The organism is Streptomyces sp. NPDC025638, from assembly GCF_055558775.1.
Genome location: NZ_JBVHLX010000001.1, coordinates 807,289 through 919,402, shown reverse-complemented (window position 1 = coordinate 919,402; position 112,114 = coordinate 807,289). Strand labels below are relative to the sequence as shown.

General features: G+C 70.8%; 104 protein-coding genes, 1 tRNA gene, 1 other RNA gene and 2 pseudogenes (2 of these 108 running past the window's edge). 57 read left to right on the top strand and 51 right to left on the bottom strand.

The window, feature by feature from the left end; translation table 11 throughout:
• Together ACZ4EG_RS04070 and ACZ4EG_RS04065 are read left to right on the top strand one after the other, a co-directional pair.
• Positions 1-42, top strand: partial view of a DsbA family protein gene (locus ACZ4EG_RS04070; RefSeq protein ID WP_467789436.1) — the 3' end only. Its footprint begins 639 nt before the window's first position; only the last 42 of its 681 coding nucleotides appear in the window; its start codon lies beyond the left edge, outside the window; the stop codon is at positions 40-42.
• A complete protein-coding gene (locus tag ACZ4EG_RS04065; protein WP_467789435.1) occupies positions 39-968 on the top strand; it encodes an oxidoreductase in 930 nt (309 codons plus the stop codon). The genes ACZ4EG_RS04070 and ACZ4EG_RS04065 overlap by 4 nt, the downstream gene beginning before the upstream one ends.
• On the opposite strand, the gene ACZ4EG_RS04060 is transcribed toward ACZ4EG_RS04065, so the two are convergent.
• Both ACZ4EG_RS04060 and ACZ4EG_RS04055 read right to left on the bottom strand, forming a co-directional pair.
• A complete protein-coding gene (locus ACZ4EG_RS04060) occupies positions 956-1,306 on the bottom strand; it encodes a hypothetical protein (protein ID WP_467789434.1) in 351 nt (116 codons plus the stop codon). The genes ACZ4EG_RS04065 and ACZ4EG_RS04060 overlap by 13 nt on opposite strands.
• Positions 1,307-1,394: 88 nt before the next feature.
• Positions 1,395-1,757: a hypothetical protein gene (locus ACZ4EG_RS04055; protein WP_467789433.1), complete on the bottom strand. Its 363-nt coding sequence runs from the start codon at positions 1,755-1,757 to the stop codon at positions 1,395-1,397.
• Positions 1,758-2,283: 526 nt separating this feature from the next.
• On the opposite strand from ACZ4EG_RS04055, the gene ACZ4EG_RS04050 reads away from it, so the two are divergent.
• Positions 2,284-2,847: a dihydrofolate reductase family protein gene (locus ACZ4EG_RS04050; RefSeq protein WP_467789432.1), complete on the top strand. Its 564-nt coding sequence runs from the start codon at positions 2,284-2,286 to the stop codon at positions 2,845-2,847.
• A gap of 337 nt (positions 2,848-3,184) precedes the next feature.
• Here ACZ4EG_RS04050 and ACZ4EG_RS04045 read toward each other — a convergent pair whose 3' ends face one another.
• The 3 genes from ACZ4EG_RS04045 to ACZ4EG_RS04035 all read right to left on the bottom strand — a co-directional run bounded on the left by ACZ4EG_RS04045 (position 3,185) and on the right by ACZ4EG_RS04035 (position 8,712).
• A complete protein-coding gene (locus tag ACZ4EG_RS04045; RefSeq protein WP_467789431.1) occupies positions 3,185-4,207 on the bottom strand; it encodes a LacI family DNA-binding transcriptional regulator in 1,023 nt (340 codons plus the stop codon).
• Positions 4,208-4,464: 257 nt separating this feature from the next.
• On the bottom strand, positions 4,465-5,589 hold the full coding sequence (locus ACZ4EG_RS04040; protein WP_467789430.1) for a glycoside hydrolase family 12 protein: 1,125 nt from the start codon (positions 5,587-5,589) through the stop codon (positions 4,465-4,467).
• Between the two features lie 204 nt (positions 5,590-5,793).
• Positions 5,794-8,712, bottom strand: a complete 2,919-nt coding sequence (locus ACZ4EG_RS04035) for a glycoside hydrolase family 48 protein (protein WP_467789429.1) — start codon at positions 8,710-8,712, stop codon at positions 5,794-5,796.
• Between the two features lie 256 nt (positions 8,713-8,968).
• Here ACZ4EG_RS04035 and ACZ4EG_RS04030 point away from each other — a divergent pair, with 256 nt between their 5' ends.
• The 4 genes from ACZ4EG_RS04030 (at position 8,969) to ACZ4EG_RS04015 (ending at position 14,050) form a co-directional block, all read left to right on the top strand.
• Positions 8,969-10,441, top strand: coding sequence for a cellulose binding domain-containing protein (locus ACZ4EG_RS04030; RefSeq protein ID WP_467789428.1), 1,473 nt, complete (start codon positions 8,969-8,971; stop codon positions 10,439-10,441).
• 29 nt (positions 10,442-10,470) lie between these two features.
• Positions 10,471-12,201 (top strand): glycoside hydrolase family 6 protein, encoded by a 1,731-nt coding sequence (locus ACZ4EG_RS04025; protein ID WP_467789427.1) that lies wholly within the window; start codon positions 10,471-10,473, stop codon positions 12,199-12,201.
• A 134-nt stretch (positions 12,202-12,335) separates the two neighbouring features.
• A complete protein-coding gene (locus ACZ4EG_RS04020; protein WP_467789426.1) occupies positions 12,336-12,833 on the top strand; it encodes a hypothetical protein in 498 nt (165 codons plus the stop codon).
• Between the two features lie 335 nt (positions 12,834-13,168).
• Positions 13,169-14,050, top strand: a complete 882-nt coding sequence (locus ACZ4EG_RS04015; RefSeq protein ID WP_467789425.1) for an expansin EXLX1 family cellulose-binding protein — start codon at positions 13,169-13,171, stop codon at positions 14,048-14,050.
• A gap of 437 nt (positions 14,051-14,487) precedes the next feature.
• On the opposite strand, the gene rnpB is transcribed toward ACZ4EG_RS04015, so the two are convergent.
• The 3 genes and pseudogenes from rnpB to ACZ4EG_RS04000 all read right to left on the bottom strand — a co-directional run bounded on the left by rnpB (position 14,488) and on the right by ACZ4EG_RS04000 (position 16,633).
• An RNA gene (gene rnpB / locus ACZ4EG_RS04010) (RNase P RNA component class A) lies at positions 14,488-14,894 on the bottom strand.
• Positions 14,895-15,009: 115 nt separating this feature from the next.
• Positions 15,010-15,726, bottom strand: a pseudogene (locus tag ACZ4EG_RS04005) (DMT family transporter); the annotation flags it as partial.
• An 82-nt stretch (positions 15,727-15,808) separates the two neighbouring features.
• The gene (locus ACZ4EG_RS04000; RefSeq protein WP_467789424.1) at positions 15,809-16,633 is read right to left on the bottom strand and encodes an AraC family transcriptional regulator; all 825 of its coding nucleotides are present in this window, start codon (positions 16,631-16,633) and stop codon (positions 15,809-15,811) included.
• 137 nt (positions 16,634-16,770) lie between these two features.
• On the opposite strand from ACZ4EG_RS04000, the pseudogene ACZ4EG_RS03995 reads away from it, so the two are divergent.
• Both ACZ4EG_RS03995 and ACZ4EG_RS03990 read left to right on the top strand, forming a co-directional pair.
• Positions 16,771-17,519 (top strand): annotated as a pseudogene (locus ACZ4EG_RS03995) (MerR family transcriptional regulator).
• Complete coding sequence (locus ACZ4EG_RS03990) at positions 17,516-18,127, top strand: PH domain-containing protein (RefSeq protein WP_467789423.1); 612 nt, start codon at positions 17,516-17,518, stop codon at positions 18,125-18,127. Before ACZ4EG_RS03995 ends, ACZ4EG_RS03990 begins: the two are co-directional and overlap by 4 nt.
• On the opposite strand, the gene ACZ4EG_RS03985 is transcribed toward ACZ4EG_RS03990, so the two are convergent.
• Positions 18,072-19,505 carry an RNB domain-containing ribonuclease gene (locus ACZ4EG_RS03985; protein ID WP_467789422.1) on the bottom strand — a complete coding sequence of 478 codons (1,434 nt, stop codon included), beginning with the start codon at positions 19,503-19,505 and terminating at the stop codon, positions 18,072-18,074. The two genes, ACZ4EG_RS03990 and ACZ4EG_RS03985, sit on opposite strands and share 56 nt — an antisense overlap.
• Positions 19,506-19,581: 76 nt before the next feature.
• Here ACZ4EG_RS03985 and yaaA point away from each other — a divergent pair, with 76 nt between their 5' ends.
• The 3 genes from yaaA (at position 19,582) to ACZ4EG_RS03970 (ending at position 21,943) form a co-directional block, all read left to right on the top strand.
• A complete protein-coding gene (yaaA, locus tag ACZ4EG_RS03980) occupies positions 19,582-20,364 on the top strand; it encodes a peroxide stress protein YaaA (RefSeq protein ID WP_467789421.1) in 783 nt (260 codons plus the stop codon).
• 66 nt (positions 20,365-20,430) lie between these two features.
• Positions 20,431-21,081 carry a bifunctional 4-hydroxy-2-oxoglutarate aldolase/2-dehydro-3-deoxy-phosphogluconate aldolase gene (gene eda, locus ACZ4EG_RS03975; RefSeq protein WP_467789420.1) on the top strand — a complete coding sequence of 217 codons (651 nt, stop codon included), beginning with the start codon at positions 20,431-20,433 and terminating at the stop codon, positions 21,079-21,081.
• 43 nt (positions 21,082-21,124) lie between these two features.
• Complete coding sequence (locus tag ACZ4EG_RS03970; RefSeq protein ID WP_467789419.1) at positions 21,125-21,943, top strand: helix-turn-helix domain-containing protein; 819 nt, start codon at positions 21,125-21,127, stop codon at positions 21,941-21,943.
• Here ACZ4EG_RS03970 and ACZ4EG_RS03965 read toward each other — a convergent pair.
• The 3 genes from ACZ4EG_RS03965 to ACZ4EG_RS03955 are packed head-to-tail and all read right to left on the bottom strand — an operon-like array spanning position 21,931 to position 24,803.
• Positions 21,931-23,184, bottom strand: coding sequence for a bifunctional RNase H/acid phosphatase (locus ACZ4EG_RS03965; RefSeq protein ID WP_467789418.1), 1,254 nt, complete (start codon positions 23,182-23,184; stop codon positions 21,931-21,933). The genes ACZ4EG_RS03970 and ACZ4EG_RS03965 overlap by 13 nt on opposite strands.
• A 12-nt stretch (positions 23,185-23,196) precedes the next feature.
• Positions 23,197-23,940 (bottom strand): zinc ribbon domain-containing protein, encoded by a 744-nt coding sequence (locus ACZ4EG_RS03960; protein ID WP_467789480.1) that lies wholly within the window; start codon positions 23,938-23,940, stop codon positions 23,197-23,199.
• Positions 23,937-24,803: a Nif3-like dinuclear metal center hexameric protein gene (locus tag ACZ4EG_RS03955; RefSeq protein ID WP_453559772.1), complete on the bottom strand. Its 867-nt coding sequence runs from the start codon at positions 24,801-24,803 to the stop codon at positions 23,937-23,939. The genes ACZ4EG_RS03960 and ACZ4EG_RS03955 overlap by 4 nt, the downstream gene beginning before the upstream one ends.
• Positions 24,804-24,990: 187 nt before the next feature.
• Between ACZ4EG_RS03955 and ACZ4EG_RS03950 the strand changes: the two genes are divergently transcribed.
• Complete coding sequence (locus ACZ4EG_RS03950; protein WP_467789417.1) at positions 24,991-26,211, top strand: hypothetical protein; 1,221 nt, start codon at positions 24,991-24,993, stop codon at positions 26,209-26,211.
• Positions 26,212-26,307: 96 nt separating this feature from the next.
• On the top strand, positions 26,308-26,460 hold the full coding sequence (locus tag ACZ4EG_RS03945; RefSeq protein WP_467789416.1) for a hypothetical protein: 153 nt from the start codon (positions 26,308-26,310) through the stop codon (positions 26,458-26,460).
• 51 nt (positions 26,461-26,511) lie between these two features.
• Here ACZ4EG_RS03945 and ACZ4EG_RS03940 read toward each other — a convergent pair whose 3' ends face one another.
• Genes ACZ4EG_RS03940 through ACZ4EG_RS03930 form a run of 3 tightly spaced genes read right to left on the bottom strand, consistent with a single transcriptional unit; the run spans position 26,512 to position 29,464 of the window.
• Positions 26,512-27,450: a 3-oxoacyl-ACP reductase gene (locus tag ACZ4EG_RS03940; protein ID WP_467789479.1), complete on the bottom strand. Its 939-nt coding sequence runs from the start codon at positions 27,448-27,450 to the stop codon at positions 26,512-26,514.
• 20 nt (positions 27,451-27,470) lie between these two features.
• A complete protein-coding gene (locus ACZ4EG_RS03935) occupies positions 27,471-28,547 on the bottom strand; it encodes a Zn-dependent alcohol dehydrogenase (RefSeq protein WP_467789415.1) in 1,077 nt (358 codons plus the stop codon).
• A 59-nt stretch (positions 28,548-28,606) separates the two neighbouring features.
• Positions 28,607-29,464, bottom strand: coding sequence for a MaoC/PaaZ C-terminal domain-containing protein (locus tag ACZ4EG_RS03930; RefSeq protein WP_453559763.1), 858 nt, complete (start codon positions 29,462-29,464; stop codon positions 28,607-28,609).
• A 275-nt stretch (positions 29,465-29,739) separates the two neighbouring features.
• On the opposite strand from ACZ4EG_RS03930, the gene ACZ4EG_RS03925 reads away from it, so the two are divergent.
• Genes ACZ4EG_RS03925 through ACZ4EG_RS03915 form a run of 3 tightly spaced genes read left to right on the top strand, consistent with a single transcriptional unit; the run spans position 29,740 to position 32,731 of the window.
• On the top strand, positions 29,740-30,720 hold the full coding sequence (locus ACZ4EG_RS03925; RefSeq protein WP_467789414.1) for an ABC transporter ATP-binding protein: 981 nt from the start codon (positions 29,740-29,742) through the stop codon (positions 30,718-30,720).
• The gene (locus tag ACZ4EG_RS03920; protein ID WP_467789413.1) at positions 30,720-31,436 is read left to right on the top strand and encodes an ABC transporter permease; all 717 of its coding nucleotides are present in this window, start codon (positions 30,720-30,722) and stop codon (positions 31,434-31,436) included. Before ACZ4EG_RS03925 ends, ACZ4EG_RS03920 begins: the two co-directional genes overlap by 1 nt.
• A 26-nt stretch (positions 31,437-31,462) precedes the next feature.
• Positions 31,463-32,731 carry a sensor histidine kinase gene (locus ACZ4EG_RS03915; protein WP_467789478.1) on the top strand — a complete coding sequence of 423 codons (1,269 nt, stop codon included), beginning with the start codon at positions 31,463-31,465 and terminating at the stop codon, positions 32,729-32,731.
• Here the strand turns inward: ACZ4EG_RS03915 and ACZ4EG_RS03910 are convergent.
• On the bottom strand, positions 32,709-34,277 hold the full coding sequence (locus ACZ4EG_RS03910; RefSeq protein ID WP_467789412.1) for an alpha-L-arabinofuranosidase B: 1,569 nt from the start codon (positions 34,275-34,277) through the stop codon (positions 32,709-32,711). The two genes, ACZ4EG_RS03915 and ACZ4EG_RS03910, sit on opposite strands and share 23 nt — an antisense overlap.
• Positions 34,278-34,504: 227 nt before the next feature.
• On the opposite strand from ACZ4EG_RS03910, the gene ACZ4EG_RS03905 reads away from it, so the two are divergent.
• Positions 34,505-35,116 carry a response regulator gene (locus ACZ4EG_RS03905; RefSeq protein ID WP_467789411.1) on the top strand — a complete coding sequence of 204 codons (612 nt, stop codon included), beginning with the start codon at positions 34,505-34,507 and terminating at the stop codon, positions 35,114-35,116.
• Between the two features lie 12 nt (positions 35,117-35,128).
• On the opposite strand, the gene ACZ4EG_RS03900 is transcribed toward ACZ4EG_RS03905, so the two are convergent.
• From ACZ4EG_RS03900 to ACZ4EG_RS03885, 4 genes are all read right to left on the bottom strand, one after another.
• The gene (locus tag ACZ4EG_RS03900; protein WP_467789410.1) at positions 35,129-35,920 is read right to left on the bottom strand and encodes a hypothetical protein; all 792 of its coding nucleotides are present in this window, start codon (positions 35,918-35,920) and stop codon (positions 35,129-35,131) included.
• Between the two features lie 29 nt (positions 35,921-35,949).
• Positions 35,950-36,489, bottom strand: coding sequence for a SigE family RNA polymerase sigma factor (locus ACZ4EG_RS03895; protein WP_390706304.1), 540 nt, complete (start codon positions 36,487-36,489; stop codon positions 35,950-35,952).
• Between the two features lie 128 nt (positions 36,490-36,617).
• Positions 36,618-38,063 (bottom strand): MFS transporter, encoded by a 1,446-nt coding sequence (locus tag ACZ4EG_RS03890; RefSeq protein ID WP_467789409.1) that lies wholly within the window; start codon positions 38,061-38,063, stop codon positions 36,618-36,620.
• A 112-nt stretch (positions 38,064-38,175) separates the two neighbouring features.
• On the bottom strand, positions 38,176-39,387 hold the full coding sequence (locus tag ACZ4EG_RS03885) for a thiolase C-terminal domain-containing protein (protein WP_467789408.1): 1,212 nt from the start codon (positions 39,385-39,387) through the stop codon (positions 38,176-38,178).
• A gap of 160 nt (positions 39,388-39,547) precedes the next feature.
• On the opposite strand from ACZ4EG_RS03885, the gene ACZ4EG_RS03880 reads away from it, so the two are divergent.
• From ACZ4EG_RS03880 to ACZ4EG_RS03860, 5 genes are all read left to right on the top strand, one after another.
• Positions 39,548-41,290 carry an MFS transporter gene (locus ACZ4EG_RS03880; RefSeq protein ID WP_453559743.1) on the top strand — a complete coding sequence of 581 codons (1,743 nt, stop codon included), beginning with the start codon at positions 39,548-39,550 and terminating at the stop codon, positions 41,288-41,290.
• Positions 41,291-41,440: 150 nt separating this feature from the next.
• Positions 41,441-42,094, top strand: coding sequence for a class I SAM-dependent methyltransferase (locus ACZ4EG_RS03875; protein ID WP_467789407.1), 654 nt, complete (start codon positions 41,441-41,443; stop codon positions 42,092-42,094).
• 135 nt (positions 42,095-42,229) lie between these two features.
• Entirely contained in the window at positions 42,230-43,195 is a 966-nt protein-coding gene (locus tag ACZ4EG_RS03870) for an N-acetylmuramoyl-L-alanine amidase (RefSeq protein WP_453559739.1), read from the top strand.
• Between the two features lie 191 nt (positions 43,196-43,386).
• Positions 43,387-44,145 carry a hypothetical protein gene (locus ACZ4EG_RS03865; protein ID WP_467789406.1) on the top strand — a complete coding sequence of 253 codons (759 nt, stop codon included), beginning with the start codon at positions 43,387-43,389 and terminating at the stop codon, positions 44,143-44,145.
• 103 nt (positions 44,146-44,248) lie between these two features.
• On the top strand, positions 44,249-45,259 hold the full coding sequence (locus ACZ4EG_RS03860) for an LLM class F420-dependent oxidoreductase (protein ID WP_467789405.1): 1,011 nt from the start codon (positions 44,249-44,251) through the stop codon (positions 45,257-45,259).
• On the opposite strand, the gene ACZ4EG_RS03855 is transcribed toward ACZ4EG_RS03860, so the two are convergent.
• Positions 45,256-45,822 (bottom strand): hypothetical protein, encoded by a 567-nt coding sequence (locus tag ACZ4EG_RS03855; protein WP_467789404.1) that lies wholly within the window; start codon positions 45,820-45,822, stop codon positions 45,256-45,258. The genes ACZ4EG_RS03860 and ACZ4EG_RS03855 overlap by 4 nt on opposite strands.
• Positions 45,823-45,963: 141 nt before the next feature.
• Between ACZ4EG_RS03855 and ACZ4EG_RS03850 the strand changes: the two genes are divergently transcribed.
• A complete protein-coding gene (locus ACZ4EG_RS03850) occupies positions 45,964-46,257 on the top strand; it encodes a hypothetical protein (protein WP_363298975.1) in 294 nt (97 codons plus the stop codon).
• 169 nt (positions 46,258-46,426) lie between these two features.
• On the opposite strand, the gene ACZ4EG_RS03845 is transcribed toward ACZ4EG_RS03850, so the two are convergent.
• From ACZ4EG_RS03845 to ACZ4EG_RS03835, 3 genes are read right to left on the bottom strand one after another with little or no spacing between them, the layout of a single operon-like run.
• A complete protein-coding gene (locus ACZ4EG_RS03845) occupies positions 46,427-47,497 on the bottom strand; it encodes a prenyltransferase/squalene oxidase repeat-containing protein (protein WP_453559728.1) in 1,071 nt (356 codons plus the stop codon).
• Positions 47,494-48,246, bottom strand: coding sequence for a class I SAM-dependent methyltransferase (locus ACZ4EG_RS03840; RefSeq protein ID WP_467789403.1), 753 nt, complete (start codon positions 48,244-48,246; stop codon positions 47,494-47,496). The genes ACZ4EG_RS03845 and ACZ4EG_RS03840 overlap by 4 nt, the downstream gene beginning before the upstream one ends.
• The gene (locus ACZ4EG_RS03835) at positions 48,240-49,646 is read right to left on the bottom strand and encodes a glycosyltransferase family 4 protein (protein ID WP_453559723.1); all 1,407 of its coding nucleotides are present in this window, start codon (positions 49,644-49,646) and stop codon (positions 48,240-48,242) included. The genes ACZ4EG_RS03840 and ACZ4EG_RS03835 overlap by 7 nt, the downstream gene beginning before the upstream one ends.
• A gap of 220 nt (positions 49,647-49,866) precedes the next feature.
• Here ACZ4EG_RS03835 and ACZ4EG_RS03830 point away from each other — a divergent pair, with 220 nt between their 5' ends.
• Together ACZ4EG_RS03830 and ACZ4EG_RS03825 are read left to right on the top strand one after the other, a co-directional pair.
• Positions 49,867-50,511, top strand: a complete 645-nt coding sequence (locus ACZ4EG_RS03830) for a TetR family transcriptional regulator (protein ID WP_467789402.1) — start codon at positions 49,867-49,869, stop codon at positions 50,509-50,511.
• On the top strand, positions 50,504-50,845 hold the full coding sequence (locus ACZ4EG_RS03825) for a DUF6193 family natural product biosynthesis protein (RefSeq protein WP_467789401.1): 342 nt from the start codon (positions 50,504-50,506) through the stop codon (positions 50,843-50,845). The genes ACZ4EG_RS03830 and ACZ4EG_RS03825 overlap by 8 nt, the downstream gene beginning before the upstream one ends.
• A gap of 271 nt (positions 50,846-51,116) precedes the next feature.
• Here the strand turns inward: ACZ4EG_RS03825 and ACZ4EG_RS03820 are convergent, their stop codons facing one another.
• Both ACZ4EG_RS03820 and ACZ4EG_RS03815 read right to left on the bottom strand, forming a co-directional pair.
• Complete coding sequence (locus ACZ4EG_RS03820; protein WP_453559717.1) at positions 51,117-51,350, bottom strand: ferredoxin; 234 nt, start codon at positions 51,348-51,350, stop codon at positions 51,117-51,119.
• Positions 51,351-51,353: 3 nt separating this feature from the next.
• Positions 51,354-52,811, bottom strand: coding sequence for an aldehyde dehydrogenase (locus tag ACZ4EG_RS03815; protein ID WP_453559715.1), 1,458 nt, complete (start codon positions 52,809-52,811; stop codon positions 51,354-51,356).
• Positions 52,812-52,982: 171 nt separating this feature from the next.
• Between ACZ4EG_RS03815 and ACZ4EG_RS03810 the strand changes: the two genes are divergently transcribed.
• Positions 52,983-54,008, top strand: a complete 1,026-nt coding sequence (locus ACZ4EG_RS03810; protein WP_467789400.1) for an MBL fold metallo-hydrolase — start codon at positions 52,983-52,985, stop codon at positions 54,006-54,008.
• Positions 54,009-54,041: 33 nt separating this feature from the next.
• Here the strand turns inward: ACZ4EG_RS03810 and ACZ4EG_RS03805 are convergent, their stop codons facing one another.
• Positions 54,042-54,722 (bottom strand): phosphotransferase, encoded by a 681-nt coding sequence (locus ACZ4EG_RS03805; RefSeq protein ID WP_467789399.1) that lies wholly within the window; start codon positions 54,720-54,722, stop codon positions 54,042-54,044.
• 352 nt (positions 54,723-55,074) lie between these two features.
• Here ACZ4EG_RS03805 and ACZ4EG_RS03800 point away from each other — a divergent pair, with 352 nt between their 5' ends.
• The 7 genes from ACZ4EG_RS03800 to ACZ4EG_RS03770 all read left to right on the top strand — a co-directional run bounded on the left by ACZ4EG_RS03800 (position 55,075) and on the right by ACZ4EG_RS03770 (position 62,207).
• Positions 55,075-56,304 carry a prenyltransferase/squalene oxidase repeat-containing protein gene (locus ACZ4EG_RS03800; RefSeq protein WP_467789398.1) on the top strand — a complete coding sequence of 410 codons (1,230 nt, stop codon included), beginning with the start codon at positions 55,075-55,077 and terminating at the stop codon, positions 56,302-56,304.
• The gene (locus ACZ4EG_RS03795) at positions 56,301-56,948 is read left to right on the top strand and encodes an SCO2322 family protein (protein WP_467789397.1); all 648 of its coding nucleotides are present in this window, start codon (positions 56,301-56,303) and stop codon (positions 56,946-56,948) included. The genes ACZ4EG_RS03800 and ACZ4EG_RS03795 overlap by 4 nt, the downstream gene beginning before the upstream one ends.
• Positions 56,941-58,134 carry an energy-coupling factor transporter transmembrane component T gene (locus tag ACZ4EG_RS03790; RefSeq protein ID WP_467789396.1) on the top strand — a complete coding sequence of 398 codons (1,194 nt, stop codon included), beginning with the start codon at positions 56,941-56,943 and terminating at the stop codon, positions 58,132-58,134. The genes ACZ4EG_RS03795 and ACZ4EG_RS03790 overlap by 8 nt, the downstream gene beginning before the upstream one ends.
• Positions 58,131-59,810, top strand: coding sequence for an ABC transporter ATP-binding protein (locus tag ACZ4EG_RS03785; protein ID WP_467789395.1), 1,680 nt, complete (start codon positions 58,131-58,133; stop codon positions 59,808-59,810). The genes ACZ4EG_RS03790 and ACZ4EG_RS03785 overlap by 4 nt, the downstream gene beginning before the upstream one ends.
• Positions 59,807-60,625: an ECF transporter S component gene (locus ACZ4EG_RS03780; protein WP_453559696.1), complete on the top strand. Its 819-nt coding sequence runs from the start codon at positions 59,807-59,809 to the stop codon at positions 60,623-60,625. The genes ACZ4EG_RS03785 and ACZ4EG_RS03780 overlap by 4 nt, the downstream gene beginning before the upstream one ends.
• 351 nt (positions 60,626-60,976) lie before the next feature.
• On the top strand, positions 60,977-61,393 hold the full coding sequence (locus tag ACZ4EG_RS03775) for an aggregation-promoting factor C-terminal-like domain-containing protein (RefSeq protein ID WP_467789394.1): 417 nt from the start codon (positions 60,977-60,979) through the stop codon (positions 61,391-61,393).
• Positions 61,394-61,517: 124 nt separating this feature from the next.
• Positions 61,518-62,207, top strand: coding sequence for a YoaK family protein (locus ACZ4EG_RS03770; RefSeq protein WP_453559693.1), 690 nt, complete (start codon positions 61,518-61,520; stop codon positions 62,205-62,207).
• A gap of 100 nt (positions 62,208-62,307) precedes the next feature.
• Here the strand turns inward: ACZ4EG_RS03770 and ACZ4EG_RS03765 are convergent, their stop codons facing one another.
• The gene (locus ACZ4EG_RS03765; RefSeq protein ID WP_467789393.1) at positions 62,308-63,546 is read right to left on the bottom strand and encodes a cytochrome P450; all 1,239 of its coding nucleotides are present in this window, start codon (positions 63,544-63,546) and stop codon (positions 62,308-62,310) included.
• 268 nt (positions 63,547-63,814) lie between these two features.
• Here ACZ4EG_RS03765 and ACZ4EG_RS03760 point away from each other — a divergent pair, with 268 nt between their 5' ends.
• Entirely contained in the window at positions 63,815-64,984 is a 1,170-nt protein-coding gene (locus tag ACZ4EG_RS03760) for a steroid 3-ketoacyl-CoA thiolase (RefSeq protein WP_390706328.1), read from the top strand.
• Here ACZ4EG_RS03760 and ACZ4EG_RS03755 read toward each other — a convergent pair.
• Entirely contained in the window at positions 64,968-65,153 is a 186-nt protein-coding gene (locus ACZ4EG_RS03755) for a DUF397 domain-containing protein (RefSeq protein ID WP_453559686.1), read from the bottom strand. The genes ACZ4EG_RS03760 and ACZ4EG_RS03755 overlap by 17 nt on opposite strands.
• On the bottom strand, positions 65,134-65,961 hold the full coding sequence (locus tag ACZ4EG_RS03750) for a helix-turn-helix domain-containing protein (protein ID WP_467789392.1): 828 nt from the start codon (positions 65,959-65,961) through the stop codon (positions 65,134-65,136). Before ACZ4EG_RS03750 ends, ACZ4EG_RS03755 begins: the two co-directional genes overlap by 20 nt.
• 119 nt (positions 65,962-66,080) lie before the next feature.
• Between ACZ4EG_RS03750 and ACZ4EG_RS03745 the strand changes: the two genes are divergently transcribed.
• Positions 66,081-66,446: an ATP-binding protein gene (locus tag ACZ4EG_RS03745; protein ID WP_467789477.1), complete on the top strand. Its 366-nt coding sequence runs from the start codon at positions 66,081-66,083 to the stop codon at positions 66,444-66,446.
• A gap of 1,081 nt (positions 66,447-67,527) precedes the next feature.
• Here ACZ4EG_RS03745 and ACZ4EG_RS03740 read toward each other — a convergent pair.
• The gene (locus ACZ4EG_RS03740; RefSeq protein ID WP_467789476.1) at positions 67,528-69,492 is read right to left on the bottom strand and encodes a bifunctional glycosyltransferase 87/phosphatase PAP2 family protein; all 1,965 of its coding nucleotides are present in this window, start codon (positions 69,490-69,492) and stop codon (positions 67,528-67,530) included.
• Positions 69,493-69,795: 303 nt separating this feature from the next.
• On the opposite strand from ACZ4EG_RS03740, the gene ACZ4EG_RS03735 reads away from it, so the two are divergent.
• Positions 69,796-70,986, top strand: coding sequence for a DUF2330 domain-containing protein (locus ACZ4EG_RS03735; protein WP_467789475.1), 1,191 nt, complete (start codon positions 69,796-69,798; stop codon positions 70,984-70,986).
• Positions 70,987-71,093: 107 nt separating this feature from the next.
• Positions 71,094-71,768: an O-methyltransferase gene (locus ACZ4EG_RS03730; RefSeq protein ID WP_453552275.1), complete on the top strand. Its 675-nt coding sequence runs from the start codon at positions 71,094-71,096 to the stop codon at positions 71,766-71,768.
• A gap of 65 nt (positions 71,769-71,833) precedes the next feature.
• Here the strand turns inward: ACZ4EG_RS03730 and ACZ4EG_RS03725 are convergent, their stop codons facing one another.
• Positions 71,834-72,226, bottom strand: coding sequence for a hypothetical protein (locus ACZ4EG_RS03725; protein WP_390706333.1), 393 nt, complete (start codon positions 72,224-72,226; stop codon positions 71,834-71,836).
• A gap of 101 nt (positions 72,227-72,327) precedes the next feature.
• On the opposite strand from ACZ4EG_RS03725, the gene ACZ4EG_RS03720 reads away from it, so the two are divergent.
• Entirely contained in the window at positions 72,328-72,756 is a 429-nt protein-coding gene (locus tag ACZ4EG_RS03720) for a DnaJ family domain-containing protein (protein ID WP_453552273.1), read from the top strand.
• A 77-nt stretch (positions 72,757-72,833) separates the two neighbouring features.
• Positions 72,834-73,334 (top strand): GNAT family N-acetyltransferase, encoded by a 501-nt coding sequence (locus ACZ4EG_RS03715; protein WP_453552271.1) that lies wholly within the window; start codon positions 72,834-72,836, stop codon positions 73,332-73,334.
• On the opposite strand, the gene ACZ4EG_RS03710 is transcribed toward ACZ4EG_RS03715, so the two are convergent.
• The gene (locus ACZ4EG_RS03710) at positions 73,327-75,366 is read right to left on the bottom strand and encodes a DHA2 family efflux MFS transporter permease subunit (protein ID WP_467789391.1); all 2,040 of its coding nucleotides are present in this window, start codon (positions 75,364-75,366) and stop codon (positions 73,327-73,329) included. The genes ACZ4EG_RS03715 and ACZ4EG_RS03710 overlap by 8 nt on opposite strands.
• A 130-nt stretch (positions 75,367-75,496) precedes the next feature.
• Here ACZ4EG_RS03710 and ACZ4EG_RS03705 point away from each other — a divergent pair, with 130 nt between their 5' ends.
• Positions 75,497-76,468 carry a peptidoglycan-binding domain-containing protein gene (locus ACZ4EG_RS03705; RefSeq protein WP_467789390.1) on the top strand — a complete coding sequence of 324 codons (972 nt, stop codon included), beginning with the start codon at positions 75,497-75,499 and terminating at the stop codon, positions 76,466-76,468.
• Between the two features lie 283 nt (positions 76,469-76,751).
• Here the strand turns inward: ACZ4EG_RS03705 and ACZ4EG_RS03700 are convergent, their stop codons facing one another.
• Positions 76,752-77,432 (bottom strand): HAD family hydrolase, encoded by a 681-nt coding sequence (locus tag ACZ4EG_RS03700; RefSeq protein ID WP_467789389.1) that lies wholly within the window; start codon positions 77,430-77,432, stop codon positions 76,752-76,754.
• Positions 77,433-77,577: 145 nt separating this feature from the next.
• Entirely contained in the window at positions 77,578-78,159 is a 582-nt protein-coding gene (locus ACZ4EG_RS03695) for a TMEM165/GDT1 family protein (RefSeq protein WP_390706340.1), read from the bottom strand.
• Positions 78,160-78,536: 377 nt separating this feature from the next.
• Here ACZ4EG_RS03695 and ACZ4EG_RS03690 point away from each other — a divergent pair, with 377 nt between their 5' ends.
• From ACZ4EG_RS03690 to ACZ4EG_RS03680, 3 genes are all read left to right on the top strand, one after another.
• On the top strand, positions 78,537-79,181 hold the full coding sequence (locus ACZ4EG_RS03690; RefSeq protein ID WP_363298944.1) for an HNH endonuclease family protein: 645 nt from the start codon (positions 78,537-78,539) through the stop codon (positions 79,179-79,181).
• Positions 79,182-79,276: 95 nt separating this feature from the next.
• Positions 79,277-80,905, top strand: coding sequence for an alkaline phosphatase D family protein (locus ACZ4EG_RS03685; RefSeq protein ID WP_467789388.1), 1,629 nt, complete (start codon positions 79,277-79,279; stop codon positions 80,903-80,905).
• A gap of 162 nt (positions 80,906-81,067) precedes the next feature.
• Positions 81,068-81,679, top strand: coding sequence for a DedA family protein (locus tag ACZ4EG_RS03680; RefSeq protein ID WP_467789387.1), 612 nt, complete (start codon positions 81,068-81,070; stop codon positions 81,677-81,679).
• 417 nt (positions 81,680-82,096) lie between these two features.
• Here ACZ4EG_RS03680 and ACZ4EG_RS03675 read toward each other — a convergent pair whose 3' ends face one another.
• Complete coding sequence (locus tag ACZ4EG_RS03675; protein ID WP_453552258.1) at positions 82,097-82,327, bottom strand: DUF2277 domain-containing protein; 231 nt, start codon at positions 82,325-82,327, stop codon at positions 82,097-82,099.
• Between the two features lie 97 nt (positions 82,328-82,424).
• Here ACZ4EG_RS03675 and ACZ4EG_RS03670 point away from each other — a divergent pair, with 97 nt between their 5' ends.
• Complete coding sequence (locus tag ACZ4EG_RS03670; protein WP_467789386.1) at positions 82,425-83,327, top strand: ketopantoate reductase family protein; 903 nt, start codon at positions 82,425-82,427, stop codon at positions 83,325-83,327.
• A 19-nt stretch (positions 83,328-83,346) separates the two neighbouring features.
• On the opposite strand, the gene ACZ4EG_RS03665 is transcribed toward ACZ4EG_RS03670, so the two are convergent.
• Complete coding sequence (locus tag ACZ4EG_RS03665; RefSeq protein WP_453552254.1) at positions 83,347-83,718, bottom strand: hypothetical protein; 372 nt, start codon at positions 83,716-83,718, stop codon at positions 83,347-83,349.
• A gap of 60 nt (positions 83,719-83,778) precedes the next feature.
• Here ACZ4EG_RS03665 and ACZ4EG_RS03660 point away from each other — a divergent pair, with 60 nt between their 5' ends.
• Together ACZ4EG_RS03660 and ACZ4EG_RS03655 are read left to right on the top strand one after the other, a co-directional pair.
• Positions 83,779-84,231 carry a MarR family winged helix-turn-helix transcriptional regulator gene (locus tag ACZ4EG_RS03660; protein WP_467789385.1) on the top strand — a complete coding sequence of 151 codons (453 nt, stop codon included), beginning with the start codon at positions 83,779-83,781 and terminating at the stop codon, positions 84,229-84,231.
• A gap of 67 nt (positions 84,232-84,298) precedes the next feature.
• Positions 84,299-84,643, top strand: a complete 345-nt coding sequence (locus ACZ4EG_RS03655; RefSeq protein WP_390706349.1) for a hypothetical protein — start codon at positions 84,299-84,301, stop codon at positions 84,641-84,643.
• 43 nt (positions 84,644-84,686) lie between these two features.
• On the opposite strand, the gene ACZ4EG_RS03650 is transcribed toward ACZ4EG_RS03655, so the two are convergent.
• Positions 84,687-84,758, bottom strand: a tRNA-Val gene (locus ACZ4EG_RS03650).
• A 152-nt stretch (positions 84,759-84,910) separates the two neighbouring features.
• Between ACZ4EG_RS03650 and ACZ4EG_RS03645 the strand changes: the two genes are divergently transcribed.
• From ACZ4EG_RS03645 to ACZ4EG_RS03635, 3 genes are all read left to right on the top strand, one after another.
• Positions 84,911-85,711 carry a DUF4097 family beta strand repeat-containing protein gene (locus ACZ4EG_RS03645; RefSeq protein WP_467789384.1) on the top strand — a complete coding sequence of 267 codons (801 nt, stop codon included), beginning with the start codon at positions 84,911-84,913 and terminating at the stop codon, positions 85,709-85,711.
• Positions 85,712-85,785: 74 nt separating this feature from the next.
• On the top strand, positions 85,786-87,174 hold the full coding sequence (locus ACZ4EG_RS03640; RefSeq protein ID WP_467789383.1) for a hypothetical protein: 1,389 nt from the start codon (positions 85,786-85,788) through the stop codon (positions 87,172-87,174).
• Positions 87,175-87,257: 83 nt separating this feature from the next.
• On the top strand, positions 87,258-87,800 hold the full coding sequence (locus tag ACZ4EG_RS03635; RefSeq protein WP_453552246.1) for a DUF4383 domain-containing protein: 543 nt from the start codon (positions 87,258-87,260) through the stop codon (positions 87,798-87,800).
• Here the strand turns inward: ACZ4EG_RS03635 and ACZ4EG_RS03630 are convergent.
• From ACZ4EG_RS03630 to ACZ4EG_RS03620, 3 genes are all read right to left on the bottom strand, one after another.
• Positions 87,788-88,912, bottom strand: a complete 1,125-nt coding sequence (locus tag ACZ4EG_RS03630) for an amidase domain-containing protein (protein WP_453552244.1) — start codon at positions 88,910-88,912, stop codon at positions 87,788-87,790. The two genes, ACZ4EG_RS03635 and ACZ4EG_RS03630, sit on opposite strands and share 13 nt — an antisense overlap.
• 159 nt (positions 88,913-89,071) lie before the next feature.
• Entirely contained in the window at positions 89,072-90,370 is a 1,299-nt protein-coding gene (locus tag ACZ4EG_RS03625) for a polysaccharide deacetylase family protein (RefSeq protein ID WP_467789382.1), read from the bottom strand.
• A 47-nt stretch (positions 90,371-90,417) separates the two neighbouring features.
• Complete coding sequence (locus tag ACZ4EG_RS03620) at positions 90,418-92,538, bottom strand: transglycosylase domain-containing protein (protein WP_467789474.1); 2,121 nt, start codon at positions 92,536-92,538, stop codon at positions 90,418-90,420.
• A gap of 404 nt (positions 92,539-92,942) precedes the next feature.
• On the opposite strand from ACZ4EG_RS03620, the gene ACZ4EG_RS03615 reads away from it, so the two are divergent.
• Positions 92,943-93,161, top strand: coding sequence for an FmdB family zinc ribbon protein (locus ACZ4EG_RS03615; RefSeq protein WP_453552240.1), 219 nt, complete (start codon positions 92,943-92,945; stop codon positions 93,159-93,161).
• A 19-nt stretch (positions 93,162-93,180) separates the two neighbouring features.
• On the opposite strand, the gene ACZ4EG_RS03610 is transcribed toward ACZ4EG_RS03615, so the two are convergent.
• From ACZ4EG_RS03610 to ACZ4EG_RS03600, 3 genes are read right to left on the bottom strand one after another with little or no spacing between them, the layout of a single operon-like run.
• On the bottom strand, positions 93,181-93,993 hold the full coding sequence (locus ACZ4EG_RS03610; RefSeq protein WP_390706356.1) for an HAD family hydrolase: 813 nt from the start codon (positions 93,991-93,993) through the stop codon (positions 93,181-93,183).
• Positions 93,993-96,443 carry a phosphoribosyltransferase gene (locus tag ACZ4EG_RS03605; RefSeq protein ID WP_467789381.1) on the bottom strand — a complete coding sequence of 817 codons (2,451 nt, stop codon included), beginning with the start codon at positions 96,441-96,443 and terminating at the stop codon, positions 93,993-93,995. The genes ACZ4EG_RS03610 and ACZ4EG_RS03605 overlap by 1 nt, the downstream gene beginning before the upstream one ends.
• Positions 96,444-96,466: 23 nt before the next feature.
• On the bottom strand, positions 96,467-97,633 hold the full coding sequence (locus ACZ4EG_RS03600) for an HpcH/HpaI aldolase/citrate lyase family protein (RefSeq protein WP_467789380.1): 1,167 nt from the start codon (positions 97,631-97,633) through the stop codon (positions 96,467-96,469).
• A gap of 186 nt (positions 97,634-97,819) precedes the next feature.
• On the opposite strand from ACZ4EG_RS03600, the gene ACZ4EG_RS03595 reads away from it, so the two are divergent.
• Entirely contained in the window at positions 97,820-98,665 is an 846-nt protein-coding gene (locus ACZ4EG_RS03595) for a TerD family protein (RefSeq protein WP_467789379.1), read from the top strand.
• Positions 98,666-98,668: 3 nt separating this feature from the next.
• On the opposite strand, the gene ACZ4EG_RS03590 is transcribed toward ACZ4EG_RS03595, so the two are convergent.
• The 6 genes from ACZ4EG_RS03590 to ACZ4EG_RS03565 form a co-directional block, all read right to left on the bottom strand.
• Positions 98,669-99,406, bottom strand: coding sequence for a TerD family protein (locus ACZ4EG_RS03590; protein WP_390706955.1), 738 nt, complete (start codon positions 99,404-99,406; stop codon positions 98,669-98,671).
• A 136-nt stretch (positions 99,407-99,542) separates the two neighbouring features.
• Complete coding sequence (locus ACZ4EG_RS03585; RefSeq protein WP_453552231.1) at positions 99,543-100,682, bottom strand: DUF475 domain-containing protein; 1,140 nt, start codon at positions 100,680-100,682, stop codon at positions 99,543-99,545.
• A 161-nt stretch (positions 100,683-100,843) separates the two neighbouring features.
• Entirely contained in the window at positions 100,844-101,419 is a 576-nt protein-coding gene (locus ACZ4EG_RS03580; RefSeq protein ID WP_453552229.1) for a TerD family protein, read from the bottom strand.
• Between the two features lie 94 nt (positions 101,420-101,513).
• Positions 101,514-102,089 carry a TerD family protein gene (locus tag ACZ4EG_RS03575; protein WP_363298963.1) on the bottom strand — a complete coding sequence of 192 codons (576 nt, stop codon included), beginning with the start codon at positions 102,087-102,089 and terminating at the stop codon, positions 101,514-101,516.
• Between the two features lie 115 nt (positions 102,090-102,204).
• Entirely contained in the window at positions 102,205-102,663 is a 459-nt protein-coding gene (locus tag ACZ4EG_RS03570; RefSeq protein ID WP_390706361.1) for a peroxiredoxin, read from the bottom strand.
• Positions 102,664-102,805: 142 nt separating this feature from the next.
• Positions 102,806-103,243, bottom strand: coding sequence for a DUF3052 domain-containing protein (locus ACZ4EG_RS03565; protein WP_263208317.1), 438 nt, complete (start codon positions 103,241-103,243; stop codon positions 102,806-102,808).
• A gap of 483 nt (positions 103,244-103,726) precedes the next feature.
• Here ACZ4EG_RS03565 and aceE point away from each other — a divergent pair, with 483 nt between their 5' ends.
• The gene (gene aceE, locus ACZ4EG_RS03560; RefSeq protein ID WP_467789378.1) at positions 103,727-106,474 is read left to right on the top strand and encodes a pyruvate dehydrogenase (acetyl-transferring), homodimeric type; all 2,748 of its coding nucleotides are present in this window, start codon (positions 103,727-103,729) and stop codon (positions 106,472-106,474) included.
• Between the two features lie 94 nt (positions 106,475-106,568).
• On the top strand, positions 106,569-107,330 hold the full coding sequence (locus tag ACZ4EG_RS03555; protein ID WP_453552224.1) for a potassium channel family protein: 762 nt from the start codon (positions 106,569-106,571) through the stop codon (positions 107,328-107,330).
• A 361-nt stretch (positions 107,331-107,691) separates the two neighbouring features.
• Here the strand turns inward: ACZ4EG_RS03555 and ACZ4EG_RS03550 are convergent, their stop codons facing one another.
• Positions 107,692-109,347: an MFS transporter gene (locus ACZ4EG_RS03550; RefSeq protein ID WP_467789377.1), complete on the bottom strand. Its 1,656-nt coding sequence runs from the start codon at positions 109,345-109,347 to the stop codon at positions 107,692-107,694.
• A gap of 66 nt (positions 109,348-109,413) precedes the next feature.
• On the opposite strand from ACZ4EG_RS03550, the gene ACZ4EG_RS03545 reads away from it, so the two are divergent.
• The 3 genes from ACZ4EG_RS03545 to ACZ4EG_RS03535 all read left to right on the top strand — a co-directional run.
• Positions 109,414-110,040 carry a TetR family transcriptional regulator gene (locus ACZ4EG_RS03545; protein ID WP_453552221.1) on the top strand — a complete coding sequence of 209 codons (627 nt, stop codon included), beginning with the start codon at positions 109,414-109,416 and terminating at the stop codon, positions 110,038-110,040.
• Positions 110,041-110,123: 83 nt separating this feature from the next.
• A complete protein-coding gene (locus ACZ4EG_RS03540) occupies positions 110,124-111,341 on the top strand; it encodes an alpha/beta hydrolase (protein WP_467789376.1) in 1,218 nt (405 codons plus the stop codon).
• Positions 111,342-111,407: 66 nt separating this feature from the next.
• On the top strand, positions 111,408-112,114 hold the 5' portion of the coding sequence (locus tag ACZ4EG_RS03535; RefSeq protein ID WP_467789375.1) for a DUF4429 domain-containing protein. It continues 142 nt past the right edge of the window; only the first 707 of its 849 coding nucleotides appear in the window; its start codon is at positions 111,408-111,410; its stop codon lies off the right edge, out of view.

The following is a 112,114-nucleotide window of genomic DNA, read 5'->3' as shown; positions in this document are numbered from 1 at the left end:
AGTGCCGCCGCGGACCAGGGGCACGCGGGGGGCTGCGGTTGACCGGCCCGCGCTGGACCCCGGCCGACGTACCCGACCAGCGGGGCCGCACGGCCGTCATCACCGGTGCCAACAGCGGCCTCGGCTTCGAGACGGCCCGCGTGCTGGCGGAGCGCGGCGCCACAGTCGTGCTGGCCTGCCGGAACCCGGACCGGGCGGCGGCGGCCGAGGCGCGCATCACGGCGAGCGCGCCGAAGGCGAGGGTCGTGGTCCAGCAACTGGACCTCGCGTCCCTCGCCTCGGTCCACCGGGCGGCAGAGGCCCTGCGCGCGAACCACGCCCGGATCGACCTGCTGATCAACAACGCGGGCGGCATACGCCTGCACCACGCCCTCACGGAGGACGGCTTCGAACTGACGCTGGCCACCAACCACTTGGGCCCGTTCGCGTTCACGGGCCTGCTCCTGGGCCGCCTGCTGGCGACACCCGGCTCGCGCGTCGTGACGGTCAGCAGCATCGGCCACCGCCACGGCAGGATGAACTTCGCGGACCTCAACGCCGAGCGCGGGTACAGCGCCCCGGCGGCCTACTTCCAGGCGAAGCTGGCCAACCTGCTGTTCACATACGCGCTGCAACGCCGGCTGGCAGCGTCCGGGGCCGGGACGATCGCGCTCGCGGCCCACCCTGGCAACGCCCGCACGGAACTCGTCCGCGACCTGCCGGCGCCGGTCAGGGCCCTGATGAGCCCGCGGCTGAGGCCGCTCACCGCCTGGGCCCTGCAGTCTTCCGAGATGGGCGCCCTGTCGATCCTGCGCGCCGCCACCGACCCGAACGCGGCGGGCGGCTCCTACTACGGCCCGCCGGGCCTGGCCCAGTTCACCGGCCGTCCCACGCGCGTCGAGTCCAACGCCCGCTCCCACGACGCGGAGGCACAGCAACGCCTGTGGAAGGAATCGGAACGGCTGACCGGGGTCGCTTATCCCGGGTGAACCCCCAGGTCATGGCCGTAGCGGGCCAGCCGTCGTGCCTCGTCGTGGCGGCCGCGCCGTATCAGCAGCTCGGGCAGCTGCTGCGCCGCACGGTGGTCGCCGATCAGGACTCCGGCGAGGAGAATCCGCTGTGCCTCGGCGAGTTCTCCCCGCTCGATCAGCAGCTCCACCAGGCATCGCGCGGACTGGGGGTCGTCCGGATGCTCGCTGATCCGGGCACGCAGCTCCTCGATCTCGCCCCGGTCGGAGAGGATCTCGGCAAGCGCCGACCGGGCGGCCCAGTCGTCCTTGTCGGCGCGGGCGCGCAGCTCGTCGAGCTCGCCCCGGTCGGCCGGCAAGGCGGCCGGCCGAGGGGCCGCATGGTGATCGTGGTGGTCGGCGCGAGCCCGTAGCTCGTCCAGCCGGCCCGGTCGGCGAGAACATCCGTCAGTCGGTCGGCAGCCATGAAGTCATGGCCCGCCAGGAGGCGCAGCCGGTCGATGTCCCCCGGTCCGCGACCATCCGGCTCCACCGCCGGGCCGCGTCGTGGTCACCGGCGTCCGCGCGACGCCGCAGCGCGTCCAGGTCGCCCCGGCGCTGAAGCAGGTCGAGGAGCCGGTCGGCCGCCGCTCTGTCACCGCTGTCGGCGCGAACAGTGAGTTCGACGACGAGGCCCCGATACACGAGGACTTCGGCTAACTTCTCCGCCGCGTACGTCGCCGGCATCGGCCGGGGAGCGCAGTTCGTCGAACTCCGCGCGATCGACGAGCGCGTCGACGAGCCGGCGGACGACGCTGCGGTCGCCGGCATCGGCTCGTGCCCGCAGCCGGTCGAAGTCTCCGCGCCGGACCAGGGCACTTGCCGGCCGGCCGGCGGCAGTTCCGTCTCCCTCGTCGGCCCGGGCCCGGGCGAGACCGGCCGTCAGCGGGTCGCCTCCGTTCACGACGAGCTGGTCGTGGATCTCGACGCTGCCGCAAGCGCCCGTGGACGCGTTCCTGGGCATCCGTGTCCCCTGCTGCCCGTGCCCTCTCCGACTCCCCCCGCTCCGCTTGCAGTCCCTACCGGCGGCCTCGTCCGTGGCGCGTCGTCCGAAGAACCGGACCAGTCCGCCCTTCGCCCGCTCCCAGGAATCCGACACGATCAGCCCGACCGACGTCGTCGCCCCCGACGCGGCAAGAGCCACCAACTCGGCTTCCACACAGCCCCCTTCGGCCGTCCAGCCGACAGACCGTTCGGACACCAACCGTAGAGAGACCTTGGACCCATGGACGGTCAGGCTCGCTGCGCATCCCCTACCGTACGATCGCTTGGACCGCAAGAAGGAGGGCTCGAAGCCATGCTGATCTACTCGATGAGCGTCTCGGTGGACGGCTTCATCACCGACCGCGAGGGTGGGTTCGGGTGGACGGCCCCCAGCGAGGAGCTGATTCGTTTCCACGTCGCGCAGACGCGCGAGCTCGGCGCCTATCTGTGCGGCCGCAGGCTTTACGAGACCATGCTGGTGTGGGAGGCGGATGCGTCCCTGCGCGACAACGAGCCCGGAGCCGCGTTCGCCGACATCTGGTGTGCTCTCCCGAAGGTCGTCTTCAGCCGCACGCTCGACAGCGTTCAGGGCAACGCCCGGCTCGCCACGGCGTCGGTGGCCGAGGAGGCCGCCGCGGCGCTCGCCGCGACCGACAAGTACGTCTCGATCGGCGGCGCCGGCCTGGCCGCGGCAGCGATCGGGCTCGGCCTCGTCGACGAGCTGCGCATGTTCCGCTATCCGGTCGTCGTCGGCGGCGGCACGCCCTTCCTGCCGCCGGTCACCGAAGACATTCGGCTGGACCTGGTCGAGACCAGGACGTTCGCCTCACGCGTGATCTACGAGCGCTACCGGCGCGCCCGCGAAGAGTCGGACTGACACCCGCCGTCCGTCACCGTGGGGTTGCCGGGCAGCCCGGCCCAGTGGCCCTGAACCGGGTGAACCACCAGGTCAGGGCCGTACAGGCAGACGAGTCGGGCTGTACGCCGGGTCCATCCGAGGCACCCTTCCGACCTGCATCTTTGCGAGTCGAATCGGTTGTGACCTGCTAGGACGGGTTGAAGAGTCGGACTGCCGACGCTGCTGCTGGACGGCGACGCGACCAGCCAGTCCGCCTACGACTGGTTCAAGATCGCCCAGGCCGAAGGCTTCGAGATCCCCGAGAACCTGGTGGCCCGAGCGGGCCGACGCGGGATTCGGTTCGGTCTACAACCACTCAGGACGATTCGCGGACGACCAGTTCTGTACGGAGAATGACGTGGCGCCAGGCCACGGACGGCTCCTCCATCTCCTCCATCAGCAGTCTGATCATGGCCCGCCCCATCTCCTCCAGTGGCTGACGCACTGTGGTCAGGCGCGGCCTGGTGCGCTGAGCCAGCGGAAAGTCGTCGAAACCGATCACGGCGACATCCTCCGGCACCCGTCGGCCCGCCGCGCGCAGCGTGTGCAGAGCCCCCGCCGCCGTGGTGTCCGACGCAGCGAGGACGCCGTCGATATCCGGGTGCCGTTCGAGGAGTTCCGCCATGGCGCGGCGCCCATTTTCCTCGGTGAAGTCACCCTCGGCGACCCAGGACCGCGCCGCGTTCAGACCGGCCCGCGCCAGTGCATCCTCGTAGCCGCGCAGCCGACACTGGGCCGCGTACATGTCAAGCGGCCCGGTAATGGTGGCGATCGCTCTACGGCCCCGTTGCAGCAGGTGGGAGACGGCGCTGCGGGCACCGCCCAGGTTGTCCGCATCCACGTAACTGACGTACTCGTCGCCCGAACGGCGCCCCAGCAGCACGGTCGGCAACCGGGCCTCGGCGAGCATGTCGGGCAGCGGATCGCCGGCGTGCACGGACATCAGCAGGACTCCGTCGACACGGCCACCGCGTGCGTACTCCAGGAAGCGCTGACGCTCGGCCTCCGATCGGACCAGGGTCAGCAGCAGTTGCATCCCGGTGTCCGTCAGCGCATCTCCGAGCGAGCGGACGATCTCCGAAAAGAACGGCTCTGCGAACTGCCTCCAGTCCGGCTCCGTCAGGACGAGGGCCACGGCGTCGGCCCGCCGCCCGGCCAGGGATCGAGCCGCGAGATTGGGCACATATCCCAGTTCCTCGATGGCCAGTTGCACGGCCCGCCGCGTCGACTCCTTCACACCGGCCGCGTTGTTGATGACTCGTGAGACTGTGCCACGCCCCACCCCGGCGTGGACGGCCACCTCTTCCAGCGTCGGCGTACCAGGACGTCGCCTGCCCATGACCACCTCCCCCCCCCCGAGATCACCGATCTTACGGGCCCGGGGAACGTGGCACACAGCTTCCGCGCCTGATCAATTGGGTTCAGCCCGAGGGGAGTCCTGACTGGTCATGTGAAAAAGAGCCGGGCCCACCCGGTCGGACACGTGGGTCAGTCGGGTGGGCCCGGGGGTTGACGGATGCACACTCGTGTCCGGTGCGCGGTTGGCAGTGGGCCGGCCGGTAGGCGCCTCGGGTCAGGCTGACCGTGCCGAATCCATCACGCGGTGGTGCAGGACGTACCGTTCAGGCTGAAGCCGGTCGGTTTGGTGAAGGCGCCGTCGTAGGTACCCTGGAACCCGAAGGAAACCTGGCCGCCGGGTGCGATGGACGCGTTGTACGCCAGGCCGTTGGCCGTCACCGCTCCCGACGAGGGAGAGATGGTGGCGCTCCACGCACTCGTGATCTTCTGCCCGGCCGGCAACGTGAACGTGAGATTCCAGCCGTCGACGGGCGACGAACCCGCATTGGTCACGGTGACGTCGGCGGTGAAGCCGCCCTGCCACACATTCGTGCCGTAGGCCACCTTGCACGCCGACGAGCCACCCGGGCCGCCAGGGGTGCTGCCACCGACGTCGACGGTCGAGGAGAACGACGTCACCGCCAGTCCCGCACCGTTCTGCCAGGGCTCGAAGCCCGCCTGAACACTCGTCAGGTACCAGTTGTCCTGCGCCAGTCCCCGGGAGACGGCCTGGCGGACGAAGTCCATCACGTCGAAGTTCCAGCTGTCGATCGCCGACGGCGCGACGAAGGACAGCACGTCGTTGGAGCCGTTGTTGCCGGACCACACCTGCCACGAACGCCCGGCCACGGTGGCACTGCCGGTCTGCGAGCCGACCGGCTGCACGGACCCCACGTGGTTGAACCAGATCATTATCTCGGTGCGGTTCACGCCGTCGGTGCGGGGCGTCGGGTCCAGCCAGATGTCGTACGCGGCGTCGTAGGCCGCACCGCTCACGTAGCTGTAGGAGATGCTCGTGGGCGCGCTCGCGACGGAACCGAGCCGGGCCGGGAGGTTGGTGCCGGGTGAGCAGTTGGTGTAGTGGCAGCCGTTGTACACGGACGGATAGGACTTCGGGGCGCCGTTCGTCGGGACCGACCCGTCGGCCTGGGCGATCCTGAAGCCGGCGTCCGTGACCGTGATGCACTGCGTGGCGCTGGTGCCCCAGCGGTTGTTCTGGACGACGTAACGGCCTTGGATCGTGGTCGAGCCGAACGGCTCGCAGATGGTCGTGTCGGCCTGCGACGCCGGAGCGGCCGTGAGAAGCGCCGCCAGCGCGACGAGTGACGCGAGCAGCGTGCCGAACAGAGCTTGCGCCCTGCCCCTGTGCTTCAACTGTTGCATGCGGATCCTCCGCTGGGGATGTGTGGGGAGCAGCGAGAGCGTCCATCAGTTTGGGAGCGCTCCCAATTCGGTTTCACAGGAGCCGATTGCAACGATCATGCTCCTGACAACTGCCGGACGGTCCCCTGTGCGGCTGAGGACCGCCCGGCCGGGTGACCCCGTCTCCCTGTGACGGGGTCGTGTACGCGGAGCTTCAGCGGGGGCCTATTCGAGGAGCTCCGCGTACGAGCCCATGGCGAGGGCGATGTCCGCCTGGGCCCAGAACCGGTGATAGGTGAAGACGGGCGCGGCGCCGCCCTTGAGGTAGGCCTCGATCTTCGACCAGGCCGGGTCGTTCTTGTAGAAGGACCGCAGCGAGATGAACGTCGACGAGGAGTTGATCGCGTCGCCGTTCGGCATCGTGCCGCTGAAGCCGCTCGGCACGTACACGCTGTCGTTGAACCTGCTGTAGTCGGCGCGGGTCTCCGGGACGGCGATGCCCAGGCTGTCCTGGTCGTTGTTCCACATGCCGTCCAGCAGCGCCTTCGCCGTCGACTTCGCCGTCGCGTCACCGGACTTGGCGCCGTAGTACGTCAGGGTCTTGGCGTACGCGGCCGCCACGCCCACGTCGTTGGTGTAGTCGGCGACGGTGACGTGAAGTCCACTGTTGGAGCCGGGACCTGACGCGTTCCAGGTGTCGGGCTGGCCGGACCACTGGAGGGTGGAGGGGATCCGGAAGGTGCCGTCCGGGTTGATCGTGGTCTTGGACAGCGCCCACTTGACCCACTTGTCGAGGATCGCCTTCGCCGTGGCGTTCCCCGTCTGCTGGTAGTACTCGGCGACCCGCTCCATCGACCACGCCTGGAAGCCGAACCACTGGTTGGACGGCGGGTCGTGGTAGACGGGCTGCCAGTCGTAGTACATGCCGTAGAACGTCGGCGTACCGGCCGGCGGGGTCGCGTACCGGCCCTGCCAGCTGTTCGTCGCACCGCCCGCGATGGCGCCTTCGGAGGACTGCAGCCACTGGTAGAACTCCAGCTGACGGGTCAGCGACTTGGACCAGTCGCCGGCTCCGGTGGCCGACTTGGGCTTCAGGTCGGCGTAGTTGCCGAGTGCGTAGGCCGCGAGGGGGTTCTGGTAGCCGCCGTGGACGTGACTGGAGCCGATGCGCCAGGCCCAGCCCGCGCTGGTGTCGGCGGCGCCGCCCCACGCGTAGTACCAGGAGAGCAGGTAGTGCGAGGCGTCCTTGCCGGTGCCGGCCGCGCAGGTGGACGGGCCGACGCAGTTGCCGATCTTCTTGAAGTACTTGTCGTACATGGCGTAGCGCAGGTAGTCGCCCATCTTGGCGGCCTTGCCCACGGTCGCGGAGACGTCACTGCCCTTGCCCTGCTGCTTGGCCCACACGTCCGCCCAGTACGCGGCCTGCACCGCACGCGCGTCGGCGTCCGGGGCGTCCGTGTACTTCCACTGCTTGGCGTAGGAGGAGTCACCGGTGAACAGGTCCAGATAGCCGTTCTTCCCGCCGTACTTGAAGGCGTCGCAGGTCGGCTGCGGCACCGTCTCCCACACCGACTCCTGCGGACCGCGCTGGAAGGTGTTGATGTACGACGGTCCCTTCCCCGTCGGCCCGCCCTCACAGGTGCCGCCGGGGGTGTCGCCGTAGCCGTAGACGTTGTCGACGTCCTCGATCCAGTGCATGCCGTAGACGTCGTCCGTGCCGTACGCGCTCTTCAGCTCACCGGCGATCGGATCCGAACCCACGGACACCGAGGTGTCCAGCTTCGCCGGGTACTCGTTCGGGGTGTCCTCCTCCGGCGCGTACGTCGCCGGCTTCGAGGCGTTGTAGAAGGAACTGGTCGGCTGGTCGGCGTGGGTGGGGATCATGTACTTCTCCATGAGGGCCCACGCGCCGTTGAACTTCGACCAGTCACCCGTGACCTTGCCGTACATCGCCTGCAGCCACAGCAGATAGCTGTAGGCCTCCGACGTGGTCTCGTGGCCCTGGTCCGGGGCCTCCACGATCAGCGTCTCCACCGAGTGGTACGGGATGCCCTCGGGCGAGAAGTAGCCGTTCGCCGGGTTCGTGATCTTCCCGTAGAGGTCCAGGAAGCGGGCGTCGTACGCCTTCTGCGCGGCCAGCTCCGTCACCGTGACCGTCGCCTTGGCGTAGCCGGTCGCCGAGGCGGTGAAGGTCGCCGCCCCCGTGCCGGAGGAGTCGGCGCTGATGGTCACCGTCTGCGCGGTGTTCCAGTTGGACGGCGTGAAGGTGAGCGTGGCGCCGCCGGTCACGGACAGGCCCGAGTTGCCGTCGGTGCGGGCCGTGGTGACGGTGACGTTGGCGCTCGGCTGCGTCGACAGCTTCAGCGTGAACGTGCCCGAATTGCCCTGCTGGACGCCCAGTTGACTTGGCGAGGCGACCAGTGCGGGGCCCGAGGCCACCGTGATGCCGACCGGTGTCGACTCGGCGGAGGCCCCCAGGCTGTCGTAGGCCTTCGCCACCAGCGAATGACCGCCCACGGACAAACTTGAGGCCGAGAGCGAGTACGGCGCGCTGGTGTCGGTGCCGAGCAGGGTCGTGTCGTCGTAGAACTCGACCTTGCTGATCGTCGCGTTGTCGGCCGCCGCCGCGGTCGCCGCGAGCGGGACCGCGTCCCCCTGCGAGTAGACCGCGCCCGGTTTCGGACTGGTCAGCACGGCGACGGGCGGCTGGTGCGCGCCCGCGCAGGTGGTGCCGTTGACCGCGAAGGAGGTGGGTGCCGCGTTGGTGCCGCTGTAGCTGAACTGGGCACCCGTGGAGACGGCGGCGCCCGCGGCGATCGTCCCGTTGTATCCGGCGTCATTCACGGTGATCGACTGACCCGACTGCGACCAGGTGCCGTTCCAGCCGTTCACGAGCTTCTGATTGCCCGAGTAGGCGTACGTCAGCGTCCAGCCGTTGATCGTGTCGGTCCCGCGGTTGGTGAGGGTGAGGTCGGCGGTGAAGCCGGAGCCCCAGTCGTTGGTCTTGTAGTCGACGCTGCACTGAACGCCCGCCGCATGCGCGGGCGTTGAGCTGGTGGCGAGCATCGACAAGGGTAGGGCGAACGCGGCTGCGACGGCGGTCCACAGCCGCCGCACAGCTCTGCGCTTACGTCCGGGATCCATATTTCTGGTCCTCCTTGCGGGGCGCGGCTCGGTGGGGGTCAAGGCTTGAACCAGTGGGAGCGCTCCCATAGTGAGGACGGGTGCAGACTCCGTCAAGACGTTGAGAAGTTGAATCGTTTGAACAAAACCCGTCGACGAAAGTTGAGCAACAACTCTGTGAAGCCAACGAGGTTGGCGCTACCGTCCTTCGCACCAGTGGGAGCGATTCCGTTCAGTCGACGCGTACGTCACGCGTCCGAGCTGCAAGGAGTCGCTCATGCGACACCCCCCGCGTTCAGTACTTTTAGCCGTCGCCGGTGCGGCCGTGCTCGTCTCGAGCGCGGTCCTGCCAGTGGTCTCGGCCCAGGGAGCCACCCCCGCCTGCACCGTGGAGTACGCCGTCACCAGCCAGTGGGACGGCGGTTTCCAGGGCTCTGTGAGGATCACCGACAACCAGGCGGCGGTGAGTAGTTGGCAGCTCGCCTTCGACTTCGCCGACGGCCAGAAGGTCACCCAGGGCTGGAACGCCGAGTGGTCTCAGTCCGGCACCACCGTGACCGCCGCGAACGAGAGCTGGAACGGCTCCCTCGCCACCGGCGCGAGCGTCACTGTCGGCTTCGTCGGCTCCTCGTCGGCGAGCAACACCGCGCCGACGGCGTTCAGGCTCAACGGCACAACGTGCAACAGCGTCCCAGAGCCGGCCCCGCCGCCGACCACCCCGCCACCGACCGACGGCAGCACACCTGCGCTGCACGTCTCGGGCGCCAAGCTCGTGGACGCCGACGGTAAGAGCCGCCGGCTGCTCGGTGTGAATCGCTCCGGCGGCGAGTTCATGTGCGTGCAGGGCCGGGGCATCTGGGACGGTCCGGTGGACGACGCGGCGATCAAGGCCATCGCCGACTGGAAGGCCAATGCGGTCCGCATCCCCCTCAACGAGGAGTGCTGGCTGGGTCTTTCCAACGTCAAACCCGAGTACAGCGGCGCCAATTACATCAACGCCGTCAAAGACCTGGTGGCCCGCGTCGAGGCACACGGCATGACCCCGATCCTCGACCTGCACTGGACGTACGGGCAGTACACCGGCAACTCCGCGGGTTGCTCCGACGTCCACGCCACCTGCCAGAAACCGATGCCCGACAAGCAGTACAGCCCGGCCTTCTGGTCCTCGGTGGCGAGCACCTTCAAGGACGACCCGGCGCCTGTGTTCGACCTGTTCAACGAGCCCTATCCGGACCGTGCGACGAGCAATGCCACGGACGCCTGGAAGTGCTGGCGGGACGGCGGCACCTGCCCCGGGATCTCCTACCAGGTCGCCGGCATGCAGGATCTCGTGAACGCCGTACGGGGCGCTGGTGCGAAGAACGTCGTCATGGCCGGCGGGCCGGCGTACTCCAACGACCTCGGTCAGTGGCTGACGTACCGGCCCTCCGACCCGGCCGGCAATCTCGCCGCGGCCTGGCACGTCTACAACTTCAACTCCTGCTCGAATGAGAGCTGCTGGGACTCCACCCTTGCCCCGGTTGCCGCACAAGTGCCTCTCGTGGCCGGGGAAACCGGGGAGGACACCTGCTCGCACGGCTTCGTCGACCGGGTCATGAAGTGGTTCGACGACCGGGCCCTGTCCTACCTGGGCTGGACCTGGAACACCTGGGACTGCTCCTCCGGGCCGTCCCTGATCTCCGCCTACGACGGCACGCCCACCGCGTACGGCACCAGCCTGCGCGACCATCTGCGCGCCCTCAACCCGTAACCCCTCACGACACAAAGGAACCCGCACTGATGAGTCGTACCAGAATGTCACTTCTCGCCGCCCTGGCGGTCCTTGCCGGGACCTCGGGGACGGCGCTCCTCACGGCACCGGCCGGTGCCGCCACCGCATCGGTCCCCTGCTCGGTGGACTACAAGGTGCAGAATCAGTGGGACACCGGTTTCACCGCCGCTGTCACGGTCACCAACAACGGTGCTGCCAAGTCGAGTTGGTCGCTGAAGTGGAGTTACGCCGGGAACCAGAAGATCACCAACGGCTGGAACGCGAAGATCAGCCAGAGCGGCGGTGACGTCACTGCCGCCAACGAGAGCTACAACGGCTCTCTGGCGAACGGTGGTTCGCTCAGCTTCGGCTTCAACGGCTCCTACAGCGGCACCAACGCCGTGCCCGCCACCTTCACCCTCGACGGTGTCACCTGCAACGTCGACGACGGCGGCGGCTCGGGCGGTGGAGGCGGTACCGGCGGAGGAGGAGGCGGCGGCACTGGCAGCCGGGCCGACAATCCCTATGTCGGGGCCAAGGTGTACGTGAACCCCGAATGGTCGGCCAAGGCCGCGGCCGAACCGGGCGGCAGCCGTATCGCCAACCAGCCCACCGCCGTCTGGCTCGACCGGATCGCCGCGATCAACGGTGTCGGTGGCGGCATGGGCCTGCGCGCCCACCTGGACGAGGCGCTGAAGCAGAAGGGCAGCGGCGACCTGGTCGTCCAGCTGGTCATCTACGACCTGCCCGGCCGCGACTGTGCCGCTCTCGCCTCCAACGGTGAACTCGGACCGAACGACCTCGACAAGTACAAGTCCCAGTACATCGACCCGATCGCGTCGATCCTCTCCGACCCGAAGTACGCGGGCCTGCGGATCGCCAACGTCATCGAACCCGACTCGCTGCCCAACCTGGTCACCAACGCCGGCGGCACCAACACCACCACCGACGCCTGCGTGACCATGAAGAGCAACGGCAACTACGAGAAGGGCGTCTCCTACGCCCTGGACAAGCTGGGCGCCATCCCGAACGTCTACAACTACATCGACGCCGGCCACCACGGCTGGCTCGGCTGGGACAGCAACCTCGGCCCGGCCGTGCAGGAGTTCGCCAAGGTCGCCACGACCAACGGCGCGAGCGTGAACGACGTGGCCGGATTCATCGTCAACACCGCCAACTACAGCCCCGTCAAGGAGCCGAACTTCAAGGTCACCGACAGCGTCAACGGTCAGACCGTGCGCCAGTCGAAGTGGGTGGACTGGAACCAGTACGTGGACGAGCAGTCGTTCGCGCTCGGGCTGCGGGACAAGCTCGTCGCGGCCGGGTTCGACTCCGGCCTCGGCATGCTCATCGACACCTCCCGCAACGGCTGGGGCGGCTCCGCCCGGCCCACCGGCCCCGGCCCGATGACCTCCGTCGACGACTACGTCAACGGCAGCCGCATCGACCGGCGCATCCACGCCGGCAACTGGTGCAACCAGAGCGGGGCCGGCCTCGGTGAGCGGCCCACCGCGGCCCCGGCCGCGGGGATCGACGCCTATGTGTGGGTCAAGCCGCCGGGGGAGTCCGACGGCTCCAGCACCGCCGTCTCCAACGACGAGGGCAAGGGCTTCGACCGGATGTGCGACCCCACGTACGGCGGTAACGCCCGCAACGGCAACAACCCCACCGGCGCCCTGCCGAACGCGCCGCTGGCCGGGCACTGGTTCTCCGCCCAGTTCCAGCAGCTCATGCAGAACGCCTACCCGCCGCTGCCGTAGCCACCTGACACGGTGAGCGCCCGCCGGGTCGGTTCCTGAAGGGGCCGACCCGGCGGATCGCGCTTCCCGCCGGCCTCTTCGCCAGGGACTCCACCCACCGGACCAATACCTGCCAAGTCCACCCGCCCTCGCCCGTGAACCGGCTCGGCACGGTCATCGGCGACAACGACGGCAAGGGCGCCTACGGCGGCGCCGTCTCGGCCACGGCCTCGCCCAACATCGGCGCCTACACGGCACCGGCGGCAATCTCATCTCCAGCGCCGGCTTCGAGACGGGGCTCGATGAGCTCCTGGGTGAGCAGCGGGGCGGCCTCGTCCGTCTCGTCCTCGAACGCCCGCACCGGAGGCTACGCGCCGACCACCCAGGCCAGCAGCAACAACACCAACCGGAACCTGACCTGCCTCAGTCCGAGCACCACCTACCTGCTCACCGGCCGGGCCAAGGTGCCGAACGCCGGCGAGACCCTCGCCTTCGGCGCGACGAACCATGGCGGTACGGAGACGCTGACCGACGTGGCGACAACGTCGTACCGCCGGGCCGCGATCCTGTTCACCACGGGATCCTCCAGCGTCGGGACCACCGTGCTGCTGGAAGAACACGGGGGGCACGGGCACCGGCTACTGAGTCAGTAACAGGGACGGCATGAACGGCAAGGGCGAGGTCTTCGACTACGAGCGCGGCGCCCGGCCGACATCACCAGCCCGTGTTGGCTGATCAACGAAGCATCTCCAGCAGCAGCCGGCTGCACGCGGGGCGTCGGCTACTGCACCACGCGTGCCACCCAACGGTTCACGCGGCAACCGTGTCAGTCCAGCTCTGCCTTATCAGTCCCTGAGGAATCGTCGGCAACCTTTTCGCTTCCCGCGGTCACTGAACAGTGCACCATCGGCTCGATCTTCCGAACGGACAGGTAATGAAGTCAGCAAGGCAGGCCGCGCGGCAGCGCAGGCACAGGCGACGGCTCGTGATGGGCTCCGTGGTGGCGCTGACCGCCGCAGGTGTTCTCGCATACCTGATCATGGCGTTGACTGCCGACCGCAAGGTCGATGCAGGGTCTGTGGCGGCCACACACGTCGCCATTTCCAAAGTGAGAACCACCACCCCGACCGCGACGGGCACCCCGACCCCGAGTGCCTCCCCAACCCCGACGGGCACCGCGACCACCGAAGCAGCGAAACCGTCGCCCAAAGACGCTCCGCAGCCCCCGCGAACGGCGCCCACCACGGCATCGTCGGCAGGACGGATCCAGCCCAACACCACTTACCGAGGAGTCGCCACCGCCTACAAGGCGGGAGTCGGAGACGGCGCCTGCCTGTTCGGCGCGAGCGACGACCTCATGATCGCGGCGATGAACACGACCGACTACGAGTCGTCCAGGGCTTGCGGTGCCTACGTGCTCGTGCGCGCCGCGAACGGCAAATCCGTCACGGTACGGATCACCAACGAATGCCCCCTGCCCTGCGCACCCGGTCAGATCGACCTCAGCGAACAGGCCTTCGCCAAACTCGCCGACCTCAAGCTCGGCCGGCTCCCCATCACCTGGAGCCTGGTAAGCCCCAGCACGTCCGACACGATCTCCATCAGGTACAAGACCGGGTCCAGCCCCTACTGGTGCGCCATCCAGGCGATCGACCACCGGAATCCGGTCACCAGGCTGGAGGTCCGCACCACGAGCGGCTGGCGGCAACTGCCCCGCACCGCCTACAACTACTTCGTCTCCGCCGACGGCGGCGGGTGCGGTAACGCGATCAGAATTACGGACATCTACGGCGAACGACTGACCATCAGCGAAATCGCGGTGCGGCCGAACGTCGTACAACCGACCCAGGTCCAGTTCGCCCGGCACTGACTCGCACGTGAGTGCGGGGGCAGTGTGGTCCTCGGCGTCGCAATCGCTCGGCTCCGGCCGCCGACGCGCGCAGACAGGCCCCGACCACCAGCACCCTCCCTCCACTGCCGCTCGTTCTGACAGGGCAGCAACACATCGAAGCACACGGCGAAGCGGCTGCCCCACCGGGTGGCCGCCGCGCTGCCGGCCCGCCGTATCGGCAGCGACGGCGGAGTCGAGAGGGAGGTGGCGTACCGCCTGCGAGGCTCGCAGGCGAGGGCTTACTTCTGGCTGGACGGCAGCACCGACCGTCCCTACGAGACATGGCTACTTTCGTGGCTGCCTACGTAGCCGGACGGACCCGTTCGAACCGGTGCGGCCCGGGGTTCAGCGAGGCCCGCCAACACGCAAGGAAGGGCCTCCGACCTGCATGTTCACTGGTCAGAAGTCCTATGGGGCAGACGAGTCGGGCTGTACGCCGGGTTCTGTTCCCCGGGTTCCTCGCGGAGCCCGGGGCGACGGCCATCCATCTAGGGCCGGCGTTGCCGTCGGCCTCGTGCGGTCTACCCGCGGACTCGGGCGGGCAGCCCTCGAACGTCCGCGCAGAGCCGCCTTTCACAGCAGCTCCTTTTGACCTTGCTCCGGGTGGGGTTTACCTAGCTGCCCAGGTCACCCTGGGCACTGGTGGTCTCTTACACCGCCGTTTCACCCTTACCGGGGACCGAGGTCCCCGGCGGTTTGTTTTCTGTGGCACTGTCCCGTGGGTCGCCCCAGGTGGCCGTTAGCCACCACCCTGCCCTGTGGAGCCCGGACGTTCCTCGGGAAGCCCCCTAGGGGGACTCCACGCGGCCGTCCGCCCGGCTCGTCTGCCGTGTCGACCATGTTAGCGGGCGTGCCGGCCTCTTCGGCGCCGCGGCCGTGGCCAGCACCGATCCCGCCAGGATCAGGGTGAAGGCCACGATGATGCCGGCCGTCAGCGGCTCGTCCAGGAACAGGGCGCCCGCCGCCACCGCGACCGCCGGATTGACGTACGTGATCACCGTGGCCCGGGTCGGACCCGCCTCCTTGATCAGTTCGAGGAAGGCCACGAAGGCGACCGCCGTGCAGATCACGCCGAGGCCCGCGAGGGCGGCCAGGACCTGCGCGGAGGGGACCTCGGAGGGCCAGGTGGCCGCGGCGGCGGGGGCGTAGACCAGGGCGGCCAGGGCCAGGCAGGGGGCCGTGAGCTGGAGGGTCGGGACGTCCTTGAGGCGGCGTGCGGCTATCAACGGTGCCGTCGCGTAGCCCAGCACCGTCAGGAACACCTCTCCGAGCGAGCGAGCGTCGCCGCCGGTGAGGTGGGGGACCGTGAGCACCGCTACGCCGCCGAGGCCGAGGCCCAGGCCGGTCGTCCGGCGGATGCCGAGTCGTTCCGTCTCGCCGAAGAAGCGGGCCAGGACCACACCGACGATCGGGACGCCCGCGATCAGCAGGCCCGCCGTGGAGCTCGACAGATGGCGTTCGGCGTCGGTGAGGGTGAACCAGGGGCCCATGATCTCGATGCACGCGAAGGCCAGCATGGGACGCCAGTGGGCGCGGACGGTCCTGGTCAGGCCGCCCTGGCGCAGCGCGAAGGGGAGCAGGAGCAGTGCGCCCAGCGCACAGCGTGTGAAGACCACCATCGACGGGGACACCACGTCCACCGCCACCTTGATCATCAGATAGGGGATGCCCCAGACCACTCCCATCAGGGAGAACAGGAACCAGCCGCGTGCAGTCATACGGCGAGTTTCCGCCGCCTCACCACCGGGTGTCTTGAACGCTGTTGCGGTACGCCGCCGGGGTCACCCCCAGCACCCGGCGGAACCAGCGGGTGAGGTGCGCCTGGTCCGCGAAGCCCACCAGGGGCGCCACCTCGGCCGGGCGCAGGCCCGACTCCAGCAGGGTGCGGGCCCGGGTCACCCGGTACTGGGCCAGCCAGGCGTAGGGCGGCATGCCCATCGTCGTGCGGAACGCGCGCAGGAGCTGGTAACGGGACAGGCCCAGGTCGGTGGCAAGGGCGGCCAGCGAGGGCGGCTCCAGCAGTTCGTCGGCCAGGCGGTCGCGGACCGTCAGCGCGATGCCGTGCGCGCCCGGGATGCGGTCCGAGGCCGGTCTCGCCGTGGAGTGGCGCCGGGCCAGGGCCGTGAGCAGCCACGGGAGGCGCGCCTCGGCCTCCAGGGGGTCGGGGCAGCGGGCGAGTTCGGTGTGGGCGAGCCGGAACGCGGCGGCCAGTTCGGGGTCGTCGACGAGCGGTTCGCGAAAGTGCGGGAGGCCACCGAGGGTGCCGTCGGCCAGCAGGGCGGGGCCGGCGTACAGGGCGCGGTAGGCGTAGCCGTCCGTGGGTGTGGCGGGGCCGCCCGTGTGCACCTCGCCGGGGGCCAGTACGACGATGGAGCCCGGGCCGGTGCGGATGTGGCCGCCGCGGTAGTCGATCACCTCGGAGCCGCCGACGCACACGCCGATGGTGAATTCGTCGTGGGCGTGCGGGGCGTAGACGTGTTTGTCGAAGCGGGCCGTGAGGAGGTCGAGCGGGGGTCCGCAGCGGCCCAGCCTGGCTCGCGTCCATCGCGCCTGCTCCGGCATGTGACACCCCCTTGCGCGCCCTGCGCCCTGCGCGCTTCTACGGTGCAACACATCCGGGTCCGTTTCCATGCCGGGCAGCGGGCGGTCCGTGGGTGCGCGCTTGCCCCTGCCGCGACGTCAACGTCTGTACTGATCCCATGCGGATCGGAGAACTCGCCGCCGCCGTGGGCGTCACCACGCGCACCGTGCGGCACTACCACCACCTGGGCCTGCTGCCCGAGCCCGGACGCCAGTCGAACGGCTACCGGAACTACACCCTCCGGCAGCCGTCGTACTCGCCCGGATCCGGCGGCTGACCGAGCTGGGGCTCGGCCTGGCCGAGGTGCGGGACGTGCTCGCGGAGGACGCCGGCAAGGACCTCGTCGAGGTGCTCACCGAACTCGACGAGGACCTGGCCCGGCAGGAGAAGGAGATCCGGGAGCGCCGGGCCCGGCTGCGGGCGCTGCTGGACGCGGGCGAGCTGACCGCCCACGATCCCGTCTCCCCCGAACTGGCCGCCCTGCTCGCCGGGATGGCGCCCGCGTCCGACTCCCCCATGGCCGCCAAGGACCGCGAGATCCTCGCGCTGATCGACACCGGGGCTCCCTCGCGCGAGAAGGAACGGATGATGTCCGCCCTGCGCGGTGTCCTCGACGACCCGGACGCCCTGGCCCGGGCCCAGGAGGCGTACGCGCTGCTCGACCGGCTGGCGGACGCCGACCCGGACGACCCGCGCGTGGCCGGGGCGGCCCGTTCCCTCGCCGCCTGCATCCCGCGGGATCTGCTGCCCGAAGCAGCCATTGACCACGAGGCCGCGGTCCTCCGCGCCGTCTACGCCGACCTGGCGCCCGCCCAGGCGGAGGCGATCAGCCGCGCCCTGCACATCCTCACCGGGGGACGGCCATGAGGACCGCGTACGCGCTCGCCCGTCACGAAGTGCGGCTGCTCGCGAGTCTGTGGCTGTGGGTGGCCCGGCGCAGCCACGGGACGGGCGCGGGGCGGGGGTTCGGGTATGCGCGGGGGCAGGGCGCGACGACGGCCGGGTTCGCCTTCGTGTGCGTGATCGAGACGTTCACCATGTCCGTGCTGCTGCGCGACTGGCCCACGGCGCACCGTGTGGTGCTGGTCCTGGACGTCTACACCGTGGTGCTGGTCGTCGCGTTGCACGCGGCGTCCGTGGTCCGTCCGCACGTCCTGACGGCGGATGCGCTGCGGGTCCGCCATGGGGTCCGCGTCGATCTGCGCATACCGCTGGAGCGGATCACGGCCGTACGGCGCGAGACCCGCTCCACCCACCAGCACACCGACACCCGCGAACTGAACATCGCGGTCGGCTCCCAGACCTCCGTCACCGTCGAGCTGGCCGGGCCCCTCGCCCATGTCACCCTCCTCGGTCGGCGCCGCGAGGTGAGCGTGGTCCGGCTGCACGCCGACCAGGCCGACCATCTCGTACGGGCCCTCAGGCAGGCTCGAACAGCACCTTCGCCGCTCCCGGATCCGCCTGCACGAGCCTGACCCGCAGCCGCTCCCCGAGCGGGAGGCGGTCGCCCTCGATCCGGCCGATGACGGCGGGCGACTCCAACTGGACGGTCCCCACGGTGGGCCGGTCCTCGTCCACGTCGACCACGCACCCGTCGAAGACGTCCCCGACCCGGTCCGTCAGCAGCGCGGCCTCGACGATGTCGACGCACTCCCGCTCGACGGTGGCCGCGCGCCGGGAACCCCCGGCCATCCATCCGGGCAACTCGTCGAGCGCGGCGAGCACCCAGTCCGGCGTGGTCTGTCCGGCGGCGGCCGCGAGGCAGATCTCGGCGGTGTAGCGGTCGGCGAGGCGGCGCAGCGGGGCCGTGCAGTGGGCGTAGGGGGCGGCCACAGCGGCGTGCGTGGTGATGGCGGGCAGGGCGCCGCCCCGGAAGACGGTGTACCCCGCGCCGCGCAGCAGGGTCGTGCACTCCTGGAGGAAGGCCGCGTCCTGGGGGCGGTGCGGGTCCAGGGAGCGGATCAGCGCCGCGTAGGAGACGTGGTGCGGCCAGTCGATGCGCAGGGCGTGCGCGGTACGGCGCAGCCGGGCCACGGCGCCGCCCGGGGCGGCCGGGAGGGTGCGCAGGACGCCGGTCCCGTGGGCCAGCATCACTTGGGCCGCCGCCATGCCGGTGAGCAGGGAGAGCTGGGCGTTCCAGGCCTCGACGGGAAGGGGTGCGCGGTAGGCCGGCGCGTAGCGGTGGTCGCTTTGGACGATCTGCTGCTCGGGCACCTGGAGCGAGATGCCGCCGCGCTCGGCCTCCAGCCGCTCGCGGGCCTCGCCGATCTCCTTGAGCAGCGCGACCGGCACCTCGGCGGTCCCGGTGTCGATCTGCTTCTGCACGCCCTCGTAGTCGAACCGGGCGCGGCTGCGGACCAGGGCCCGGCGGACGTCGAGGGCCCGCTGACGGCCGTCCGCGTCGAGGTCGACGGTCCACAGGACGGCCGGGCGGTCCTGGTCCGGGAGCAGGCTCGCGGCACCGTCGCCGAGGACGCCGGGGTGCAGCGGGACCTTGCCGTCCGGGAAGTACAGGGTGGTCGCCCGCCGGTGGGTCTCCGCGTCGAGCTCTCCGCCCGGTACGACGAAGGCGGCGACGTCGGCGATGGCGTACCGGACGCGGTGGCCGCCGTCCCGCGGTGACAGATGGATCGCCTGGTCGAGGTCGGTGGAGCCGGGCGGGTCGATGGTGAAGAAGGGGATGTCGGTGGCGTCGTACGACGCCACGGCGGGCGCCTTCGCGGCCTGCTCGGCCTCGGCGAGCACCTCGGCCGGGAAGTTCCGGGGGACTCCCAGTGCGGCACGGAGCGCGGTGAAGGCGGCCCAAAGGGGGGCTTCGGGGGCGCCGGTCACGCTGATGTGGCGGCGGGGCATGAGTCGAGCGTAGGGCGGGGGCGGGCGGGTGGCACGCCGTACGCTGGCGCGGAACAGCTCTACCGAAGGAGTACGTGTGCTCGTCCTGCTGCCTCCCTCCGAAGGCAAGGCGTCCTCGGGCCGTGGCGCCCCCCTGAAGCCGGAGTCGCTGTCCCTGCCGGGGCTCGGCGCCGCCCGTGAGGCCGTGCTGGGCGAGCTCGTCGAGCTGTGCTCCGGTGACGAGGAGAAGGCGCGCGAGGTGCTCGGGCTGAGCGAGGGGCTGCGGGGCGAGGTCGCGAAGAACACGGAGCTGCGGACGGCCGGGACCCGCCCGGCCGGGGAGATCTACACGGGTGTCCTGTACGACTCGCTCGGCCTGGCCTCCCTCGACACGGCGGCCAAGCGGCGCGCCGCGCGCTCGCTGCTGGTCTTCTCCGGGCTGTGGGGCGCCGTACGGGTGACCGACCGGATCCCCTCCTACCGCTGCTCGATGGGCGTGAAGCTGCCGGGACTCGGGGCCCTGGGCACGCACTGGCGCACGGCCATGGCGCCGGTGCTCCCCGAGGTGGCGGGCAAGGGCCTCGTGCTCGACCTGCGCTCCTCCGCGTACGCGGCCGCCTGGAAGCCGCAGGGCGAGGTCGCGGGCCGGACCGCGACGGTGCGGGTGCTGCATGCCCCGACCCGGAAGGTCGTCAGCCACTTCAACAAGGCGACGAAGGGGCGGATCGTGCGGAGCCTGATGTCGTCGGGGTCCGCGCCCGAGAACCCGGCCCGGCTGGTCGAGGCGTTGCGCGATCTCGGGTACGTGGTGGAGGCGGAGGCACCCGCGAAGGCCGGACAGGCCTGGTCGCTGGACGTGCTGGTGACGGAGATCCACTGACCCCGAGGCGCCCTCCCCGGCAAGGCATTGCAACATGTGCAACGACTTTTGCGCATGCTGCATGCCATGGGCAGGATGAGCGCCATGCCGCCGCCACCGTCTCTGCTGGACCTCGCGCCCGTCGTCCCGGTCGTGGTCGTCGAGGACGCCGCCGACGCCGTACCGCTCGCGCGGGCGCTGGTCGCGGGCGGGCTGCCCGCGATCGAGGTGACGCTGCGGACCCCGGCCGCGCTCGACGCCATCAGGGCGATCGCCGCCGAGGTGCCGGACGCGGTGGTGGGCGCGGGCACGGTCATCGCACCGGCCCAGGTGACCGAGTGCAGGGCGGCGGGGGCGCGGTTCCTGGTGAGCCCGGGCTGGACGGACGTACTGCTGGACGCCATGCGGGCCTCCGGGGTGCCGTTCCTGCCGGGGGTGTCGACCACGACGGAGGTGGTGGCGCTGCTGGAGCGCGGGGTGCGGGAGATGAAGTTCTTCCCGGCACAGGCGGCCGGCGGCACGGCCTACCTGAAGTCGCTGGCCGGACCGCTGCCCCAGGCCCGCTTCTGCCCCACCGGGGGCATCGGCCCGCTCAACGCCCCGGAGTATCTGTCCCTCCCCAACGTCGGCTGTGTGGGCGGGACCTGGATGATCCCGGCGGACGCCGTCGGCGCCGGGGACTGGGGGCGTGTCGAGGCGCTGGCGCGACAGGCGGCGGGGCTCGGGCGATCCGGATGACGGCCTCGGGCGGTTGTCGTACCCGTGTCGTACAACTGGCCGTATGACCTCCGTCGAGCCACCGCCCTTTGCCCGGGAACTGTTGCGCTGGCGCACCGTGCGCCGGGTCAGTCAGCTCGAACTCGCCTCGCGGGCCGGGACGACACAGAGATACGTCAGCTTCATCGAGCGGGGGCGTTCGGTGCCGGGGCGTGCTGTCGTGCTGCGGCTGGCCGAGTCGCTGGAGCTGACGCTGCGGGAGCGCAACGCGCTGCTGCTGTCGGCGGGTTACGCGCCCGCGTACGCCGAGTCGGCGCTGGACGCGGCCGGACTGGGGCCCGTGCGGGAGGCCTTGGACGCAATCCTGGACGGGCATCTGCCGTATCCGGCGGTGGTCGCGGGGCCCCGGGGTGAACTCGTCGCGGCGAACACGGCGTTCGAGGTGCTGACTCAGGGCGCCGAGCCCGCGCTGCTGGAGCCGCCCGTCAATCTGCTGCGGCTGGCGCTGCATCCGCGCGGGACGGCCGCACGGGTGGTGAACCTCGGGGCGTGGGGGCGGCACATCCTGGAGAACCTGCGGGCGCGGGCGCTGCGCAGCCCCGATCCACGGCTCGACGAGCTGACGGCGGAACTCGAGGGGTACGTACCGCCGTACACCCCCGACGACGACTACCTCGGCTTCGCCGTGCCGCTCCGACTGCGCTGCGCGGAGGGCGAGTTGCGGCTGCTCACCACCCTGACCTCATTTGCCACGGCCGTCGACGTGACGCTGGCCGAGCTGCATCTGGAGGCGTTCCTGCCGGCCGACGCGCGGACGGCGGAGATCCTGCGCGAGCGCGCCGCCCGTGCCGCCCGTGCCGCCCGCGTGGCTCAGCGGAGGTGAGAGGTGTCGTTGAACAGCCGTACGCTCGCGTTGCCGTCCGCGTAGTACGCCACCGCAGACAGCGAGGCCGCCGACAGTTCCATGCGGAACAGGGACTCGGGCGGGGCTCCCAGGGCGAGGCGGACGAAGGTCTTGATCGGGGTGACGTGCGTGACGAGCAGGACCGTGCGGCCCGCGTACGCCGCGACCAGCTTGTCGCGGGTGGCGGCGATCCGGGTGGCGGTCGCCGCGAAGCTCTCGCCGTCGCCGGTGGGCCGGGCCGCCGGATCGGCCAGCCAGGCATTGAGGTCGTCGGGGTGGCGCTCGCGCACCTCGCCGAAGGTGAGTCCCTCCCAGGCGCCGAAGTCCGTCTCCCGCAGCCCGTCGTCGACCGCGACGTCGAGCCCGAGGTGGGCGGCGACGATGCCGGCGGTCTCACGGGTCCGGGCCAGCGGAGACGCGACGATCGCCTGGATCGTGCCCCGCCTCGCCAGCGCCGCCCCGGCCCGCTCGGCCTGCTCCCGGCCGACGTCGGAGAGGGACGGATCGGTACCGCCACTGCCCGAGAACCGCTTCTGCGGAGTCAGCGGGGTCTCACCGTGCCGCAGCAGCACGAAGGTGGCGGGCGCACCGAGATCGGGGGCGGAGCTCCAGCCGGGGGTGGAGGTGGCGGGGGTGGAAGCGGCAGTGGCAGTAGTCGCGGCCGGGGAGCCGGACGGGTTGGCCGTGCCGGAGGCCACCGTGCGTGCGGCGCGCATGTCGGCGTCGGGCTTGGCGCCCCCGTGCGGCGGCTCCGGGATGGTGGCCGGCCTCTTCAGGGCTGCCGTCGAGGCCGACGCGTCCCACCGTTCGCCCCGGCTCCCGGCGTCCATCGCCTCGTTGGCCAGTCGGTCCGCGTGCTTGTTCCGCTCGCGCGGGATCCACTCGTACGTCACCCGGTCCGGCGGAAGCACGCGGCTCGCCTCCATCGCGAGGGGCTTCAGATCCGGGTGCTTGATCTTCCAGCGCCCCGACATCTGCTCGACGACGAGCTTGGAGTCCATACGGACGTGGACCCGGGCCGACGGGTCCAGTTCCCGCGCCGCCCGCAGACCGGCCAACAGCCCCCGGTACTCGGCGACGTTGTTGGTGGCGACCCCGATGTGCTCGGCCGCCTCGGCGAGAGTCTCGCCCGTGGCCGCGTCGATCACCACGGCCCCGTACCCGGCCGGCCCCGGGTTGCCCCGCGAACCGCCGTCGGCCTCGACGATGAACTCCCGCACGCCGTCCGCCCCTTACAGTCCCGACTCGGCCGTGCGCACCAGGATGCGGCGGCAGTTCTCGCAGCGGACGACCGTGTCGGGCGCGGCCTTGCGGACCTCGGCGAGCTCGGTGATCGCGAGCTCCTGGCGGCAGCCCTGGCAGGTCCGCTGGTACAGCTTGGCCGCGCCGATGCCGCCCTGCTGCTCGCGCAGCTTGTCGTAGAGCTTGAGCAGGTCCGCGGGGACGGCGCCGGCGATGACCTCGCGCTCCTTGGTCACCGAGGCGGCCTCGCCGTCGATCTCCTCGAAGGCGGCGTTACGGCGACCGGTCGCGTCGTCGATCTTCGCCTGGACGGAGGCCACCCGCTCGGTCAGTTCACGGACGCGCTCCTGCGCGGCCTCGCGGCGCTCCATGACCTCCAGGACGACGTCCTCCAGGTCGCCCTGCCGCTTGGCGAGGGAGACGATCTCCCGCTGGAGGTTCTCCAGGTCCTTGGGGGAGGTGATCGCGCCGGAGTCGAGGCGCTGCTGGTCGCGGGCGGCGCGCTGGCGCACCTGGTCCACGTCCTGCTCGGCCTTGGTCTGTTCGCGGGCGGTGTCGCTCTCCTCGGTCTGCGCGGCCACGAGCAGGTCGCGCAGCTGGGTGAGGTCCTTGGTCAGCGACTCGATCTCGGCGTGCTCGGGCAGCGACTTCCGCTTGTGCGCCAGCTGCTGCAGGCGGACGTCGAGGGCCTGGACGTCGAGGAGTCGGATCTGGTCGGCGGGCGCGGCGTTCAGTTGGGGGCTCCCGTTGAGCTAGTGGTGGCGTTGGACGCCGCGTGGGCGGTCCAAGGGTCGGTGACCGTCTTGGAGACATGGACCCGCAGGTCCCAGCCGTGGCGGTCGGAAATCTCGTCGAGCTGGGCTGCGGCCAGCTCGCACCAGGGCCATTCGGTGGCCCAGTGCGCCGCGTCGAGCAGCGCGAGCGGACTGTGGGAGACGGCCGCCGTGAACTCCGAGGCGGGGTGGTGGCGCAGGTCGGCGGTGAGGAAGGCGTCGACGCCGGCCGCCCGGACCTGGTCGAAGAGGCTGTCGCCGGAGCCGCCGCTCACCGCGATCGTGCGGATGACCGTATCGAGGTCGCCGGCCACCCGGATGCCCTGCGCGGTGGCGGGCAACCGCTCGGCGGCGCGGGCGGTGAACTCGCGGACCGTGAGGGGGTGGTCCAGTTCGCAGACCCGGCCGAGGCCGCGGCGGCCCTCCGGGTCGGTGGGGTCCGGCACGAGCGGCCGTACGACCCTGAGGTCCAGGGCGCCGGCCAGCGCGTCGCTGACGCCGGGGTCGGCGGTGTCGGCGTTGGTGTGGGCGACGTGCAGCGCGATGTCGTTCTTGATCAGCGTGTGCACGACCCGGCCCTTGAAGGTGGAGGCCGCGACCGTCGTCGTACCGCGCAGATAGAGCGGGTGGTGGGTGACCAGCAGGTCGGCACCCAGCTTCACCGCTTCGTCGACGATGTCCTGCACGGGGTCCACGGCGAACAGGACCCGGGAGACCTCCTGGTCGGGGTCGCCCACGACGGTGCCGACCGCGTCCCAGGACTCGGCCCGCTCGGCGGGCCACAGGTTCTCCAGCGCGGCGATGACTTCAGACAGACGGGGCACGGGGAAAAGGCTACCTGCCTGTTCTGCGGGGATGTACCGGTCGGTGTCCGAAGGGGCCCGGCAGCACATCCGCCCTCGTTTCCTCAGGCGAACCGCGGCCCGGCCACCCGTATGTGTGAAGCGCTTGCCCGCCGGTTCCACGTCTGTGCGTACGAAAACTAGCTTCGTCGCCGGAGGTGACCGAACGATGACGGCCTGTGCGATCGAAACCACGGCCGCCGGCGAGGGCGACGACGTGCCGGCGGCGGGCTGCAGCATCACGGCGGACGGTGCCTACGCCGCCCGCCTCGCGCTGGACGGCGACTCCTGGTTCCCGGAGCGCTGGACGCTGGACGGCCCCGAGCCGTACGCCGTGCCGCTGCCCGGCAACCAGCCCGAGGAGCCCGGCACCGAGGTGCAGCCGATGGGCGACGGGCGGGTCCTCATCCACCGGCTGGTGGAGCGGCGGCACGTCTTCTCGCTGCTGTACCCGACCGGCCCCGGCACCGGTGAGCTGCCGCTGGGCGCGGTGGAGTGCCCCGATCCCGGCACGGGGCTGCGGCTGCTGCCGCCGGTGCCGGGGGGCATGCGGGCGTATGCCCTGGAGGTCGGCCCCCGCTCCGCGGCCGTGTGGCTGGTGGCGGGCGGCGCCTTCGGGCCCGAGCACGTCGCCGAGGTCCCGGGGCGCTGCTCGGGCGGAATCTGGCTGGACCGCACGGGGCGGATGCTCGCCCTGGACCGGGAGCTGGGCGGGATCACCAAGGCGGTCGTGGTGGATCTGGAGCGGGGCGGCGAGGTGTCACCGCTGCTGCAGATCGCGGCGGGCAGCGACGACCGGCTGCTGCTCGCCGATCCGGACAGCGGGCTGATCCTGGTGGGCTCGGACGCGCCCTCCCCCGGGCAGGAACGGTTGGGCTGGGGCGTCCTGGGCAGCACGCTGCCGGTGCGTTTCCCGGAGTGCCTGCGGATGGCCGAGTGCGTGGTGACACCGTTCGCGATCCAGCCGGGGCAGGCGCTGACGCCGGAGCAGTGCGCGGTGGCGCTGCACATCGAGGGGTCGCTCGGCGGCTGGGTCGGGGTGTGGCGGCCCGCGGAGCGGCGGGTGCACCACCTCCCGGCGCCCGCGGGATGGCTGCCCGGGGCCGGGCTGTGGACCGAGGGCGGGGTGCTGCGACTGCCGTACGCCACGGAGGAGACCCCGTGCGGCGTGGCGGAGTCGGCGGCACCCGCGAGAACGAGGGGTACGGGGGACAGGGGGAACACGGGGGCACCGGGGGACGCGGGTCCGGAAGGTCCGGTCCGGAACGGCGCGGCTGTCATGGGGCTGGACGCACCCCGGCAGTCGGCGGAACCGGATCCTCCGGAACCTGTCGTGCCCCGCCCGGTGCCGCTCCAACAGGCGCCGCTGGGACGTCTTGTAACGAAGTAGTGGCAGTCGGCGTGGCCGCCTGGATTCGCCCCGTGGTGTGCCGGTTACACTCGCCCGGCTGTACGAAAGATGATGTTGACGGGGTGAATTCTTCCGATGAGTGACGCGAGTACGACCGACCAGCTGTCCGCCGACTTTCAGGAGACCACCGGTCACGGTAAGCACCGCGGCCAGGTCTCGGCACAGGATGGCGAAACGGTACCGCACGGCCGGCACCGCAAGCCGGAGCCGGCCGACAGGGCGGCCTGACGGTTCGCACCGGGGGCTCATCAGCCAGGCTGATGGGCCCCCTTTCGTGTGTCACCGGCGTTTGAGTCCCAGCACCTCCGCCGCCGCGAACGTCTCCCCCGCCGGCCGGTCCGCGTAGTGCGGGGTGAGCAGCGCGTCGAGTTCGTCGTAGGTGAAGGTGTCCTGCTTGCTGTCGAACTGCGCCTGGACGCGTGGTCGTTCGACGACGGCGACCATGCCGCCGTGCACGACGAGCAGTTGTCCGTTGAGCCGTTCGGCGGCGGGGGAGGCCAAGTAGCCGACGAGCGGGGCGACATGCTCGGGGGCGAGCGGGTCGAGGCCCTCGCCGGGCGCCCTGAACCCGGCGAAGACGTCCTCGGTCATCCGGGTCCGGGCGCGCGGGCAGATCGCGTTGGCCGTCACACCGTACTTGGCGAGGGCGAGCGCGGTGGACGTGGTCAGCCCGACGATCCCGCCCTTCGCGGCCGCGTAGTTGGGCTGACCCGCCGAACCCGCGAGGAACGCCTCCGACGAGGTGTTCACGATCCGCCCGTAGACCGGTCCCCCGGCCGCCTTGGACCGCTCACGCCAGTGCGCGGCCGCGAAGTGCGTCGTGTTGAAGTGTCCCTTGAGGTGGACCCGGATCACCGAGTCCCACTCGTCCTCGGACATGGAGAAGACCATCCGGTCGCGCAGGATGCCCGCATTGTTGACCAGGATGTCCAGTCTCCCGAACTCGCCGATCGCCAGCCGGACCAGTTCCCGGGCCTCGCCGAAGTCGGCGACGTCCCCGGTGTGCGCAAGGGCCCGCCCGTCGGCGGCGCGGATCTCGGCGGCGACCTCCTCGGCGGGTGCGGCCGATGCCTCGCCGGAGCCGTCCCGGCCGGGCTGCCCGTAGTCGTTGACGACGACGGCCGCGCCGAGCCGGGCGAGTTCGAGGGCCTCGGCCCGGCCGAGGCCGCGCCCGGCGCCCGTGACGACGGCGGACAACCCCTCAAGTGGCAGTGACAGCAGTGACATCTGTGGCGTCCTCAGATCTCTATGCACGTACGCAGGGCCGTCCCGGTACGCATCTGGTCCAGCGCCTCGTTGATCTCGGCCAGCGGCACCCGGTGGGTGATCAGTCCCTCCAGGTCGACGCGGCCGGCCCGCCACAGGGCGATGGTGCGCTCGTAGGAGCGCAGGACGTCGCCGCCGCCGTACATCGAGGGCAGGATCCGCTTCTCGTCGAAGAACAGCTCGAACATGTTGAGCCGGAGGAAGTCGTCCATGGCGCCCGCGCCGACGACGACCAGGGTGCCGCCGCGCCGGGTGTTCTCGTACGCCGTGCGCGCGGTGGCGGACCGGCCGACCACCTCGAAGACGTAGTCGAAGCCCTCGCCGCCGGTGACCTGCTGCTTGGCGTCGGCCAACTCGTCCGGTGACACGGCCTTCGTGGCGCCGAACCTGAGCGCGGACTCGCGGCGGGAGGCGACCGGGTCGACGGCGACGATCTCGGCGGCGCCCTTGAGCCGGGCGCCCTGGATCGCCGAGATGCCCACACCCCCGCAGCCGATGACGGCGACCGACGAACCGGCCTCCACGTCGGCGGTGTTGAGGGCCGCGCCGAGTCCCGTCGTCACCCCGCAGCCGATGAGGGCGGCGATGTCGAAGGGCACGTCGCCCGGGATCGGCACGGCGCAGCCCGCGTCGACGACGACCTCCTCGGCGAAGGTGCCGGTGCCCGCGAAGCCGAAGACGTCCCCGCCGGGGCGCTTGAAGTTGGGGGTGCCCGCGTTCATGAACCCGGCCAGGCACAGCTCGGTCTGGCCGCGCTTGCAGGCGGGACAGGCGCCGCAGGCGGGCAGCCAGCAGACGACGACCCGGTCACCGGGCTTGAGCTGGGTGACGTTCTCGCCGACCTCGACGATCTCGCCCGCGCCCTCGTGCCCGGGGACGAAAGGCGCCGGCTGCGGAAGCACCCCGTTCATCGCGGACAGGTCCGAGTGGCACAGCCCCGTGGCGCGCACCCGCACCCGCACCCTGCCGGGGCCGAAGCCCACCGCCTCGACGTCGTCGAGGACCTCCAGCTTGTCCTGGCCGATCTCGTGCAGTACGGCTGCGCGCATGGTGCGGCTCCCCTCGAATGCTTCGGTGGCTCGTCGAATGCTTCGGCGGCTCGGGTGGCTCAGGAGTGTTCGACGACGGTGTCGGCGAGGACGGGCGCGTCGTCCCTCTCGACCGCGCTCACGGCGGCCCGCACGGAGCCTTCCTGCCGCCACATGCGGATGCGCAGGGTCTCGCCCGGGTACACCACCCCCGCGAAGCGCGTGGTGTAGGAGCGGACCCGGGTCACATCGCCGCCGAGCAGCGTGTCGACGACCGCCTTGAGCGTGATGCCGTAGGTGCACAGCCCGTGCAGGATGGGCCGGTCGAACCCGGCGACCTTGGCGAACTCGGGGTCGGCGTGCAGCGGGTTCCAGTCGCCGGAGAGGCGGTAGAGCAGCGCCTGGTCCTCGCGGAGGCGCTTCTCCACGGTCCGGTCGGGCTCGCCCACGGGCGGTTCGAGCCGGGTGGAGGGGCCGCGGTCGCCGCCCCAGCCGCCTTCCCCGCGTACGAAGATCTGCGCGTCGTTGGTCCACAGCGGGCCGTCGGCGTCGGTGACCTCGGTGCGCATGACGAGGACGGCCGCCTTGCCCTTGTCGTGGACGGCGGCGATGCGGCCGGTGGCGGTCGCGGTGCCCTCGACGGGGATGGGGCGGTGCAGGGTCAGCGACTGGCCGCCGTGCAGCACGCGGGCGAGGTCGACGTCGACGCCGGGCATGGACAGGCCGCTGATCACCCCGGGCGACCCGTTGCCCGCGACGGTGGCGAAGCTCGGCAGGACGTGCAGCCGGGACTCCAGGGTGTAGCGCAGTTCGTCGGGGTCGGTGGCGGGGACCCCGGCGCCCAGGCCCAGGTGGTAGAGCAGGACGTCCTTGCGGTCCCAGGTGATCTCACCGGAACGGGGTTCGGCGGCGAGGGCCTTGGCTGCGTCGATGGGCATACGGCTCCTGACACTCACGGCTTGCGGACGGCGGCCTGCTTCGGACGGCGGCTTGAAGACCTCGGTGCGGCCGTCCGCACCGTCGGCCGCACCGAGGTCGTCACGGGCCGAACTGGAACGCGTTCCAGTCCGGCGCCCCTTGTATAACCCAGCGCCCCTTACTTGTGAAGGCTCCTGACGCCGTGTCAGCTGATGTCGGCCGTGACATTTGTACTGCCCGAGTCCGTACATGCGCATCTGCCGGACGGGGGGCCGTGATTCATAGCGTCGTAGGCATGACACAGACATCAGCCGCCGTGTCCTTCACGGGAGCCGTCAAGGCGTACGGCCCGCTCCGCGCCGTCGACGGCATCGACCTCGACCTCGCGCGCGGCGAGACGGTCGCCCTGCTCGGCCGCAACGGCGCCGGGAAGTCCACGACGATCTCGCTGCTGCTCGGTCTGCTGCGGCCCGACGCGGGCACGGTGGAGCTGTTCGGCGCCGCCCCGGAGCGGGCGGTGCGCGCGGGCCGGGTGGGCGCGATGCTCCAGGAGGGCCGCGCGGTCCCCCGGGTCACGGTCGGGGAACTGGTCTCCTTCGTGGCCTCCCGCTACCCGTCCCCGCTGCCCGTGGCGCGGGCGCTGGAGCTGGCCGGGATCGTCGGCCTCGCGGGGCGCCGGATGGACCGGCTGTCCGGCGGGCAGACGCAGCGGGTGCGCTTCGCCGTGGCGCTCGCCGGGAACCCTTCCCTCCTCGTGCTGGACGAACCGACCGCCGCCCTGGACGTGGAGGCGCGGCACGCCTTCTGGGAGTCGATGCGGGCGTACGCGCGCCGCGGTCACACCGTGCTGTTCTCCACCCACTACCTGGAGGAGGCCGACGCACACGCCGACCGGATCGTCGTCATCGACCGCGGCCGGATCGTCGCCGACGGCACCGGCGAGGAGCTGCGGCGGTCGGCCGGCGGCAATCTGGTCTTCTTCGACCTGGCCGGGCGCGCCCCGGACGGACTGGACCTGCTGCCCGGCGTGCGGTCGGTACAAGTGCGCGGGGACCGGGCGCGGCTGCGCACGGACGACTCCGACGCGACGGTGATCGCGCTCGCCGCACTCGGCGCGATACGCGGCCTGGAGGTCACCCCGGCCTCGCTCGACGACGCCTTCCTCGCCCTGACCTCGCACGGGACGGAAACCGGGACGAAGACGGAAACCGGGACGAAGACGAAGACCGGGTCGGAGACGAAGACCAGACCGGAGACGAAGGCGGAGACGGTCTGATGTGGGACTACCTGCGCCTCGAAGTGCGCCGCACCCTGCGCGACACGGGCTTCGTGCTCGGCGGGATCGCGATGCCGGTGATGATGTACCTGCTGTTCACCAACCTCGGCGAGAACGACAGCGCCTGGAAGACCGCCTCCATGGTCGGCATGGCCGCGTACGGCGCGGTCGGCTCCGCCCTCAACACCGGCGGCGCGGTCGCCGAGGACCGGGCGATCGGCTGGCTGCGCCAGCTGAGGGTGACGCCGATGACCCCGCGCGAGGTGGTGATCGGGCGGGCGCTGACCGGTTCGGTGACCGTGCTCCCGGCGATCGTCGCGGTGCTCGTGGCGGGCGGCCTGGTGAACGGCGTCCGGCTGCAGGCCTGGCAGTGGGCGGCCGTCGCGGTGCTGCTGTGGCTCGGCTCGATCCCCTTCACCCTGCTCGGCCTCGGCAACGGCTACCGGCTGACCGGTCCGGCCACCGGTGTGGCGAACATGATCGGCAACCTGGGGCTCGCGGTGCTCGGCGGTCTCTGGTTCCCGATCGAGCTCTTCCCCGGCTGGCTGCGCCCGGTCTCGGCGTACACCCCCACCCATGGCATCGCCCAGCTGGGCACCTCGGTCGCCACCGGTCACGCCCCGGCGCCCGGCGCGATCCTCGTACTGACCTCCTGGATGTTGGTGTTCTGTTCGTACGCTGTGCTGTCGTACCGCCGTCGCGCGGGGACCAGCTGATCGGGGGATCTCGGGTGAACAAGGACATGTCGTGGTGGCAGGGGATCCGGTGTCAGGTGTCCGCCTGGCAGGCCGCACGGGCGGCCTGGAGGGCGGACATGGACCGCTTCCGGGCCGCGCAGAAGGCCGCCCGGAAGAACGGGCAGATGCCCGAGCATCCGGGCCCGCCGCCCACCGGTTTCGCGCTGCTGCCGTGGCTCCTCATGGGGCTGGGCTCCTTCTCCAATCTCTTCCAGGGCAAGACCCCCAACCCATGGATCGGCGGCCTGGGTCTGCTCGCCTTCAACTCGCTGTACATCTACGTGACGTTCCGCGCCTTCGACCGCGAGAAGCGCGAGGCGACGTCCACCCGGGTGGCACTGCTGCTGATGGGCCTGCTGACCACGGGCCTGGCCCTCGGGTACGGCGGCAGCTGGCTGCTGTTCTTCCCCCTGCTGGGCCTCGCGACGGGCGCCACCCTGCGCGGGCCGTGGCTGGGCAGGACGGGCATCCTGCTGGCCGCGTTCGCCGGTACCGTCTCCGGCTTCCGCGACGGGTGGGACGCGGTGAACATCGCCTACGGCACCTTCCTGTCGAGCATGGTGACCGCCGCGATCCTGGGCCTCAGCGAAGCCGTGCGCGAACTGCGCGCCGCCCGTGAGGAACTGGCCCGCCGCGCGGTGGAGAAGGAGCGCCTGCGCTTCTCCCGCGATCTGCACGACCTGCTCGGCCACACCCTGTCGGTGATCGTGGTGAAGTCGGAGGCGGCCCGGCGTCTCGCCCCGCGCGACATGGACGCGGCGCTGTCGCAGATCAACGACATCGAGTCGGTCGGCAGGCAGGCGCTGACCGAGATCCGCGAGGCGGTGACCGGCTACCGGGAGGGCAGCCTCGCCACGGAGCTGACCCGCGCCCGCTCGGCCCTGTCCGCGGCCAGCGTGGAGCCGGTGGTCAGGCAGTCCGGCACCCCGCTGACCCCGCAGACGGAGGCCCTGCTGGGCTGGGTGGTGCGCGAGGCGGTCACCAACGTCGTCCGGCACAGCGACGCAGGCCGCTGCGAGATCACCGTCGAGAGCAGCACCGAGCGGGCACGGCTGACGGTCACGGACAACGGCACCGGCGCGGCCGCCGCCGAACCCCGGGAGGGCATCGGCGGCACCGGGCTCAAGGGACTGACCGAGCGCCTCGCGACGGCGGGCGGCTCCCTGCGGGCCGGCCCGTCGCCGCGCGGCGGTTTCACGGTCACCGCCGAACTCCCCACGGAACCGGCGGAGCTGTCGGCGACCGGGGCGGCTACGGCGCCCAGGGCGAGCTGACCACCCAGCTCACGTCGTCGCTCCACGACGTGCTGCTGTCCCAGGTGTTCGAGCCGCCGTTGCTCGCTATGTAGACGTTGAAGTTGTAGTGGCGCAGATATCTGGTCGGGTAGTTGTACGACGCGAACGAGGTGCCCGTGCCGCTCTTCCCGGTCTGTGGGCAGAACGTGGCGTCGGCCCTGAACTGGGCGCTGCCGTCCATGGGCTGCCGGTAGAGCCGGTAGTTGTAGTGGCGCAGGAAGTCACCGGGGTAGTTGCGCGACTCGAAGGAGACGCAGGAGCCGGCGGCAAGGCCCTTGCGGACGATCCAGGTGGCGTCGCTCTTGTCGAGGGCCGAACTGCTGGATGTCACCGCGGAGATGACGGCCGCGTTGTTCTGGTGGCGGACGTAGTCGGTGGTGCAGCAGGAGGTCGTCGCGCGCAGTGAGATCTCCGAGCCGGCCGTGAGGGAGCCGGTGCTGCCGGTCGGGCCGCCGTAGCCGACGGAGACGATGTCGGCCTGCACGGCGTCGTCGGCGGCGTCCGTCGGGATGCCGGAGGTCATGACGCCCTCGAAGAAGGACCCTATGGAGCCGTTGCTGTTGTCGCCGCCGGTGCCGAGCACGATCGCGCCCTCCTGGTGCATCGGCGAGTAGCCGCCGGCGGTCGGCTCTCCTCCGGAATATGTCGTGGTGAGTCCACCGGATTGCGCATTGCCGTATTTCAGCGCGAAATGGTTCTGCCCGTTGTTCTTCAGTAGTGCGGTGACGAACGGCAGCGGGCCGGTTCCGGTGTTGGACGTGTTCTTGCTGTACCCGGCATCCGACTGGAACAGACCGTTCTCCAGGTCGGCCTGCACCCACGGCCCCTGGCCGTAGCAGGGCGAGAACCAGCACTCGGTGCCGAAGTTGATGGCGTCCATGTGGCCGTTGCCGGTGTCCTTGTTGTTCGTCTCGGCGTTGCCGTAGTCGAAGCAGCAGGCGCCGTTGACATGCGTGCCGGAGGTCACCATGTACATCCCCTCGGCCTGCCCGTTCACGGCCACGCCGGAGGTGGAGTTGTCCCGGTAGCCCATGCCGGCCGAGATCTCCAGGCCGTAGACCTGGTGGCCGCCGACAGTCACCGGAAGCGCGTCCGCGGGCGCCCCGACATCGGCCGCGCCGGCCCCGCCCGCGCCCTCGATCGTGAGGTCGTTGTGGCGCGAGGACTGGTCGTAGATCTTGGTGATGATGCAGGTCGTACCGGAGCAGAAGGAGTCCTGCGCGGCCGCGTTGGCATACCCGCCCGTCGCCAGCAGCCCGATGTCGGCGGTGGCGCCGTCGGAGGCGCGCTGCACCTGGTAGAGAGAGCCGCCGTAGGACGAGTAGAGCGCCCGGGCGAGGCTGTGCGCGGCGACGCAGGGCGTGCCCGCGGCGGCGTAGATGTCACAGGGCAGCGAGCTCGCGGCGGCCGCCTGCGGGGCGCCGACGCCGAGCAGCAGCGCGGCGACGGTGGCGAACGCCGCGAGGACGGACAGGGCGGCCCTTCTCGGCCGCCGGGGACGTGAGCGCGGGAGTCTTGGGAACACGGTGCACCTCTTCGGTTCCTCGTAGGGCGGTGCGGGCACGGTCAATCCGGCATGGTCGAAATACCGGACGCTGTTCGATCGAAATACCGAACCTTTTCGGCGTCGAAATACCGAACAATTACCGGAAATGCAGAGGCGATTGTTTGCGCGTCATCTGAAGGCGTCAACCCCCGCGGACCCGAACAATGACGAGTCTTTAATTGGCCGCGCTTGGCTACGCTTGGGTCGTGAAGAACATCCGGGTCCTGCTCGCCGAGGACCAGGGCATGATGCGCGGCGCCCTGGCCCTCCTGCTCGGCATGGAGGACGACATCGAGGTGGTCGCCCAGGTCGCGACCGGCGACGCGATCGTGGACGCCGCGCTGCTGCACCGGCCCGACGTGGCCCTGCTGGACATCGAACTGCCGGGCATGAGCGGGCTGGACGCGGCGGAGCAGCTGCGCGAGCAGGCGCCCGACTGCCGGGTCCTGATCCTGACCACCTTCGGCCGGCCCGGCTATCTGCGCCGGGCCATGGAGGCCGGGGCCGCCGGTTTCCTGGTCAAGGACGGGCCGGTGGAGGAACTGGCCGAGGCGATCCGGCGCGTGCTCACCGGGGAGACCGTGGTCGACCCGGCGCTGGCCGCGGCCGCGCTCAGTGCCGGGCCGAGTCCGCTCACCGCCCGCGAGTGCGATGTGCTGAAGGCGTCGGTGGACGGTGCGACGGTCGCCGACATCGCCGGCAAGCTGCATCTGTCCGAGTCGACGGTCCGCAACTACCTGTCCTCCGCCATCGGCAAGACGGGCACCCGCAACCGGGCGGAGGCGGTACGGGAGGCCCGGCAGCAGGGGTGGCTGTGACCTCCCGGTGGCCTACTTCGTCACCTCCACCGACTTGAAGCTGGTGCTCGCCGGCGCGAGGCACACGAACCAGTTGGCCGGGAAGCCCTCGGCCGCCCGGATCGCCGGCTGCTCGGTGCTGACCTCGGTGTTCGCCGGCGGCTTGGCGACATCGGTGGTCGTGCCGTCCTTCCAGGTGCAGGTGACCCGCTCGGCGGTCTTGGCGACCTGACCGACCACCAGGCGCGTGGGCCCGTCGGTGCCGGGCAGCAGAGGGGCCGCGCCCGCCTTGAGGTCGTGGCCCGACATTTCGTCCGGCCGGGTGACCGAGTCGAAAATGATCGTCGACGGCTCGCCGTCCCCGACGGCCCGGCGCACGAAGTAGGAGGTCTTGCCGACCAGTGCGGACGCTTTCTCGACGGCGCCGGGGAACACCCCGTACTCACCCATCGCCTGGATCTGGCGCTCAGCCTCCGACTCGTCCCGCGGCGCTCCCCACACGTCGAGGAAGACCTGCCACTTCTTGCCGTGGTCGGTGCCGGTGGCGAGGTCGGTCCGCTGCGGCTCGAACACATGCCGCGCCTCCGGCGAAGCCGGCCGCGTGGCCACCGGCGCTCCCCTGCCCCCGTGCCCGCCCGGCATCCCGGTCAGCGCCAGTGTCGCCCCCGTGGAGCCCGCCAGCACCAGTGCCGTCGTCGCCGCGACCGCCCAGCGTCGCGCCCTGCGGCGCCGTCCGCCGCGCATGACCGCCTGCACCGGGGCTATACCGATCTCGACCTCGTCCGCGGCGTCCGCGAGGAGGAGGGCGATGTCCGTCTGTGTCATGTCGTTGTTCCTCTCCCGGTCCGCGCTCATCACTTCCGCCCTCCGTGGGTCACCATCTCGGCCAGCCCCGGTATGGCGCGGAGTTTCGCGATCCCCTTGGCCGCATTGCTCTTGACCGTGCCGACCGAGCAGCCCATCGCCTCGGCCGCCTGGGTCTCCGTCAGGTCCTCCCAGTACCGCAGGACCACCGCCTCCCGCTGCCGCGCGGGCAGTTGGCCGAGCGCCTTCAGCAGGGCGCTGCGGTCGTCGGCCTGGGAGATGCGGTCGCCGGTGTCGGCCACCTCGTGCGCCAGACCCGAGTCGTCCCTCGGCGCCAGGAACTCCTTCAGCCTTCTGCGGTGCCTGCGCGCGTGCGCGTTGATCATCACGCGTCGTACATAGGCCTCCGGGTCGTCCGCCGAGCCGACCTTTCGCCAGGCCACATAGACCTGTTCGAGCGTCGACTGGACGAGGTCCTCAGCGGCGTGCTGCTCCCCCGTGAGGAGAAATGCCGTACGCATCAGCCGCGGCCAGCGGCCGATGACGAAGCTCTGGAACTCCTCGTCCCGAGCCTTCTTCCGATCCCCCATGGGCACCTCCTAGATGTACAAAGGAGTCCACGGACCGCCCGGATCGTTGCCTCCCCCTCGCCTCGATTCGCAGAAGTCGCAGAGGTCTCACTTCGCAAAAGTCGCAGAGGTCACGGAAGCCGCCCAAGTCACGCCGATGTCGCGGAGGGCGCCGGGATCCTGCGCGGCAGCCACACCAGCATCAGCACCGCCCCGCCCAGCAGCACCGCCGTACCCGTGCGGAAGGCCAGCGCGTATCCGTCCGTGAGCGCCTCGGCCCCGCCGCCGCTCCCCGTCCGGGCCGCCGCGATGGTCGACATCACCGCGAGCCCCAGCGAACCGCCCATCGTGCGCGAGGTGTTGACCAGCCCGGACACCACACCGGCGTCCCCCGGCGCCGCGCCCGACGTGGCCAGCGAGGCGAGCGGGGTCGCGGCCAGGCCCGCGCCCAGCATCATCAGGATGCCCGGGAACATGATCGCCGTCAGATAGCCGCCGTGTGCGCTCATCGTCGACTGCCAGCCGAACCCGGCGGCCGCCACCAGCGTGCCGAGACCCGCCAGGCCGCGGGCCCCGGCCACGGGCAGCAGGCGCGGCGCCAGCTTCGAGCCCACGATCACGGCCAGGGAGCTGGGCACCAGCGCGAGTCCGGCGTCCAGCGGCGAGTAGCCAAGCACGTTCTGCGCGTACAGCGTCATGAAGTACCACATGCAGAACATCGCCGAACCGCACACGAACATGGCCGCGTTGGCCGACGCCACCGAGCGCAGCCGCAGCAGCCCGAGCGGCATCAGCGGGGCCGCAGTGCGCGCCTCCACGACGAGGAACAGCCCGATGAGCGCGAGCCCGGCGGTCAGCGGCACCAGTGTGGCCGCGGCCGTCCACCCCTTGGCCTCGGTCTGCACGATCCCGTAGGCCAGCGTCGCGAGCCCGCCCGTCACCAGGAGCGCGCCCGGCAGATCCAGCCGCCGCCGGTCCCCCGCCCGGCTCTCCACCAGCCACACCAGGGAGCCGGCCAGCACCACGGCGCCCACCGGCACGTTGATGAGCAGCACCCACCGCCACGACAGCACGTCCACCAGCACCCCGCCGACCAGCCCGCCCGCGGCGCCACCGCCCGCGCCCACCGCGGTCCAGGTGGCGATGGCCCGCGCCCGTGCCGCCCCCTCCGGCACCGCCGCCGTCAGCAGGGTCAGCGTCGAGGGCGCCAGCACCGCCGCCCCGAGCCCCTGCACGGCCCGCGCCAGCAGCAGTTGCCAGCCCTCCTGGGCCGCCCCGCCGCCCAGCGAGGCCAGCGTGAACAGCCCGAGCCCGATCAGGAACATCCGCTTGCGGCCGTACAGGTCCCCGGCCCGGCCGCCCAGCAGCATGAACCCGGCGAAGGCGATCGCGTACGCGTTCACCACCCACTGCAACCCGGACGGGCTCAGGCCGAGGTCGGTGCGCATCGACGGCAGCGCCACGTTGACGACGGACACGTCCAGCACGACCAGGAACTGTCCGGCGCAGGCGAGCGCCACCACCAGCCAGGTGGGGGGTGTGGTGCGAGGACGTATGAAGGAGGAGGCGTCGGCGGCTTCGAGCATGGGCGTCATGCTCTCAACCCGGTTACGGTCCTTGCATCGGGATTTCGCCCCACCGCGCCTCGGTCGAACGACCTACACCGCCGACTCATCCGTCTACGCCGCGGCCCATCCGCCGGACGGCCTACACCGCCCGGACCAGTGTCACGACCGCCGCCCCGCCCAGCCCGATGTTGTGCGCCAGGCCCACCCGGGCCCCCGCCACCTGCCGCTCCCCCGCCTCGCCCCGCAGCTGCCAGACCAGCTCGGCGACCTGCGCGAGGCCCGTGGCGCCCAGTGGATGGCCCTTGGAGATGAGCCCACCCGACGGGTTCACCACCCACCGCCCGCCGTACGTGGTCGCGCCCGACTCGACGAGCTGCCCCGACCCACCGGGTTCGCACATGCCGAGCGCCTCGTACGTCAGCAGTTCGTTGACGGAGAAGCAGTCGTGGAGCTCGACGACGTCCACGTCCTCGATGCCGAGGCCGGAGCGGTCGTACACCTGGCGTGCCGCCTCCCGGGACATGGGCAGGCCGACGACGTCGATGCAGGAGCCCGACGCGAAGGACTCCTCCGTGTCGGTCGTCATCGTCTGCGCGACGATCTCGACGAGGCCCGTGAGCCCGCGCCGCTCGGCGAACCGCTCCGACACCACCACGGCCGCCGCGGCGCCGTCCGAGGTCGGTGAGCACTGGAGCTTGGTGAGCGGGCGGTGGACGGTGCGCGCGGCGAGGATGTCGTCCACCTCGTACACGTCCCGGAACTGGGCGTAGGGGTTGTGCGCGGAGTGGCGGTGATTCTTGGCGGCCACGGCGGCCAGCTGCGCCTCGGTCGTGCCGTACCGCTCCATGTGCTCACGGGCCGCGTCGCCGAAGATCTGCGCGGTGGGCGGGGTCATCTCGAATCCGTGCCGGGCGGCCATGATGCCGTAGTGCCGGGCGACGGGAGAGGTGGAACCCCATCCATCAGCGGCTCCGCCGCGGGCCCCTCCGTCCGCGCCTCCGCCCAGCGCCCCCTTCTTCATCTTCTCGAAGCCCAGGGCGAGGACGCAGTCGGCGGCCCCGCCCTCGACGAGCTGCCGGGCCAGCATCAGGGCGGTCGAGCCGGTCGCGCAGTTGTTGTTGACGTTGTAGACGGGGACGCCGGTCAGGCCGAGTTCATAGGCGGCGCGCTGGCCGGCGGTCGAGGGCTGGAAGCAATAGCCGATTGGAACCTGTTCCACATCGTCGTACGAGATCCCGGCGTCCGCGAGCGCCGCACCTCCCGCCTCCCCGACCATGTCCCAGTACTGCCATTCACGCGTCTCGGGCTTCTCGAACCTGGTCATTCCGACACCGGCGACATAGGCCTTCATGGCGCGCCAGACTAGAACGCGTTTCACCAACCTGCCAGACCTGACGGTGGATCAGATCCTCATGGGAAGGTCAAGAATTCATTAGCAGCCCGAAGCAACGGAATAGTTGCCCGTGCATACGAGGTTTACCCGGCACTTATCGCACGGGAGGCCTCACTCAATGACGCACACGACGACCGACCAGCCCACCCGCAGGGCGAGCGGGGCCCTGGTCCCGGTGCTCGCCTTCGCGGGCATCGTGGTCGCGGTGATGCAGACCCTGCTCGTCCCGGTCATCAAGGACCTGCCGCAACTGCTGGGCACCGCGCCGAGCAACGCCACCTGGGTGCTGACCTCGACGCTGCTGTCCGGCGCCGTCGCCACCCCGATCATGGGCCGCCTCGGCGACCTGTACGGCAAGCGGCGCATGCTCGTGCTCAGCCTCGCCGTGATGGTGGTCGGCGCACTGATCAGCGCGCTCACCAGCGAGCTGCTCACGATGATCGTGGGCCGTACGCTGCAGGGCTTCGCGATGGGCGCGATCCCGCTCGGCATCGGCCTGATGCGCGACATGCTGCCGCGCGAGCGGCTCGGCTCGGCGATGGCCCTGATGAGCTCCTCGATCGGCGTCGGCGGCGGTCTCGCGCTGCCCGCCGCGGCCCTGGTCGCGCAGCACGCCGACTGGCACGCCCTGTTCTACGGAGCCGCCGGACTCGGCGTGCTCTCCATCGTCCTCACCCTGCTCGTCGTGCCGGAGTCCCCGATGCGCGCCGAGGGCTCCTTCGACCTGCTGGGCGCGCTGGGCCTGTCCACCGGCCTGGTCCTGCTGCTCCTGCCGATCACCAAGGGCAGCGACTGGGGCTGGTCCTCCGGCACCACGCTCGGCCTGTTCGCCGCCTCCGTGGTCGTCCTGGTCCTGTGGGGCGTCCTCGAACTGCGCACCAAGGCCCCGCTGGTCGACCTGCGCACCACCGCCCGCCGCGAGGTGCTGCTCACCAACCTCGCCTCGATCATGGTCGGCGTCAGCTTCTACGTCGTCTCGCTCGTCCTGCCCCAGCTGCTCCAGCTGCCCACCGCGACCGGCTACGGCCTCGGCCAGTCGATGGTCGTCGCGGGCCTGCTCGTCGCACCGCTCGGACTGACGATGATGTTCACGGCGCCCGTCTACGCACGGCTGTCCGCGAAGTACGGACCCAAGATCACGCTGATCCTCGGCATGCTGATCATCGCGATCGGCTACGGCGCAGGCCTCGGCCTGATGAGCGCCGCCTGGCAGAGCCTGGTCATCGCGGTGATCCTCGGCGCGGGCATAGGCCTGGCCTACTCCTCCCTCCCCGCGCTGATCGTCGGTGCGGTCCCGGCCTCGGAGACGGGCGCGGCCAACGGCCTCAACACGCTGATGCGGTCCATCGGTACGTCCGTCTCCAGCGCCGTCATCGGCATGGTGCTGGCCAACACGGCGAACACCGTGGGCGGCGTGGAGATCCCGACGATGCACGGCTTCCGTGTCTCCTTCCTGATCGCGACGGCCGCGGTGGCGGTCGGTCTGCTGCTGGCCGTGTTCCTGCCGAAGCCGAGCCGCCCCGCACAGCACACGCAGCTGCGCGCGAGCAGCGAGGAGGACGCTGCGCTGGAACGGGCCGAGGAGGTGCTGCGTGGTTTCCGCGGGCGCGTCCTGGACGCCGAGGGCGCCCCGGTCGCCCGCGCCAAGGTCACCCTGATCGACCGCCGCGGCCGTCAGGCGGGCGCCACGCTCTCCGGCGAGGACGGCAGCTACGCCCTCGCGGTTCCGGCCGAAGGTGCGTATGTGCTGGCCGCACGGGCCTTTGGCCATGGCCCGCTTGCGTCGTCCGCGACCCACTCCGGCGAGGAGCGGGCTGTCGATCTGGATCTTTCGCTGCCGGGGGAGATTGTCAGCGCGTAGGGCACGGGGGGTTCGGTCATCCGGCGGCCTACCCGCCGTCGTGGCTTGTCGCGCAGTTCCCCGCGCCCCTTCTGCCGTACCCCCTGTCACATGGGTGGGCGGGTGCGGCAGCATGGGCGCCCGGACAGCCGTATGACCGAAAGGCCCCCCATGCCAGTCGCCGCACCCAAGCCCGAGATCCTGGCCGCGTTCGAGGCGGCGAAGGGGTTCATGCCCGTGGACGAGGGGCTCGCGCTGTACGCGGCCGCCGTGGCGGCGGGCGGACTGGGGCTGCCGCTGCTGGAGGTCGGGACGTACTGCGGACGCTCGACGATCCTGTTCGCGGACGCGGCCCGGCAGGCCGGGGTCACCGCGCTGACCGTCGACCACCACCGGGGCAGCGAGGAGCAGCAGCCGGGCTGGGATTACCACGACCCGGAGACGGTCGACCCCGAGATCGGTCTGATGGACACGCTGCCCACGTTCCGCCGGACGCTGCACCGGGCGGGCCTGGAGGACCACGTGGTCGCCCTGGTCGGCCGCTCGCCGCAGATCGCCGCGTTCTGGAACTCGCCGCTCGGCCTGGTCTTCATCGACGGCGGCCACACCGACGAGCACGCGACCGCCGACTACGAGGGCTGGGCGCCCCATGTCGCCGAGGGCGGACTCCTCGTCATCCACGACGTGTTCCCCCACCCCGAGGACGAGTTCACCGGCCAGGCCCCGTACCGCGTGTATCTGCGGGCCCTGGAGTCGGGCGCGTTCACGGAGGTGTCGGCGACGGGCTCGCTGCGTGTGCTGCGGCGGACGGGGACGGCGTTCTGACCTCGGCGGAGTCCGGGACGGGAGTCTGAGCACGGCGCGGTCCGGTACGCCGGTTGTTGCACCGCCCGGCGGCACACCACCCATTGGGACCGCCGTACCGTGTGACCGCCCGATGCGGCCGCTAGGGTGGCAGACGTGTCGTACGTAGGCCCGGACTTCGATCCGCCCCAGCCGCGCCGCCCCCGGCGAGCGCCCCTGACCGTCGCGCTCGCCGCGCTGGTGCCCGGTGCGCTGCTCGGCTGGCTCGTGTACGAGGCGGTGGGCGACCCGGGTGACTCGGGCGGCTCGGACAGCGCGGGCGGCTCCTCCGCCTCCGCGTCCCCCACGCCCTCGGCCCTGTCGTCCTCGGCGTCCCCCAGTGACGACGCCAAGAAGCCCAGCCCGACGCGCGCGGGCTCGAAGCCTGCGGCCCCGGCCGGCTCCGGGCCCCTCAAGGGCAAGGTGATCGTCATCGACCCGGGGCACAACCCCGGCAACTTCCGGCACACGACCGAGATCAACCGCCAGGTGAACATCGGGACGAACTGGAAGGAGTGCGACACCACCGGGACGTCCACCAACGCGGGCTACACCGAGGCGCAGTTCACCCTGGACGTGTCCCACCGGCTGCGCGCGATCCTGGAGGAGCAGGGCGCGACGGTGAAGTTCACCCACGACGGGGACGAGCCGGCCTGGGGGCCGTGCGTAGACAAGCGGGCCCAGATCGGCAACAACGCGCATGCGGACGCGGCCATTTCCATCCACGCCGACGGCTCCGCCGAGGGCAACCGGGGCTTCCACGTCATCCTGCCGGCGTCCGTGCACGCGGGCGCGGCGGACACCCGTCCGATCGTCGCCTCCTCGCGCAACCTCGGCGAGCGGGTCGCGGGCAACTTCGTGCGCGTAACAGGCAGTGCCCCCTCCAACTACGTCGGCGACGGCACCGGTCTCGTCACACGTCAGGACCTGGGCGGTCTCAATCTGTCAACGGTTCCCAAGGTGTTCATCGAGTGCGGGAACATGCGCGATAGCAAGGACGCGGCACTGCTGACCAGCGGTGCGTGGCGGCAGAAGGCGGCGCAAGGGATTTCTGAGGGAATCGTGAGTTTCCTGCGCGGGTAGGTGTCAGCGGGCAGATCCCTGCGGACACCCCGATCGGACTGACGATAGTGTCATCAGTACGATCAGGGGCCACCCCCGCGCTTCACACCGGGACCTGACGGCGACAGAGTGACAGCGACGCCTCTACCGACGACGAGACGACCTACGAAGGACCTGAAGTGAATATCCGCTCCCTCACTCGAGGCGACGGCGTGGTGATCGGAGCAGCGGTGTTGCTGTTCATCGCGTCGTTCCTCGCCTACTACTCCGTGTCGATCTCCGGTTATTCGGACAGCCGGAACGCATGGGAAGACCTGGGGACTGGCCTGGGGACGTACATGGGGGCCGTCATCGGTGCCGCGCTGATCGTCCTCAACCGCGTGCTGCCGCAGCAGCGCAAGGTGCTCGGCCTGGATCTCGGCATGGTCGGCACGGGCTTCGCGATTCTCGCCACGTGGACCCTGTTCTGGTCGCTGGTGGACGTTCCCGACAACGTGGACGCCGGTGCCGGCCTCATCCTCGGTTTCATCGCCGCCCTCGCCCTGGCCGGCGCCGCCGTCGCCACCCCGCTCGTCCCCGCCCTCCAGGCCGCCCTGGTGCCGGCGCCCAAGCCGCCGGCCCCGCAGCCCTACGGTGCCCAGCCGCAGGGTGGTTACGGCTACCCCGGCGCCCAGGCCCCGCAGCCGCAGGCGCCGTACGGTGGTCAGCCGCAGCAGGGGCAGCCGTTCGGGCAGCAGCCGCCGGCTCCGGCCCAGCAGCAGCCGTCCAGCGGGGACTTCTCGCCGTTCTGGTTCGCCGTGCCGGTGGCTCGGCCGCTGTTCGCGGAGAACGGCTCGCCGGCCCCGATCGCCGAACTGGCGCCGGGCACCTGGTACCTGGCCGTCGAGCAGCGCGGCGCCCAGCTGGTCGCCCAGACCCAGGACGGCCGCCGCGGCGTCCTTCAGGACACCTCGGGGATCCAGCGCGGCTGAGCGCGCCCCGCGCACCGTCGCACACGGCCCCTCGCCCTTCCGGGCGGGGGGCCGTTGCCGTACAGTCGCCCTCCGATAGCTGACGGACCGTCAGGAGGCAGGCATGCGGCTCGGTCTCGCACTCGGCTACTGGGGCCGGGGCCCCTCCGCGGACCATCTGTCGCTGGCGCAGGAGGCGGAGCGGCTCGGTTACGACTCCGTGTGGACGGCCGAGTCCTGGGGCTCGGACGCGTTCACCCCGCTCACCTGGATCGCGGCGCGGACCTCAAGGATCAGGCTGGGCACGGCGGTTGCCCAGATGGCCGCCCGCTCGCCGACCACCACCGCCATGCACGCGCTGACCCTGGACCATCTGTCCGGCGGCCGCATGATGCTCGGGCTCGGGCTGTCCGGGCCGCAGGTCGTGGAGGGGTGGTACGGGCGGCCGTTCCCGGCATCGCCGCTGACCGCGACCCGGGAGTACGTCGACGTCGTACGGCAGGTGCTGCGCCGCGAGGCGCCGGTGGAGCTGGCCGGGCGCTTCCACTCGCACCCGTACCGGGGCCCGGACGCCACCGGCCTCGGCAAACCCCTGAAGCCGATCACCCACCCCCTGCGCCCCGATCTGCCGGTCCTGCTCGGCGCCGAGGGGCCCAAGAACGTCGCCCAGACGACCCGGATCGCGGACGGCTGGCTGCCGCTGTACTGGTCGCCGAACCGTCCCGAGGTGTACGGGCCCGCCGTGACCGGCCTTTCGGAGGGCTTCCTGGTGGCTCCCATGGCGCGTGTGAAGGTCTGCGACGACGTCGGCGAGGGCCTGCTGCCCGTCAAGGCCATGCTCGGCTTCTACATCGGCGGGATGGGACACGCGTCCCGCAACTTCCACGCCGATCTGATGGCACGCATGGGGTACGAGGAGGAGGCCCGGCGGATCCAGGAGCTGTTCCTGGCGGGCCGGCGCGAGGAGGCGGTGCTGGCCGTCCCGGACGCCTTCGCCGACGAGATCTCGCTGGTCGGTCCGCGCGAACGCATCGCCGAGCGGCTGGAGTCGTGGCGCAAGGGTCCGGTGACGGACCTGCTGGCCCTGTCCCCGGACCCTCACACATTGCGGGTGCTGGCGGAACTCAACTCCTAGGAACCGCCGGTCAGCTGGGACGTCGAGGGAACCTTGTTCTTCACCTCGGCGCCCGCGCTCTTACCGGCGTCCTTCACCTTGTTGATGATGTCGTCGAACGAGCCGGACACCGCGTCGGGGGAGTCGCCCTTGCGCAGCTTGGACGGCAGGGTCTTGAGGGACTCGATACCGGCGGTGATCGGTGCGAGGGCCTTCGACAGCGTCGGATCGCCCTCGGCGTTCCGCACGGCGGCCTTGAGGCGGTTGTAGGCGAAGGCACCGGCGAGCCCGGCCTTGACCAGGGTGAACTTGCGTCCCTTCACGCCCTTCTTGAACTTGCCCTCCTTCCAGGGCTTCACGATCCACTGGTACGTCGCCCCGGCGGCGAGTCCCGCGTTCGCCACGAAGCGTGTCTTGGCGAACTTCTGCCGCTCCGCGGAGGTGGTGGGGCTGGGAGTGTCGGCGGCGACCACGGCCGCGTCGTTCCGGGTGAAGGTTTCGCCCTTTCCGCAGGCGGTGGCGCCGGCGACCAGTGCGCAGCACAGCGTGAGCGCCACGAAGAGGCGCCGTATCGGTACAGCCACGGTGTCCTCCGGGGTGTTCTCCCCGAGTGGATGTCTCTCCCGGCAGGCTCGCTCAGGGCGGCCGATTGCGCCACTTGGGGGAATCCCGTACAGGATTCACCTTTCCTGTTTCACCTGGGAATGAGCGGCAACCCGAAGGACATGTCCCCTCAATATCGCAACGGCGCCAACCAGGCGGGGACGGTCATCGCGATCGTCGCCGACGTCATGGCCTTCATTCTCGGTCTGTGGATCCTGATGTATCTGCTGGACGCAAATCGGGCCAACAGTCTCGTCCAGTTCGTTCATGACTCGGCCGGCTGGCTGGCGGGCTGGTCGCACGACCTGTTCACGTTCGACGAGGCGTGGGCACGCGTGGTCGCCGGTTACGGCCTCGCCGCGGTGGTGTACCTCTTCGTGGGCCACGCGATCGCCGCCCGGATCCACCGCCACTGAACGCTCCGCTTCAAGCCGCAGCCGCCCACGAGCTCGGGCGCCGTTCGCGCAGTTCCCCGCGCCCCTGAGGGCGCCCACGAGCTCGGGTCCGAGCGGCCATCGGCGAGTGCCGGCCGTCGGGGGTCGGGCGCGCGGTTCCCCGCGCCCCTTTGGGGGCGCGGCAGCTGGGCTATGTGCAGCAGTCCGGGTCCAGGCCCCTTGGTAGGTGTTCTCCGCCGAACACCGCGCACGTGGCCTCGTGGCCGCCCAGGGCCGCTACTGCCAGGAGTAGGGAGCCTGCCGTCCATGTCGTGAGTTCTTGGGGCCAGATGGCCTTGTCGTCGAAGACGTAGCCCGTCCAGTAGAGGCCGCTCTCGGGGTCGCGGAGGTGCTGGATGGACTGGAGGATCTCCAGGGCGCGGTCGGACTCGCCCATGGCCCACAGGGCGAGGGCGAGTTCGGAGGACTCGCCGCCGGTGACCCAGGGGTTGGGGATCACGCAGCGCACGCCGAGGCCGGGCACCACGAAGCGGTCCCAGCCTTCCTCCATGCGGGACTTGGCCTCCGCGCCGGTCAGCGCGCCGCCCAGGACCGGGTAGTACCAGTCCATCGAGTAGCGGTCCTTGTCCAGGAACCGCTCCGGGTGGCGGCGGATCGCGTGCCGGAGCGCACCCAGCGCCAACTCCCAGTCCGGCTGCGGCTCTTCACGCTGCTCGGCGATGGCGAGCGCACAGCGCAGGGCGTGGTGGATGGAGGAGCTGCCGGTCAGCAGCGCATCCGCCGTGGCCGTGCCGTCGTCCTCGCGCCGCCAGCCGATCTGGCCGCCGGGCTGTTGCAGGCGCAGGACCCATTCCATCGCCGCGTAGACCGAGGGCCACATGCGGTCGAGGAACACGTCGTCGCCGGTGGAGAGGTAGTGGTGCCAGACACCTACGGCTATGTACGCCACGAAGTTCGACTCGCGGGCGCGGTCCGTGACGTCGTCGTGGGCCCCGTCCGTGTACGCCGCGAACCAGGAGCCGTCCTCGTTCTGGTGCGTGGCCAGCCAGGTGTAGGCCCGTTCCGCGGCCTCGTGCTCGCCCGCCGCGTCCAGCGCCATGGCCGCCTCGGTGTGGTCCCACGGGTCCAGATGGTGCCCGCGGAACCACGGGATCGCGCCGTCCTCGCGCTGCACGGCGAGGATGCCGCGCACGGTCTCGGCAGCCTGCTCGGCGGTGAGGACCCCGGGCAGGACCAGGTGTTCTGTCCGGGGGGTCGTCACTTGACGGCCGCCTCGGAAGCCTCGGGCAGCGTCGGCAGGTGCGGCTTCGTCGCGTAGAGCACGAAGCTCTTGCCGATCAGCGGGTTCAGCGCCTGCTCGGCGACCCGGGTGGCCAGCGGCTTCTTCATGATGTCCCAGACCAGCAGCTTGTGGTACGCCCGCACCGGCAGCGCCTTGTCGTTGTCGACGCCGAACGCGCACTTCAGCCACCAGTACGGGGAGTGCAGGGCGTGGGCGTGATGGGTGCCGTACGGCCGCAGGCCGGCCTCGCGGACCTTCGCCAGGAGTTCGTCCGCCTTGTAGATGCGGATGTGGCCGCCCTCGACCTCGTGGTAGGCGTCGGACAGCGCCCAGCAGACCTTCTCGGGGCCGTGGCGCGGCACGGTGATGGCGATGCGCCCGCCCGGCCTGAGCACGCGGACCATCTCGGCCAGGACGCCCTTGTCGTCGGGGATGTGCTCCATCACCTCGGAGATGATGACGACGTCGAAGGACTCGTCCGGGAAGGGCAGCGCGAGGGCGTCGCCCTCCATGGCGGTGGCGGTCGCGCCGGCCGGGGCCTCGCCCGCCTCCTTCATCGCCGCGAACCACTTGGCGACCTCGCGGATCTCCTCGGCGTTCTGGTCGAGGGCCACGACCCGGGCGCCGCGCCGGTAGCACTCGAAGGCGTGCCGGCCGGCCCCGCAGCCGAGGTCCAGGACGCGGTCGCCCGGGGCGAGCGGGAACCGGGAGAAGTCGACGGTCAGCACGAGGCCCTGCTTTCGCGGTCGGCGGTGAGTGGTTCTTCGATGACGGCTGCTGCGGCGGCCTGCGGGCGCACCGGCGTGCTGGTGGGGCTCCCCGACCGGGCGATGGCCTCGCGGTACCGGGTCACCGTGCCTTCGGCGGCGCGGGCCCAGGTGAACCTCTCCAGGACGCGCTCACGGCCCGCCGCGCCGAGCCGTGCCCGCAGCGCCGGGTCACCCAGCAGTCTGCTCAGTGCGGCGGCCAGGGCCCCCGCGTCGCCGGGCGGCACCGCGAGGCAGCTCTCCCCGTCGCGGCCGGCGACCTCGGGGATCGCGCCGCCGGTGGTGGCGACCAGCGGGGTGCCGGTGGCCATGGCCTCGGCGGCCGGCAGCGAGAAGCCCTCGTACAGGGACGGCACGCAGGCCACCTCGGCCGAGCGGACCAGGTCGACCAGTTCGGCGTCCGAGATGCCCTTCACGAAGTCGACGGAGCCCTCCAGGCCGTACCGCTCGATGGCCTGGGCGACCGGCCCGTCCTCGGCGCGCTTGCCGACGACGACGAGGTGTGCGCCGGGATGCTCGGTGCGCACCTTCGCGAGCGCCTCGATCAGGAAGATCAGGCCCTTGAGCGGCACATCGGCGCTGGAGGTGGTCACGATCCGGCCGGGCACCTGGGGCACCGCCGGATTCGGCGAGAAGAGGTCGGTGTCGGCGCCGACGTGGACCACGTGGATGCGGTCCTCGCGCACTCCGAGGTGGTCGACGATCTCCTGGCGGGAGGTGCCGGAGACGGTGAGGACCGACGGCAGCCGGCGGGCGACGCGCTTCTGCATGCGGGTGAAGGCGTACCAGCGGCGCACGGAGTAGCGGCGCTGCCATCCCTCGGCCGCGTCCAGCTCCAACTGCCGGTCGACGGTGATGGGGTGATGGATGGTGGTGACCAGGGGCGCACCGATGTCACCCAACAGGCCGTAGCCGAGAGTCTGGTTGTCGTGCACGACGTCGAACCGGCCGCGCAGGGCGCGCAGATGGCGGCGGGCGCGCAGGGAGAACGTCAGCGGTTCGGGGAAGCCGCCGGTCCACATGGTCGCGACCTCGAGCGCGTCGACCCAGTCGCGGTACTCGTCGCGTGCCGGGGTGCGGAAGGGGTCGGGCTGGCGGTAGAGGTCGAGGCTGGGCAGCTCGGTCAGGCTCAGTCGGCCGTCGTGGGCCTCGTCCTCGTCGAGCACGGGGTACGGCTGGGAGCCGATGACCTCGACCCGGTGGCCGAGACGCGCCAGCTCGCGCGACAGGTGCCGTACGTAGACGCCCTGCCCCCCGCAGAACGGGTTCCCTTTATAGGTGAGAAGCGCGATGTCGAGCGGTCGCTCGCCGTCGGCGGCGAGGTCCTGTCGGGGACCCGCCTCCCTGGCCTCAGCGGTCACTCTGGGCCCCCTTCTCCCTGCGTTTTCCCGCGAGACTACGTCGGGACGCTAATCTAGAACAAGTTTCAGACTTGATCGTTCAGGAGGCTCTGAATCTACCGGCAGGTAGCGGCACTGTGAGCAGTGGATCAGGTGATTCGCGCCACGGCGGGACCCCTGCCATGCTGTCTGATCAACAGCCCTCACCGATGCCCTCACCGACTGTCACGGAGCGGGACCCATGCCTGCGCAAGCCAAGGTGGAAGCCAGTACCGTTCGCCCGGCCTCGCCGCCCCTCACCGAGCGGCAGGAGGCCCGTCGGCGGCGGATCCTGCATGCGAGCGCGCAGCTGGCCAGCCGGGGAGGCTTCGACGCGGTGCAGATGCGGGAGGTCGCGGAGTCCTCACAGGTCGCCCTGGGCACGCTCTACCGCTACTTCCCGTCCAAGGTGCATCTGCTGGTCGCCACCATGCAGGACCAACTGGAGCACATGCACGGCACCCTGAGGAAGAAGCCCCCGGCGGGCGAGACGGCGGTGGAGCGGGTGGCGGAGACGCTGATGCGGGCCTTCCGCGCCCTTCAGCGCGAGCCGCACCTGGCCGACGCCATGGTCCGGGCGCTGACCTTCGCGGACCGCAGCGTGTCCCCCGAGGTCGACCAGGTCTCCCGGCAGACGACGGCGATCATCCTGGACGCGATGGGCCTGGAGAACCCCACCCCCGAGCAGCTGTCCGCGGTCCGCGTCATCGAGCACACCTGGCACTCGGCCCTGATCACCTGGTTGTCGGGCCGCGCCTCCATCGCCCAGGTCAAGATCGACATCGAAACGGTGTGCCGCCTGATCGACCTGACGGATCCGGCGAGCGGGCAGGCGACCCGTGGCTGAGGCCCCCGACGCCGAGACCGCCTGGCGGTGGCTCCTGGAGCGCAAGCCCGGGACCAGGGGCCACCACGGCGGTGACTGGCTGTTCGCGTTCATCGCGGCCGCCCACGCCGAGCCGCGCCTGCGCGCGCTGTATCCGTTCCCGACACACGGCACGCTGAAGTTCCTGCGGAGCGGTCCGCCGTTCGACGGGACACATCGCGACGATCTGCCCTACATCATCTGCTCCGGACCCCCGTACGCGGTGCACGCGATCCACCGCGGCGCTCTCGGCAAGGGCGCGACGCCCGAGGAGGCGGTGGCGCTCGTGGTCACTCACCTGCCCGCGGAGCTGTGAGCGCCCGAAAGGGCCTGCGTGAGCGCACCAAAAGGACCTACGAGACGGGTTCCCTTCGCCGGCATTGCCCGGATCAGGTAATGGGGGTCGCTCTCAGGTCCGACTACTACCTTTGAGCCTCTCAGCCCGACCGTCGACGTCGGCAACGGCGGATGCTTTACGCGTCACGCCAGAGTCGGCTACTCCGGTCGAACTCCCTCACTCGCCCCGTAGGCCAATTACCAGTATAGACCGGATACTGCCTGACAGAACCGCACAAATAGGAAATTTTTCAGTCCTCCGGCGGGAACACCGGCTCCCCGCTCCCGAGCATCGTGATCACGATGGCCTCCACCGGACAGCTCTCCGCCGCCGCCAGCACCCGCTCGTTCGCGTCGGCGTCCGGCTCCACCGGCCGGGACTGCCGGCCGGTGTCGAGGCGGAAGGCGTCGGGCGCGTGGTGGACGCACTGGGCGGAGCCGATGCAGACGGAGCGGTCGACCTCGACGTGCCAGCGGTCTCCCATGCCCTAGCCCTCCCAGCCGGCCGGGAGGTGGATCATCTTGTGCTCAAGGAACTCGCCGTACCCCTCGGGCCCGAACTCCCGCCCCAGACCGGAGTTCTTGTAGCCGCCGAAGGGGCCGAGCATGTCGAGGCTGAAGGTGTTCACCGAGTACGTGCCCGTACGGACCTGCCGTGCGACGTCGATGCCGTGCGCGACGTCGGCCGTCCACACGCTGCCGGACAGCCCGTAGTCGGAGTCGTTGGCGATCTTCACCGCCTCGGACTCGTCTCCGTACGGCAGGAGGCAGATCACCGGGCCGAAGATCTCCTCGCGGGCGATCCGCATGGAGTTGTCGACGTCGCCGAAGAGCGTCGGCTCCACGTACCAGCCGCGTTCCAGCCCCGGCGGGCGCCCGCCGCCGGTGAGGATCTTGGCGCCCTCCTCCTGGCCGATGCGGATGTAGTCGAAGTTGCGCTGCTGCTGGCGGCGGGCGACCAGCGGGCCGACCTGGGTCGCCGGGTCCAGCGGGTCGCCGACCTCGAGCGCGCTCGCGGCGGCGGCGAAGGCGTCCGCGAACTCGTCGTAGCGGGAGCGCGGCAGGAGGATGCGGGTCTGGGCGACACAGGCCTGGCCGTTGTTCATCCAGGCGGCCGAGACGATCCCGGGCACCGACGTCTCGATGTCCGCGTCGGGCAGAACCACCGCCGCCGACTTGCCGCCGAGCTCCAGCGTCACGCGCGTGAGATTGCGGGAGGCCACCTCCATCACACGCTTGCCGGCCGCGACCGAGCCGGTGAAGGACACCTTGTCGATCCCGGGGTGCCCGACGAGGTACTCGCTGACCTCGCGGTCGGCGGGGAGGATCGACAGCACGCCCTCCGGCAGCCCGGCCTCCTTGGCGATCTCACCGAGGAGGTAGGCGTCCAGCGGTGACTCGGGTGACGGCTTGAGCACCACCGTGCAGCCGGTGAGCAGGGCGGGCGCGAGCTTGGCGGCGGCGACGAACTGCGGGACGTTCCACGGGACCACGGCCGCGACCACACCGACCGGCTCGCGCCGCACCAGGATCCTCCCGAGGACGCCGTCACGCGTCTCCTCGTACGTGAAGTTCCGCGCGACCGTGATCGCCGCGTCCCACACCATCATCGCGCCGAGCGCCTGCGCGAGGACGCTCCAGGAGTACGGCGAGCCGTTCTCGGAGGAGATCACCCGGGCGATCTCCTCGTGCCGGACGGCGATCGCGTCCTTGATCCGGGTGACGACCTCGATCCGCTCGTCCAGGCTCATGCGCGGCCAGGGGCCTTGGTCGAAGGCGGTGCGCGCGGCGGCGACCGCCCGGTCCACGTCCTCGCGCGAGGCGTGCGGCACGCGGCCGATGACCTCCTCCGTGTGCGGGGAGATCACCTCGATGACGTCCTTGCCCAGGGGGTCGGTCAACTCCCCGCCGATGAACAGCTGTCCGTGTTCCACGAGCTCGGTCATGGCCGACTGCCTCCCCGGGGGCGTGCGCGTCTGACGATCCATCAGATAGGGAACTGATACCAGTTCCGCCCGGGGGAGTCCACGGATGCGACGAGGGACGGTTGGTCGACTCGGGCTCCCATGGAAACCTGTTCTAGTTATAGTGGCGGAAACGCGGTGATTGGGGAGCCCATGGCGCAGGTGTACGACCACGGTGGAGGCGTCCGTTCCCTCCAGGTCCCGATCCCGGACAACCCCCTCGGCCACACCCTCGTGTACGTCGTCGACACCGACCGCGGCCCGGTCCTCATCGACACCGGCTGGGACGACCCGGCCTCCTGGGACGCCCTCGCCGACGGCCTGACGGCCTGCGGTACGTCCGTCGCCGAGCTGCACGGCGTGGTGATCACCCATCACCACCCCGACCACCACGGCCTGTCGGGCAAGGTGCGGGAGGCCTCCGGAGCCTGGATCGCCATGCACGCGGCCGACACGGCGATCGTGCGCCGGACCCGCGAGACCCGCCCGGAGCGCTGGTTCACGTACATGGCGGCCAAACTCGTGGCCGCCGGCGCCCCGGAGGAACATGTGGCCCCGCTGCGCGCCGCCCGGCGCCGCACCCTCCCCGGCCTCTCCCCCGCGCTGCCCGACCGGGAGATCGTCCCCGGTGAACTCCTCCCCCTGCCCGGCCGCCGACTGCGCGCGATCTGGACGCCGGGCCACACCCCGGGCCATGTCTGCCTGCACCTGGAGGAAGAACACCCGTCCCGGCTCCCCGGCCACGGACGGCTCTTCTCGGGCGACCATCTGCTCCCGGAGATCACCCCGCACATCGGCCTGTACGAGGACCCGGACGACACGACCGTCACCGACCCCCTCGGCGACTACCTCGACTCCTTGGAACGGGTCGGCCGTCTGACCCCCGCCGAGGTGCTCCCCGCCCACCAGCACGCGTTCACGGACGCGCCCGCCCGCGTGCGGGACCTGCTGGCGCATCACGAGGAGCGGCTGGCCGGGCTCCTGGCCCTGCTCGTCGTGCCCCTCAGGCCCTGGCAGCTGGCCGAGCGGATGGAGTGGAACCGCCCCTGGGACCAGATTCCCTACGGCTCACGCAACATCGCGGTCTCGGAGGCCGAGGCCCATGTCCGCCGCCTGGTGAAGCAGGGCCGCGCGGAGGCGGTGGCGGGGAGCGAGCCGGTGGCGTACGTGGCGGTGTGAGCCGTTCGTGGAACGGTGCCGCCCGGCCCGCGATCAGGCCGGTGCCGCCCAGGACACCAGCGCTCGTATCAAGTCCTCGGCGGCGCCCAGTAGTTCGACCTCACCGCGACTCATCGTCGGGTTGGCCGCGCGGCGGGTGCGGGCCTCGGTGAGGCCGGGCTCCGTGAGGGCGGAGGGGTCGGCGAGCAGGGCCGTGAGCATCGCGCGGGCCGGGTCGGCGATCGGCTCGGCGCCGACGGCGACCTGGGCCAGGATCACCGCGGACATGCCCCAGTCGAGGCCCGGCCGGCCGTCCTCCGCGTTGGTCCAGTCGATGACACGGGGGCCGTCCGGCGTGAGGATCACGTTGTCCGGGTGGAGGTCCAGGTGCAGGACACGGGCGTTCGGGTCGGCGGAGTCCCGGGCGGGCACGGCGTGCAGCTGCCGCAGCAGCCCGGCAAGCATCGCGCCCCCTTCCTCCGGCCCGATCGAGCCCGCCAGCAGGGCTTCCAGCATCGTCGGCCCGGACAGCCGCTCCAGCACCAGGTCGGTGCGCGAGCCGGAGGGCCGCACCCGGGGCACGGGATACCCGTGGTCCCGTACGTACGTCATCACCTCACCCTCGGCGGCCGCGTCCCCCCAGCCCTCCCGGTCGCGACGCAGCACCCACGCCTCGTCGATCTCGTACACGTCGGCCGAACGGCCGGAGCCCAGCAGTCTCCCCGTCGTCGTCATGGCGTGACCTTAGCCACAGGGCCCGGGGGTAGGGGCCCCCTGCCCACGACCACCCCTGAGCCCTCCGGTTACGTGCCGGTAGAGTGACCGCGTCGTCATCACACCCGTACGGGGAAAGCCGGTGCAATTCCGGCGCTGCCCCTTCCCCAAGCGCTCGACTTCGCTCGTGCAGGGGACACCCCCATCGTGAACCGCCGCAAGGGCGGTGAGCCGGACCGCCTCGCACGGGACGTTGACCGGCTCACGTGCGCCGGGGTCCGCCCGCGCACGGCACCGTCGAGGTATACGGAGCCGAGCCGCCCGGGGTGTCCCGTGCTGCCCGACTCCCCGCAGGGAGAGGCACCCGCCGACCATGAACGTACGCCGCAGTGCCGCGGTGCTGGGAGCCGTCGCCGTGATCGGCACGGCCACGCCCGCCACAGCCGCCGACCCGTCTGCATCCGCGTCCCCGTCGACGGCCCTCCCGTCCGGCCTGTACGGCACCGCGGACCCGAAGTACGACGGTGTCTGGCGCCAGTCGCTGGCGATGATCGCCCAGCGGGCGGTGGATGTGACGCCGGCGGCCAAGGCCGTGGACTGGCTGACCGGGCAGCAGTGCGCGAACGGCGCGTTCGCCGCCTTCCGCGCCGACCCGGCCAAGGCCTGCGACAGCGGCGTCATGGTCGACACCAACAGCACGGCCGCCGCCGCACAGGCCCTGAAGGCGGTCGGCGGGCACGACGGTGAGATCCGCAAGGCGGTGGACTGGCTGAAGTCGCAGCAGAACAAGGACGGCGGCTGGGGCTACACCCCGCACGGGGCCAGCGACACGAACTCCACGTCCGTCGTCATCGGCGCCCTCGCGGCGGCGGGCGAGGACCCCGCCGACGTCCGCACGGATGGCAAGTCGCCGTACGACCTGCTGGCGAAGATGTCCCTCCCCTGCGACGCCAAGGCCGGCGGCGCGCTCGCCTATCAGCCGGACAAGAAGGGCGAGCTGGCGGCCAACGCGGACGCGACGGCGGCCGGGGTGCTGGGCGCCCTCGGCAAGGGGTTCGTGGCGACAGCCGTGGACAGGCAGGCCGACTACGGGCAGTGCGCCAAGGACAAGCAGCTCACCGCGCGCGGGGTGTCGGGCAACGGCGCCGCGTACCTGGCGGTGACGCTCCTCCGCAACGACGGCCACCTCAAGTCGGCGCTCCCCGGCGCCAAGGACCAGCCCGACTACGGCAACACCGCCGACGCGGTCGTCGCGCTCGCCGCGCGAGGCTGGAAGACGGAGGCGGAGAAGCCGTACGCCTGGCTGGAGAAAAACGCCCTCCCCTGGGCGAAGCAGAGCGGCCCGGCGGCCTACGCCGAGCTGATCCTCGCCGCGCACGCCATGGGCAAGAGCCCGTTCAGCTTCGGCGGTACGGACCTCGTGCAGGCGCTCAACGCGACCGGGCCCGCCCCGCAGCCGGTCAAGAAGCCCACCGGATACGAGGCCGCGAAGTCCGACAAGTCCGACTCGGGCTACGGCGTCTGGTGGATCGTCGGCACCGGCCTGGTCGCGGGCATAGGCGTCGGCTTCCTGATCAGCAGCCGCAGGAAGCAGCAGCCGTGACCGCCGTCCGCCGTGCCGTGCCGCTGCTGCTGGCCGCGCTCGTCCTGTGGGCGTCCGCGGCCCAGGCCGAGGCCGTCGGCTACCGCTACTGGTCCTTCTGGGAGCGCGACGGCAACCGCTGGACGTACGCCACCCAGGGCCCGTCGACGGCCCGTCCCGTCGACGGGGACGTGCAGGGCTTCCGCTTCGCGGTGAGCGAGGACTCCGCCGACGCCACCCGTCCGCGCGGTACGGCGGACTTCGACACGATCTGCGCCGGCACGTCCGCCGCCAAGGGAAAGAAGAGGGTGGCGCTCGTCATCGACTTCGGTACCCCCACGGACGCCCCGTCCGGCGAGACCCCACCCGCCCGCCGCACGGCCTGCGCCCGCGTTTCCGGCGACGCGACAACGGCAGAGGCCCTGGCAACGGTCGCCAAGCCCCTCCGCTACGACACCAACGCCCTGCTGTGCGCGATCTCGGGGTATCCGGGGAAGGGGTGCGGGGAGCAGGTGAGTGCGCAGAAGAAGCCGACAACTGCCACCGGGAAGGCGACGACACCGGACCATCACGGCCCATCGGTGGGACTGCTGGCCGGGGTGGGTGTGGTCGTACTCCTGGGAGCAGCAGCGGTGTGGCAGACGCGCCGCCGCAGGGATGTCTAGCCGCTTCAGCCGCGGGCAGTCGTGCCTCCCCCAAGCTCTTCGAGCAGGGGGGACCCCCGGCGGCACGGGTGGGCGCGGCGGCACCCCGCCGGCGCCGGTGAGCGCCCCAACCCCCCGCCACCAGCGCCGCGGCACACTGCACCCCGGCGCCTGGTGGCTCTGGTCCCTCGCCCTCGGCACCGCCGCCACCCGCACCACCAACCCCCTCCTCCTCGCCCTCCTCGTCACGGCTTCGGCCTACGTCGTGGCAACGTGCCGAACCCAGGCCCCCTGGTCCCGCTCCTACACCGCCTTCGCCAAACTCGCCCTCGCCGTCCTCCTCATCCGTCTCACCTTCGCGCTGTTCCTCGGCTCCCCCATCCCAGGCACGCACGTCCTCGTCACGCTCCCCGAAGTCCCGCTCCCCCACTGGGCGCAGGGCATCCGGCTCGGCGGCGAGGTCACGGCGGAGGCGCTCGTCTTCGCGCTGTACGACGGCCTGAAACTGGCCACGCTGCTGATCTGCGTCGGCGCGGCGAACGCCCTCGCCAACCCGGCGCGCCTGCTGAAGTCCCTGCCCGGCGCGCTGTACGAGATGGGCGTGGCCGTGGTCGTGGCCCTCACTTTCGCCCCGAACCTGGTCGCCGACGTCCAGCGGCTGCGTGCCGCCCGCCGGCTGCGCGGCCGCCCGGACCGGGGCATACGCGGGCTGCTGCAGGTCGGACTCCCGGTCCTGGAGGGCGCGTTGGAGCGTTCGGTCGCCCTGGCCGCCGCGATGGACGCCCGCGGCTACGGCCGTACCGCCGACGTCCCCGCCCCGGTCCGCCGTACGACCACCGCGCTCACCCTCGGCGGTCTGCTGGGCGTCTGCGCGGGAACGTACGGACTGCTGACCGCCGAGGGCGGCACGTACGGCCTGCCGGTGCTGCTCGCCGGAGTCGCCGCCGCCCTCGCGGGCCTGCGCCTCGGTGGCCGCCGCACCCTGCGCACCCGCTACCGCCCCGACCCCTGGGACCTGCGCGCCTGGCTGGTCGCCGGTTCCGGTGCCGCGGTCGCCGCGCTGCTCGCCCTGGCGGCCGCGAGTGATCCGGAGGCCCTGCACCCGGGTGTCGTACCGCTCACCGCGCCCGCCCTTCCCCTGTGGCCGGCGGCCGCCGTGCTCCTTGCCCTGCTCCCCGCCTTCATCGTCCCCAAGGAGCCGTCGTGATCCGCTTCGAGGATGTCTCCGTGACGTACGAGGGGGCGGCCGAACCCGTCGTCCAAGGCGTGGACTTCGAGGTCCCCGAGGGTGAACTCGTGCTGCTCGTCGGTCCGTCCGGTGTCGGGAAGTCCACCGTGCTCGGCGCGGTCAGCGGGCTCGTCCCGCACTTCACCGGCGGCACCCTGCGTGGCCGTGTCACGGTCGCCGGCCGGGACACCCGTACGCACAAGCCGCGCGACCTCGCCGATGTCGTCGGCACGGTGGGCCAGGATCCGCTCGCGCACTTCGTCACCGACACGGTCGAGGACGAACTCGCCTACGGGATGGAGTCGTTGGGGCTCGCGCCGGAGGTGATGCGGCGCCGGGTCGAGGAGACCCTCGATCTGCTGGGCATCGCCGACCTGCGCGACCGGCCCATCGCCACCCTCTCCGGCGGCCAGCGCCAGCGCGTCGCGATCGGCTCCGTGCTCACCCCGCACCCCAGGGTGCTGGTCCTCGACGAACCGACCTCGGCGCTCGACCCGGCGGCCGCGGAGGAGGTGCTGGCCGTGCTCCAGCGTCTCGTCCATGACCTCGGTACGACCGTCCTGATGGCCGAGCACCGGCTGGAGCGGGTGATCCAGTACGCCGACCGGGTCGCCCTGCTGCCCGCCCCGGGCGCCGCGCCGGTCCTGGGCAGCCCGGCCGAGGTGATGGCCGTCTCCCCGGTGTATCCGCCGGTGGTGGACCTGGGCCTGCTGGCGGGCTGGTCCCCGCTGCCGCTGACCGTGCGGGACGCGCGCCGCCGGGCCGGGGAACTACGGGAGCGGCTGGGCGGGCGGGAGGCGCCGCACACAGCGACAGCGACAGCGGCGGCCGCGACCGTGCCCGCGCCCCGTGTCCCCGCCCCCCGCCGGTTCCTGCGCCGGCGCGCCCCCGAGGCCGCGTCCCCGCAGGTCGCCGAGGTCGGCTCGCTCGCCGTCCGGCGTGGCCGCGTCGACGCGTTGCGGCATGTGGACCTCTGCGTCGCTCCCGGCGAGACGGTCGCCCTCATGGGACGCAACGGCGCCGGGAAGTCCACGCTGCTGAGCGCGCTCGTCGGGCTCGTCGAGCCGTCGGCCGGATCGGTGCGGGTGGGGGGCGCCGTCCCCCACCGCACCGCTCCGCCCGAGCTGGTCCGCCGCGTCGGCCTGGTGCCGCAGGAGCCCCGCGATCTGCTGTACGCGGACACGGTCGCCGCCGAGTGCGCGGCCGCCGACCGGGACGCGCAGGCCGAGCCCGGCACGTGCCGTGCGCTGGTCTCCGGTCTGCTGCCCGGCATCGGTGACGACACGCACCCGCGCGATCTCTCCGAGGGCCAGCGGCTCGCGCTCGCCCTGGCCGTCGTACTCACCGCCCGCCCTCCGCTGCTCCTCCTGGACGAGCCGACCCGCGGTCTGGACTACGCGGCGAAGGCGCGCCTGGTCACCGTGTTGCGCGGGCTCGCCGCCGAGGGGCATGCGATCGTGCTGGCCACGCACGACGTGGAGCTGGCGGCCGAGATCGCCCACCGGGTCGTCCTGCTCGCCGAGGGGGAGGTCATCGCCGACGGCCCCACGGCCGACATCGTGGTCTCGTCCCCGTCCTTCGCGCCCCAGGTCACCAAGATCCTGGCGCCGCAGCAGTGGCTCACGGCCGCCCAGGTGCGGGAGGCACTGGCATGACCCCGCAGGCCCGGCCGATCCGCCTCGGCCCCCGCTCCACCACCGCCCTCGCCCTGGTCGGCGCGGTCGGGGTCGTCGCCTTCGGGTGGCCGTTCCTCGCGCCGCCCACCTCGCAGCTCAGCGCCCATGCCCAGGACGCGCCCTGGCTCTTCGCCGGTCTGCTGGTCCTGCTCGTCGCGGTCGTGGCCGCGACGCTCTCCGAGTCGGGGCTCGGGGCGAAGGCCGTCGCCATGCTGGGGGTGCTGGCGGCGACCGGGGCGGCGCTGCGGCCGATCGGCGCGGGCACCGCCGGGATCGAGCCCATGTTCTTTCTGATGGTGCTCAGCGGACGGGTCCTCGGCCCGGGGTTCGGCTTCGTCCTGGGCTCGGTCACCATGTTCGCGTCGGCGCTGCTCACGGGCGGGGTGGGCCCCTGGATGCCGTTCCAGATGCTCGCCATGGGGTGGTTCACCATGGGCGCCGGGCTGCTCCCGGGGCCGGACCGGCTGCGCGGCCGCGGCGAGCTCGCGCTGCTCTCCCTCTACGGCTTCCTCGCCGCCTTCGCCTACGGAACGGTCATGAATCTCGCGGGCTGGCCCTTCATGGGCGCCCTCGCCTCGGGCATCGCCTTCGACCCGCACGCCGCGGTCCCCGCGAACCTGGCCCGTTTCGTCGCGTACTGCCTGGCCACGTCCCTCGGCTGGGACCTGGGCCGGGCGGTCTGCACGGTCGTACTGACCCTGACGCTCGGCCCGGCGCTCCTGAGGGCGCTGCGCCGGGCCACCCGCCGGGCCGCCTTCGAGACCGCGGTCACATTCGACCCGCCGGCCCGGTGACCCCTGTGTGAGGGCGTGTACGCGGACCGTCGGCGGGACGGTGAAGCACCCCACATGACGCAGGTCACCTACGATGCTCGACCGTAGGTCGACTTGTCCGATATGCCCGACAGCGCACCCCATCCGACCTGCACATTGAGACCCACGCCACACAAGCGACCATTCCCCCCGATGCGGCCACAACTAGTAAAAGGGGTCATTGCGGACGGGTTTCGGGCCTGCTTCTCTGGACGACGTCGCAAGGCGCCACGAACCCCCCGGGTCGCGGCGCCGACGTACGGCCCGACCGCGCACCACACGGTGACGGTGGCGGCCTACGGCGGCCCCTTGTCCCCGACGAAGAGGTTTTCCGTGTCCGTCTCTTTCATCCGCCGCATCGCTTCCCCGAAGAAGGCTCTCACCGCTGCCGCTCTGGCCGCCGCCACGACCGGCATGGTGCTGACCTCGGCTCCCGCCCAGGCCGCCACCACTGCCTCGCCTTCCAACGCCCAGGCGATCGCGCACAAGATGATCCCGGACGCCGCGCAGTACAACGCGTTCAGCAAGATCGTCGAGCATGAGAGCGGCTGGAACGTCTCCGCGACCAACGCCTCCTCCGGCGCGTACGGCCTGGTCCAGGCCCTGCCCGGCTCGAAGATGGCCTCCGCGGGCGCCGACTGGAAGACCAACCCGGCCACCCAGATCAAGTGGGGCCTGGACTACATGAACTCCCGCTACGGCAGCCCGGTCGACGCCTGGAACTTCTGGCAGGCCAACAGCTGGTACTGAGCCGCCCCCTCATTCAGCATCCGCACCCTCGCCCGGTACCGGGCGGGGGTGCGCGCGCATGTGCGGGCGTCGGTCCCGTGGTGGACTTGGCACCAGCCTGATCGTCCGGCCGACCGGAGGACCCATGACGACGGAGGCACCGGACGCGCGGACGCCCGACCCGGAGGCGCGCGGAGTGCGTCTGCTGCTGGTGCTGCTGGTGCTGACGGTGGTGAGCGGCCTGATCGACGCGGTGAGCTTTCTCGGTCTCGGGCATGTCTTCACGGCCAACATGACCGGCAACGTGGTGGTCCTCGGCTTCGCCGCGGCCGGTGCGCCGGCCTTCTCGGTGGCGCACACGGTGACCTCGCTGGGCTGCTTTCTGGCGGGCGCGACGGTGGGCGGCCGGCTCACGCTGTGGTCCGGGGGATCGCAGCGGACGCGGACGCGGATCACGCTCGCCGTGGAGGCGGCGCTGGTGGGCGTGGCGGCCGCGGCCGCCTTCGTCATGCCGGACCGCAGCGGCACCGCGTACACGCTCATCGCCCTCACCGCCTTCGCGATGGGCCTGCGCAACGCGACCGTACGCAAGCTGGGTGTGCCCGACCTGACGACCACGGTCCTGACCATGACCCTCACCGGCCTGGTCGCCGAGTCCCCGCTCGGCAGCAACACCGAGCGTCGGGCCGCACGCCGCGTCGCCGCCGTGATTGCCATGGTCGCGGGCGCCGCACTGGGCGCCTGGCTGGTGCTCCACCACCACCTGTGGATCGCCCTGCTCATCGCGGCACTGGTGTCGGGGGTCCTGGCGGTGGCGGCTTCCGGACGGGAGTGATCGCGGGGGAGGCAGGGGCCGGGGCGTAGGGAAAGGGGTGCACCTGCCTCCCTCGGGACGGGCCGGCGGCGCCGGGAGCCGTCGGCCCGAGATCAAGGGGTCAGTCCGCGGTGACCTTGAGTTCCTTGACGCCGTTGATCCATGCGGAGCGCAGGCGGCGGGGGTTTCCGGCCAGGCGGAGACCCGGCATCGCGTCGGCTATCGCGTTGAAGATCAGGTCGATTTCCAGGACGGCCAGGGACTTGCCCAGGCAGTAGTGCGGGCCGCCTCCGCCGAAGCCGAGGTGGGGGTTGGGGTCGCGGGTGATGTCAAAGGTGTCGGGGTCGTCGAAGACCTCGGGGTCGTGGTTGGCGGAGGCGTAGAAGAGGCCGACGCGGTCGCCCTTGCGGATCTGCTTGCCGCCCAGTTCCGTGTCCTGAGCGGCCGTGCGCTGGAAGGAGTTGACCGGGGTGCCCCAGCGGACGATCTCCTCGGCGGTGGTCGACGGGCGCTCGCGCTTGTAGAGCTCCCATTGCTCGGGGTGGGTGAGGAAGGCATGCATGCCGTGGGTCGTGGCGTTGCGGGTGGTCTCGTTGCCCGCGACCGCCAGCATCAGCACGAAGAAGCCGAACTCGTCGGAGTTGAGGTTGCCCTCGTCCTCGGCCGCCACCAGCGTCGAGACGATGTCATGGGCCGGGCACTGCTTGCGCTCGGCGGCCATGTTCATCGCGTAGGCGATGATCTCGGTGGCCGACTCGGCGCCGACCTCCTCGGTGATCGCGTACTCGGGATCGTCGTACGAGATCATCTTGTTGGACCAGTCGAAGATCTTGGCCCGGTCCTCCTGCGGCACGCCGATCAGCTCGGCGATGGCCTGGAGCGGCAGTTCGCAGGCGACCTGGGTGACGAAGTCGAACGGCCCGGACTGGGCGAGGGCGCCCTGGACTATCGCATGGGCGCGGGCGCGCAGGCGCTCCTCCAGGGCCCGGATGGCCCGTGGCGTGAAGCCGCGCTGCACGATCTGGCGGACCCTGGTGTGCTCGGGCGGGTCCATGTTGAGCAGGATCAGCCGTTGCGCGTCGATCGCGTCGCGCTCGATGTGCTCACCGAAGCGGATGATCGCGGTGTTGAGGTAGGAGGAGAAGACCTCCGGGTGCGTGGAGACGTGCTTGACGTCCGCGTGCCGGGTCACGGCCCAGTAGCCGTCGTCGGCGAACCCGGCCAGGCCGTGCGGCTGCGGGATCCAGCGGACCGGTTCCGCCCGGCGCAGCTCGGCGAACTCCGGGAGGGGGACGCGGTGGTGCAGCAGGTCGGGGTCGGTGAAGTCGAACCCGTCGGGCAGCGCGGGGCAGGAGGGCATCGGCGACTCCCGTCATTCTGACGGTCCATCAGGAATTGAGGGTTGCCGCGAAGGTAGTAACGGGTTCTACAAGTCGCAAGACATCCGGCGTACCCAATTGCGTGCAGGAGTCGTGCAGATCGCAACTTCGGAGGGTGCACGACCCTTGCGGCGATGAACGCTCTGTCAGCAGACTTCAAGCAGAACTAGAACGCGTACTAGTTCTGCGTGGCGGGCCGGGCCGGGACGCCCCTGCGCCGCGCGGGTTGACCGAGGAAGGACCTCCCCCATGGCCGCGGAACCCGTGATCGTCGAAGCCGTACGCACCCCCATCGGCAAGCGCGGCGGCGCGCTCGCCAACCTCCATCCCGCCTACCTCCTGGGCGAGACCTACCGTGAACTCCTCGGCCGCACCGGCATCCCCGCCGACTGCGTCGAGCAGATCGTCGGCGGCACGGTGACCCATGCCGGCGAGCAGTCCATGAACCCCGCCCGTACGGCCTGGCTGACCATGGGGCTGCCGTACGAGACCGCCGCGACGACCGTGGACTGCCAGTGCGGGTCCTCGCAGCAGGCCTCGCACATGACCGCCAACATGATCGCCGCCGGGGTCATCGACATCGGCATCAGCTGCGGTGTCGAGGCGATGTCCCGGGTGCCACTCGGCTCCGGCTCCAAGCACGGCCCGGGCAAGCCGTTCCCCGACGAGTGGAACGTCGACCTCCCCAACCAGTTCGAGGCGGCCGAGCGCATCGCCCGGCACCGGGGCCTCACCCGCGAGAACGTCGACTCCCTCGGCCTTCTCTCGCAGGAGCGGGCGGCCGTCGCCTGGTCCGAGGAGCGCTTCAAGAAGGAGACGTTCGCCGTCCAGGTGCCCACCACGGAAGAGGAACAGCACGCCGGGCAGGGCATGTGGCGGCTCGTCGACAAGGACGAGGGACTCCGGGACACGTCGATGGAGGCGCTGGCCGGGCTGAAGCCGGTCATGCCGACGGCCGTGCACACGGCGGGCAACTCGTCGCAGATCTCAGATGGAGCGGCCGCGATCATGTGGGCGTCCAAGCGGATGGCACGGGCGCTGAAGCTTCGGCCCCGGGCTCGGATCGTCGCCCAGGCGCTGGTCGGAGCCAACCCGCACTTCCACCTGGACGGACCGATCGACGCGACGAAGGCCGTGCTGGGCAAGGCGGGCATGTCCCTGAAGGACATCGACCTCGTCGAGATCAACGAGGCCTTCGCCTCCGTGGTGTTGAGCTGGGCTCAGGTCTTCGAGCAGGACCTGACGAAGGTCAACGTCAACGGCGGTGGAATCGCCCTCGGGCACCCGGTCGGGGCGACCGGGGCCCGACTGATCACGACGGCCTTGCACGAACTGGAGCGCCGGGACAAGGAGTTCGCGCTCATCACGATGTGCGCGGGCGGTGCGCTTGCCACCGGGACGATCATTCAGCGGCTGTAGCAGTCCAGGTCAGGAATGCGGTGAAGGTGGCGGGCTCGAAGGCGAGGATCGGGCCCGTGGAGTTCTTCGAGTCGCGTACGGCTACGGCGGCACCAGGGAGTTCGGCGACCTCCACGCAGTTGCCCCCCTGGTCGCCGCTGTAGCTGGACTTACGCCAGTTGATCTCCATAGCGGTCCTCCATCACGCGCCGGATCAGCTCCGCCGACTCCTTGAGGGAGAGCGCGGCGGCTTGGAGATGATCGTAACGGAGCGAGCAGTCTTTGACGGTGTCCGGATTGGCGGTCGGATGCCCGCTGCCATAACCCTCCGTGTAGACGATGCTTGGGTCGCTCGCGAAGCGGTAGAGGTCGAACGAGCCTTGCAGACCCACGTGGGCTCCCGCGGAGTACGGCAGGATCTGAATGTTGGCTCGGGCATTGTCCTCGAAGGACAACAGGTGAGCCAGTTGCTCCCGCATGGCTTGAGAGCCGCCGATTTCCTGGTACAGCGCACCCTCGCTCAGGACCAGCCAGAAGATCGGCGGCTCCACCCTCTCGAAGATGCTCTGCCGGGCCAGCCGGACGGCCGTGCGATCGTCGAGGTTGGCCTGGTCGAGCACTCCGAGCACCGCCCGCGCGTACGCCTTGGTCTGCAGGAGACCATGCACCATGTGCGTCTCGAAGGAATAGATCTCCGCGGCCCGCGCCTGGAGCTCCGCCACCTGCTGAAACCACGCCGGAAGTTGGCTCCGCATCACCAGCGTGACGAGCCGGGACAGTAACCCGCCCGTCCCCAGCGCCACATCGGCCCGCTCGCTGAACTCCGGCGTCGGCAGTTTCCGGGCCGTCTCGATCTGACCGACAAGCGACCCCGTGTAGTTGATGATGTCTCCGAGCTGCTTCTGCGTCAGCCCCGCCGCCTCCCGGTGCCGGCGCAGCTCGAAGCCGTAGTAGTCGAGCGGCGAGGCGCCCGGGTCGAGGACGTTGATGTGGGTCACGCACGGTCCCCTCTCGCGCAACTCGGCCCACAGCGGGACCGGTTGTATCCGTTCCGTAGCCCAGCGTAGTCGCGCGACGTCAGTCTCGTACCGTGAACTACCACTTCCCCCACTACCGCATGAGCCTCACCGTCAGCGACCACTCGGTACGGCACATCCGCCGCATCGTCCGCTCGCTGCTGGACGACTGGGAGCTCGCGCATCTCACCGACGCCCTGGAGCTGGGCGTGAGCGAGCTGGTCACCAACGTCGTACGGCATGTCCCGGACCGCCGCTGCTCACTGCTGGTGCTGCGGCAGACGGCCGGAGTACGGGTGGAGGTGACCGACTGTTACCCCCAACTGCCGTCGGTGCCGGGCGAGTTGGACCCGGAGTCGGAGAGCGGACGCGGACTGGCGCTGCTCGATGTCGTGGTCGGCAAGTGGGGCGTTACTCCGTGGGCCGAGGGTGGCAAGACGGTCTGGTTCGAGTGCGGAGAAAAGTGACCGTGGGGGCCACTCGCTTCTTGGCCAGTGTCGTGCTTCCGCGAGGCGAGTAAAGGGCGCTCCGCTATCGCTCCGCGTCGCCTTCGGCGATGGCCCTGCGGGCCACCCTTGACACGCCTCGCTCCAGCACGGGTGAGAAGCGAGCGAGCGGCCCGGAAAGACGGGTGGCCAGGCGGGGTTCGCGGGCAACCGTCGGCTGCGTCCGGATCCGGCGCCGACGGGCGCGGTCGCGCCTCGCCAGCACGCCGGGCCGGCTCAGCGGCTGACGGGCGGGTGGGGGACGGGCCGGGGCCGGTGGTGGGTGGGCCGAGGCGGGCGGGGCGGGCGGGGGCGCCTCGGTGGGGTGGTCGACTCCGGCTCGCTCGGCGACTGACGGCCGGTGGTGGGTGGGCCGGGGGACGGGGGTGGGTGGTGGCTGAGCCGGGATCCTGCGTCAGGCGAGCCGGGGGTTCGGGGGCCGGCAGTGGCTGGGCCGGTGGTGGGCGGGCCTGGGCGAGTAGCGGGTGAGGGGCGGGGAGCTGCGGGCAGTTGGTCGATTTGCGCCAGGCCTCCGGGGCTCCACCGCCGAGGTTGCACTTTGAGGCTGGCCCGAATCTTCCAGTTGGTGGATGTGTGCCCGTGGAGATGCCCCTCTAGTCACACACGTCCCACCAGTCACGTGCCTGAAGCCAGCCCCACCCACCCACCGGCTCACCCCCACTCACCCGTCCACCCACCCACCCACGCGCTCACGCGCTCACGCACCCGCACCCACCCACCCACCCACCGCACCCGCGCCCCGCCCCCCATCCCCACCCCACCGGCCGTCAGCCGCTGAGCCGGCCCGGCGTGCTGGCGAGGCGCGACCGCGCCCCCTCCGCCGACGGCACCCTCGCAGCGGACCCGAAGGGTCAACACCGGCCGGGCCCCCGTCTTTCCGGGCCGCTCGCTCGCTTCTCACCCGTGCTGGAGCGAGGCGTGTCAAGGGTGGCCCGGAGGGCCATCGCCGAAGGCGACGCGAAGTGGAACGAAGTGGAACGGAGCGCCCTTTACTCGCCTCGCGGAAGCACGACACTGACCAAGAAGCGAGCGGCCCCCACGGTCACGTGCTGCCGACAGGCACCCTGCCTGCCTCTTGGGCGGCTGTCACCGCCTTCACTGTTCGCGCCCTGGGTCCCTGGAACAGATACGCCAGCCCGAACCCCGCCCCCACGACGACCGCGCCGCCCACCGCGTCCAGTACCCAGTGGTTGCCGGTCGCGACGATCGCCGAGACCGTGAAGAACGGGTGCAGCAGGCCCAGTGCCTTCATCCACCACCTGGGGGCGATGACCGCGATCACGACACCGCACCACAGCGACCAGCCGAAGTGCAGTGAGGGCATCGCCGCGTACTGGTTGGTGAGGGCGGTGAGCGTGCCGTAGTCCGGCTTGGAGAAGTCCTGGACGCCGTGGACCGTGTCGATCATGCCGAGGGTCGGCATCAGGCGCGGCGGGGCCAGCGGGAAGAGCCAGAAGCCGACCAGGGCGAGGAGGGTGGTGAAGCCGAGGGCCGAGCGGGCCCAGCGGTAGTCGACCGGGCGGCGCCAGTAGAGGACGCCCATGATGGTCAGCGGGACGACGAAGTGGAAGGACTCGTAGTAGAAGTTGAAGAAGTCGCGGAGCCAGTCGACCTTCGCCACCGCGTGGTTGACCGCGTGCTCGATGTCGATGTGCAGGAAACGCTCGATGTCGAGGATGAGGTGGCCGTGGTGCTCGGCCGTCGCCCGGCCCTCGGAGTTGCTGCCGCCGGTCGCCGCGAGGCGGACCTGCTGGTAGGCCGCGTATGTGACGCGGATCAGCAGGAGTTCGAGGAGGAGGTTCGGGCGGGTCAGGACCCGGCGGAGGAAGGGGAGGAGCGGGACGGTCCTGAAGCGTGTCGGGACCGGTGCGGCGTACTCCGTCGGGGTCGGGTTCTGGTAATACGGCGACGTGCGGGACAGGAACGGTACGACGGTGGCGGCGGCCAGGGCCGCGAGCAGCACGATGTTGTCCCGCAGGGGGTACACCACCGGCATGTTCGGCAGCATCATCTTGGCCGGGAGCGTGGTGACCAGGACGACGGCGATCGGCCAGACGTACCGGTCCGAGGCCCGCTTGCCGACCCGGCCGACCACCGCGAGCAGCACCCACAGCAGCTGGTGCTGCCAGGTGGTGGGCGACACGGCTATCGCGGCGCAGCCGGTGACGGCGACGGCGAGCAGCAGCTGTCCGTCGCGGGCGTAGCGCACCGCGCGGTGCAGGCCGAGGGCGGCGACGGCCGCGCCCAGCAGGAAGAAGAGGCCTATCTCCAGCGGGCCGGACAGACCGAGGCGGAGCAGGGCGCCGTGCAGGGACTGGTTGGCGAGGGCGTCGGCCTTGCCACCAAGGCCCGCGCCCGCCATGTGGTGGACCCAGTAGGTGTACGAGTCGTGCGGCATCGCGGCCCAGGCGAGCGCGGTGCCGCTGGCGAAGGTGACGCCGGCGGAGGCGGCGGCCCGGCGGCGCTCGGTGAACCACAGCAACGGTGCGAAGAGGAGCACGGTCGGCTGGAGCGCGGCCGCCACGCCTATGCACAGACCGCCGGCCCGTTCCCCGCGTACGACGAAGCAGCCGAGCAGCACGAGCAGGACGGGGATGATGCTGGTCTGGCCCAGCCAGAGGGTGTTGCGCACCGGCAGGGACAGCATCAGCAGGCTGATCGCGACCGGTGCGGCGAGCAGCGAGGTGCGGCGGCCGACGGGCTTGGGCAGGGCGCGGGCGGCGACCAGGCCGAGCGCGACTACGAGGAGCAGGGTGCCGAAGGTCCAGGCCCAGCCGAGGGCCTGTTCGGCGGCGCGGGTCAGCGGTTTGAGGACCAGTCCGGCGAAGGGGGTGCCGGTGAACTGCGTCGAGTCGTACAGCGAACCCTTCACGTGCAGAACGCCGTTGGGGCCGACCCAGGTCTCCAGGGCCGTCAGCCGTTCTCCGCTCGGGGTGGTGAGGACGACGGTCAGCTGTCGTATCGCGAGGATCGTGGCTATCGCCCACAGTCCCAGCCGGGCCGCCATCAGGCGTTGGCCCGCCGCCGTGCCCCCGAAGGCATCCGCTGATCGTCCGCCGTGCTCCACGTTCGCGTTCGCCACGCCTCGTCGGCCTCCCGCCCCGTTCGTCCCATGCGTGTCACGCACCGGCTTCCCTTTGCGAACCCTCAGGTTCGCACCACCCCCGGAGTGAGACGCAGGCTACCCCCGCTTCACCTGACGGCCGCCCTCCTTTTGTCCGGATGACGATAGTGCGAGGGGGGTTCGGTTGCCTCCCTCGGACGCGACAAGGATCACATCAAGGTGTCCGAAAAGGGGCGGCTGGAACCCGTGAGCCCCGTCCTGCCGTCTGAAGCCCTGTCCAGTGGGAGTCGGTCGTGGGGGAAGGCGTCGGGCGTGGGTGAGGGGCTGTGGTGGCGGCGGGGGCTGGCTGTCTTGTCGGCCTTGCTGGGGATTCAGGTCGGGTGGGTCGTCGCCCCGGCCTATGCCTGTGGGTGTGGCGCGATGGTGCCGCAGGCGCACCGGCAGATCAGTGTTTCCCGTGAGACGTCCGTGCTGCGGTGGGACGGGCGGCAGGAGCAGATCGAGATGCGGCTGACCGTGCAGGGCGACACGGACCGGGCCGCGTGGATCATGCCGGTGCCGCACCGGGCGGACGTGGACCTCGGCGACCCGGCCCTCTTCGACCAGTTGGACGCCGCCACCGCCCCCGTGCACCGCACCCGGTATCACTTCTGGCCCCAGGACGGGGACTGGCCGCTCGACGGCGGGGGCGACGACAGCGCCGGGGCGCCGCCTGCCGCGGGTGCCGCCCCGCCCCGTGTGGGTGTCGTCGACCGTCAGCGGCTCGGGCCCTTCGAGGTCGCCCGGCTCACCGCCACCGATCCCGACGCCCTGGACAACTGGCTGCGCACCAACGGCTTCACCTTCCCGACCCGGCTGAGCGACGCCCTTCAGCCGTACGTCGACCGGCACTGGGAGTACGTGGCGGTCAAGCTGGCCCCGGAAGCCGCCGGCGCCTCCCTGAACGGCGCCCTCGACCCGATCCACCTGTCCTTCGCCGCCGACGAGCCGGTCTACCCGATGCGCCTGTCCCGGCTCGCCCGCACCCCGCAGTCGCTCGGCCTGTACATCCTGGCCGCGCACCGCATGCAGCCGCGTAGCGCGATCGGTGGCGAACCGCCACGGGTCGTCTTCGCCGGGCGTCTTGCCACGACCACGGGCCCGCTCGGCCGCCTCGCCTCGGGCACCCCCTATCTGACCGCCGTGGCCCAGGAGTTCCCGCAGCCCTCCCGCGTCTCCGCCGACCACGTGCTGCGCCGGACCGCCTCGGACACGCCGTACCAGCAGGTGATCTACCAGGACCGGCTGCTGAAGGTGGCCGGGATGCCAGTGTGGCTGTTGACGATCGGGGGCTCCCTGGTCCTGGTCGGCGCCGTCGCCGCGCTGATCGCGGTCCGGCATTCGCGGCGGCCCGTCGTGCCCCCGCCGCCGGTGCAACCCCCTGCGCCGATCGGCTGACAAGGAACGGGTGCTCCGGAGATTCGCTGACACGGAACGGGTGCGCGACTACCTTCGTTAGGGCAGCTAGTTAGAAACTCTAACTAGACACGAAAGGCAGTAGGTGCATGAGCGGGTCGCAGCTCTGGGACGACGTCGACTTCTACTTCTCCAGCCACCTCGCGCCCGACGACGAGGCGCTCCAGGCGGCGTTGCGCGACAGCGAGGCCGCCGGGCTCCCGCACGTCAACGTCACGGCGAACCAGGGCAAGTTTCTCCAGCTGCTTGCCCAGATCCAGGACGTACACAACATCCTGGAGATCGGCACGCTCGGCGGCTACAGCACGATCTGGCTCGGCCGCGCCCTCCCGGCGGACGGCCGGCTGATCTCCCTGGAGTACAGCCCCAGGCACGCCGAGGTCGCCGTCCGCAACATCGCCCGCGCCGGCCTGGAGAAGGTCGTCGAGGTGCGGGTGGGCGCGGCCCTGGACTCGCTGCCCCAGCTGGCCGACGAGAACCCGGCCCCCTTCGACCTGGTCTTCATCGACGCCGACAAGGTCAACAACGCGAACTACGTGGAGTGGGCGCTGAAGCTCACCCGCGCGGGCAGCCTGATCATCATCGACAACGTGGTGCGCGGCGGCCGGGTGGTCGACGCCGCGTGCTACGACGACCCGGACGTCCGCGGCAACCGCGCCGCCATCGAACTGATCGCCGCCCACCCCCGGCTCACCGGCACGGCGATCCAGACGGTGGGCAGCAAGGGCCACGACGGGTTCGCGCTGGCCCGGGTGCTGGCCTGAGCCGGGCGACACCCCCCGGCCGACGGAACGGCCGGGTTCCTTGGCCCCTGCTCCACGCCTCGCGTCTACACCTCGTGGTAAAAGCCCACGTTGACGCTGCGTGGCCCGGTGCGGTCCTGGATGACCAGCTCGCCGGAGCCGCCCCGGGGCAGCGGCACGGTCCCGCCGTAGGCGACGAGCTGGGCGTACTCCCCGACCACCAGCCGCACCACGGACGACGGGTCCGGCTGCGAACCGCGCAGCCACGACACCTGCCAGCCCCCGTCGGGCCCGCACAGGAACTCCAGGTGGACCCGCGAGACGAACAGCCAGTCGTCAGGTGTGGCCAGACGGCACACGGACCCGTCCCGGCCGACCCGCAGCACGGCACCCGGTTCGCTGGGCGCGTCGGCCATGAGCATGCCGGCCGTGGCGCCCGCGTCCGCCGCGGAGACGGTGGCCATGGTGAGTTCGAGCACGTGTGTTCCCCCTGAAGTGCGCTTGACCTGTTTCCAAGTGTGCCTCTACAGCGGCCGCATGATAATTCGCCCGGCCCCACCGCGTCCGGCACAATGGACTCATGACCGAGCGAAAGCCACCGGGCGTCCCGTTCGAGTCCTGGGTCGACAAGCAGATCCGCGACGCGCAGGGGCGCGGCGAGTTCGAGCAACTTCCGGGCGCGGGTCGGCCGTTGCCGCCCGGCACCGACACGACGTACGACGAACTGTGGTGGGTCAAGCGCAAGATGGCCCGGGAGGGTCTGGCGGTCCTGCCCCCGGCTCTGGCCCTGCGCAAGGAGGCCGAGGACGCGCTCGCGGCGGCGTATGCGGCGCCCTCGGAGCGGATCGCGCGGAAGATCATCACCGATGTCAATGTCAAGATCCGCGACATGATGTTCAAGCCGCCGCCCGGTCCCCCGCTGGGCAAGAAGCCGTACGACGTCGAGGAGGTCGTACGGGAATGGCGGGAGCGGCGGGAGAACGGGGCGGCGGGCACGGACGGGGTGTAGCTCGGTCCGCGAAACGGCGCGGCCCCGTCAGAGGCCGCGCATATCCGGTTGCGCAGGGTCGGCCCGTCCGCCTGACAATGTCGTTCGTGACCTGGACCATCGCTCCCGAACCCTTCGACTCCCCCGTCGCCGCCGCGCTCTGGCGGGCGTACTACACGGAGGTCAGCGACCGCTGGTATCTGCTGCACGAGGGGCACCGGACCGAGCCCGGCGAGCTGGAGCGGGAGATCGCCGCCGCCACCGGCGCCGAACTGACCCCGCCGGACGGGCAGTTGCTGGTCGGGCGGTACGACGGCGCACCGGGCGGTTCCGCGGGCGTACGGCTCCTGGACCCGGCCACCGCCGAACTCACCCGGGTCTTCGTGCACGAGGAGCTGCGCGGCAAGGGCGGCGCGGCCCTGCTCGTGGCGGCCGCCGAGGACGCCGCCCGCGCCCTCGGCGCCACCCGGATCGTCCTGGACACCCGGGGCGACCTGGTGGAGGCCCGCGCCCTGTACGCCCGGCTCGGCTACACGGAGACGGAGCCGCACAACACCGACCCGTACGCGGAGCACTGGTTCCGCAAGGACCTCAGCTGATCCCGGCCGCCGCCCCGCCCTGCGGCTGCTCCCGCTGAGAGCCGCACATCTGGTCGGTCAGTTCCTTGACCAGGCGGTCCAGGTCGGTGGGCCGGTCGGGCCCCCACCAGTCGCCGAGCAGTTCGGCCAGCGACTCCTCACGGGCCCGTGCCAGCCGGTCGGCCACCTCGCGTCCCTCGTCGGTCAGGCTGAGGTCGAGGCCCTCGCGGACGGCGAGCCGGCGCTCCTCCACCTGGCGCTCGGCGTCGAGGATCACGCTCAGCGGGACGACACAGCGCGCGGCGAGCACGCCCGGCTCCACCGAGCCGTACTTCCGCATCCGCAGTAGCAGCCAGCTCGCCGCGGGCAGCAGGTCGTAGCCCGCCCGCGCGGCGATCTTCCGGTAGATCTCCCGCTGCCCCTCGCGGCTGCCGAGCACCGACAGCGCGCGGCACACCTCGTCGTACGAGGACCGCTGGACCGGGTTGGTGGCGAGGGTCTCCGTCACATCGGGCGCGGTGACCGAGCCGCGCAGCCTGTCCTCCTTCAGGAACCACGCCAGTACGAAGCCGAGGAGGGCGACCGGAGCGGCGTACAGGAAGACGTCGGTGATGGAGACCGAGAAGGCGTGCAGAGCCGCCGGGCGCAGCGCGGGCGGCAGGGCGGCGATGCCGCGCGGGTCGGCCTGCAGCGTGCTCGCCGACAGGCCCGCGGGGAGGCTCACTCCCCGGAAGGCGGCGGCCAGTTGCTCGCCGAGGCGGCTCGCGAAGATCGTGCCGAAGATGGCGACCCCGAACGAGGCCCCGATCGACCGGAAGAAGGTCGCTCCCGAGGTGGCGACGCCGAGATCCTCGTACGACACGGCGTTCTGCACGATGAGGACCAGGACCTGCATCACCAGGCCCAGGCCGAACCCGAACACGAAGAAGTACGTGCTCATCTCGGCGGTGGAGCTGTTCTGGTCGAGCTGGTGGAGCAGGAGCAGACCGAGCGTGGTGACGCCGGTGCCCGCGATGGGGAACACCTTCCAGCGCCCGGTGCGGCTGACTATCTGCCCGGAGCCGGTCGAGGACAGCAGCATGCCCACCACCATGGGCAGCATGTGCACACCCGACATGGTCGGCGAGACACCGTGCACGACCTGAAGGAAGGTCGGCAGATAGGTCATCGCGCCGAACATGGCGAAGCCCACGATGAAGCTGATCACCGCGGAGAGGGTGAAGGTGCGGATGCCGAACAGCTTGAGGGGGAGCACGGGTTCGGCGGCCCTGCGCTCCACGCCGACGAACAGCACGGCGAGTACGACGCCGAGCACCGAGAGACCGATGATCTGCGCCGATCCCCAGGCCCAGGTGGTGCCGCCGAGCGAGGCGACCAGGACCAGACAGGTGGCGACCACGGCGATCAGGAAGGTGCCGAGGTAGTCGATGACGTGCTGGGCGGACTTGCGCGGGATGCGCAGTGCGGTGGCGATCACGGCGAGCGCGACGATGCCGACGGGCAGGTTGATGTAGAAGACCCAGCGCCAGCCGATGTGTTCGGTGAACAGCCCGCCCAGCAGCGGGCCGAGCACGCTGGTCGTCCCGAAGACCGCGCCGAACAGCCCTTGGTAGCGGCCGCGTTCACGGGGCGGCACAAGGTCACCGACGATCGCCATCGACAGCACGATCAGCCCGCCGCCGCCCAGCCCCTGCAACGCCCGGAAGCCGATCAGCTCGCCCATGTTCTGGGCCATGCCGCACAGCGCCGAGCCGATCAGGAAGATCACGATCGCGATCTGGAACAGCTTCTTGCGCCCGTACTGGTCGCCGAGCTTGCCCCACAGCGGGGTCGCGGCCGTCGAGGCCAGCAGATACGCGGTGACCACCCACGACAGGTGCTCCAGACCGCCGAGGTCACTGACGATGGTCGGCAGCGCCGTAGACACGATCGTCTGGTCGAGCGCGGCGAGCAGCAGACCGAGCAGCAGGGCGCCCATCGGGACGAGGACATTGCCGGGGACGTGCTCCGTGTCCTTCGGTTCCTGCGCCGTGACGTGCGTGTCCAGCGTCATGAGACCTCCCGGGGCCCTCGCGACTCCTTCCATCGTGATCGGTGTCACCCGTTATGGCCCGTTGAGCCGCATCACGATGTGAGGGACCTCTGCATATTCTCGGGAGTTCGTGAGGGGAGGGGACGACTACGTGACTGAAGCGAAGGGCCTCCAGTGCCCGGAGTGCGGGGCGCCGAAGGGGCCGGGGAACACTCCGTCGTGCGACTGCGCACAGCGGGCGTCCGACGCCCTGCGCGACGCGCGTACGGCGGAGGCGGCCGCGGCGGAGGACTTCAATCCGCTGCGAATACGGCCGTACGTCGAGATAGAGGGGCCGGCGACGGAGGGGCCCGCGTCGGCGGGATCCCCGTCCGTGGCCTCCACCGAGGGCGAGGGAGTCACCCAGCCGATCCCGGCCGCCGAGATCACCGTGCCGCTGCACCCGGTGACCGGGCCGAGCACTACTGACCTGCGTATTTTCGAGCCCGGGCAGGACGAGCCGGGCGTCTGGCCGGAGGAGGAGCGGCGGCCGCGCCGTTCCCGCCGTGCCCTGGTGCTCTCCGCCGCCGGAGCCGTGGTCACGGTCGTCGCGGCGGCCGGTTTCGCGAGCGGGCTGTTCTCGTACGAGACTCCGTCGCGGGACGGGGCCGCACCCCGGGAGGTACGGGAGAGCGTGCCCGAGGCCACGACCGGAGCGGCGTCGGAGCGGGCGTCCACGGCTGCGACGTCCGCGCGCCCGACCTCGGCGTCACCCTCGCCGTCGGCAACGGTGTCCCCGAGTCCGAGCCCCTCGCCCACGCGCTCGAAAGCGACTCCGTCCACGACCCCGTCCCGCTCGGCGACACCGACCCAGACGGCGACGGTCACCGGCACGGAGAACTCCCCGCGGCCCACGTCCGCGCCGGTACTGCGCCGCGGCGACCACGGCCCGGAGGTAACCGAGCTCCAACTCCGGCTGCGCCGGCTGAACCTCTACATCGGCGACGTCAACGGCAACTACAGCGGCCAGGTCGAGGACGCCGTGCGCAGCTTCCAGTGGGCCCGCGGCATCGACTCCGACGAGCCCGGGGTGTACGGGGCGGCCACGCGGGCGCAGTTGGAGAAGGAGACGCCTGAGCCGTAGCGCCGTGCTGACTTGTGCGAGGCGCCGAGGCCTGGGACCGACTGCCGACGGGCGTGGATAATGCCCGGCGTGACTTCAGGGACAGATCGCCCCAGGTGGTGGTTCGGGCTTCGCGGCTTTGTGTTCTTCCTGGTGGGCGGCGGCCTCGGCTTCTTCGCCTACGCGGTGGTCTCGCATCGGCCGGGCGGGGCACCGTGGGGAGGGTTGCTGTTCGGAGCGATGGTCTGCGGGACGCTCGGCGCACTGTTTCCGAGGCGGCGTCGGCGTTGAGTCACGTGCCGCACTAGCCGACGTGCAGCCGGATCGTCCCGTCCCCCGCGGACTCGGCCCTGACCCGCGTCAAGTCCTCCACGACCACGTCCGGCCCGTGGAACCGGGCCCGTGCTCCGACCCCCACGACCCGCATCCCGGCGGCCCGGCCGGCCGTGATGCCCGCGCCGGAGTCCTCGAACACGATGCAGTCGGCGGGGTCGACGCCCAGTTCCGCGGCCCCCTTCAGGAACCCCTCGGGGTCGGGCTTGCTCGCGCCGACCGACTCGGCGGTGACGCGGACGTCCGGGAGGCCGAGCCCCGCCGCGGCCATGCGGGCCGTCGACAGTGCCAGGTCGGCGGAGGTCACCAAAGCGTGCGGAAGCCCGCGCAGGGAGGCCAGGAACTCGGGCGCGCCGGGGATCGCGACGACGCCCTCCACGTCCGCGGTCTCCTCCGCGAGCATGCGCGTGTTGTCGGCGAGGTTCTGCTCGACGGGCCGGTCCGGCAGCAGGACCGCCATGGAGGCGTGTCCCTGGCGCCCGTGCACGACCTTCATCACCTCGTCCGCGTCCAGCCCGTGCCGCTCGGCCCAGCGCCGCCAGATCCGCTCCACGACGGCGTCCGAGTTGACGAGGGTGCCGTCCATGTCGAGCAGGAGGGCGCGGGCGGTGAGGACGGACGGCGTGGCGGTGGACGTGGCAGTGGCCGTCATCGGCAGCTCCAAGGCGGGAGGGAAGGACAAGGCGGCCCCGCCCGCCGGTCAGGGAAAACGGGCGGGAACCACTTTGTTCCTCTACGGTACAAAACCCGGCGGGATCCCGCCACCTCCCCCGGCAAGCATTCACCTGACGTTCAGCTCAGCCCGCCACGGCCTCCCACAGGCTCCATACGCCGAGCGTCAGCATCAGCAGCGCCGCGATCTTCGTGATGAGCCGCAGCGGCACCCGCTTCATCAGGGCCTTCCCACCGACGATGCCGAGTCCGGCGACCGCCCACAGGGCGAGCACCGCGCCGAGGCCGACGGAGAGCGGGTCGTCGTAGCGGGCGGCGAGGTTCGCGGTCATGATCTGCGTGAGGTCACCGAACTCGGCGACCAGGATGAGCATGAAGCCGGTACCGGCGACCTTCCAGAAGGACTGGTCGGCGGGCTTCTTGATCTCCTCCTCGCCGTCGTCCTTCTTGAGCAGCAGCATCGCGCCGCCGCCGAGGAAGAGGACGCCGGTCAGCGCGTGCACGATCTGCTGGGGCAGCAGCGTCAGCACGCTGCCGGCCGCGACGGCGAGCGCCACGTGCAGCAGGAAGGCGGCGGCGATACCCGCGAAGACGTACGAGGCCCGGTAGCGGGTGCCGAGGACGAGGCCGGTCAGCGCGGTCTTGTCCGGCAGTTCGGCGAGGAAGATGACGCCGAAGACGAGCGCCGTCACGGTGATGCTGATCAAAGTCCCTCAATCGGTCGGGGCTGCCCCACCGAGAGTGCTGTGCGTCGCACGGAGACACCTCGGCATGGCAGCACACGGCACCCGTGCCGAGGGGCACGGGCGTGCACTGCTTGCCGAAGGTCTCGCTGGCCGGTCTCGTGACCGAGGTCCGGCTCCGGGCGCCGGCTCAGGCTGGCTGAGCAGTATGTCGACGGTCCGGCGAGGAGCTACTCCCCTTCTGCGCCGCCCATCGTACGCGACGGAAAGTTCGACCGTAAAGGTTGTCGTGTCATGAACACGTCACTAACTTCTTACCGAACACACACCCACCGGCAACGCGGAGCCGGGAGCATTCCCTCGCTCGTGCTCCAACACCCCCACCCCACCAGGGAGTTCGCATGCCGAAGTTCTACGCGCGTCGACGCCTCAGCATACTCGCGACGCTTACCGGTCTCATAGCCTCCGCCGCACTGTTCAACTCCCCGAGCGCCTCCGCCGCCCTCCCCACGCCGGTCAGCGCCGCCACCGCCCGCAGCTACCTCTCCCAGCTCACCGTGGCCACCGAGAACCGCACCGGCTACAACCGCGACCTGTTCCCGACCTGGATCACCATCAGCGGCACCTGTAACACCCGCGAGTACATCCTCAAGCGGGACGGTACGAACGTCGTCACCGACTCCGCCTGCACCGCCACCAGCGGCAGCTGGTACTCCCCCTACGACGGCGCCACCTGGACCGCCGCCTCCGACGTCGACATCGACCACCTGGTCCCGCTCGCCGAGGCCTGGGACTCCGGCGCCGGCAAGTGGACCACCGCCCAGCGCCAGGGCTTCGCCAACGACATCACCCGGCCCCAGCTGCTGGCCGTCACGGACAATGTGAACCAGGCCAAGGGCGACCAGGACCCGGCCACCTGGATGCCGTCCCGCACGGCGTACCGCTGCACCTATGTGCGCGCCTGGGTCCAGGTGAAGTACTACTACGACCTCTCCGTCGACTCGGCCGAGAAGACCGCGCTGACGAACTACCTCGCGAGCTGCTGATCGTCCACGGCAGATCGGCCAACTGCTGATCGCGAAGGTCTGTCCGCCCTCCCCCGTCGTTCAATACCGTACGGATCACGACGGAGGAGGGCGCCGTGGCCGGACTGCTATTGGGACCACTACTGAGGTACGCCGACGGCTCGTCCGCGACCGTCTGGGTCGAGACGAGCCGTCCGTGCGGCGCCGAGGTGCGCTGCGCCGACGGTGCCGGCGGCACCGCCCGCACCTTCCAGGTGGCCGGGCACCACTACGCCCTGATCCCGGTGACCGGACTCACCCCGGGCACGTCACCGTCGTACGAGGTGCTGCTCGACGGCACCCGGGTGTGGCCGCTGCCCGACTCCCGTTTCCCGCCCTCCGTCATCCGCACGCCCGCCGAGGGCGATCCGGTCCGTGTGGTCTTCGGCTCCTGCCGCTGGGCCGCGCCCCCGGGCGACGGCACGGACCCGGCGGGCCCTGACGCCCTGGACGCGCTGGCGGCGCGGACGGCTGCCGACCCCGGAGGCGAGCGCCCCGACGTGCTCCTCCTACTGGGCGACCAGGTGTACGCCGACGAGGTCTCCCCGGCGACCCGGCGCTGGCTCGCCGCCCGGCGCGACCTGGACGACCCGCCCGGCGGCGAGGTCGCGGACTACGAGGAGTACACCCGCCTCTACTACGAGTCCTGGCTCGACCCCGAGGTGCGCTGGCTGCTGTCCACCGTGCCCAGCTGCATGATCTTCGACGACCATGACGTCATCGACGACTGGAACACCTCCGCCTCCTGGCTCGCCGACATGCGCGCGACCGCGTGGTGGCAGGAACGGCTGCTGAGCGGTCTGATGTCGTACTGGGTGTACCAGCACCTGGGCAATCTGTCGCCCGGTGAGCTGGCCACCGACCCGCTGTACGCGGCGGTGCGCGAGACCCCCGACGGCACGGACGTGCTGCGCGCCTTCACCGCCGGGGCCGACGCCGATCCGTCCTCGGTCCGCTGGAGCTATCGGCGCGACTTCGGCCGGGTAAGGCTGCTCATGGTGGACACCCGGGCGGCCCGGGTGCTCGACGAGGAGAGCCGCGCGATGCTCGACCCCGGCGAGGCAGCGTGGCTGCGCGAGCAGGTGCTCGGGGACCGGGGCTCGTACGACCATCTCCTCGTCGGCACCTCCCTGCCCTGGCTGCTGCCGCATCTGGTGCACGACGCCGAGACCTGGAACGCGGCCCTGTGCCGGGGCGACCGCGGCGCACGCTGGGCGCGCTTCGGCGAGGGTCTGCGCCGCCGGGCCGACCTGGAGCACTGGGCCGCCTTCCCCGCCTCCTTCACCGCCCTGACCGAGTTGTTCGCCGAGGCCGGATCCGGGCCCGGGGCACCGGCGACGGTCTGCGTGCTGTCCGGAGACGTGCACCACGCCTATGTCGCCGAGCCCGCGTGGCCGGCCGGCGGCCCCGGCGCCCGCGTCCTGCAGCTCACCTGCTCCCCCGTGCACAACGCCGTGCCCCTGTCGCTGCGGCTCGGCTTCCGCTTCGGCTGGAGCGCCGCGGCCCGGCTCCTGGGGCGCCGGCTCGCCCGGCACGGCGGCTGTCCTGCGCCGCCGGTCGACTGGCGCAGGACGGGCGGCCCTTGGTTCGGAAACCAGCTCATGTCCCTTACATTGCAAGGCTGTTCGGCGCAGCTGAGGCTGGAGCGGGCACGGCGGGACGGGTCGCTGAGGACGGTGGAGGAGTCCTCCCTCACCCCGTCATGAGGGACAACTACGGTGTCCGAGAAGCGCGGGGCCGAGATATTCCGTCGCCCGGCCGGGCCCGAGTTGACAGACTGTACGAATACATAAGCCCCCCGTGACCCTTCTGTCACACCCCAGGCGTACGCTGTATGGCTGTTATCGGGGGAGTAACGGGGAGTAGTTGTGTTCGAAGACGTGGTGTCACTGATCGTCGGCCCATGGATCTATGCCGCGGTCGCCGTTTCGGTACTGCTGGACGTCTTCCTGCCAGTGCTGCCGAGCGGGGTGCTGGTGATCACGGCGGCCACGGCGGCGGCCGCGGGTTCGGGCGCCACGGGACATGTGCCGGACATCCTGACCCTGACCCTGTCCGCGGCCACCGCCTCGGTGCTGGGCGACCTGGTGGCGTACCGGCTGGCCTGGCGCGGCGGTGAGCGACTGGACCGTGCGATCGCCCGTTCCCGGCGTCTGAGCAGCGCGCAGGAACGTCTCGGCGCGGCTCTTTCCAAGGGCGGCGGTCCGCTGGTCATACTCGCCCGATTCGCCCCGGCCGGCCGCTCCATCGTCTCGCTGTGCGCCGGCGCGGCACACCGCCGGGCCCGCGACTTCGTCCCCTGGTCCGCCCTGGCCGGCCTCTCCTGGGCCGTCTACAGCGTCGCCCTCGGCTACTTCGGCGGCCAGTGGCTGGGCGCCAGCTGGCTGGCCACGGCAGTGTCCTTCGCGGCACTCTTCGGCGCGGGCGCGGCCGCGGCCTACCTGATGCGCCGCCAGCCGGAGACTTCGGAGGCGTCGTAGGGAGGTGGCCCCGCGCTCCGGGGGCCTGCCCGGGAGCGCCCTCCGGGCGGAGGACGGGACTCCGACGACGAAACCCAGGGCTCGGTCCTGCGGGCCTGCCGCAGCGACGGGCCCGCAGCCCGACCGTACGGAGACGGCCGCCGCACCTGATTCGGCGCCCCAGCCGAAGGCCCAGCCGCGCGGCCCCACCCCCAGCGGCATGCGGCCTTCCGGAGGGGGCTGCGTGTGGCTCGGGGGTATCTGCGGGCGGTCGCTGTCGGCTCTCGTGGACCGGCGGACGCCCCACGGCCACCAGCCCAGCCGGCGCCCTCCGACCACGCTCGGCCGCGGCGGACGCCCACGGCTCCGCTCCCGCCCCCGCTCTTCAGGCGCCGTCGCCTTTCGCGGTCTGGCCCGGCTCGGCCCGTCAGGGCGGTTCTACGCGCCCGTACGAGTCGTCTGGCCTCGGATCTCCAGGCTTTCCAGCAGTTCGGCGGTGGCCTCTGCGACGGCGTTCACGGCTCTGTCGAACGCCTCCCGGTTGTGTGCGGCCGGGGCCCGGAAGCCGGACACCTTTCGCACGTACTGCAGGGCGGCGGCGCGGATTTCGTCCTCCGTGGCCTCCTCGGCCAGCGCAGGCGGGCGGAGTGTCTTGATGCTGCGGCACATAGCCCCAGTCTCACGCACTCCCGCGCGCCCTGGAAGGATCTCCCGTGAAGGCGGCCACCGTTCCCGGGGCCGACCCGACGAGAGGAACAACCACATCATGGCGAACGAACGACTCACCGTGGCCGTCCTGGGCCCGGGCGGCATCGGCGGTCTCCTCGCGGGCCTGCTGGCGCGCGCCGGGCATCGGGTGATCTGCCTGGCGGGAGAAGAGACCGCCGACGCCCTGCGCATCGGTGGAATCCGCGTACGCAGCGGCCAGTTCGGTGACTTCACCGCGCCCGTGGAGGCGGACACCGAACTCCACGAACCCGTGGACGCCTGCCTGGTCACGGTCAAGCACACGGCACTGGACGCGGCCCTCACCCGAGTCCCGCCCGGCGTCCTCGGCGACGCCCTTCTCGTACCGTTCCTGAACGGCGTGGAGCACCCCGCGCTGCTGCGCGCCCGCCACCGCCCCGACCGCGTGGCCCCTGCCGTGATCCGGGTCGAGTCCACCCGCCTCGCGCCCGGGCTGATCGAGCACGGCAGTCCCTTCACCGAGATCGACCTGGCCGGCGACCCGGTACCCCGCCCGCTCCTCGACGCGCTCGCGACGGCCCTGGGCGCCGCCGGTCCGGTCACCCGGGTCTGCGAGGACGAGACGTCGGCCCTGTGGGCGAAGATGTCGTTCCTCGCCCCGTTCGCCCTGCTGACCACCCGATATGAACTGCCTCTCGGTGACATACGCACGCGCCACCGCGAGGAGTTGACGGCCCTCGTCGCGGAGACCGCGGCCGTCGCCACCGCCTGCGGCGCCCCCGCGGACCCGGCCGGGGCGCTCGCCCGCTACGACGCCTTCCCGCCCGGCACGAAGTCGTCGATGCAGCGCGACGCGGAGGCGGGACGTCCGCTCGAACTCGACGCCATCGGCGGCGCGTTGCTGCGCGCGGCCGAGCGCCACGGAGTACCCGTTCCGGTGTCGGCACGCCTGGTGCGGGAGTTGCGGGACTCCGCCCACTGAGGCACGTGAGCGGGCAGTGTCACCCTGTCGACAGCCACCACGCCGACACCAGGTGCACCACCCCGAGCGCACCCGCCGTGACCAGCATCCCCGGGTTGCGGCGGGCCGCGCCGATCGCCGCGTCGCCCAGCTGGGCGGCACCGGAGACGATCAGCACCGGGACCAGGGTTCCCCAGGAGCCGAGGGCGACGAGCGTCAGGACCGCCGCGCTGAGCGGGATCGCGCGGACGGCATAGGCGCGGGCGAAGAAGACGACTCCCGAGTTGAGCGGCTCGCCCGTGGCGAGGGCCAGGGACGGGCGGGCCAGGCCGACGCCCGCGGAGACTCCCGAGACGAGCGCCACGAGTGCGTTGAGGAGGCCTGTCAGCAGGTGCGCGGTGTGCGTGGTCAACTTAATCACCCCATGAATCATTCTGATTGAGAATGGTTCTTGGAAGGTACCATCCCTGACATGAACGAAGTCAAGGGGCCCGGCGGACTGCCGCACACGCTCACCTTCCGGCTCGGCACACTGGGCGCGGTGATCGGCGACCGGTTCGCCGAGCGGATCGAGGGGTACGACCTCAAGCCCAAGCACGTGGGCCTCCTCACGGCCCTCACCCAGGGCTCGTTCGCCTCCCAGCAGGACCTGGCGGGTCGCCTCGGCGTGGCCCCCAGCCTGGTGGTCTCGCTCGCCGACCACCTGGAACGGCTCGGCGCGGTCGAGCGCGTGCGCGACCCCGGTGACCGCCGGCGCCAGGTCCTCACGCTCACCGACCGGGGCCGCGAACTGCTGGCCGACTGCGCCGCCGAGGCCCGCGCCCTGGACGCCGAGTTCACCGCCCACCTCTCCGCCGACCAGCGCCAACTCCTCCATGCCACGCTGGGCTCGCTGGCGGTCCGGGCGGGACTGCCCACGGACTGAGCACTCGTTCGCATGAACCTCCGGAACGAACTCGCCTCCCAAAATCGAACAGGCGTAGCATTGCCGCGTGGCTGCGATCCATGACTTTCCGAGTGACCTCCTCGCCGGTCAGGAGGAGCTGCATCAGGTCCGGGCCGAGCTGTCGGCCCTCCTGAAGCGCCTCCCCTGGTCGGTCGAGCCGCTGGACGGATTCAGCGACGACAGCGGCTGGCGGAAGGTGGAGCGCCCCGCCTCCCCCGGCTGGACGGCCGACGAGCAGGCCGAGGTGGAGAAGCTGAGGCAGCGGGAGCACGAGCTCGCGGTTTTCGTGAGCGGTCACCGCTTCTGGGCGGAGGTCGCGGAGGCGGACCGGGTGGCGGCCCGGATGACGCTGAAGCACGCGCACGAGGGCCGCGAGGACGCGGGCGACTGACAAGAAGACCCCGGCCGTCAGTGGCCGGGGTCTTCTTCCTGTGTGGGCGCGGACGGTTTCGAACCGCCGACATCCTGCTTGTAAGGCAGGCGCTCTACCCCTGAGCTACGCACCCAGGACGAGTCGACAGCCTACATTGCCGGGGGCACTGTCCCGCAAACCTGTATCGGTGCAGCCCGCGCGGGCGGCGTCGGGGGGTTATCCCCACCTCGAATACGGGAGCCGCCCGGATCGGCTCCCGGGCCGCCGATTCCTACTGTCGATGACATGACCTCCACCGCCCGAGCCAGCCGAACCGCCCGAACCGCCCCCGTCCGCCGTACGGCCGCCGCGCTCGGCGTCACCGTGCTCCTCACCGCCGCGCTCTCCGCCTGCGGGGACTCCGCGGCGGACGACAAGCATCCCGACCACCGTTCCTTCGCCCTGCACGGGCACACCCTCACCGTCGACTCCGACGACTCGGCGCTGGAGATCGTCGCCGCCGGCTCGAACAAGGCGGGGACGGTCGAGGTCACCCGCTGGTTCAAGGGCAAGGTCGTCGTGGGCGGGGACCCGAAGGTGACCTGGTCGATTAAGGACGACCGGCTGGTGCTGCGGATGAGGTGCTCCGGGTTCATCGCCGACTGCTCCGCCAGGCATCGCATCGAGGTGCCGCGCGGCATCGCGGTCAAGGTGGAGGACGGCGACGGCAGCGTGCGGGCGCGCGGGTTCACCGACGCGCTCGGCATCCGTACCCACGACGGATCCGTGCACGTCACCGACTCCACCGGGCCGCTGGAGCTCGGCTCCGACGACGGCTCGGTGCGCGCCGAGGTCTCCTCGCCCCGGGTACGGGCGACCACTCATGACGGCTCGGTCCGCCTCGAACTCGGCGCCGTACCCGACCTGGTGGAGGCCACGAGCGCCGACGGCTCCGTCACGATCGCGCTGCCCCGGGCCACGTACCGGGTGACGACGAAGACCGGCGACGGCGGAGTGGACGTCTCCGTGCCCCGCAGCGACTCCAGCCGCCACGTCGTCTCCGCCCGCACCGCCGACGGGAAAGTCACGGTGCGAACCGCGAACTGACCGGCTCGTGTGTTCGTCTTCAACGGGTGGGAGAATGACACCACCCAGGGCGAACCACAGCACGGGAGAGGGATGTGACGGCGACACCGGCGACACCCGAGCAGCCGTATTCGCCGTCCGTACGGCCCCGGCGCGGCCCCACGGCCCTGCGTGACGCCCTCACCCTGATGGGTCTGCCCGTGCTCGCCGCCCTCGCGCTGCCCGCCGCGTTCGCCGGCGGCGGCACCCGGCGCTGGTTCGGCGGCCGGTCCGAGAGCCAGCGGGCCGAGGCACAGGCCGCCAAGGACGCCGCCGCGGCCGCCTTCTACGAGCTCGACACCGCCCAGCGCGATCTGCGGATCTCGATCGAGACCATCTCGGCCGTCGACGACTCCCCCGCGGCCCGCCGCGCCGTCACCGACTTCGAGGCGCTCGGGCGCCGTATCGACGAGGTCAGCAACCGCTACATCCAGGCGATCGACGCGCACGACCTCGACCGGGACGACCTGGAGGCCTCCGTGGCCGCCCGGGCCCGCTCCGAGCTGACCGCGGCCAAGGACGAGCTGGTGCGGGTCAAGCAGGAGCTGGACCGCTTCGGCAGCGGTCTCGGGCCGCTGCTCGGCAAGGCCGAGACCCAGCTGGCCCGGCTCGCGCCCGCCGTGGAGCGGGCCCGCCAGGGGCTGCTGGCCGCGTCCAACGCCCTGGACGCCGTACGGGGCTCGGGGCTGACGGCGGACGACCTCGCGGCCCGGCTGGCGGCCCTCTCCCCCGAGCTGACCAAGCTGAACCAGGGCGCGGGCCGGCACGGGGTGCAGCAGACGCTGGAGCGGGCCGAACGGGTGCAGCGGGAGGCCGAGGCCGTCCGCGTGGAGGCCGAGCGGCTGCCGGAGAAGGCGGCCGAGATCGACCACCGGCTGGTGTCGCTGCGCACCCGGGCGCAGGCCCTGACCACCCGGGCCGGCCAGGTCGACCCGGTGCTGAGCGAGCTGCGGCGCCGGTTCGCGGCGGCCTGCTGGCAGGACCTCCAGCACGTGCCGCAGCAGGCCGTGGACAACGTGCGGCAGGCCGAGCTGAAGCTCAAGGAGGCGCAGGCCGCCCGGGACGCCCAGCGCTGGCCGGACGCCACCTCGCTGCTGTCGACGGTGCGGGCGCTGCTGAACACCACCGACGAGGCCGTCTCGGCCGCCGGTGACCGGCTGAACCGGCTGAACGCCGTGCAGAAGGACCCGCAGCAGGAGATCGACCGGACCCGGTTCGCGATCCGGGACGCCCAGCGGCTGGCCATGACGGGCCGTACGACCCCCGACCCGCGGCACGCGCGGCCGCTCGACGACGCCGTGGGCCGGCTGGAGCGGGCGATCACCGGTCTGGAGGGCCGCCACCCCGACTACTGGCACTTCCTGACCGAGACGGAGACCGTGCGGCAGACGGTGGCACGGGTGGTGGCCCAGATCCGCGAGGACCGCGGGGGTCCCGCGCACTGAGCCGTTGCCGCCGGGGCATGGCGGGCGGATATTGGGAGAGACGTACGGCCTGGGCCGGTACTCACCCGCACAAGGAGGCGGACATGGCCTCGCACGCATCGCACTCGGACACTCGGCAGCGGATCAAGTTCGACGAGCACCTTCCCGTGGACCACCGGCTGAACAAGGTCTACCGGGTGGGCGCCGGTCTGATGGGCCTGTTCCTGCTCGCCTTCGGCATCCTCGGCCTGACGAACAACATCGGTTTCTTCGACACCGGTGGGAACACGGCCATGGGGCTGAACACCAATGGCACGCTGAGCGTCCTGTCCGTCTGCGTCGGGCTGCTGCTCTTCGTGGGCATGGTGATCGGCGGGAACTTCGCGTCCACGCTGAACATGACCCTGGGCATCCTGTTCCTGCTGAGCGGGTTCCTGAACCTCGCCCTGCTGGACACCCCCCACAACTTCCTGGCGTTCAAGATGCAGAACGTGCTGTTCAGCTTTGTGGTGGGCATCCTGCTGATGGTGTTCGGGATGTACGGCAGGGTCGGTTCCACCCTGCCGGACGACAACCCGTACTGGCGGGCCCGCCACCCCGACGCGGTACGGCCGGAGCGGCGGGACCGGCCGGATCAGGTGCGGTAGGCGTAGAACGCGGCGGTCGGGTACGACGCGACGAGGCTCGCCACCGACCGGTTGTAGGTGTTGGTGGAGTGGTACGACACGTACGGCACGCCCTGCGGGCTGCGGTAGGTGACGATCATGGAGTGGTCCTTGGACCCGTCCTTGTTGAAGTCCATCTGCAGCACGTCGCCCAGGTCCAGCTGGTAGACGTTGGCGAGGCTGGTGACCCGCTTCGAGGACAGGGCGAACCAGGAGAACTCGTTGACGCCGACGAACGAGTCCGACTGGATCTCGGAGTTGCCGAACCACTTGTGGAAGTCGTACGTGTAGCCGGGTACGTGCTTCCAGCCGCCCGCCTTCAGGGACTGGCTGACGAAGTTGGTGCAGTCGCCGCCCGCGCCCTGCCCGTTGTAGTCCGGGTAGTCGGGGTTGTAGTACTTCCAGTACTTGGTCGCGTACGCCACCATGGCCTTGTAGTCGTAGCCGCTGGCGGTGAAGTTCTTCGGGCTGGCGGGCCCCGGCCACGAGGTGGCCGCGCGGGGCGCCGAGGGCGGGCCGTCGTCGGCGGGGCTGGCCTTCACCGCGACGGTCGGCTGCTTGGCCACCTGGTTCACGGCGATGTAGCCGTTGTCGGTGTCCTTGATGTCGGTCAGCTGCCAGTTGCCGTGCCGGTCGGCCCGGAAGGTCAGCTCGTGGTGGGCCTGGAAGCCGGTGGTCTTCGGCTCGGTGCCCTTGACCTTCGCGTAGGTCAGCGTCGTCGACTCGGTGACGTCGGCCTTGGCCGTGCGCCCGGTCACCCGCGTCGCGTCCAGCGTGACCCGGGTGCTGCCGGCGCTGTACTTCTCGCCCAGCTTCGCGAGGCGCGACTTACGGCCGTGCAGTTCGGTCAGCGCCGAGTTCTCCTCGCGCGACCGGATGGCGGACAGCTTGACGTCGCCCGAGAAACCCGACGTGGCCCGCTTCTTGTGGCCCCCGTCCACCAGGGCGTCCGTGCGGTCGGTGAAGACCGCGTCGGCCAGCTTCTGGAAGGTCGCCTTGGTCGCGGCGTCCACGGTCGGGTCGTCCACTACGGCGGCGCCCGCGCTCCAGTTGGGCACCAGGGCCACTCCGGCGACGACCGAAGCGGCGGCCACCGAGACTATTCCGGCACGACGGCCCTTACGGCTCAATCTTCTAGATTTCAATGATGTTCCCCTCTACACCGGTACACCTACCGGGGGATGGCATCTTCGCACGGCATGTGTGTTGGTTGTGAAGGGGGTTGCACAAGTGGAATCACCAGCGCTCGGACGTCACTTGACCACCGTCGACCAGTCCCCCGGCGACTGCGCCGGATCCAGGCTGCGCAGGTTCGCCAGCGTCTCCGGCTTCTGCACGTCCATCCAGTCGGCCAGCTCCTTGAAGGAGACGCACTTGACGCCCTTCTTGGTGCAGACGTTCTTGACGACCTGGTCGATGGCCTTCATGTAGATGCCGCCGTTCCAGTCCTCGAAGTGGTTGCCGATGAACAGCGGTGCCCGGCTGCCGTAGTACACGCGGTTGAAGCCGGCCATGTAGGCGTCGACCGTCTGCTGCTCCCACTGCGGGTACAACGCCGGGTTGCCATGCGTCTCACCGTCTGACTGGTTGTAGAGGAAGTTGAAGTCCATCGACAGGGCCTGGATCTTGTCCCCGTACGGCAGCAGCTGCAGCGGGAAGTTCCAGATGCCGTTCTTCTTCGACGGCCATATCTGGAAGTCGCCCGTGGAACTGGCGTCATAGCGCCAGCCGTAGCCCTTGATGGCCTTCAGCAGGTTCGGCTGGCCCTCCAGGCAGGGCGCGCGGCCTCCGGTGACCTCCTTCTTGAAGTCGAAGGGCAGTGCGGGGATGTCCGTGTAGCCGGTGTTGGTCTTCCAGTTCTCCACGAGCGAGAAGAACTGGTCGATCTCCTGCTTCCAGTCGTCGACGCTCCAGTCCTTGCCGCTGCCCTTGGTCTCGCAGAAGTGGCCGTTGAAGTGGGTGCCGATCTCGTTGCCCTCGTCGTACGCCAGGCGCAGCTGTTCCAGGGTGGTGCGGATGTGCTCGTCGGTGGGGTAGTCGATGGCCGCGGCGCCGGGCTTGTGCTGCGGCGGGTGGTACAGGTCCTTCTTGCTCTTGGGCAGCAGATAGATGCCGGTGAGGAAGAACGTCATATGGGCGTCGTACTGCTTCGCCAGCTCCCGGTAGTGGGAGAAGAGCTCGTCGTCGCCCTGCAGCGCGCCGTCCCAGGAGAAGACGACGAACTGGGGCGGCTTCTCACCCGGCTTGAGCGGTACGGCCTTCAGCTCCCCCTTCTGCGGGCCCGTGTAGGAGGTCGAACCGTCGCCCAGGATCTTGGTCTTGCCGTCCCACTTGGGCTCCTTGCCGGTCTTCGGCGGGGCGCCCCTGGATCCCTTGGCGGACGCGGCGGGCGCCGTGTTGTCCTGGCGGACCAGCGCAAGGAAACCGGCGACCAGCGAGGCCACGACGAGGAAGGCGGCCAGGGTCATGACTTCCGGGCGCGTTGCGCGGCGGGGTGGACGGCGGCGGGCGCGGTCCCGGCGGCGACGGCCGGACGGCTGCTTCCTGTTCATGGGCGGCTCATTCTGTGCGGGGGTGGGAGGTCGTCGGGCCATCGAGGTCAACCGAGGCCCATTGCCTTCTCCCATATGACGTACGGAACGCTCTCATTGGTTGTACCGGCCAGGCCCTTGAGCGGAAGTGGTTCGAGACTCTTGGCGAGGTCCATGCGGTAGACGACGACCGCGGTCGACACGGAGTCGGCCATCCCGGCGTACCAGGCGGCGGTGTCGTTCTCGGTGGTCCCGGCCTTCCCGCCGGCCGGAAGTGCGGCGCCGGTGCGCCCGGCCGTCGGCGCGGCGGGGGTGGCCGCGCCGGGGTGGGCGGTCAGCAGGGAGTCCGTCAGCGCCTGGGAGACCTCCTGGGCCACCTTGGCGCCGACCGCCCGGCGCTCGGCGGGGGTGTCCATCCTGACCACCGAGCCGTTGCGGGTGATGCGGAGCACCGAGTACGGGTCGGTGTGCTGCCCCTGCGCGGCGAAGGTGGCGTAACCGCTCGCCATCCGGATGGCGCTGGGCGTGGAGTTGCCCAGGGACATCGCAGGCACCTGCGGTCCCATGCTGGAGGGGAGCAGACCGGCCGCCTCGGCGGTCTGCCGCACATTGGCCAGGCCGGTGTCCATGCCGAGCTGCATGAACGGGGTGTTCACCGACTGGGCGAGCGCCTTGCCCAGGCTGATCGGCCCGTAGGACTGCCCGCCGTCGTTGTGGGCGGCGACCCGCTTGCCGCTGCGGTCCCAGTACGGCCCCTCGGGTGTGGTGACCGGGACGCCGTTGTCGCCGTTGTAGAGGGTCTGCGGGGTGACCGGGGTCGCGGGGCCGTTGCGGGTCTTGTGGACGCCGTGCTGCAGACCGGCGGCGTAGACGAACGGCAGGAAGGCCGAACCGGCCTGGACGGTGGACGCGTTGGACTCGTTGAAGCCCTGCGTACGGTGGTCGGGGCCGCCGTACACGGCGATGATCCGGCCGTCGGTGGCCACCGAGGCGGCGCCGTAGTGCGCGGTCTTCACGCTCTTCGGGTCGTCCTGCTTCGCCTGCTTGCGGGCCTTGGTGACGGCGTCGGTGAGCCGGGACTCCCGCTTGCGGTCGAAGGTCGTGTAGATCTGGTAGCCGCCGAGGTCGAACTGCTTGTCCGAGATGTGCGCGGACTTCTTGGCGTACTGCTGGGCCAGCTCCACCAGGTAGTCGCTCTGCTTGCCGGTGTCGTAGACCCGGGCCGTCCTGAGCGGTTCGGGGAACGTCCGGTACTTGGCCCGCTCCGCCGGCGACAGCTTGCCGATCTTGACCATGCGGTCGAGGATCCAGGTCCAGCGCTCCTCGGCCCGCTTGTGGTTGGCCGCGCTGAGCGTGGGGTCGTAGAGTCCCGCGCCCTTCAGCAGGGAGGCCAGCATGGCCGCCTCGCTGGCGTTGAGCTTGCTGACGTCCTTGCCGTAGTAGGCCTGTGACGCACGCTGGATGCCGTACGTGCCGCGGCCGAACCAGCTGGTGTTGAGATAGCCCTCGAGGATCTCGTCCTTGCTCATCTTGTTGTCGAGCTTGAGGGCGATCATCGCCTCGGTGAATTTGCGGCTGATGGTCTGGTTCTGGTTCAGATAGACGTTCTTGACGTACTGCTGGGTAATGGTGGAGCCACCCTCGGTGTCCCCTTGGCCGACCGTTCTCCACAGCGCTCGGGTGATGCCCTTGACGGAGATTCCGGGGTCGGAGTAGAAGCTCTCGTTCTCCGCCGCCAGCACCGCCCAGCGCACGTCCTCGGGTATGTCCTTGAGTGGCATGGCCTGCCGCTGCACCCAGCCGGTGCGGGCCATCGGCGTCCCGTCGGACCAGAAGTAGACGTTGTCCTGCTGGGTGGCGTACGTGTTCAGGTTGGTCGGTATGTCCGTGGCGGCGTAGGCGACGACCAGGAACAGGCTGAGCAGACCGAAGGACGTCAGCCAGGCGCCCAGCCACTGGCGCCAGGAGGGCACCCAGCGGCGCCAGCCGCTGCGGCCGGGGCGCGGATAGAGGGGCCTGAGGCGGCGGGCGTACGGGGCGAGCGGCGCGAGCCGGGGGCCCAGGGTGTCACGCAGGCCGGTGAGCGCGGCGACGAGGCGGCCGCGGGGAGTGGGGCGGGCGCTGCGGCGGCGGTCGGCGCGGCTGCCGGAGGCGGCGGGCGGCGGTGGAGGCGGCACGCGGAGTTGCATGGTCTCGTCGGCGCGCAGGGCGTCGACCTTCAGGTGCAGGGTCTCGTCCGCGCGCAGGGCGTCGACCTTCAGATGAAGGGTCTCGTCCGCGTCCAACGGCACACCGGCTCCGGTCCGGGCGTGGTCCTCGCCCTCCGGGTCGTCCGTCCGCTGTGATGCGTCGGTCACGACTGCGTCTCCCCTCGCACTCGGTCTTGCGCGCGCGGGTTGAGACTCAGTGGGTGGCACAGCCGCGGTGGGCGCGGCGTCACGAGCCCCCCTGTTCCCCCGGTCTTACGGCTCCTCGCGGCCTGTCTAAATTATCAGCGATCTTTTCAAAATCTCCGCACAAGTATCGGGCAGAGTCGAACACTCATGAAATTCTGAGGTGTAGTGATTACCGTCACGCCGGTTAACCTGTGCTTATGCCTCGCTACGAGTACCGCTGCCGGACCTGCGGCGACACGTTCGAACTGAGCCGTCCCATGGCACAGTCCTCCGACCCCGCCGACTGCCCCGCCGGCCACGACGACACGGTCAAGCTGCTGTCGACGGTAGCCGTCGCGGGTTCGGCCTCCGCACCCGCCCCCGCGCCCCGTGCGGGCGGAGGAGGCGGCTGTTGCGGCGGGGGCCGCTGCGGCTGACGCTTCCCGGTGAGGCAGCCTAGGACGGCCGCCGTACCGTCCGCAGGAACTCCCGCAGGATCCGCTCCCCCGCCAGCACGCCCCGCTCGGGCAGCGCGCTGATCGCCGGTGCGGTCCAGTCGGCGTCGGCCAGCTCGCCGTGCCCCGGGCGCCAGCCCCGGTCGGCCGCGAGCAGCAGGTCGGCGTCGAGCAGGGAGTCGCCGGCCGCCAGGGTGAGGTCGGCACCGGTGCGGCGGGCGACCTCACGGACCGCCGCGCTCTTGGTGAGGGGCTTCGGCACGGCGTAGACCTTGCGGCCCTGCAGGGAGACCGTCCAGCCCCGGTTCTCCGCCCACACCGCGAGCTCCTTGACCCACTCCTCGGGCAGCAGCTCGCGCTCGACCACCAGATAGGCGAAGAGGTCCTCGGCGATCCGGTGCTTGCGCACCCAGGCGGGGTCGGCGGTCTCGGCCAGATGCGCGCGCACCTCCTCCAGCGGCGCGCACTCGTCGGCCAGCCGGTCCTGCACGCGCGCGTGCCAGTCGGGGTCCGAGACTCCGTCCACCAGCAGATGGCCGCCGTTGGCACAGATCGCGTACTTCGGCGCCGGGCCCGGCAGGTTGATGCGCAGGTACTGCTTGCGGGTCCGGGTGGTCGTCGGCATGAACACCGCCGCGTCGCCGAGGTCGCCGAGCAGCTGCGCCGCCGTCTCCGTCATATAGGACAGCGGCCTGCTCTCGTGCACCTCCACGCACAGCAGCCGGGGCGCCCGCGCGTCCGGCATGGTCAGCGCGAGGGCCGCGGCGGAGTAGATCAGCGTACGGTCGAGGTCGCTCGCCACCAGCACCGGCATCAGACCGTCACCGCCTTGCCGTCGGCGCCGGTCGCACCGCGCGTGTACCGCGGGTGGATCAGCCCCACGCAGGTGTACGGCAGTTCGCCGACCTCCTCGACGGGCACCCCTCTCTGCTCGGCCAGCAGCCGGACATGCTCCAGGTCGGGGCCCGCGCCGGCGCGGGCGAGGATCTTCCAGGGCACCCGGCGCAGCAGCACCCGGGTGGTCTCGCCGACACCGGGCTTGACGAGGTTCACGTCGTGGATGCCGTACTCCTTGCTGATCCGCTCGACCGCGGCCCAGCCCTCCCAGGTCGGGGTGCGGTCGCCGGCGAGGAGATCCTTGACCGCCGTGTCCACGGTGTCGGTGACCTCGGGGAAGCGCGCGGCGACGGCGTCCAGGAAGGCCACCGACACATCCACGCCGGCGAGTTCGCGGTAGAACTTGGCGCCGTGGAAGTCGTTCGGGCCGACCAGGTCGGCGCGCAGGACGGTGCGTGAGATCAGGCCCGAGACCGTCGAGTTGAGGCAGGCCGACGGGATGAGGAAGTCCTCGCGGGTGCCGTACGTCCGCACGCACGAGCCCGGGTCGGCGAGCACCGCGATCTCCGGGTCGAAGCCGGTGATCCCGTCGCCCGCCTCGAACTCCTCGATGGCGTCGGCGAGTTCGCGGGTGATCGCGCCCTTGCCGGTCCAGCCGTCGACGAAGACGACGTCCCGCGGGTCGTGGTGCGCGGCCAGCCAGCGCAGCGCGTTGGCGTCGATGCCGCGCCCGCGCACGATGGACACGGCGTAGTGCGGCAGGTCGAGTCCGTGCCGGAACCTGGCCCAGCGGCGCATCAGCACACCGACCGGGGTGCCCGCGCGGGCCAGGGAGACCAGCACCGGCCGGGGCGACCGCTCGGCGATCACCGCCTCCGTGACCACGCCGACCGCCTGGGCGATCCGTTCGGCCGAGGCCTCCAGGGCCGCGTGGAACAGCTCCTGGTACTGCTCGCTGGGCTGGTACTCCACCGGCAGCGACTCGGCGTAGTGCGCGCCGCCGCTCTGGATCGCCTCCTCGCGCTCCTCGGTCGGCGCCTCCAGCGTCACGTCCGAGAGGTCCTGCAGCAGCCAGCCGACCTCGTCGGGCGCGTACGAGGAGAAGGCGGGGCCGCGGAGGGGCTCGGGCAGCATGGAGGGCCTTTCGGGTACGTACAGGGGCTCGGGCACGTACGACGGTACGACGGCGAGCAGAACGTGCGGCGTGTGCGCGGCCAGTTGGGCCAGCAGGCCGTCGGGGGCGTGCAGCCGGGGTGTGTCGGCGGCCGAGTCGACCACCGCGACGACGGCGTCGAAGCCGGCGCCCGCGACGTTGTAGGCGTAGCGCTCGCCGGGGCCGTCGGCCGGGTCGTCGTGGGCCGGGAAGACCAGGCGGGTGCGTATCGCGTAGCCGGGGTCGTCGACGGCGAGGACGGGCGAGCGGGTGGTGGTGGAGTAGCGCACCTCGACGTTCGTGACCTGCTCCAGCTCGCGGGCCAGCCGCAGGGGTGCGTACATCAGTTCCTCGAAGCCGAGGACCAGGACACGGCGGGCGCCGGCGGGTATCGCCTCGGCGAGCCGCGCGGCCATGGCGGGCAGGGCGCCCTCCAGGCGGGCCCGGTGGGCGGGCGTGAACCCGTGCCGGCCGCCGTCGGGCAGAGCGCGCGGCCAGTGGAGCTCGACGCGGGTGATCCGGCCGTCCTCGGCCCCCGGTGCGGGCGCCTCCCGGGACTCGTGGCGGGCGACCAGCTCCTGCCCCTTCTCCAGCACCCCCTCGGGCAGCCGTACGGTTCCCGAGGCGGCGGCGACCAGGTCCACACGGGCGCCGATCTCCCGGGCGAAGGCCGCCAGGCGTCCGGCGTCCGCGGGTGAGCGCATGTCGACGAGGGCGACCACGACGTACCGCCCGCGCGGGTAGCGCTCGTGCAGGTCGCGGATGGTGTTCAGGACCGTGTTGCCAGTGGAGAACTCGTCGTCGACGAGAACCAGCGGGCCGTCGCCGGCCAGCAGCGCCGGGTCCTCCGGTAGCAGCAGGTGCGAGGTGGCGTGCGAGTGCGACTCCTCGAAGCCGCCCGCCCGGGCGACGCCCGCGACCGGGCGGCGGGTGGAGTGCAGATAGGGGGCGAGGCCCAGGCCGTCGGCGACCGAGTGGCCGAGGCCGGTGGCGGTCTCCGCGTAGCCCACGACGACGGCCCTGGCCGCCTCCTCGTCGCCGAGGAGCTCGCGCACCCTGCGGCCCAGGGCGAACCCGTGCCCGTACACCACGCCCGGCGACTGCGGCACGTGCTTGCCCAGCACATTGGAGACGAGCAGGTGCGCGCGCTTGGGGTTGCGGCGCAGCGCGAGCCCGAGCAGCCCCGTCAGCGTGTCGTCGCCCGTCAGTCCGACCCCGAGTCGCTCGGCGACCCAACTGCCGGACCAGGCCCCGTTGTTCACTGCCTTGTTCATGCGTTCCTTGGGTTGGGCGGTGGTCAGCCGGGGATCCCGGCGGCGAGCAGCTCCACGAAGCCGACGTCCTCGTTGGCGACACCGAACACCTCGGCGCGCAGCATGGTCCGCTCGGCCCAGGCGCGGTGCGGCTTCACTTCGTTCATCTTGTTCGTGTAGGCCGACCTGAGTACACCCCCGCCGCCGCGTTCCGGCCGCAGAATGTCCTGGGCGTCACTGAACTCTTCGTGACTGACCACTGACAGTGCGTGCACCGGCAGGACGTGCGAGGGGTGGATGCAGGTCTTGCCGAGCAGTCCGTTGGCCTGGTCCAGGGAGATCTCCCTCAGCAGCCCGTCCATCGCGTGCTCGATCAGTCTCTCGCGCAGCTCGACGGCCTGCCCCTCCAGGAAGGGGCTGTGCCGCAGCATCGGCTTGAACATGCGCTCGGGGACCCGGAAGTACTCCCACACCGGACCGGTCACCGTGAACCCGGTGCCGTCGGCCCGACCCAGCATGTTCACCACGTCGGCGATCACCGAGGCGATGATCTGGACGTCGTACGCCGTCATGTCGGGGGCGCGGCGCAGTCCGTACGAGGAGCAGAAGTCCGTGACGCCCAGGCGCAGCGCCAGCACCCGGTCGCGGTACTTGTCGACGGCGCGGGCGATGCCCTCCAGGGCGTCCACGCGCGATTCCCGGTACATCAGCTCGGGCGTCTCCAGGACCGGCATGCCGAACAGCCGGCGCCCGCTCTCCGTCTCGGCGGCGGCCAGCGCCTCCAGGAAGGGGATGCCGCGCTCCTCGGTGAACTTCGGGAACACGAATCCGGACAGCAGCCGGACGGTCGCGCCCAGGCGTCGTACGAGGTCGGAGATCTGTTCCGGGTTGCGGACCCGGATGAAGAGCAGGGGCAGGTCCACATCGGCCCGGGAGTCGAGGTCGGCGAACTGGCGTACGAGGTTCTGCTCGCCCTCCAGCACGTCCTCGTCCCCGATCGAGTCCTCCAGGCACAGCACCATCGAGACCACGCCCAGTGAGGCCTGCTTGACGATGTCGTCGGCGAGCCTCGGCCTGGTGGCCGGGCTGTACAGCGTGGCGCCCAGGGCCGCGGAGAGCAGCCGGGCCGGGGAGTCGGCGGTGAACTCGCACGGCTCCTGGTGGAAGAGGCGCTGCCGCACCTCAGGGGCAATGTGCCCGAAATGACGCATAGAACTCCCCCGTGGCGCAAGGTAAGCAACTGGATTTGGTGGACAGGTGGCCGGTAATAGTACGTACGACTCCATGTCATGAGTTCCCGCCAGGCATGAATTTCAGGTAACGCCGGCAAGCACAGCCCTGTCGGTTGTGGTTACCCCGCATTGTCGTGACCAGGACCGAGAAGGCAGGATGACCGCATGACGCACGCGATGTTGAAGGGGTCGAACGTCCCGCTGGAAGCCACGACGCTGCGCGCCGTGCTGCGCTGGACGCCCGGGCAGGATGTCCCGGATGTCGATGCCTCGGCGCTGCTCCTCGGCCCCGACGGCCGTGTGCGCTCCGACGAGGACTTCGTCTTCTACAACCAGCCCCGGCACCCCTCCGGGAAGGTATGGCGGCTCGGCAAGAAGCGTATCGCCGAGGGCCTGACCGACACGATCCAGACGGATCTGGCCGGTGTCGAGACCGGTGTCAGCCGTATTCTCCTGGTCGCCTCGGCGGACGGCGTCGCCTTCGAGCACGTACACGCGCTGCGCATCGTGCTGTACGACGCGTCCACCGTCGAGGGCGAGCCGCTGGCCCTCTTCGACATCAAGCCGGAGACCGGCGCCGAGACCGCGCTGATCTGCGGGGAGCTGTACCGGCGCGGCGAGGGCTGGAAGTTCCGGGCGCTCGGCGAGGGCTACTCCAACGGTCTGAAGGGCCTGGCGACCGACTTCGGCATCTCGGTGGACGAGTCCGAGGGGGCCGAGGAGCCGCCCCAGTCGCTGCCCCTGCCTCCGGAGCAGCCGACGATGCTGCCGACGCAGGCGGCGCAGTCGGCGTACGGCTATCCGCAGCCGGGGACCTCACAGGTGGCCCAGACCCAGTCGGCCTACGGCTATCCGCAGCCCGCCGACGGGCCCGCGTACGGCTATCCGCAGGCACCGGCCGCGGCGGCCACGTCGGCCCAGTCCGGCTACGGCTATCCCCCTCCGGTGACGGCGGCCCCGAACCCGGACTTCAGGCTGCCCCCGCAGGGCCCGCAGTTCATCGGCCGCTGAGGGTCACTCCACCACCTTGGTCTTGTAGCCCCGGCCCCACTGCAGCCCCCAGCCGTAGAGCCGGTCCAGCTCGCCCTGGAAGCCGTAGACGAACTTCACCTCGCGGCGGACGATCAGTTCGCCCTTGACGTTCTCGATCATCACGACGGCGCAGGAGCGGGCCTGGGGGTGCCGTTCGTCCAGGCCGATCTCGATGCGCGGGCCGTTGCTGGGGTAGAGCGTGACGATGGCGTGGGTGCGGTCGAAGGCCGGCGTCTGGTCGTAGATGTAGACGAAGACCAGCAGCCTCTTTATCTCCTCGCGGTGGTCCAGGTTGACGTACATCGTCTCGCCGGACGCCGACCCGAACCGGTCGTCGCCGCTGAGTTTGACGTACGGCGGTGAATTGACGTCCCCGAGGTAGTTGCCGAGCGGCTGGACGACCCCCCTGGTGCCGTCCGTGAGCTCGTACAGGCAGCCCAGGTCGAGGTCGACGTTGACCATGCTCTGCCCGTGGCCCAGCACCTCCGCCGGCTTGAGCGCCTTGAAGGGGTGCCGGAACAGACTGGTGCGCTGGATGCCGCCGAAGTCGGACGTCCGCATGCGCCAGGTCAGATTGACGCGCAGATGCCCGGTGGCCGCGTCCTGCTTGGTCAGGGACACCTGCTGGTGCCGCTTGGTGAGCTGGATCGAGTTGGTGGCGGCACTGCCCGAGTCGAAGTCGGCAGCCCGGCCGCCCAGCAGCCCGTCGAAGAAACCCATTCCCGCCCCCATGTACGACTGCGTACCCGTGACACAAAATGGCGGGGCGGCCGCCGTCGGCCGCCCCGCTGTGAGCGTTCCTCACCCGGAAGGTGATCACACCTGGGAGTGAGACACCCCTGATGTGGACCGAGTCCTAGACGGACACCTCAGCCTTCTCGTCCGAGCCCTCTTTTCCCTCGGACTCCGCCAGAGCGCGGTTGCGGCGGACGGAGGACCAGAAGGACCAGGCGATCAGGATGACGCCGACGAGGCCGGTGATGACCTCGTTGATCTGGTACTGGATGGTGACCATGAGGATCACGGCCAGCGCCCCGATCGCGTAGTGGGCGCCGTGCTCCAGGTAGACGTAGTCGTCGAGGGTGCCCTGACGGACCAGGTAGACGGTGAGCGACCGCACGTACATCGCGCCGATGCCCAGGCCCAGCGCCATCAGGACGATGTCGTTGGTGATGGCGAAGGCGCCGATCACGCCGTCGAAGGAGAAGGACGCGTCCAGGACCTCCAGGTAGAGGAACATGAAGAACGCGGCCTGGCCTGCCAGCACCACGGGCGAGCGCTTCTTGCCGGTGCGCGCGGCCTCTTCCTCCTCCTCGTGCTCCCGCTCCTCCTCTTCCTCCAGCTTGTCCTCGAAGTAGCCGGAGAGACCGCCGACGATCATGTACGTGATCAGACCGGCGATACCGGCGATCAGCACCGTCTGCGCCTTGTCGACGTGCGCGCCGCCGTGCTGGTGCGCGTGGGTGGCGAAGGTGAAGGAGGTGATCAGCAGGACGATCAGGGAGATGCAGACCGACAGCATGTCGACCTTGCCGAGCTTGGCCAGCGGCCGCTCGATCCAGCGCAGCCACTGGATGTCCCGGTCCTCGAAGATGAAGTCGAGGAAGATCATCAGCAGGAACATGCCACCGAAGGCGGCGATCGCCGGGTGGGCGTCGGTCACCAGTTGCTGGTAGCGGTCCTTGTTGTTGAGAGCGAGGTCGACGGCCTCGATGGGGCCCATCTTGGCGGTGATCGCGACGATGACGACGGGGAAGACCAGCCGCATGCCGAAGACCGCGATGAGCACGCCGACCGTGAGGAAGATCTTCTGCCAGAAGGCATTCATCTTCTTCAGGATTCCGGCGTTGACCACCGCGTTGTCGAACGACAGCGAGATCTCCAGGACGGAGAGGATCGCCACGATGCCGAGGGCCTCCCACCCCCCGTAGAAGACCGCCGCGACCAGACCGAGCGCGGTGACCGCGAACGACCAGCCGAAGGTTTTCAGAAGCACTGGCTACCCAATCGTGTATGTACGGGTCTCCCCCGCGCCGTACTCGGCTTTACTCATTGTTGACCCCGAAGTGTAGGGCCTGCCCCTCAAGCCGGGCCAGGAGGGGCGCCCGGCCCCGGAACACACAGGTCCGAGATGGTGCGGCCAGCCGTCGGGGCCGTCTACGAGACGTTGACCCCGAAGTCCAGGGCGATGCCCCGCAGCCCCGACGCGTACCCCTGTCCGACGGCCCGGAACTTCCATTCGCCGCCGTAGCGGTACAGCTCGCCGAAGATCATGGCCGTCTCGGTGGAGGCGTCCTCGCTCAGGTCGTAGCGCGCGAGCTCCTGGCCGTCGGCCTGGTTGACGACCCGGATGAAGGCGTTGGAGACCTGGCCGAAGGTCTGGCCGCGCTCGTCCGCCATATGGATCGAGACCGGGAAAGTGATCTTGTCGCAGACGGCCGGGACCTTCAGCAGGTCGACCAGAATCGATTCGTCGTCACCCTCGCCCTCACCGGTGAGGTTGTCTCCGGTGTGCTCCACCGAACCGTCCGGGCTCTTGAGCTGGTTGTAGAAGACGAACCACTCGTCGCCGAGCACCCGCTGGCCCTGGCACAGCAACGCGCTGGCGTCCAGGTCGAAGGGGGCTCCGGTGGTGGAGCGTGCGTCCCAGCCGAGCCCGATCAGCACGTTCGTGAGATTCGGTGCGGCTTTGGACAGGGAGACGTTGCCCCCCTTGGCGAGCGTGACGCCCATGATGCTGGTCCTCCCCTAGGTGGTGCTTCTTCGGTTGTCCTGCACGTCCGGCGCCGACCGTAAACGGTGCGGCGCCGGACGAGGCGGTCACATCTCAGACGTTGACGCCGAAGTCCTGCGCGATGCCGCGCAGGCCCGAGGCGTAGCCCTGGCCGATGGCACGGAACTTCCACTCCGGGCCGTGCCGGTAGAGCTCGCCGAAGACCATGGCCGTCTCGGTGGACGCGTCCTCGCTCAGGTCGTAGCGGGCGATCTCGGCGCCGCCGGCCTGGTTGACGACCCGGATGAAGGCGTTACGGACCTGGCCGAAGGACTGCTGGCGGTTCTCGGCGTCGTAGATCGACACCGGGAAGACGATCTTGTCCACGTCGGCCGGGACCGTCGCCAGATTGACCTTGATCACCTCGTCGTCGCCCTCGCCCTCACCGGTGAGGTTGTCGCCGGTGTGCTCCACCGAGCCGTCCGGGCTCTTCAGGTTGTTGAAGAAGACGAAGTTCTGGTCACTGCCGACCTTGCCCGACGTGTCCAGCAGCAGGGCGCTGGCGTCGAGGTCGAAGTCGGTGCCGGTCGTGGTGCGGACGTCCCAGCCAAGACCGATGAGGACCGCGGTCAGACCCGGGGCCTCCTTGGTCAGGGATACGTTGCCGCCCTTGCTGAGGCTGACTCCCACGAGTCCCTCCATGTCGTGTCCAGGGGCGGGGAGCCCCGAGGTGCTTCGGATACCGGATCAACGATTCGATCCTAGTGAGGGGTTCCCGCTGCCCGCAGGCCCTGACCCCGAAGAATCACAGGGTGTCGAGCGCCTTCACGTACTCGTTCAGGTCCCGCGCGTCCGGCAGGCCGTTGATCACGGTCCACCGCACGACGCCTTCCTTGTCGATGATGAAGGTCCCGCGGACGGCGCAACCCTTGTCCTCGGCGAAGACGCCGTAGGCGCGCGAAATGTTGCCGTGCGGCCAGAAATCGCTCAGCAGGGGGTACTCCAGGCCCTCCTGCTCGGCGAAGACGCGCAGGGTGTGGATGGAGTCGTTGGAGACGGCGAGCACCTGCGTGCCGCGGTCCTCGAACCTGGGCAGGTTGTCCCGCAGCTCGCACAGCTCACCGGTGCACACGCCGGTGAAGGCGAAGGGGTAGAAGAGCAGCACCACGTTCTTCTCGCCCCGGAAGTCGGAGAGCTTCACGGTGCGGCCGTGGTTGTCCTTGAGCTCGAAGTCGGGCGCCTTGTCGCCGACCTGGATCGCCATGGTCCTGCATCCCTTCGGAGGGGCTGTTCGGGTGACACCACCCTACGCAGCCGCCACCGGGGCGCAGCGGTGCCGGGCTGGACCTTCGGCCCAGCCCGGCTGACATCAGCCCGTCCGGCGAGGGACGGCGGTCACTGCTCGATCAGCGCTTGGACTTCGCAGCCTTCGGCGTCACCAGACGCGAGCCGCTCCAGTCCTTGCCCACACTGACGCTCTTGGAGGCCGACAGCCCCGCCGTCACGGCGGCTTCCGAGATGTCGCTCGGCTCCACGTACCCGTCACGGCCGGTCTTCGGCGTGAGGAGCAGGATCGCGCCGCCCTCCTCGATGTACGTGGTGGCGTCCACCAGCACATCCGTCAGGTCGCCGTCCTCGTCGCGGAACCACAGCACCACGGCGTCCGCGACGTCGTCGTACTCCTCGTCCACGAGTTCGCTGCCGATGACTTCCTCAATGGACTCGCGGAGCTCCTGGTCGACGTCGTCGTCGTAGCCGATCTCCTGGACCACCTGCTCGGGCTGGAACCCCAGCCTGACGGCAGGGCTCGTCCGCTCCTCCGCGTGGTCCGCGGTCGCGCTCACGGGTTGCCTCCTGATCATGTCTTGGTAACTATCTCAGCCACGCGCGTGCGCGAAGCATTGGCCGTAGTCCACACGGGCGGGACGGATCGCGCAAGTACCCGGCCGTTCAGACCGCCGAAACGGTGACGATCCCGGCCGTGTCGCCGCAACTCCTGGCACCCCTCCCAAACCCAGGGTGACCCACACCACTTTCTTCTGCACCCTTGTGCCCGCTTTGCGAGCTTAGGAACCCTCCGCGAATCACCCGGGAGTGCGGCGCTCGAACGCCTTTGCCAATCACGTCATACGCTGGGCGTATCGTTGCGTTTTGGCCCGAGCCGCCCGAGTACGGCTTGAGGGAGACCGTACGGACGTCTCGGTTACCACCGAGTAGAGATGACGTGGGCCTCCCCGAGGTACACGATGGGGGACGGTGCTGGCACAAGGGATACGCCCGAGAAAAAAGCCCAAGCAGAAGCGGCCCTCTGACAGGTAAGGAACAGCGTGGCTTCCGGATCCGATCGCAACCCGATCATCATTGGCGGCCTTCCGAGTCAGGTACCTGACTTCGATCCCGAAGAGACCCAGGAGTGGCTCGACTCCCTCGACGCCGCCGTGGACGAGCGCGGCCGCGAGCGGGCCCGCTATCTGATGCTCCGCCTGATCGAGCGCGCCCGCGAGAAGCGCGTGGCCGTGCCCGAGATGCGCAGCACGGACTACGTCAACACGATCGCGACCAAGGACGAGCCGTTCTTCCCCGGCAACGAGGAGATCGAGCGCCGGATCCTGAACGCGACCCGCTGGAACGCCGCGGTCATGGTGTCCCGCGCGCAGCGCCCCGGCATCGGCGTCGGCGGCCACATCGCCACGTTCGCCTCCTCCGCCTCGCTCTACGACGTGGGCTTCAACCACTTCTTCCGCGGCAAGGACGAGGGCGACGGCGGCGACCAGGTCTTCTTCCAGGGACACGCCTCCCCCGGCATCTACGCACGCGCCTACCTGCTCGACCGGCTCACCGAGGTGCAGCTGGACGGCTTCCGCCAGGAGAAGTCGAAGTACCCGAACGGGCTCTCCAGCTACCCGCACCCGCGCTCCATGCCGGACTTCTGGGAATTCCCGACGGTCTCCATGGGCCTCGGCCCGCTGGCCGCGATCTACCAGGCCCGGATGAACCGCTACATGGAGGCGCGCGGCATCGCGGACACCTCCAAGTCGCATGTGTGGGCGTTCCTCGGTGACGGCGAGATGGACGAGCCGGAGTCGCTCGGCCAGCTGTCCATCGCGGCGCGCGAGGGCCTGGACAACCTCACCTTCGTGGTCAACTGCAACCTGCAGCGGCTCGACGGCCCGGTGCGCGGCAACGGCAAGATCATCCAGGAGCTGGAGTCGGTCTTCCGGGGCGCCGGCTGGAACGTGATCAAGCTGGTCTGGGACCGCACCTGGGACCCGCTGCTCGCCCAGGACCGCGACGGCGTGCTGGTCAACAGGATGAACACCACGCCCGACGGCCAGTTCCAGACGTATGCGACCGAGTCCGGCGCGTACATCCGCGACCACTTCTTCGGCGACGACCACCGGCTGCGCGCGATGGTCGAGCACATGACCGACGACCAGATCCTGCACCTGGGCCGTGGCGGTCACGACCACCGGAAGATCTTCGCGGCGTTCTCGGCGGCCAAGGCGCACAAGGGCCAGCCGACGGTGATCCTGGCCAAGACGATCAAGGGCTGGACGCTCGGCCCGAACTTCGAGGGCCGCAACGCCACGCACCAGATGAAGAAGCTGACGGTCACCGACCTCAAGGGCTTCCGCGACCGGCTGCACCTGCCGATCTCCGACAAGGAGCTGGAGTCCGGCCTGCCGCCGTACTACCACCCGGGCCGGAACTCGGAGGAGATCCAGTACATGCACGACCGGCGCAAGGGGCTCGGCGGGTACGTCCCGACGCGCGTCGTGCGTTCCAAGCCGCTCACGCTGCCCGAGGACAAGACGTACGCGGGTGTGAAGAAGGGCTCGGGTCAGCAGTCGATCGCGACGACCATGGCCTTTGTCCGGCTCCTCAAGGACCTCATGCGGGACAAGGAGCTCGGCAGGCGGTTCGTGCTGATCGCACCGGACGAGTACCGCACGTTCGGCATGGACTCCTTCTTCCCGAGCGCGAAGATCTACAACCCGCTCGGCCAGCAGTACGAGGCGGTGGACCGCGACCTGCTGCTCGCGTACAAGGAGTCGCCGACGGGCCAGATGCTGCACGACGGCATCTCGGAGGCGGGCTGCACGGCCTCCCTGATCGCGGCCGGCTCGGCCTACGCGACACACGGCGAGCCGCTGATCCCGGTCTACGTCTTCTACTCGATGTTCGGTTTCCAGCGCACGGGTGACCAGTTCTGGCAGATGGCCGACCAGCTGGCGCGCGGTTTCGTTCTCGGCGCGACCGCCGGCCGTACGACGCTGACCGGTGAGGGTCTGCAGCACGCGGACGGCCACTCGCAGCTGCTCGCCTCGACGAACCCCGGCTGTGTCGCCTACGACCCGGCGTACTCGTACGAGATCGCGCACATCGTGCAGGACGGCCTGCGCCGTATGTACGGCAGCGACGCGCAGCACCCGCACGGCGAGGACGTCTTCTACTACCTCACCGTCTACAACGAGCCCATCCAGCACCCGGCCGAGCCGGCGGACGTGGACGTCGAGGGCATCCTCAAGGGCATCCACCGGATCGGCGCGGGCACGGCGGGCTCCGTCCCGGCGCAGATCATGGCGTCCGGCGTGGCGGTGCCGTGGGCGGTCGAAGCACAGCGGATCCTCGCGGAGGACTGGGACGTACGGGCCGACGTCTGGTCGGCGACCTCCTGGAACGAGCTGCGGCGCGAGGCCGTGGCATGCGAGCAGCACAATCTGCTGCACCCAGAGGAGGAGCAGCTCACGCCGTACGTCACGCGCAAGCTCAGCGGCGCGGAGGGGCCGTTCGTGGCCGTGTCCGACTGGATGCGGTCGGTTCCGGACCAGATCGCCCGGTGGGTGCCGGGGACGTACCAGTCCCTCGGTGCGGACGGCTTCGGCTTCGCGGACACGCGGGGCGCGGCTCGCCGCTTCTTCCACATCGACGCGCAGTCGATCGTGGTGGCGGTGCTGACCGAGCTGGCGCGGGAGGGCAAGGTCGACCGTTCGGTACTGAAGCAGGCCATCGACCGGTACCAGCTGCTTGACGTGTCGGCGGCGGACCCGGGAGCGGCCGGCGGCGACGCGTAGCGCCGCGGTTTCGCGGCTCGAGCGGCTCTTGAGCTGCTGAGGGGCGGTGGGGCTCGATGCTCCACCGCCTCCGCGTTTTCCTTACGATGCGGGCATGGAGGAACAATCGGCGCAGGCGCGTTGGGAGCAGCACACCCAACGGCCCCTGCTGGCGCTCGCGGTGGCCTTCGCCGTCGCCTATGCCGTGCCGATCGTGGACAGTTCGGCGGGGCGCTCCCTGACGGCCGCGTGCACGGTCGTGGAGTGGGTGGTGTGGGGGTCCTTCGCCACGGACTATCTGATGCGGCTGGCGCTCGCGCGCCGACGCAAGGAGTTCGTACGGACGCACTGGCTGGACCTGTGCGCGGTGATACTGCCGATCCTCCAGCCGCTGCGGCTGCTGCGGCTCGTCTCGACGCTGCTGCTGGTGGGACGGCGGGCGCGGATGGCTTCGCAGATCCGGCTGACGACGTATGTCGCGGGGGCGGTCGTCGGGTTGCTGATGTTCGGGTCGCTGGCCGTGCTGTCGGTGGAGCGGGAGTCGCCGCACGGGAACATCCGGACGCTGGGTGACGCCGTGTGGTGGTCGTTCACGACGATGACGACCGTCGGGTACGGGGATCATGCGCCGACCACCGGGCTGGGGCGGATGATCGCGGTCGGGCTGATGCTGTCCGGGATCGCGTTGCTGGGTGTGGTGACCGCGAACATCGCCGCGTGGTTCATCGCGCGGTTCGAGAAGGACGATGTGGAGGAGCGGCGGCAGACGGAGGCGATCGAGTCCTTGGCCGCGGAGGTACGGGGGCTTCGGGCGGAGGTGGCCGCGTTGACTGCGTTGGCTTCGGCGCGGGAAGCGGTGGAGGAGCGGCCGGGGTAGGGGGTTGGGGTTGCCCTGTGGGGGGTGGGGGTGGCTCCCCGGCGTTATGAGCTGCCGTGGGCTGCCCTGGGTGGGGGTGGGTCGCGCTACCCAGCGCTTGCGGGGTGCCGCTGCGCCCACCCGTGCTGCCCCAGGCGGCACGACTGCCCGCAATTGGGCGGGATCGGTGACCGCAGCTGGGCGGGACGGGTGGGCGCAGTTGGGTGGGGCGGGTACTCGGACCTGTCGGCGCGCTGCCCCCCTCCAGCAGCGCGCCGCAGTTGGGTGTCCTCCTATGCCCTGCGGAGGACTTGACCCACTGTGAGCTGCGGCGCGTGCCGGAGGTGAGGGATCTTCAGTCGCGTCACCCAGATGGGGGAACTCAGATGTGGCCCACGCCCGCACCCGCGTCGGCGTTCTCTCCGCGCTTGGTGAGCAGTGCCACCAGCACGGCCACGGCCGCCACGCCCGCGGCGACCAGCGACGCCAGGCTCATGCCGGAGATGAAGGTGTCGTGCGCGACCGAAGTGATCTTCGCGACGATCACGTCCGGAGTGCCCTTGTCGACCGGCGCGACACCGACCTGGACCGCTTCCGAGGCCTGGTCGAGCTGGGTCGGCGTGAGCTTCGGGAGCCCCGCGTCGGCCCAGTTGGCCGGCAGGTCGCTGTCGACCTTGGAGGCCATCACGGCACCCAGCACCGCCGTACCGAGGCTGCCGCCGATCTGCATCGCCGCCTGCTGGAGACCGCCGGCCACACCGGAGAGCTCCATCGGGGCGTTGCCGACGATGACCTCCGTCGCGCCGACCATGACGGGCGCGAGGCCGAGGCCCAGCAGGGCGAACCAGAGCGACATCACACCGCTGCCGGTGTCCGTCTCCAGCGTGGACATGCCGTACATGGCGACGGCGGTGGCAACCATGCCGCCGGCCAGCGGGATGCGCGGGCCCAGCTTGGTGATCATCGCGCCGGCGAGCGGCGAACCGACGATCATCATGCCGGTGAGGGGCAGCAGATGGAGTCCGGCGTCGATCGGGCTCATGCCATGGACGTTCTGGAGGTAGAACGTCACGAAGAACAGACCGCCCATGAAGGCGATCGCCATCAGGACCATCAGGACCACGCCCGCGGACAGCGGGACCGAGCGGAACAGGCCCAGCGGGATGAGGGGTTCCTCGACCTTCGTCTCCCAGAAGGAGAAGACGGCGAAGAGCAGCACCGATCCGGCGATGAACGCCCAGGTCCTGCCGTCGCCCCAGCCCCAGGCCGGCGCCTTGATGAGCGCCCAGACCAGGCAGAACATCGCGCCGGAGAGCAGTGCGATGCCGAGGAGGTCGAAGGAGCGCGGCGCGCTGTGCTCATCCAGCGGGCTCCGCTCGAGGGCGGCGCGGTGGTCGCGGAGGATCAGCGCGCCCAGGACCAGGGCGATCAGGCCGACCGGCACGTTGATGAAGAACACCGACTGCCAGTTGACGTGCTCGACGAGGACACCGCCGAGGATCGGACCGCCCGCGGTGGACGCGCCGATGACCATGCCCCAGATGCCGATCGCCATGTTGAGCTTCTCGGCCGGGAAGGTGGCCCGCAGCAGGCCGAGCGCGGCCGGCATCAGCAGCGCGCCGAACAGGCCCTGGCAGACGCGGAAGGTGACGACCGCGGCGATGCTGTGCGACAGGCCGATGGCGCCCGAGGCGGCGGCGAAGCCGGTCACACCGATCAGGAAGGTCTGCCGGTGGCCGAAGCGGTCACCGAGCTTGCCCGCGGTGATCAGGGAGACCGCGAGGGCCAGGAAGTAGCCGTTGGTGATCCACTGGACCTGCGCGAAGGTGGCGCCGAGGTCCTTCTGGATCGCCGGGTTGGCGATGGCCACGATGGTGCCGTCGAGGGCCACCATCATGACCCCTACGGCCACGGTTATGAGGGTGAGCCAAGGGTGGCCGCGCAGGCCCGCGGCCGGGACCGGGTCCGACGGGGCCGACGGAACCTTCTCCGCCCTGTCCCCCGACCCCGTCGTGTCGATGGTGGTCTGACTAGTCATGCCTTCGAGGCTAGTGACAGCCACTGACAATTGACAAACCAAATCACAAGTCGGTAACTGACACATATGGAAACACTGCGCGAACGCAAGAAGCAGCGCACCCGGGACGCACTGCTGCGGTCCGCGCTCGAACTGTTCACCACCCGGGGCTACGAGGAGACGACCGTCGACGAGATCGCCGAGGCCGTCGATGTGTCGCAGCGCACGTTCTTCCGCTACTTCGCCAGCAAGGAGGACGTGGCCTTCTTCGTGCCACGGCTCGCCGAGTCGCACTACGTCGAGGCGGTGCGCGAACGCCCGCCGCACGAGGCCCCGCTGGAGGCGCTGCGCCGGGCCGTGCTGGAGAGCTGGGACACCATCGAGGAGGCCGTCGAACAGGTCGTCCCGGTCGAACTCCACATGCGTGCCTACCGGATGATCGAGGCGACGCCCGCCCTGCTCGCCGCCCATCTGCGGCGCTCGGCGGAGCTGGAGGAACAGATCGCGCGGATCATCGCCGAACGCGAGGGCCTGGACATCGACGCGGACCCGCGTCCGCGGCTCGTGGTGGCCCTCTTCGGCGCGGTGATCCGGGTCACCGAACGCGCCTGGTCCGTGGGGGACGACGCCAGCGTGGGGGCGATCCGCGAACTCACCGCCGCCCACCTCGATCAGGTGGGACCCGCGCTCGTCGGGAGCTGGCGGAAGGACTGAGGCCATTGTCACGTGCGCTTGAAACGTGATCCCTGTCACTCAGTTACCGCGAGACCCTCCCGTTCTCCTAGTGTGTCCTCCCAGTGACTTCCTTCGACACCTCCCCGCAACTCAACGTCTGGCGCGCGCTGCTCGCGCTGGGCGTCGTGTTCGTGATGCTCGCGACCACCGGTTGGACCGCCCTGCGCACCCACCGGGAGACGACCCCTCTCCAGGCCTCGCTCACGAAGTGGGAGCACGGCCGCTTCCACGGCCACCACCTGCCGGACCCGGACGCGTCCCCCGCCCGGCTCGCCCGTTTCTTCGCCTCGCTCACCGAGCAGGAGCGCGGCCGCCTCGCACACCGCTACCCGCTCGCGGTCGGCAATATGAACGGCGCCCCCGTCGAGCTGCGCTACCAGGCCAATCACCTCGCCATGAAGCAGGCGCGCAAGGTCGAGAAGAAGCGCATGCACGACAGCCGGCTCAGCCCTGCCGGGCAGCAGCAGGCGGGCCGTCGTATGCACCGCTACGAGTCGCTGATGTCCGGCGGCCGCCAGATCCTCTCCTTCGATCCCGAGGGCACGGGCCGGATCGCCGAGGTGTTCGGGAACCTGGACAAGGCCGAGCGGATCTCGGTCGTCGTCCCCGGCGTCGACACCGATCTGCTCACCTTCCAGAAGACGAACCGCAAGTACTCGGCGACGGCCGGCATGGCCAAGGCCCTGTACTCGGCCGAGCGCACGGCGAGCCCCACGACCCGTACGGCCGTGATCGCCTGGGCCGACTACACCGCGCCCAACGGACTCGGCGTGGACGCGGCCACGGCGATGCGCGCCGAGGACGGCGCCGTACGGCTGAACGCCCTGCTGCGCGCGCTCCCCGGCAGCGCGCCCGTGTCGATGTTCTGCCACAGCTACGGCTCCGTGGTCTGCGGGGTCGCCGCGCACGCGATGCCGGACCGGGTTGCCGACATAGCCGTGGCCGCGAGCCCCGGTATGCGGGTCTCCGATGCCGCGCACCTGGGCACCTCGGCGCGGGTGTGGGCGATGCGGGACGCCACCGACTGGGTCCAGGACGTGCCCTACCTGGAGGTCGGCGGCCTCGGGCACGGCGCCGATCCGGTGTCCTCGGCGTTCGGCGCCCGGGTGCTCTCGGCGCGGGACGCGCAGGGACACAGCGGCTATTTCGAGCCGGGCACGGACAGCCTGCGGAACTTGGCCGACATCGGTGTTGGCGCGTACCGCGCGGTGACGTGTGCGCACGATGTCGACGTGTGCCGGGAGGGTTTGTCCGGCACCGACACGGCAGGACGCGCGTAGAGGCGCAGGAACTGCGGTCTGCGCGGGGAGGGGACGAAAAAGCGCGTGCCGCATACGATGAGCCGCATGGGTGATGTACTGGCCGGATTTCATGCCGCCTGGGAGTTCGAGTCCGACTCTGTGCTCATCCGCTACGAACGGGGGATTCGAACACCGAAGCTGTTCCAGGCTCTTGGGGAACGGCGCATCCCGCTCTCCGCGCTCTCGGGTGTGACGCTCGGCGTCGGCAAACGCGGCACCGTCGTGCTGCGGGCCGAGCCCCGCCCCGGCGCGGATCCGCTGATGGAGGCGGCGGCCGGGCAGTTGAAGGAGGGCTCCGACCCCTACCGGCTGGTCCTGCCCGCCGAGCGCGAGACCCTCGCCGAGTACTACGCCGACGAACTGCGCGCGCAGCTCACCGAGTCCGGGCCCGCGGAACGCCATCTGGTCACCGCGCCCGACGCGCCCCGGCACTTCAAGGCGTACGACGGCAAGGCGTCCTTCGACGGGTCCTCGGTGCAGTTCCGCTGGTCCTGGACCGGCGCCTCCTCGGCGAAGTGGAAGGCCGGCGACCAGAGCTTCCCGGTCGCCGACCTGAGCGGCGTCGAGTGGCGCTCGCCCGAGGTCTTCGAAGGTCATCTGCGGCTCCTGCACCGCGACTCCACCGTCGAGCAGCCCGCCCAGCCGGACCAGGATCCCGCGACGGTCGTCTTCGGGCTCGGTTACGGTCCCGTGCACGAGTCGCTGCCCTTCGCCGCGGCCGTCCTGGCGGCGGTGCGGGCGCGGGGGCCGGC

Bases quoted from the DNA above. Each gene is read 5' to 3' on its own strand.
- ACZ4EG_RS04040 (WP_467789430.1), bottom strand. From the start codon at position 5,589: ATGCAACAGTTGAAGCACAGGGGCAGGGCGCAAGCTCTGTTCGGCACG.
- ACZ4EG_RS03740 (WP_467789476.1), bottom strand. From the start codon at position 69,492: ATGGCGGCCCGGCTGGGACTGTGGGCGATAGCCACGATCCTCGCGATA.
- ACZ4EG_RS03645 (WP_467789384.1), top strand. From the start codon at position 84,911: ATGACCTCCACCGCCCGAGCCAGCCGAACCGCCCGAACCGCCCCCGTC.
- ACZ4EG_RS04045 (WP_467789431.1), bottom strand. From the start codon at position 4,207: ATGGGCAGGCGACGTCCTGGTACGCCGACGCTGGAAGAGGTGGCCGTC.
- ACZ4EG_RS03945 (WP_467789416.1), top strand. From the start codon at position 26,308: ATGAGTGACGCGAGTACGACCGACCAGCTGTCCGCCGACTTTCAGGAG.
- ACZ4EG_RS03930 (WP_453559763.1), bottom strand. From the start codon at position 29,464: ATGCCCATCGACGCAGCCAAGGCCCTCGCCGCCGAACCCCGTTCCGGT.
- ACZ4EG_RS03730 (WP_453552275.1), top strand. From the start codon at position 71,094: ATGAGCGGGTCGCAGCTCTGGGACGACGTCGACTTCTACTTCTCCAGC.
- ACZ4EG_RS04050 (WP_467789432.1), top strand. From the start codon at position 2,284: ATGCTGATCTACTCGATGAGCGTCTCGGTGGACGGCTTCATCACCGAC.
- ACZ4EG_RS03860 (WP_467789405.1), top strand. From the start codon at position 44,249: ATGCGGCTCGGTCTCGCACTCGGCTACTGGGGCCGGGGCCCCTCCGCG.
- ACZ4EG_RS03875 (WP_467789407.1), top strand. From the start codon at position 41,441: ATGCCAGTCGCCGCACCCAAGCCCGAGATCCTGGCCGCGTTCGAGGCG.
- ACZ4EG_RS03545 (WP_453552221.1), top strand. From the start codon at position 109,414: ATGGAAACACTGCGCGAACGCAAGAAGCAGCGCACCCGGGACGCACTG.
- ACZ4EG_RS03660 (WP_467789385.1), top strand. From the start codon at position 83,779: ATGAACGAAGTCAAGGGGCCCGGCGGACTGCCGCACACGCTCACCTTC.
- ACZ4EG_RS03690 (WP_363298944.1), top strand. From the start codon at position 78,537: ATGCCGAAGTTCTACGCGCGTCGACGCCTCAGCATACTCGCGACGCTT.
- ACZ4EG_RS03710 (WP_467789391.1), bottom strand. From the start codon at position 75,366: ATGACGCTGGACACGCACGTCACGGCGCAGGAACCGAAGGACACGGAG.
- ACZ4EG_RS04030 (WP_467789428.1), top strand. From the start codon at position 8,969: ATGCGACACCCCCCGCGTTCAGTACTTTTAGCCGTCGCCGGTGCGGCC.
- ACZ4EG_RS03850 (WP_363298975.1), top strand. From the start codon at position 45,964: ATGTCCCCTCAATATCGCAACGGCGCCAACCAGGCGGGGACGGTCATC.
- ACZ4EG_RS03800 (WP_467789398.1), top strand. From the start codon at position 55,075: ATGAACGTACGCCGCAGTGCCGCGGTGCTGGGAGCCGTCGCCGTGATC.
- ACZ4EG_RS03550 (WP_467789377.1), bottom strand. From the start codon at position 109,347: ATGACTAGTCAGACCACCATCGACACGACGGGGTCGGGGGACAGGGCG.
- ACZ4EG_RS03700 (WP_467789389.1), bottom strand. From the start codon at position 77,432: ATGACGGCCACTGCCACGTCCACCGCCACGCCGTCCGTCCTCACCGCC.
- ACZ4EG_RS03780 (WP_453559696.1), top strand. From the start codon at position 59,807: ATGACCCCGCAGGCCCGGCCGATCCGCCTCGGCCCCCGCTCCACCACC.
- ACZ4EG_RS03605 (WP_467789381.1), bottom strand. From the start codon at position 96,443: ATGAACAAGGCAGTGAACAACGGGGCCTGGTCCGGCAGTTGGGTCGCC.
- ACZ4EG_RS03815 (WP_453559715.1), bottom strand. From the start codon at position 52,811: ATGACCGAGCTCGTGGAACACGGACAGCTGTTCATCGGCGGGGAGTTG.
- ACZ4EG_RS03720 (WP_453552273.1), top strand. From the start codon at position 72,328: ATGACCGAGCGAAAGCCACCGGGCGTCCCGTTCGAGTCCTGGGTCGAC.
- ACZ4EG_RS03990 (WP_467789423.1), top strand. From the start codon at position 17,516: ATGAGGACCGCGTACGCGCTCGCCCGTCACGAAGTGCGGCTGCTCGCG.
- ACZ4EG_RS03790 (WP_467789396.1), top strand. From the start codon at position 56,941: ATGTCTAGCCGCTTCAGCCGCGGGCAGTCGTGCCTCCCCCAAGCTCTT.
- ACZ4EG_RS03810 (WP_467789400.1), top strand. From the start codon at position 52,983: ATGGCGCAGGTGTACGACCACGGTGGAGGCGTCCGTTCCCTCCAGGTC.
- ACZ4EG_RS03610 (WP_390706356.1), bottom strand. From the start codon at position 93,993: ATGCCGGTGCTGGTGGCGAGCGACCTCGACCGTACGCTGATCTACTCC.
- ACZ4EG_RS03625 (WP_467789382.1), bottom strand. From the start codon at position 90,370: ATGAACAGGAAGCAGCCGTCCGGCCGTCGCCGCCGGGACCGCGCCCGC.
- ACZ4EG_RS03675 (WP_453552258.1), bottom strand. From the start codon at position 82,327: ATGTGCCGCAGCATCAAGACACTCCGCCCGCCTGCGCTGGCCGAGGAG.
- ACZ4EG_RS03755 (WP_453559686.1), bottom strand. From the start codon at position 65,153: ATGGAGATCAACTGGCGTAAGTCCAGCTACAGCGGCGACCAGGGGGGC.
- ACZ4EG_RS03885 (WP_467789408.1), bottom strand. From the start codon at position 39,387: ATGAAGGCCTATGTCGCCGGTGTCGGAATGACCAGGTTCGAGAAGCCC.
- ACZ4EG_RS03805 (WP_467789399.1), bottom strand. From the start codon at position 54,722: ATGACGACGACGGGGAGACTGCTGGGCTCCGGCCGTTCGGCCGACGTG.
- ACZ4EG_RS03590 (WP_390706955.1), bottom strand. From the start codon at position 99,406: ATGGGTTTCTTCGACGGGCTGCTGGGCGGCCGGGCTGCCGACTTCGAC.
- ACZ4EG_RS03765 (WP_467789393.1), bottom strand. From the start codon at position 63,546: ATGCCCTCCTGCCCCGCGCTGCCCGACGGGTTCGACTTCACCGACCCC.
- ACZ4EG_RS03925 (WP_467789414.1), top strand. From the start codon at position 29,740: ATGACACAGACATCAGCCGCCGTGTCCTTCACGGGAGCCGTCAAGGCG.
- ACZ4EG_RS03900 (WP_467789410.1), bottom strand. From the start codon at position 35,920: ATGACACAGACGGACATCGCCCTCCTCCTCGCGGACGCCGCGGACGAG.
- ACZ4EG_RS03950 (WP_467789417.1), top strand. From the start codon at position 24,991: ATGACGGCCTGTGCGATCGAAACCACGGCCGCCGGCGAGGGCGACGAC.
- ACZ4EG_RS04015 (WP_467789425.1), top strand. From the start codon at position 13,169: ATGGGCTCCGTGGTGGCGCTGACCGCCGCAGGTGTTCTCGCATACCTG.
- ACZ4EG_RS04055 (WP_467789433.1), bottom strand. From the start codon at position 1,757: ATGCCGGCGACCGCAGCGTCGTCCGCCGGCTCGTCGACGCGCTCGTCG.
- ACZ4EG_RS03620 (WP_467789474.1), bottom strand. From the start codon at position 92,538: ATGCAACTCCGCGTGCCGCCTCCACCGCCGCCCGCCGCCTCCGGCAGC.
- ACZ4EG_RS03635 (WP_453552246.1), top strand. From the start codon at position 87,258: ATGGCCTCGCACGCATCGCACTCGGACACTCGGCAGCGGATCAAGTTC.
- ACZ4EG_RS03745 (WP_467789477.1), top strand. From the start codon at position 66,081: ATGAGCCTCACCGTCAGCGACCACTCGGTACGGCACATCCGCCGCATC.
- eda (WP_467789420.1), top strand. From the start codon at position 20,431: ATGGGCAGGATGAGCGCCATGCCGCCGCCACCGTCTCTGCTGGACCTC.
- ACZ4EG_RS03890 (WP_467789409.1), bottom strand. From the start codon at position 38,063: ATGACGCCCATGCTCGAAGCCGCCGACGCCTCCTCCTTCATACGTCCT.
- ACZ4EG_RS03880 (WP_453559743.1), top strand. From the start codon at position 39,548: ATGACGCACACGACGACCGACCAGCCCACCCGCAGGGCGAGCGGGGCC.
- ACZ4EG_RS03600 (WP_467789380.1), bottom strand. From the start codon at position 97,633: ATGCGTCATTTCGGGCACATTGCCCCTGAGGTGCGGCAGCGCCTCTTC.
- ACZ4EG_RS03615 (WP_453552240.1), top strand. From the start codon at position 92,943: ATGCCTCGCTACGAGTACCGCTGCCGGACCTGCGGCGACACGTTCGAA.
- ACZ4EG_RS03670 (WP_467789386.1), top strand. From the start codon at position 82,425: ATGGCGAACGAACGACTCACCGTGGCCGTCCTGGGCCCGGGCGGCATC.
- ACZ4EG_RS03920 (WP_467789413.1), top strand. From the start codon at position 30,720: ATGTGGGACTACCTGCGCCTCGAAGTGCGCCGCACCCTGCGCGACACG.
- ACZ4EG_RS03820 (WP_453559717.1), bottom strand. From the start codon at position 51,350: ATGGGAGACCGCTGGCACGTCGAGGTCGACCGCTCCGTCTGCATCGGC.
- ACZ4EG_RS03895 (WP_390706304.1), bottom strand. From the start codon at position 36,489: ATGGGGGATCGGAAGAAGGCTCGGGACGAGGAGTTCCAGAGCTTCGTC.
- ACZ4EG_RS03970 (WP_467789419.1), top strand. From the start codon at position 21,125: ATGACCTCCGTCGAGCCACCGCCCTTTGCCCGGGAACTGTTGCGCTGG.
- ACZ4EG_RS03760 (WP_390706328.1), top strand. From the start codon at position 63,815: ATGGCCGCGGAACCCGTGATCGTCGAAGCCGTACGCACCCCCATCGGC.
- ACZ4EG_RS03555 (WP_453552224.1), top strand. From the start codon at position 106,569: ATGGAGGAACAATCGGCGCAGGCGCGTTGGGAGCAGCACACCCAACGG.
- ACZ4EG_RS03580 (WP_453552229.1), bottom strand. From the start codon at position 101,419: ATGGGCGTCACGCTCGCCAAGGGGGGCAACGTCTCCCTGTCCAAAGCC.
- ACZ4EG_RS04000 (WP_467789424.1), bottom strand. From the start codon at position 16,633: ATGCCGGAGCAGGCGCGATGGACGCGAGCCAGGCTGGGCCGCTGCGGA.
- ACZ4EG_RS03570 (WP_390706361.1), bottom strand. From the start codon at position 102,663: ATGGCGATCCAGGTCGGCGACAAGGCGCCCGACTTCGAGCTCAAGGAC.
- ACZ4EG_RS03935 (WP_467789415.1), bottom strand. From the start codon at position 28,547: ATGCGCGCAGCCGTACTGCACGAGATCGGCCAGGACAAGCTGGAGGTC.
- ACZ4EG_RS03715 (WP_453552271.1), top strand. From the start codon at position 72,834: ATGTCGTTCGTGACCTGGACCATCGCTCCCGAACCCTTCGACTCCCCC.
- ACZ4EG_RS04035 (WP_467789429.1), bottom strand. From the start codon at position 8,712: ATGGATCCCGGACGTAAGCGCAGAGCTGTGCGGCGGCTGTGGACCGCC.
- ACZ4EG_RS03770 (WP_453559693.1), top strand. From the start codon at position 61,518: ATGACGACGGAGGCACCGGACGCGCGGACGCCCGACCCGGAGGCGCGC.
- ACZ4EG_RS04025 (WP_467789427.1), top strand. From the start codon at position 10,471: ATGAGTCGTACCAGAATGTCACTTCTCGCCGCCCTGGCGGTCCTTGCC.
- ACZ4EG_RS03985 (WP_467789422.1), bottom strand. From the start codon at position 19,505: ATGCCCCGCCGCCACATCAGCGTGACCGGCGCCCCCGAAGCCCCCCTT.
- ACZ4EG_RS03830 (WP_467789402.1), top strand. From the start codon at position 49,867: ATGCCTGCGCAAGCCAAGGTGGAAGCCAGTACCGTTCGCCCGGCCTCG.
- ACZ4EG_RS03915 (WP_467789478.1), top strand. From the start codon at position 31,463: ATGTCGTGGTGGCAGGGGATCCGGTGTCAGGTGTCCGCCTGGCAGGCC.
- ACZ4EG_RS03595 (WP_467789379.1), top strand. From the start codon at position 97,820: ATGACGCACGCGATGTTGAAGGGGTCGAACGTCCCGCTGGAAGCCACG.